Origin of the sequence: Anoxybacteroides rupiense (genome assembly GCF_014196195.1) — a bacterium.
GTDB lineage: Bacteria > Bacillota > Bacilli > Bacillales > Anoxybacillaceae > Anoxybacteroides > Anoxybacteroides rupiense.
This window is the reverse complement of the sequence record NZ_JACIDF010000009.1, coordinates 1-115,343: the sequence shown is the minus strand read 5'-3', so window position 1 is coordinate 115,343 and position 115,343 is coordinate 1. Positions and strand designations below refer to the sequence as shown.

The following is a 115,343-nucleotide window of genomic DNA, read 5'->3' as shown; positions in this document are numbered from 1 at the left end:
ACAGTGGATAACGAAATACTGTACTTTTCTCCGATTCCTTTTTGTGTCACGGATTCGCCCTGATTTCGCCTCCATACATATTCAATCGCTGCCGCCCATGCTTGATAATTGGAGAAGTTTCGCAGCACATCCACCGCATTGGCGAACACATGAAACCAAGCGATATACATTTTTTCATCTGCTAACACATTTTTTTCCCATAATTCATCCATTACGGCGTAGGCGTCTACGATATACAATGGGGCCACTGCTTGCGCTGGAAGCAAAATATAATCAATAAATTCCCGGACAAGCCAATGCTGTTCCATTGTCTCTCTTACATGGATATACGCTTTCACTTCATCCGCATTCAATGATTTGCTGATGACATATAATCCATAAAGCACTTCAGCAATATTCGCTCCGTTCATCCACCGCTTAATTTTTTCTTCAAACACTCCCCACGGCTCTTGCCCTTTCTTATCAGGGCTCAGATCGATTACTTTTTCCCACGCTGTTTTGGCTAAACGGGCATGACCGGTATAATAAGCAGAATAGGCGAGCCAATAATAAAATAAAAAATCACCATGAAACCGCATTTTATACAAATGGTGAAGCCATTTAAAAGCAAGGTCAAAACGTCCGACAAGCGCGAATGTAGCGCCAAGCTTATAGCGCTGATCAATGAGAAACGGATGCACACAGGCTAATTCCTCTGTCAAGCGGGCGACCTCTGCTTCATCCTGCAAGTAATGAAAAAACACAAGCCGATTGCAAAGTGCATGCAGGTTGCCAGGATTTTTTTCAAGCACTTCATTAATAACGCTCTGTGCTTTTTCAGCATTTCCCATATAAAAATAAGCTAATGCCAAATTATTGTATGCGGACCAAAATTCCGGGTATTCAGCAACCATCGCTTCCAACACTTCAATTGCTGCCGGAAAATCCCCTTTTTCCAGTAACGAGCGCGCTTTTTCTTGTTTTACGATCAAATCCTCTTGACTGATAAACTCATCATCTTCATATTCGATGCTTAAAAGCTCTATTAAATCTTCAATCTCTTCCAAAAATTCACCATCCGGTTCACGCTCTAAATAGGTTTGCGCATGATTCATCGCCTCGCGAAATAGACCAAGATGAGCATAATTATGAGCTAAAAAATAAAAGCATTCACTCATTTCGGGATCAAGCTCATGAACAACGGTCAGAAACAGCTGATTAGATGCTTGATATTCCCCTAACTCCGCCAATACAACCGCAAGCTGAAAAGCAAACATCGCTTCTTGACCATTCAATTGCACAGCCCGCTCCAAATATTTTTTCGCTCGCGCCAAATCGCCACGTTTATAAGCAATTAACCCTTTTTTAAAGTAGTACTCTCCGCTTTGCACAAACGGAATGACCTTCGCTGCTGATCGTTTTCGTTTTAATTGTTTTCCCATCTAGTCCTCCATGTTCCGCTGAATTCACCGAAAAGAAGTATAACATATTCTCTTAAAACTGTATAAGCGATATAAGCTGAATTTTTGTTTTATTATCATTCCTGAAGAATTGACACAATAAAGCTGCTCCAAAAGGAAAGAGCCTCATTTTTTCAGGATCCGGAGTTGCCTTATCATGCGAATATAGGAGAAGCACTCAACAATTCAAAAAACACCCCGTCACATCAAATGATGTAGATCACAAGTGTTGATGATCCATTATTTTACTAAAAACATGGAATGATCGAACTAGACACAAGCTTTTCCCGCCAGATGCATGCCCAGTCGGCAAGCGATGGCTTGCCGATTATGGCAGAAAAACTAGGAATCAAGCAAGGTCAATTGTTTTTTATGGGATAAGCAACACACCGGGGTTTGTTTATTTTTTCTTCAGAATGCAGCCGGTGATTAGCCAATCATCATTCATCTCCTCGAGAGGCCGATCTTTTCAGCTGCGGGGCTCTGAACTAAGGAAATGTGAAAAGCCATCTATTGACAGCTAGCGAGGGAATAACGCTTCAACACCTTTAGTCTGAAGAAAAAGGGGACAGGCAGCACCTTTAGGCAACGGATATGTCACTTAAACATAACAGAAGCTGGCTCCAATCGCAATACGAACGATTATGAACCAGCTCAAAAATTACTCTTTTGCTGCATGGCGCTCCTTTAATACAGCAAGCACGGCATCAAGCGGCAATTTTTGTTCACGCAACAGGACAAGCAAATGATACAATAAATCGGCAACTTCCCATTTTAGTTCTTCTGGATTGCGGTTTTTAGCTGCAATAACGACTTCAGTTGCTTCTTCGCCTAGCTTTTTTAAAATCTTATCAATTCCTTTTTCAAATAAATAAGTTGTATACGCCCCTTCCGGACGCTCCGCTTCGCGTTTGGCGATAATTTGTTCAAGCTGATTAACAATGGAGAAACGGTCAGTGTATGCGCCAGCTGCTTCGCCGTGGATCGTTTCGGAAAAACAAGAATAGCTTCCGGTATGGCAGGCAGGCCCTTGCGGTTCTACCAGCATAAGGAGAGCATCTTGATCGCAATCATAACGCATCTCAAGAATGCGTTGCGTATTCCCGGAGGTTTCTCCTTTATGCCACAACTCTTGGCGGGAGCGGCTATAAAACCATGTTTCCCCTGTTTCAAGCGATTTTTGCAGCGCCTCTTCATTCATATAAGCAAGTGTCAACACTTCCTTGCTTTGCGCATCTTGCACAATAGCGGGAACGAGCCCTCTTTCATCAAAACGAATATTAGAAATATTCATCGGACGTGCACTCCTCTCTCGCGCAAATAGGCTTTTACTTCTTTAACAGACGTTTCTTTATAATGAAAAATCGAGGCAGCTAAAGCAGCGTCCGCTTTTCCTTTAAGAAACGCCGAAACAAAATGCTCTGCATGGCCCGCGCCTCCCGAAGCAATGACTGGAACGGAAACAGCTTCGCTCACTTTTTTTGTAAGCTCAAGGTCAAAACCGTTTTTTCCTCCATCACAGTCCATGCTTGTTAATAAAATTTCACCTGCGCCGTGCTCTACCGCTTGCTTGGCCCATTCGACCACTTCCCAATTCGTCGGCTTGCGCCCTCCATGTGTATAGACGCGCCAAGAACCGAGCTCTTCATCGTATTTGGCATCGATCGCTACGACTATGCATTGTGAACCGAAAAAATCAGCTCCCTCACTAATAAGCGAGGGACGGATGACTGCCGCCGTATTTACAGACACCTTATCCGCACCAGCGCGAAGAATGCGCTTCATATCTTCTAACGAATGGATTCCGCCGCCGACTGTAAACGGAATGGCAAGCTGTGCCGCGACATTCTCAACGACTTCGATCATGGTTTTTCGTCCCTCATGGGAAGCGGAAATATCTAAAAACACCAGCTCATCGGCCCCTTGTTCGTCGTAAAATTCCGCCAATTCAACTGGATCTCCCGCATCGCGCAACTGCACAAATTGAACCCCTTTTACCACGCGGCCATCCTTCACGTCAAGACAAGGAATAATGCGCTTTGTAATCATTCGCCCTGCACCACCTTTAACGCCTCAGCAACAGTAAACTGATTTGTATACAATGCCTTTCCAATAATCGCTCCTGATACTCCTTCATGGACAAACGGCTTCAATGTTCGCAAATCATGGAGAGAACGGACTCCTCCTGAAGCGATCACATTCCGTCCGGTTGCCCGCGCCATATCGGCAACCGCTTCAATATTCGGCCCAGACAGCATGCCATCCGTCGCAATATCGGTAAAAATAAACGTCTGCGCTCCAGCCTCCGCCAGTTCTTTTCCCAGCTCTTCCGCCTTGACATTCGATGTATTCAACCATCCTTCTGTTGCCACATAGCCGTTTTTAGCATCAATGCCAATCGCAATACGCTCGCCGTATATGGTCAGCATTTTTTTGACAAAAGAAGGATTGGAAATAGCAGCGCTGCCTAAAATCACGCGAGCCACCCCGTTATCCAAGTAGTAAGCGACATCCTCTTCCGTACGGATGCCCCCGCCCACTTGCACATTCACCTTTAACTGCCGGACAATCTCAATGACAAAGCGATCATGGATACGGCGTCCCTCCTTTGCGCCATCGAGATCGACCATATGAATCCATTGCGCTCCCTGCTCGGCAAATAGACGCGCCATCTCAAGCGGCGAATCGCCATATACCGTTTCCTTATTATAATCGCCCTGTAATAGCCGAACACACTTGCCGCCGCGCATGTCGATCGCCGGATAAATGGTAAACGCCGCCATCATTCGTTCTCCTTTCTTGCTACAAGATCCGCATAATTTTTTAATATGTTCATTCCGATGCTGCTGCTTTTTTCCGGATGAAATTGTGTTCCAAATAAATCGTTTTGACCCACGACAGCCGGAACTTCCACATCATATGTGCTGCTTGCCAGCACAACCTCTTGATCGGTTGAATCGACATAGTATGAGTGAACAAAATAGACATATCCTTCTTCGACATTTTTAAAAAGCGGAGACGGATAACGAATGTGCAGACGATTCCATCCCATATGCGGTACTTTATACGCTTCACCACTTGAGGCCGTTCCCGGAAAACGGACAACGCGGCCTTTTAATAGCCGAAGCCCTTCCGTCCTGCCATTCTCCTCGCTCTCATCGAACAAAAGCTGCATCCCAAGACAAATTCCAAGCAGCGGCGTTCCGTTTTCCACCGCTTCACGAATAAAATCAGACAGCCCTGTTTCATTCAAGATGTGCATGGCATCTTTAAAAGATCCGACCCCCGGCAAAATAAGGCCTTTCGTTTTCTTGAGCTGATCCACGTTCCCTGAAACGATAGATTCATAGTTCAAGCGCTCTAGCGCTTTGCTGACGCTGTATAAGTTGCCCATTCCATAATCAATAATGCCAATCATTTATAACATTCCTTTCGTCGATGGAACTCCCTTTACACGCGGGTCAATCATCGTCGCTTCAGCCAATGCTCTCCCCAGCGCTTTAAACACCGCTTCAATCATATGGTGGGTATTGCGGCCATAATGAACAATCACATGCAAATTCATGCGCGCCTCCAAGGCCAGCTTCCATAAAAATTCATGCACAAGCTCCACATCAAACGTCCCAACTTTTGGGCTTGGGAATTCGCCACGAAACTCAAAGTGCGGTCGGTTGCTTAAATCAATCACGACTTGTGCAAGCGCCTCGTCCATTGGCACAAACGCGTTGCCATAGCGTCTAATTCCTTTTTTATCACCTAAAGCTTCTCGAAGCGCCTGCCCTAAGCAGATTCCGATATCTTCCGTTGTATGATGGTCGTCGATTTCAATATCGCCGACAGCCTTTACCTGTAAATCAAACTGCCCATGCTTCGCAAAAAGATCCAGCATATGGGTTAAAAACGGCACTCCTGTTTCAAGCTCCGCTTTTCCCTCGCCCTCCAGCGTCAGTTCCAATTGAATATCTGTTTCATTGGTCGTTCGTGAAATCATAGCCTTTCTCATGATGTTTCTCCCCCTTGATTTTTCAAACGTTCTTCTACAGCCCGCGCATGTGCTTCCAGCCCTTCTAGCCGCGCCAGCGCAGCAATTTTTGCGGCGTTAGCCGCTAGCGCCTGTTCGCTGTATAAAATAAGGCTCGATTTTTTAACAAATTCATCGACGCTCAATCCGCTTGAAAAACGAGCCGTTCCGTTCGTAGGCAGCACATGGTTCGTGCCGGCAAAATAATCGCCTACGGGCTCAGAGCTAAACCGCCCTAAAAAAATCGCGCCAGCGTGACGAATTTGTCCAACGAGGCTCATCGGATCATTCGTGATCATTTCCAAATGCTCCGGAGCCAGCTCATTAACGGCGGCGATCGCTTCCTCCATCGTCTCGGTCACATAAATCGCTCCATATTGTTCGATAGCGGCAGCGGCGATCTCCTTGCGCGGCAGCGTTTCCAGCTGTGCTTCTACCTCGCTCGCGACTTCCAGCGCCAATTTCATGGAAGGAGTGACAAGGATACTGGAAGCGCGCTCATCATGCTCAGCCTGTGATAAAAGATCAGCGGCAATTTCATTCGCTTTTGCTGTTTCATCAGCTAGCACCACGATTTCACTCGGTCCAGCAATCATATCGATCGCCACTTGCCCGAACACTTCCCGCTTCGCCAGCGCCACATAAATGTTGCCTGGACCAAAAATTTTATCAACCGGCTGAATGGTTTCTGTCCCATAAGCAAGGGCGGCGATCGCTTGGGCACCCCCGATTTTATAAATCTCTTGAATTCCAAGCTCGCAAGCCGCGACAAGCACTCCTGCCGGCAAGCTGCCTTGGGCATCGGGAGGAGATACGATCACAATCCGCTTGACTCCTGCTACTTGTGCGGGAATGACATTCATTAAAACAGAAGAGGGGTAAGCCGCTGTACCGCCCGGCACATAAAGCCCGACCGCATCAAGCGGTGTGATCTTCTGACCGAGGATCGTTCCGTCCTCCTTCATCATCATCCAAGACTCCCGCTTTTGACGTTCATGATACTCGCGAATATTTTCCGCCGCTTCGCGAATGATGGCAATCAAGGAGGAATCCAGTTGCTCATAAGCTTGGTCCATTTCCTGCTTTGATACCTGCAACGATTCAAGTAAGACGCCGTCAAATCTTTCCGTATATTCCTTTAAGGCCTCATCTCCTTTGCGCCGCACCTCTTCAATAATAGTTCGGACCGTCTGTCTTTGCTGTTCGGTCCCCGTTTCGATCGATCGCTTCAATGATAAGGCGCGCGTCAGTCGCTCAATCTTCATGTAACACTCCACCCCTTTCATTCCTCGCCAATGATGACTGATAACCGCTCGACAAACTCATGAATAGGCGCTGCCTTCATGCGATAACTCACTGGATTGACAATTAAACGAGAGGTTACCTCCACAATTTTCTCTAGCTCCACCAGCCCATTCTCTTTTAATGTTCTTCCGGTCGAAACAATATCGACAATTCGGTCCGCCAATCCGACGAGCGGCGCAAGTTCAATAGAGCCGTTTAAGTGAATAATTTCAACTTGCTCTCCCTTTTCGCGAAAATAGCTGGAGGCAATATTCGGATATTTCGTCGCCACTCTTGGCGCAATCCGATTCATTTTTCCATCAGGCAACCCGGCAACGGCTAAATGACATGGGCTGATTTTTAAATCCAAAATCTCATACACATCCCGTTCCTCTTCTAGCATGACATCTTTTCCGGCAATCCCTACATCAGCGACACCATGCTCAACATATGTGCTGACATCCATTGGTTTCGCCAAAATAAAACGCATCTTCTCTTCGGGAACATCGATAATCAGCTTACGAGATTCATCCAATTCAGGCGGAAGCCGGTAGCCGGCTCGACGCAGCAGCTCCACCGCTTCTTCAAAAATGCGGCCTTTTGGCATCGCAACGGTTAACATACGCTATTCCTCCTTTGACCATGAACCGGCACATATTCATCCAATCACAAAAGCGGCAACGGCGGGAACCCGCCTTCCATCATGGATCACAAGCATTTCGTGATCATGAATTTTGACCAATTAAGTAAGTAATGTGGTGATATTGTTTTGCGCAAGCATCAATATTTTCGATTCCCGATATGTGCTGCATAACGACTTTTTCACCGTTTTTTCGCCGCTGATTCGCCAATTGAATCGCTTCTGAAAGCCTTTCTTGACTAAAAATAATGCAATGGATCTCCCGGCTCTCCTCCGGTTCGCCTAGCGCTTCAATCAACCGGTCGACCCGAATCCCAAATCCGGTAGCGGGAGCCTTTCGTTCAAACTTTTCCAACAATTCATCGTAACGCCCGCCGTTTCCAAGCGGAAAGCCGACTTTTTCTGCATATACTTCAAATAAAATTCCCGTGTAATAGCTCATATGGCTCACAAGATTGAAATCAAACTTAATATGTTCCGTCACTTGATACAGTTTGAGATGTTCATACAGCTGCTCCAGCTCGGCAATCGTGTCGATTCCGTTCTCTCTATCCACCAGCTCGCGCGCCCTCTCAATACTTTCGGCTCCACCGCGCAATTCAAGCAGATTTAAAAGCCGCTGCTTATCGATCGAGGAAAGCGGCAATGATTTGACATGTTCACGGTAACCAACGTAATTTTTTTCATACAAAAAGCGGCGCAACGTATTGGAACGCTCTTCATTTCCTAAAATATCTAAAAATAGCGCATGGACATAGCCAATATGTCCAATTGTGACTGTAAATCGGTCAAGCCCAATCTGTTTTAAGGCGGCAATCATTAAGCTAATCACTTCTGCATCAGCGGCAATGGTGCCATCGCCGATGCATTCCACTCCAATTTGTTCAAATTCAGCCGGGCGCCCTCCCTCCCGCTGCTGGGCGCGAAACACATTCGCATGATAAGCCAACCGGAGCGGATTTCCGCTTTCGTAAAGCTTTGACGCAGCCAAGCGGGCAATCGGCGCCGTCATATCAGGACGCAAAACAAGCGTATGACCCTGCTGATCAAGAAGCTTAAACAATTGATGGTCATCAATCGCTGAAGCAGTACCAACCGTTTCGTAATATTCTAACGTCGGAGTTTCAATAAACTCGTATCCCCATTGTTCAATTTCATTCGCCATTGCTCGGCGGACGTGCTGCTTCGCTTTATATAAAAAAGGTAATGTATCGCGCATCCCCAACGGTTTTTCAAACATAAACAGCTTTCTAGACATAGTAACCCGCCTTTACCGAAATACTTTAGTTTGCTAATATGGTAGAGAGATGAAGTTATTTGTAGTTTACTCCTTGTCGGGGCTTACGTCAAGGTTAAGATGATTCAAAATAGCACTAATCACTACAAGAAGCTTAATGAATTCATGCTTTCCATAATAAAAATGGTCCATCAACAACATTTCTCCTGCCTAAGCATAAGAAATCGCTGTTTATGGACAAGCGCCTGCCGTCTATATCCCATCCATCGCATAAAAAGTGAATCGACAACACCTATGGATACGAACACACATATTTTCCATTCGTTCGGCGAACCGCTATCAAAGGCTGATGGACTTGCCTTCAACCGTCAAAAAGCTCATTTAACTGTACCAAACGAATTCTCTTGAAAGATACAAATGATGAACTCCTCTTAACCAATGGCGATGATGTTTTCTATCAGCCTATATTTGTACACTACGCTATAGAAAAAAGAAAAGCCGCCTCTCATCTTATGAAAGCGGCTTATTCATACGGATCATTCGCATCGGATTGCCGGCCACAAATGCACCTGGAGGCACATCCTTGTGTACCACCGTTCCTGCAGCCACAATCGCGCGATCGCCAATGACCACTCCCGGGAGAATGGTGGAATTCGCGCCGATCATGACTTCATCGCCGATGATGACATCGCCTAGGCGATATTCATCAATCAAATACTCATGCGCTAAAATCGTGGTATTATAGCCAATAATCGAATTGCGGCCAATTTTGATTTTTTCTGGGAACATAATATCCGGCATCACCATAAACGCAAGTGCGGTTTTCTCGCCAATTTCCATATGCAAAAATGTGCGGTACAGCCAATTTTTCAGCCGCATAAATGGCGTGTAGCGCCCTATTTGAATGATCACTACATTTTTAAACACCTTCCAAAACGAGACCGTTTTATACACTTGCCACAACGAATTGGCTCCAGATACCGGATATTTTGTCGTTCGTCTCAAAATTTATTCCACCCCTACAATCGCCAATAAATCACTCATTTTCTCAAGCATAAAGTCTGGTTCATACTTCTCCAGATACTCTCTTCCTTTAATGGCCCATGCTACTCCTGCCGTCTTTGTTCCCGCTTGCTTTCCCGCCAAAATGTCATGATAATTATCTCCAACCATGAGCGTTTCTTCTGGAACAGAACCTAAAAGCTCAAGCGCCTTCAAAATCGGTTCAGGATGCGGTTTCGCGTTTTGTACGTCATCCAGCCCGACAACACAGCGGAAAAACGGATCAAGCTTTGTCCGCTTTAATCCCATCAGCGCCGTCGCGTTCATTTTTGTCGTCACGACTCCCAATTGAAAGTCGTGCTGGTGTAGCACGGCAATCGTTTCATATACCGTTTCATATTCTTTTATGAGCGCATCGTGCTGGCGATGGTTGAACGCCCGATAGGTCGCAATCATCTCTTCTACCCGTGCTGCATCAAGCGCAGCAAAGGTATCGTAAAGCGGCGGACCGATAAACGGCAGGACATCCTCCCGTCTATATTTTCCGGGATAGTAGGTTTCCAACGTATGCAAAAATGACTGGATAATGAGTTCATTTGTATCAATCAGCGTGCCATCCAAATCAAATAAAATCGTGCGAATGTTCATTAGGCTGCTTCCCTTCTCCCTGTTTTTCTATAAACATTCCAAACAAATCCGACCATCATCGTCAATAGAACAGCTGTTGTCAAGCGAATCAGCAAAAGCGGCCATACCGGGATGCCAAGCGGAACAAATAATAGTGTATCCTCTACCACCGCATGGCACGCAGAAAGAAACAGAAAAGCAAGCGTGACATCTTTCTTCGATACACCATCCTCTTGTACCGCCTGAATCATGACTCCCGCTCCATATGCCAAACCAAATAAAAGTCCCGCCGCCAGCGTCATCGACGTATTTTCTTTCATTCCAAGCATTTTCGTCAATGGGGACATCCAACGTGAAAACACATCAAGCCATTTTAAATCCTTCAAAATTTGAATCCCGACCATGAGCGGAATGACAATCATGGCGAGCTGCATAATTCCGAACAATGCTTTTTTCACGCCTGCCCAAACGACAGGTCCCCATCCGGAAAACTCTGCTGAAGAGCTAGAGATCATACCATATTGCGCCACCTCATCTCCTCCCTGCCAAATCAGATGAATGAGGAGCGCAGAAACAATCGCCAGCATAACGCGAACACCAACAGCTAAAGCTACATGAACCCCCACTCTTCCAGCAACTGTCACTTCCACAAGCAAATTGTGGGAAAACGAAAGCATGACAGCTAAAATCAATACTTCTTTTACCGTCAGATGCAGCGTCAAAATCGCGCCAATTCCGGCATATAAGTTTAAAAAATTCCCCAACACAAGAGGAATGGCAGCCTCCCCTGGCAGGCCGATCCATTTCATCAGCGGAGATACCACTCGAATGATCCACGGCAAAATCGGCGTATACTGCAGAATCGATACGATAAGAGTAACCGGAAAAATAATTTTTCCAAGCGCTCCCGTCGTCTTCACGCCGACTGCCAGCCCTTTTTTGACCGTCTCGACCAATCCGCTTCCCCCTTTTCTAATCTAAATAACGCTCCTTCGCCCATCCTTTTACCCGCCGTACCATCCACAATCCGGCCGCTAACACAACCAGGGCAATGGAGACAACTTGGGCAATCCGCAAATGATCTGTCAGCATTAAGCTATCTGTCCGCATTCCCTCGATAAAAAAGCGACCGATCGAATACCAGATTAAATAGCTAAGAAATAACTCACCGCGGCGCAAATTGATCCGACGCAACATGATCAGCAAGAAAAAGCCCATCAAATTCCAAATCGACTCATATAAAAAAGTCGGATGATAATATTGGCCGTTGATATACATTTGGTTAATAACAAAATCTGGAAGGTGCAAGCTTTCAAGAAAATGGCGCGTCACTGGTCCGCCGTGCGCTTCTTGGTTCATAAAGTTGCCCCAACGGCCGATCGCCTGGCCTAAAATAATGCTAGGCGCTGCAATATCGGCCAGTTTCCAAAACGAAATGCCCCGCCTTTTGGCAAAGACGACTCCCGTAATGATTGCGCCAATTAAGCCTCCATGGATGGCTAAGCCTCCCTCCCAAATTTTTGGAATTTCAGCAGGATGCTTCGCGTAATAATCCCATTCAAACATCACATAATATGTACGGGCACAAATAATCGCAATCGGAACAGCTAATAAAACGAGATCCACAAATGTTTCTTTTGCCAATCCACGCTTGACCGCTTCTCGCGTCGCAATCCACAGTCCAAGCAGCACGCCTGTTCCAATAATCACTCCATACCAATAAATAGTGATAGGACCAAGGTGTAAAAATACACGATCTAATGGCTGAATCGCTGGATCCACCTTATCCTTCCTCCTCTCTTATTCGTAATCATGATCTCCATCCTCAATGGCATCTGTTAAGCGTGCCGAAAACTCTTCAGCAGCATTCATTCCCATTCGTTTCAAGCGGAAATTCATGGCGGCTACCTCAATAATGACCGCTAAATTTCGGCCGGGTCTTACTGGAATCGTCAATTTTGTCACTTCTGTATCAATAATTCTCACTTTTTCTTCTTCTAAACCGAGCCGATCATATTGTTTATTCGGATCCCACAACTCCAAATCCACGACGAGCGAAATGCGCTTATGTGTCCGCACGGCTCCTGCACCGAACAATGTCATCATATTAATGATACCAAGCCCGCGAATTTCCAGAAGATGCTCAATCAGCTCTGGAGCATTACCGACGAGAAGGCCTTCATCCTCTTGACGAATTTCTACGCAGTCATCGGCCACAAGACGATGGCCTCGCTTTACCAACTCCAGCGCCGTTTCACTTTTTCCGACACCGCTTTTTCCGGTAATCAGCACGCCAACACCGTATACATCAACCAATACCCCGTGCACAGCGGTCGTCGGAGCCAGCTTGCTTTCCAAAAAATTCGTCAATCGGCTCGAAAGGCGTGTCGTTTTCATCGTTGAACGCATGACCGGAACCGAATGGCGCTCAGATGCTTCAATTAATTCTTGCGGAACATCCAGCCCGCGCGATACAATAATTCCCGGCGTAATATCTGTACAAAGCTTTTCCATGCGAATCTTCTTTTCAGCCGGGTGCAATCGTTCAAAAAACGAAAGCTCTGTTTTTCCTAGCAATTGAATCCGCTCAGCTGGATAGTAGGCAAAATATCCCGCCATTTCAATTCCTGGCCGCGATAAATCGCTTGTTGTAATCGGACGGTGTACTCCTTCCGCCCCGCTGATTAATTCAAGCTGAAATTGTTCAATCAAATCTTGCGTCCGAACTTTCGGCATCAAAACCCCCCCTTTGCTTTTCCATTTTAACACTTTTCCCAACGCATGTGAAAAAAGAAAAAACGTTCGCGCCGAAGCGGAACGTTTTTAGTCTCTATCGCTAATCGCATCAATGATGACATGAAAGAGAGAAATCGCAAGCGAAGCCAACAAGGCCGCACCGAATCCATCAATTGTAAACGAGTCGCCCATCAGCCATGATGTCATAAGCAATGTTAAAGCATTGATCACAAATAAAAATAGTCCAAACGTTAAGACGGTTACCGGAAGCGTTAAGACAATCAAAATCGGTTTGACGACCATATTTAAGAGCGACAGCAGAAAGCTAGCTAAAAGCGCAGCGCCAACCCCAGACAAATGAATGGACTGAAAATAGCCGGCAAGCGCCAACAATAGCACGGCATTGACAATAATATGCGCAAGCCACTTCATCGTTCCATCCCCTCTTGCGGCATCACCAAGGCAGCGATGACGTAAAATAAAACAAACGGCATAATTCCAGTCGATAAAAGCAAAATCACAAAAATTAACCGAGTGAGCGTTGAATCAATTCGAAAATAAGCGGCCAAGCCGCCGAGCACTCCCGCGATTTTGCGGTCATGATAAGACCGAACCAGTTTTTTGTTCATGGTTTCACTCCATTCTATACTTCTTGCAATACTTGAATGCCTTTGATCACATTCCAAATAATGACCAATAAATGAATCATTCCTCCAACTACGATTCCCAAAAACGGCAGCGCTGCCAAGCCATCATGGTTGGTCGCTACGCCAATGATAAAACCACCGATGGACAGCACAAGAATGAAAAACGGAAGAAGATGCGAAAACAGCGATTTTTTCGCATGTTTTTTGACCTTCTCCTCTTTCGTGACAAAATAAACAATCACCGGAAAAAGAAACGGCGCAAAAAACACGCTAAAATAGCAAGTGGCCGATAACAGCTTAGATGAATTCACCTTCATCGCTCCCTTCTTTATATCAATATATACGACGCATATACCGAAAAGTTTCAGTACCTCATGCTATACCATAGATGGGATTCTCACTAGCATCCTTGAAAACAAAGCATCTCATGAGCCTCTCCCACCTTCACTCCGTTTAGAGGGGGAGACTTCCCGGTGGATGGTGTTGAATTTCCAATCTGAGCTTCTTTGCATCAATCAAAAGAAGGAAGCGCAATGATGATGATCTTGCCCGCTAGCTATTCAGCGCATCTATTTCTCCTGTGCTTATCTTTCCCTCTTTGGCTAGACCTTATCTGTTCATGTGAATGTGAAAAAAGGGCCCTTGATTAGGGCACCTTTATTTCTTCATACATCGCTTGCATTCGCTGGCGGTCGCGCTCTAAAATGCGTTTTAAATACAGTCCCGTATAGGATCCTTTCACTTCGGCGATTTCCTCTGGGGTTCCCACCGCCACGATTCGGCCGCCCTTATCGCCACCTTCAGGACCGAGATCAATAATATAATCAGCCGCTTTAATGACATCAAGATTATGCTCAATAACAAGCACAGTATCACCGTTATCCACCAGCCGCTGAAGCACTTTAAGCAAGCGGGCGATATCATCAATATGCAAGCCTGTAGTCGGCTCATCTAAAATATAGAGAGTGCGCCCTGTCGAACGGCGATGCAGTTCGGACGCCAATTTTACCCGCTGCGCCTCTCCCCCAGATAGCGTTGTCGCCGGCTGTCCAAGCTTGATATAGCCTAATCCGACATCATAAATCGTTTGCAGCTTTCGCTTGATTTTCGGAATGTTTTCAAAGAAGGCGAGCGCATCCTCCACCGTCATTTCCAGCACTTCGGCAATGTTTTTATCCTTATATTTCACTTCCAGCGTTTCACGGTTATAGCGTTTGCCGTGGCATACTTCACATGGAACGTACACATCCGGCAAAAAGTGCATTTCAATTTTAATAATGCCATCGCCACGGCAGGCTTCGCAGCGGCCGCCCTTCACGTTAAAGCTAAAACGGCCTTTCTGATAGCCGCGCACCTTCGCCTCGTTCGTAGCTGCAAACACCTCGCGAATATCATCAAATACTCCCGTATACGTGGCCGGATTTGAGCGAGGCGTACGCCCGATCGGAGACTGGTCGATGTCAATGACTTTATCCAGATGCTCGATTCCTTTCAATGTTTTGTACTCTCCAGGCTTCGCTTTCGCTCCTTGTAATTTTTGCGCCAGCGCTTTGTGCAAAATTTCATTGACAAGCGTACTTTTTCCCGAACCTGATACTCCCGTCACAGCCACAAACGTGCCAAGCGGGATTTTCACGGACACATTTCTTAAATTGTTTTCTTTTGCACCATGTATTTCAAGCCAGCGGCCATCTGGCTTGCGGCGTTCCGGCGGAAGCGGAATAAACTTTTTGCCCGACAAATATTGGCCTGTTAGGGAATGAGGATCGTTCATGACTTCTTCCGGCGTTCCGGCCGCCACTACTTGGCCGCCATGAATGCCGGCGCCTGGACCAATGTCAATCAAATAATCAGCAGCCAGCATCGTGTCTTCGTCATGTTCTACGACAATCAGCGTATTGCCGATGTCTCTCATGTTTTTGAGCGTATCAATCAGCCGATCGTTGTCACGCTGATGGAGTCCGATGGACGGCTCGTCCAAAATGTAAAGCACACCCGTTAGCCGGGAGCCAATTTGGGTCGCAAGACGAATGCGCTGTGCCTCGCCGCCTGATAATGTGCCGGCTGAACGGCTTAATGTTAAATAATCTAAGCCCACATTATTTAAGAAACCAAGTCGTTCTATGATCTCACGCAAAATCATATGGGCAATTTTCTGTTCTTTTTCACTCAATTCTAAGCTCCGGAAAAACGCGAGCGCTTCCGTGACAGACAGCGATGCCACTTCCCCAATATGCTTGCCGCCGACAAGCACGGCTAAGCTTTCTTTTTTTAAACGATAGCCTTTACACGTTGGACACGGCTGATCAGCCATGTATTTTTCCATTTGCTCGCGAATATAATCAGAGCTTGTTTCGCGGTAACGCCGTTCAATATTGGGAATAACCCCTTCAAATTCAATGTAATGTTCGCGAATCTGTCCAAAATCATTTTCATAACGAAAATAAATTTTTTCACCATTGCTTCCATACAGGATGCGATTTAACTGCTCCTTCGGCAGCTCCTTTACCGGAACATCCATATCAATTCCATAATGCTGGCAAACAGCCGCCAACAGCTGTGGATAATATTGGGAGCTTTGCGGTTCCCATGGAGCGATCGCATGCTCGCGCAAGGTCAGTTCATCATTCGGAATGACTAAGTCCCGGTCTACCTCCAATTTAGCGCCCAGCCCGTCACAATCCGGACACGCTCCGTACGGACTGTTGAACGAAAACATGCGCGGCTCAAGCTCGCCAATCGAAAAACCGCAATACGGACAAGCGTGATGCTCGCTAAACAGAAGTTCCTCTTCTCCGACCACATCAATAATCACTTTGCCGTCAGCCAGCTTCAGCGCTGTTTCCAGAGAATCAGCCAAGCGCGAGGCAATGCCTTCCTTCACGACGATGCGATCAATCACTACTTCAATAGAATGCTTTTTATTTTTTTCTAATTCGATGTCTTCCGATAGCTCGCGCATCTCGCCGTCTATGCGCACGCGTACATATCCCTGTTTTTTGATCTCTTCTAGCGTTTTAACATGCGTTCCTTTTCTTCCCGATACGATCGGCGCTAATACTTGAATTTTCGTTCGTTCCGGGTAAGCTAGGATGCGGTCAACCATTTGTTCAATGGTTTGCGACGTAATTTCAATGCCGTGCTCTGGACAAACGGGACGGCCAATCCGCGCAAACAATAAGCGCAAATAATCATAAATTTCGGTAACCGTTCCCACTGTGGAGCGCGGATTGCGGCTCGTCGTTTTCTGATCGATTGAAATGGCCGGAGATAGCCCTTCGATCGTATCGACATCCGGCTTGTCCATTTGTCCTAAAAATTGGCGGGCGTATGCCGAAAGCGATTCGACATAGCGCCGCTGCCCTTCCGCATAAATCGTATCAAACGCCAACGACGATTTTCCTGAACCTGATAACCCCGTTAAAACAACAAGTTGGTCTCGCGGGATCTCAATGTCCATATTCTTTAGATTATGAACTCTTGCCCCTTTAATCGTAATTTTATCCATTGGCATAAGCTTTTGATCATCCTTCCGCTTTGAGTTCAAAAATTAAATCGCGAAGCTCGGCCGCGCGTTCAAAGTCAAGCGCTTTGGCCGCTTCTTTCATTTCTTTTTCTAAGTTCGCCACAAGCTGCTCCCGTTCTTTTTTCGTCCATTTGCGGCGATCCGGCTTCACCTCGTACGACTCTGGCTGTTCAGCCGCATACGTCGCACGAATAACATCACGAATCCCCTTTTGAATCGTCTTCGGTACGATGCCATGCTCACGGTTATAGGCCTCTTGGATGGAACGGCGCCGTTTTGTTTCATTGATCGCAATCTCCATCGATTTGGTGATCGTATCGGCATACATAATCACATGACCGTTAGCATTGCGGGCCGCTCGTCCAATCGTCTGGATCAGCGAACGCTCTGAACGCAAAAATCCTTCCTTATCAGCATCTAAAATCGCGACAAGCGACACCTCCGGAATATCCAATCCCTCTCTTAACAAGTTAATGCCAACAAGCACGTCGTATTTGCCGATGCGCAGGTCGCGGATGATTTCAATGCGTTCAAGCGTTTTAATTTCCGAATGCAAATAGGCCACCTTAATCCCTATTTCCTTCAAGTAATCGGTTAAATCTTCCGCCATTTTTTTCGTGAGCGTCGTCACTAGTGTTCGCTCATTCCGCTTCACGCGTTCATGAATTTCATCGATCAAGTCATCTATTTGCCCTTGAATTGGACGAACATCAATCGTCGGATCCAAAAGCCCGGTCGGCCGAATAATTTGCTCGACCATTTCCGGACTATGCTCCAATTCGTATGGTCCCGGCGTTGCCGACACATAAATAATTTGGTTCACTTTTTTCTCAAACTCTTCAAACGTCAGCGGACGGTTGTCAAGCGCTGACGGCAGGCGGAAGCCGTGATCGACCAGCACCTGTTTGCGTGCTTTGTCGCCATTATACATCCCGCGAATCTGCGGCAGTGTGACGTGCGATTCATCAATCACAATTAAAAAATCGTCTGGAAAATAATCGAGCAGCGTATAAGGAGTCGATCCTGGCGGGCGCAATGTTAAATGGCGTGAGTAGTTTTCAATTCCTGAACAAAAGCCCATTTCCCGCATCATTTCAAGATCATAGCGCGTGCGCTGCTCAAGCCGCTGCGCTTCCAACAGCTTGCCCTGCTCCCGCAACTCCTTCAAGCGTTCTTCCAGCTCTTGCTCGATATTTTGAATCGCCAGCTGCATTTTTTCATCGCGCGTGACGAAGTGGGAAGCTGGGAAAATCGCAACATGCTCCCGCTCTCCGATAATTTCTCCCGTCAGCGCATCTACCTCGCGAATCCGTTCAATCTCATCGCCAAAAAACTCGACACGAATGCAATGCTCGTCGCGCGAAGCCGGAAAAATTTCGACGACATCACCGCGAACGCGAAACGTTCCCCGCTGAAAATCAATGTCATTGCGCGTATACTGCACATCGACTAAACGGCGCAGCAATTCGTTTCTTTCGATTTCCATCCCTGTCCGCAAAGATACGACAAGCTCTCGATATTCTTCCGGAGAACCCAAGCCGTAAATGCATGATACACTGGCCACAATAATGACATCGCGCCGCTCAAATAAAGCAGATGTGGCCGAATGCCGCAGCTTATCAATTTCATCGTTGATGCTTGCGTCCTTTTCAATATACGTATCCGTCTGCGGCACATACGCTTCCGGCTGATAGTAGTCATAGTAGCTCACAAAATACTCAACTGCATTATTTGGAAAAAACTCCTTCAATTCACTATATAGCTGGCCCGCCAATGTTTTATTATGAGCAATGACCAGCGTCGGTTTATTCACCTTCTGGATGACGTTAGAAATGGTAAAGGTCTTTCCTGTTCCTGTCGCTCCTAATAGCGTTTGATGCTTCGTACCGTTCAAAATTCCTTCCACCAGCTTAGCAATTGCCTTTGGCTGGTCGCCTTGCGGCTGATAGGCTGATACTAATTGAAAATGGTCTTTCACCTGCGCAAAGCCCCCTTCGTATTCATCCTAATTGTATTGTACCACATGAATGCTTAAGATGCACAAAAAATACGAACTTATATTCGTTTCCAAAACTTTCGTAAGCCTTACAGAGCGAACAGCTATTTCCATCTCTTTGGCTGCAATAACAAAAGCCACCGCAAAAGAATGGTTCAATCGATCTTTTGCGGTGGCTTTCTTCTTATTTTTTAAATTTTTTTACCATTTTCTCTGCATATAAAAAGCCTGCCGTTGTCGACGCAATATCCGCTAACACTTCATGAAGCTCGTTTGTATATCCTTTGACATAAGAAGCTACTAACAGCGCCACTGTCAGCAGCGTCCCCACATAATGATTATAAGTGACGCGAGTAAAAAGCAGCACTAGCAAAAACGGCACGATTAATGCAACGAGAAACCACATAAGCAAAACCCCTTATCTATACAGCTTCCGATGTCCATTTTTCCCGCGTTTGCACAAACAACAATCCAAGCTCGTGATGCTCATTTTCATATAACGCTCCTTGGACAAAACGGACTTCCGCATTTTGATCCAACACCTCTAGCTTACAAAAAGCGCGGTTATGCTGCAATGCCTCATAAAATTCTTTTTCCGTTTTAACGGGTATGCCGTTCACTTTCGCAATCACTTCGCCGATTTTCAGCCCGATTTTTTCAGCCTTCGATTCTGGTAAAATTCCTAAAATAACCAATCCCTGCTCTTGCTGTGAAAAATACGGGGGACGGGAACGGTCTTGCCGATGCTGCCAAAAAGCCAGACATTCTCTAGCAATCAACGCCGCAGCTGCAACCGCGATTCCTAAGGAAGGAAACCAAGAAGACGCCAAAGCTCCCGCGCAGACAGCGGCCGCTAACCAGAGCACGCGACGGCCGGCCATTTGAATAGAGGCTCGTGGATGCATGCCTTGCATATGCTGCGAGAAGCCGAGCAAAAATGGCACCAAAGCGAATGAATATGAATGATCCACGCCCGAAAACAATGGCCACCATGAAAAAGGCGAAGAGAGCGGGCCATTGGGAATGGGCAGAAGCACAGGCACAAACCAAATCCTATCTACCCAATGTTCTCCAATCATAAGCCCCCTCTTGCTTTTAGCAAGCTGCGGAGAAGTAGCCACTGCTCCGTTTCGCAAAATGAGAAACCCCTCGGCAAATAACAGCAATGCAAGCAGCCATATGAAAACGGATATAGGCGCCTCGTGAAGGCTTTCCACATATTTTGAAACCAACGGCCAAGCGCCTCCGTATTTCATAAAACCAGCTGCAAGCAAAACCAATCCCCCAACCGTATAAGCAGGAGATAGTAACCGCATCTGTCCTGTCAAGCTCAGCAAAACCGTCACATAAAAAAGCAGCAGCAACACATCGTGGGGTACCGCCATTCCAGACACTACCGTCACGATGGAAAGAAACAAGCCAACGGCCCAACCGCTGCGCCAAAAAAAGACACTTTCCTGAAACCAGCCATATACGCGAATATGAAAATGCTTCCGCTCTTTATTCATTCGACGCCAGCCGACGAAAGCCGCAAGCAGCACGCCATAATACAAAAGGGGCTCGGTCAACAACCGCCCGACTCCTTTCAAAAGTTCCATCCCCCACATGCCAAGCATGGGCTTCACCTCCGATCATCATGAACGTATCTACTGATCTACTTTTCATTCTAGCAAATCGCTTCTACAAATCATACGATTGGCTGCATATTTTTTTATATGTTATTCGACAAATGGCGAATTTTTTCCTATTCCCACTTTCTTTGCCGAATGAGCACTAGTTTTGTCATCGTAAAAGGAATTTGGACATTCGATGGAAAAAATGATATAGACAAGGAAAGAAAAGAGGAGGAAAAACCATGGAACTAAAAACGAGCAATGTTGCCAAGCGGCTTGGAGTATCGCCTAAAACGATTCAGCGCTGGGTTAAAAAATACGAGATTCCATGCAAAAAAAACGAAGCAGGACATTACATATTCGATTCTGAAACACTTGCATTGCTTGAACAGATCAAATTTGAGCAAGGAGCGGCTCTTGAAGAGTGCGAAACAGAAGAAGAAAATGAAAAAAACATTCTGTGCCCAGAAGACTTTTTCTCCACTCATCTTCAACCACATCTAAACGAATTCACCTCACGTTTTCAACGCATTGAACGCCAGCTTGAGCAAAAAGCAGATGAAGTTGTATCCGTTCAACTGTTGCAGCACCGCCGCGAAATTGAAGAGCTGCATTCTTACATCCGTCAGCTTGAACAACGCATCTCCCTGCTGGAAGAAGCCAATGAGAAGCGCGAAGCGGACGATTCTTTGTCTAAAAAGCAAAAACGCCGCGGCGTAGGCCGAATTATCGGCTTATTTGTGTGAACCTTTCATCTCTAACACATGAACGTTCAATATCTAATAACATCACAATATGCTTCCATCTTATTTTCACGTGATATGTTCCCAAATTAAAATCCTAAGAATGTTGATAAAATGGCATTCTTGGGATTTTTTTATTCGTCAATCCAATGAAATGGCTACTTATCATTCCCCGCTTTTCTCGGTCACCTCTATGTATATGAAAATTACAATGAATGGAACTCTATTTTTCCTTCTCCTTATTTTTATCCATTTCTTATGTTTTTTTAATTCTATTTGTTTATAATGAATGCCGCTGCCAAGAAAATCAAAATGTAATGGGCAGATTCTATGTTTCGGCCATCGGCAAACCGGATCGCCATGACCGCTTTTTTTTGGCATGATGCGTAACGAAACAGAAGTTCTTGCATCTTCCAGCCGTCATTGTCGGTATCAGGCGCGAGAAATATTGATATTCCATTACATGAATCATCAGCAAGAAAGGAGCAGAGATGGTCCATGCAAGAGCATTCGATTGTGGAAAAACGAGAACGGATCGCCATATGGATCGCCATTTTTCTTATCATTCTTTATCTTTCTCCGCTTTATATTTTAGGAGAAAATGCACATATTCGCGTTCATGATAATTTAGATTCCAATATTGCTTGGTACAAGGTGCTTGTACGAAGCGGAGAACTATTTGGATCCATCAACGCAACGATTCCGCAAGTCATTAACGGACTGCCGCGCAATGCCTATGGCACTGAATTTAGCGGCATCGTTTGGCTTCACGCGTTGCTTCCGTCCATGGTAGCGTATGCCGTCAGCCAGACCATTACGCGCGGCTTCGCTTTTCTGGGGATGTATCTTTTATTAAAGCGGCATTTTCTTAGGGAAAAAGAAGCTTATCTTATTCGCGTCGGAGCAGCGCTCACCTTCGCTTTGACTCCTTTCTGGCCGTCGGGAATGCTTAGCACCCTCGGCATGCCGCTGGCACTTTGGGCTTTTCTGTCCATTCGAAACCGTCAAGCGTCATGGAAGGAATGGGCCACCCTTGCCCTTCTTCCGTTCTATGCAAGCTTTGTGCTCGGCTTTTTCTTTTTCTTAACGGCGATGGGGCTTCTTTGGCTTCGTGATGCGGTTGGCAAAAAACAATGGAATATTCCGTTTCTCGGCAGTATCGTGTTCATGACAAGCCTATTCTTGGCCATCGAATACCGCCTTGTCTATTCGTTGCTTTTTAGCCATGAGCCGACTAGCCGAAACGAATTTGTGTCCTCAAAGCTTGGATTTTGGCATACGATCCATCTTGTATTTAAAAACTATTTTCTTGGTCATACCCATGTGATGACCGTGCATACTTTTATCATTCAGCCCATTCTGTTCCTTGCCTTTGCTTTCATCCTAAGAGCAAAGAAAGGGGAGCTCGAAAGACGTTTTTTGTTTTTATTCATTCTAAACTTTGTTTTATCCGTTTGGTACGCCTTTTGGTTTTATAAAGGCTGGCAGCCGCTCAAAGAACGATTTGCGTTGCTGAACACCTTTAATTTCGCTCGTTTCCATTTTTTGCGGCCTTTGGTCATTTATTTAGACTTTGCTTTAGCCTTGCAAATACTATGGCGCCGAAATAGAAGCTGGAAGCAGGTGGCTATGGCCGCCATCCTTTTGCAAACGCTGTTGTTAGGGGGATTCAATGAAGAAATTCGCTACCGTATCAGCGGCACACCGTCATTTAAAGAATTTTATGCAGAGCATTTATTTCATGAAATCAAAGAATACATCGGAAAACCGCCAAGCTCCTATCGTGTCGCCAGCATCGGCCTGCATCCGGCCATTGCGCAATATAACGGCTTTTATACATTGGATACGTACAATAATTTTTACCCATTGTCGTATAAACACTCTTTTCGCAAAATCATCGCGAAAGAGCTGGATAAGAGCCCAGAGCTGAAAGATTATTTCGACCACTGGGGCAATCGTGTCTACATTTTCTCAGCGGAGCTTGGAAAGCATTATGGCTTTCGCAAAACATCCCATAGGAAAATTTACCATTTAGAACTTCATACAGACGTATTTAAGAAAATGGGCGGACGCTATCTCTTTTCATCCGTTCCTATTATGAATGCCAAAGAAAATCATCTGCGCCTGCTTAAAGTATTTGAAGACTCCCAATCTGTTTGGAAAATCTATTTATACGAAGTGGAATAAAGGAGGAGAGACGGAATGGAAACGCCTGTGTTAACCATTGTGGTACCGTGCTATAACGAAGAAGAGGTATTTTTAGAAACAGCTAAACAGTTAACCGGTGTATTACAGCAGCTGCAAAAAGAGAAGCTGATTGCCTCTGAAAGCAAGCTATTGTTTGTCGACGATGGCAGCCGTGACCGAACATGGGAGCTTATCTTGGAGGAAAGCGAAAAAAATCCGCTGATCACCGGAATTAAGCTATCGCGCAATTTTGGACATCAACGCGCGCTGTTAGCTGGACTTCAAGCGGCCATGGAGTATTCGGACTGCGTTATTTCCATTGATGCTGATTTGCAAGACGATATCCAGGCCATTCGTGAATTTATTATAAAATATTGGGAAGGCTTTGATATTGTATACGGTGTGCGCCGTAGCCGCAGCACGGATACATGGTTCAAACGGGCAACCGCACAAGGCTTTTACCGATTGATGCAAAAAATGGGCATCGCTCTGATCTATAATCATGCTGATTTCCGCTTAATGAGCCGGCGGGCGCTGCAAGAGCTCAGCCGTTATGACGAAGCCAATCTATTTCTGCGCGGCATCGTTCCGCTGCTGGGGTTCCGTTCGACTCAAGTGCTTTATGATCGAAAAGAACGCTTTGCTGGAGAATCGAAATATCCATTGAAAAAAATGCTGGCTTTCGCCTTGGATGGAGTGACTTCGTTTAGTGTCGTGCCGATTCGCTTCATTACATTTGTCGGCTTTCTTTCTTTTCTTCTTAGCAGCATCGCTGGTCTCTATGCTTTCATCGTCAAGCTGTTGGGATATGCCGAATCAGGATGGACATCCATTATGATCTCAATTTGGCTGATTGGAGGGCTTTTATTAATGAGCGTCGGTTTCATTGGAGAATACATTGGAAAAATCTATCAAGAAGTCAAAAGAAGACCGCGGTTTACCATTGAAGAAAATTTATATTCTCTGCGAATGAAAACAAACCAGAAAGAGCGGATCCATCTATGAATCATTCGTTCTTCCGCTTCTTGCTTGTCGGGTTGATTAATACCGCTGTCGGATTGTCTGTCATGTATACGCTGCTTCATCTCGCTCATGTTTCCTATTGGGGGGCCACGTTGATCGGCAACACGATTGGCGCCATCGTCAGCTACTGCTTAAATCGTTTGTTTACATTTCGCAGTCATGCACCCATCAGCAGCAGCGCTTTTCGTTTTGCACTTGTGATTATGGTATCCTACTTCTTTGCTTATCGTCTAGGCAAACAACTAGCTCACTGGACGATGGGCACGGTTTCCCTTCTGCCCGCCCAGTATACCGATGATATGGCCATTTTATTCGGCACAGCGCTTTATACCATCTTCAATTACCTTGGACAAAAACGTCTCGTCTTCATCAAATGAAAAGGGAACGATTCGGCTTCGAACCGTTCCCTTTGTATTATTGGAATAACACTTTCATCGCTTCTTTTAACTGTTTGTCATTTTTATCATCACGGACCGCTTCCAGCACTTTCGTTTCAAGCAATTCAGCTGTTTGCTTGTCAATGCTTCCTGTAGCTGGAATTTTATTTTCTTGTTGGAATGACTTGACGGCCTCTACCGTTTCCTCGCTGAAATATCCATCCTCACGCCCCGGATCAAAACCGAGTCCTTTGAGCATTTGCTGGGCGTTTTTAATTTGCTCACTATTCATGTTGTATTGGAGGGCTTTATCAATATGAATCGGGCTGGCATGGAAGTATTCCGGCTGCTCCACAGTCACATCCGGCTTAACTCCTTTTTTATGAATCCAATTTCCATCAGGAGTCAACCATTTATAAAGCGTAAGTTTTAAGTTGCTGCCGTCGCCCATCGGGATGGCCTGCTGCACCGTGCCTTTTCCAAACGATGTTTCCCCCACCAGCTTATAACCGCCGGCTTCTTTCATGGCACCTGCTAAAATTTCCGACGCTGAGGCGCTACCTTTATCGATCAGCACAACAATCGGGTACGGCTTTTTCTCCGTCAAATTGGAGTAAAACTTTTGCTTGCGGCCATTGCGGTCCTCAATTTGAATATATGGTTTGCCCTTCGGAATAAACTGCTTTAAAATATCCTCTACGCTTTGCAAGTAGCCTCCCGGATTACCGCGCACATCGATGACCAATCCATCCATTTTTTCCGATTCTAATTTCTCTAATTTCTTTTTAAAATCTTGAGCTGTATTTTCTGAGAATGAAGTAATCTCTAAATATCCTACTTTTTTGCCATTATACGTCTTGAGCGAATCGTAGACCGTTTCAATTGGGATTTCATCGCGTACGACGTTGACTCGAATCATATCCTTCATCCCCGGGCGAAGAATGTCCAAATGAACCGTCGTTCCCTTTTTGCCGCGAATTTTTAAGACCGCTTCATATAAATCAAGTCCTTCCAGACTTTGCCCGTTCACCTTCACGATCTGATCGTTTGGCTTCAGCCCCGCTTTTTCGGCTGGAGAGTTTTTAAATGGAGCGACAATCGTCACTTTTCCGTCCACCATGCTTACTTCTGCGCCAATTCCTTCAAACGAGGAATCAAGGGACTCATTAAATTGCTCAGCCGTTTCTTCATCCATGTATACAGAATATGGATCTTTCAGTGTGCCGATCATCCCTTGAATCGCGCCTTCGATTAGTTTTTGGTCATCCACCTTTTGCACATAACGGCTTTTAATGAGCTCATAAGCTTGTTGGATTTTTTTGAGCTCTTCCTGCTCATTTTTCGCCGTTTCCTTTGTGGCTTGCTCCGATTGGACGGAAAGGCTGCTACTTTCATGACGATCCGTCAGCTGTATACCAGCATAGGTTCCCCCAGCTCCGACCAACATCGATAAAGCCATAAGCACTGCTGTCGTTTGCTTCTTCATCGTTTTCTCCTCCTCTATCCACACTACACCATGCAAGGAAAGGCACCACACAATCGTGCCGTGCGATGCCCTTTATCATCATTATATGAACAGCTTGTACAGCTTATGATCACATCTGCGCAATATTCAGTTTACACGTTTGCTGTTATTTTCTCAACTGATATGGCATTGGTTCCACTTGACGATATAAACGTGATGTGGCAACATTCCAAAGAGCAGGCGATTGGGGATTTCGCCGGATGGACGACCATCGAAAAAATGTCTGCTTTTGAATAGGCGATCATGTTTCATCTTCCATCTGTACTTAAAAAAGTGGAGAGAAGGCGGCCTTCATCAGAAAAGCCGCCTGATGATCCATAATTTTATGATCTGTCGTTTTTCAGTCACCCGCTGTCTAAACAACAAGCTTCCGCATAGATCCATAGATGGATGAGCGGTATCATCCGGATTTCTGTCGGCTTTCCAAGGATCATCTGCTCCATCAGAAATGGTGTCTATGCAGCGAAAGGAAAGTCGATCCCTACACTCTCATTTCTCCGTGATCAATTTGCGAGGTTTCAATTTGGATGGTCGTATGGAGGATTTTAAATTTTTCTTCAATCAAATGAATCGCCGCCTGCAAAATCTTTTGGCTGTCCTGACAGTCTTCAATCAGCATATGGCAGCTTAAAGAGTCCAGCCCGGATGTAATCGTCCAAATATGGAGATCATGGACATTGACCACTCCCTCAATGCTTTCAAGTGCTTTTTTCACCTCATGCTGGTCAATCGTAATCGGCGTGCCCTCCATCAGAATATGAACCGTATGCTTAATCACTTCCCATGCCCCTTTCAAGATGAGAAGCGCAACAAGCACAGAAATAATTGGATCAGCTATATACCAGCCAAAAGCCCACATGACCAATCCAGCCATGATCGCTCCTACAGATCCTAGCGCATCGCCCAACACGTGCAGGTAGGCGCTGCGCAAATTCACATTATGCTTCACATCCCCTTTCCGCATTAACGCCCAAGCACTTAATAAATTCGCTATCAAACCGATCAAAGCAATCAGCATCATAGAACCGCTGGAAACCGTCGGCGGATGATAAAAACGCCCAATGGCTTCCCAAATAATAAATCCAGCGATAATAAACAACGTAACGCCATTAAACAAAGCCGCTAAAATTTCAAACCGGTAAAAACCATACGTTTTATTGGGGGATGCAGGCCTGGCAGCAAACCAGATCGCAATAAGGCTAAGAAGCAGCGAACTGGCATCGCTCAGCATATGACCGGAATCGGACAAAAGGGCGAGACTGTTCGTCCATAATCCTCCTAAAAACTCGAGAATCATAATGCCAGCCGTAATGGAAAGAGCCACAATCAGCCCTTTTTTATTTCCTTCCCTTCCTAAATCATGATGGTGGTGTCCGTGATGATGGCCATGATGATGACCATGATGGTGATGATCATGATGATGGTGATGCATTGTTACACGCCTCCTCATTAATGGTGCTCTGAATGGTCGATCGCCTGTTTTAATAGCGAAATAACATGTTCGTCATCGCAAGAATAAAATAACGTTTTTCCTTCGCGTCGGTATTTCACGAGCCGCAAGTTTCGGAGCAGGCTCAGCTGATGAGAGACGGCTGATTGAGATAATTCCAGCACTTCAGCTATATGATTAACAGAACATTCCTCTTGAGACAATAAGTAAAGGAGCTTCATTCGTGTCGGGTCTGCCAGCGCTTTAAAGATTAACGACACATGTTCTACCGTTTCATCTGCTAAAAAAGCATGATCTTTTTTATCCAATTTATTAGAGCCTCCTTTTTATAACATATGAACATATGATCATATGTATTATATTCTGTCTTTATGATTTCGTCTATCCTTTTTTCATTCTTTTTCGTTTTCTCTTTTCCTTATTCAGCATCCTAGAGAAAAATTAAGAAACACCAAACGGACAAAAAACCAAGCATAGAAAGCAGCAGACAATCGATCATCTTTGTCTCCTTTAAAGCGGTTCCCAACATTTCCTTTGCAGCCACTGTCAGCATGATCCCCACCGCCATGGTTGTCATCACGGCGGACAGCCAAGAAATATCCGCGCCATAACGGCTTCCAAGCAGCGCTCCAATCCCGACCGGAATCGACACGGCGATCGCTCCAAGAACCACTCCCATCATCCCCATTCCCGCCATCAGCAACGGGGTAAAAACCGCCAACCCTTCGGGAATATTATGAAAAATCACGGCCAGCCCCAGCTGCTCGACCAACGGGGAATGGGCATTGACTCCTAAGGCGATCCCTGTGGGAAAATTATGTATAGCAACGCTAAAAAGAAGATATACTCCCGAATGAATCCATGCATCATGGTTTTTCCTATTCGTCACGACAACCACTCGATGCCACATGCTTTCTAAGTGATGATAAAGCCCATAACCTGCGGCTAATCCAATCACAGTAAGCAGCCAACCTCCTGCCGCCATGCTTTCCGGCAAAATTTCCACTACCGCAAGTCCAAAAATCATACCGCTGGACAATGAAAAAATAATAGGCGTTCCTTTATGCCAGCCGCAAAACAACCAAGCAACCGCTCCTCCTATGAGCATTCCAAGTGCGGAAGCGGAAAATCCGAACCATCCCAATGAATCCATCCCCGATCTCTCCTTATTCCTTACCGCGAATCCTTTCTTTTTTCTCTTTACTACCATATGCGGCTGGACAAGAAAAAATCCGCCCATGTGAAGAAGCTTATCTTTCTTTGAATAAAGGCTGAGTCTGCCGCTTTTTCCGCTATGTGTCGCTTCACATCATGCTTTATATTCCTGTATGCGCCTCTTCCTCTTCATGTGCCTATCCCATGATCCAAAAATAAACGGCAGCTTGATCACCAGCTGCCGTGTCTTTTTCACTTGATTCATGGTCATTCAACCACTGTCTCCCGCTCTGTTCGTGCAGAAGATTTCACAAGTTTCTTGATTTCAATTAATCGGATATTGTGGCCCTCCATTTGTAAAACCTTAAACTCATGACCATCGAATGCCAACGTCTCCCCTTGCTGAATATCAAATTTCTCTGTTAACATCCAGCCGCCAATCGTATCCACATCCGTGTCATCTATATGTGTTCCAAGCAAATCATTGACATCCTCAATCAACACTTTTCCTTCCACAATCATCGTATGTTCATTCACTTTGCGAATTCTCGGGACTTCATCGGCATCAAATTCATCTTGGATCTCCCCTACAATTTCCTCCAGTATATCTTCAACGGTAACAAGGCCCGCTGTCCCGCCATATTCATCAATGAGAATGGCCATATGAACCCGTTCACGCTGCATTTTAACGAGCAAATCATGAATCGGAATCGACTCAATTACCTGGATGATCGGACGAATATAGTCATCGATCTTCTTTTCCGCGGCTTGAGGATTGTGAATGCAATCCGTTAAAATTTCTTTAATGTTCACCATGCCGACAATATGGTCCTTGTCGCCGTCCATCACGGGATAGCGTGTATACTTTTCTTGCTTCATAATTTCAAAATGATCGATGATGGAATCGTTTATATCAAAAGCAACAATCTCTGTGCGGGGCACCATGATTTCTTTGGCAATGCGATTGTCGAACTCAAAAATATTATTGACATACTTATATTCAGACGGATTAATCTCGCCGCTCTTATAGCTTTCTGATAAAATCAGCCGCAATTCCTCTTCAGAATGCGCAACCTCATGCTCAGCCACAGGCTTTAAGCCAAATAACCCTGTAACCATCCGCGCGGATCCGTTTAGCGCCCAAATAAACGGGTACATCACTTTGTAGAAAAAAATTAACGGTTTGGAGCATAGCAGCGTAATCGTCTCGGCTTTTTGGATCGCCAGCGTTTTAGGCGCTAACTCACCAACCACAACGTGCAAAAATGTAATGGTGGAGAAAGCGATGACAAAAGAAAGGATAGAAGCTACCGATTCGTTTATATGCATCTCTTCAAACAAAGGATGAAGCAAATGCATGACGGTGGGTTCGCCCAGCCAGCCGAGACCTAACGCGGTAATGGTGATGCCAAGCTGGCAGGCCGACAAGTATTCATCCAAATTGCTGATAACGCGCTTTGCGGCGATCGCGCTCCTGTTTCCTTCCGCTACAAGCTGGTCAATACGTGTGCTGCGCACTTTGACAATCGCAAACTCCGAGGCGACAAAGAATGCCGTTAAAGCAATTAAAACGGCAACCATCAATAAATTCACTATTTCCAATTAAACTCTCCAGCTGAAGGCAGCTAGAGAACCCACCTCCTGTCCATTGAATCCATAAGCTTTATTCCTCGTTATTTCCTTGAAAGAAAATCATGACAAACTTCATTAACTCTAAAACAGAGATCAAAGCAGCCGCTACATAAGTAAGCGCTGCAGCGTTTAATACTTTTTTCACGCCCCGCTCTTCCTGATGAACAATCATTCCTTGCGCAAGAAGCAATTGTTTGGCGCGGGAGCTTGCATTAAACTCTACCGGCAGCGTGATTAGCTGGAATGCTACAGCCGCGGAGAAGAGGATGATCCCAAATCCAATAAGCGATGTTTGATGAAGTAAAAATCCAAGCAATAAAAGAAAAGGAGCGATCCCGGACGAAAAATTCACAAGCGGAAACATGCGATGACGCCAAACTAACGCACCGTATGATTGCTGATGCTGAATAGCATGCCCGACTTCATGAGCGGCCACCGATAAAGCCGCAATCGAATGCCCATAATAAACAGGCTCAGATAATCGAACCGTTTTGGATAACGGATCGTAATGATCTGTCAACGCGCCAGCCACAGGCTCAACGGGAACATGATATAAGCCTTGAGAATCCAAAATTCTTCTTGCTACTTCAGCTCCTGTCAGTGAAGAGCCCGCAGGCACTTTCGCCCATTGGTTGAAGGTTCCTTTTACTTTAAATTGTGCCCAAAGTGACAATCCAAATGCTAAAAAGATAAAAATGTCCATCGGATGAAATAACATCATTTTCCCTCCTACTGCCATATGGTGTTTACATCTATTCAACCGGCCTGCCGTACCGCCTTCATAGGAAGTTTTGCTGCATGATGCTCTCGCTTTGACAAAGCTGGAGCCTCAGGGATACAACCCTTTTTTGTTGGTTAAATAAAAGGGTTCTCCCCAAGCAATATCGCTAATGCGTGCAACAACCCATATCCTTGCTGTGCTAACGGTTTGGTCATCAGCTTCATCTGCTGTTTATTGAGATGCTGAAGCAACGGTTTTAATTCCAACACTTCTTCTTGAATATGCTTCATCTGCTCCTGAAGATGCTCAATCTTATTGGCAATTTCCTCTACAGAAAACGATAAATTCTTCATCGTCTGTACGCGTTCTTTGATTTCTTCCAGCGTTAAATTTTGTTTCTTTAACACATGGATCAGCCGCAAATATTCGAGACTCTCTTCAGGATAATAACGATAATTCGATTCAGAACGAAGGGGTTCAAGCAAGCCAAGCTGTGTATAATAATCGATCGTCCGTTTCGATACACCTGCTAATTCCGCAAGTTCGCCAATTTTAAACAACTTCCCAATACATTCACCCCTTTCATTGATTTTCATTCTTTTAATTCATATTGTACCTATAAAAACCATACAGTCAAACGTTATGCTGTATAGTTTTTTTATATAAGACAACATAATTCGGCAACTTTTCTCTTCCAATCATCTACCTTCAACGTTCATGGCACCGAACAAACCGCTTTCTCGCTCTGCAAGCAGTTTTCCATCATCATGGGGAGTGCACAGGATTCTTCCAATCATGGATCTTTCAGTTGTATTTACACATATAAGTTCACTTTATGAATATATACGAATGGATGGTGGGAAAGGATTCATCTATTTTTATGCATCAGGAAAGCCGATTTCATCCATCATGCATGGCGGGGAGCTAATCTAGAAAGTGCTTCTTGGAGATCGAGAGGAATAGACCTTTTGGTCGTCAAATTCTTAAAGGCGATTTACTTGATCCGCAGGCTTTGTTAAAATTAAAAAGAAAGCCGCTTTCCACTGCCATTCAGAAAGCGGCTTCCCAAGAGTTCACATATTATCATTTGATTAATTTCGAATGAGGTAATCAAATGCGCCCAAAGCGGCGGTCGCGCCTGATCCCATCGAAATAATGATCTGCTTATATGCGCTATCTGTGCAGTCGCCTGCCGCAAATACGCCAGGGATGTTCGTAGCCCCGCGCTTATCGACGATAATTTCGCCGAAGCGGTTGCGCTCAACAGTTCCCTCTAACCAATCGGTATTTGGCACAAGACCAATCTGCACGAATACGCCTTGTAATTCAAGGTGATGCTCTTCACCTGTTTCGCGGTCAATGTAAGAAATGCCGTTTACTCGGTCTGTACCGGTAATTTCCTTTGTTTGGACGTTCTTAAGAACGGTGACATTAGGCAAACTGTAGAGGCGCTCTTGAAGAACGGCATCAGCTTTTAATTCCGGCATAAATTCAAAGACGGTGACATGCTTGACAATACCGGCAAGATCAATCGCTGCCTCTACGCCGGAATTGCCGCCTCCAATAACGGCCACATGCTTTCCTTCAAACAACGGACCGTCGCAATGAGGGCAGTAGGCCACTCCTTTGTTTTTGAACTCAGCCTCACCTGGCACCCCAAGATTGCGCCAGCGAGCGCCTGTTGCCAAAACCACTGTCTTGCTTTTTAAAACCGCGCCATTTTCAAGCTCGATTTCAATAAGATCTTTCTTTTCTAAGCGCTTCACTCGCTGCGAATCCATGATATCGATATCATACTGTTTGACATGCTCCTCAAGACTCGCTGCAAGCTTAGGGCCTTCTGTATATTTGACACTGATAAAATTCTCAATACCCAACGTATCCAATATTTGTCCCCCAAAGCGTTCAGCTACAATACCCGTGCGAATGCCTTTTCGCGCTGCATAAATCGCTGCCGTTGCACCAGCTGGACCGCCACCGACAACAAGCACATCAAATGGTTCTTTTTCAGCGAAAGCGGAGGCATCCAAAGTGCTTCCTATCTTTGAAAGAATTTCTTCAAGAGACATCCGTCCGCTGCCAAAAAGCTCTCCATTTAAGAATACAGTCGGAACGGCCATAATCCCCTTGCTTTCTGCCTCATCCTTAAACGCTGCACCGTCAATCATCGTATGCGAAATGCCCGGATTCAGGATGCTCATTAAATTCAAGGCTTGTACAACGTCAGGGCAGTTATGGCATGTCAAGCTCACATAGGATTCAAAATGATAGGTGCCTTTTATGTTTTTAATTCGTTCAATTACTTTCTGATCGACCTTTGGAGGTCTTCCACTTGTCTGGAGTAGAGCCAACACCAATGAAGTAAACTCATGGCCCAATGGAACGCCGGCAAATGTGATCCCTGTGTCTTCGCCGATGCGATTCACACTAAAGCTTGGCGTTCTCTCTAGCTGTGTGTTCTCTACTTTGATTTTAGGAGACATGGTGGCCAATTCATCCACAAGAGCCAGCATATCGCGGGATACGCTATCGGATCCCGCGCTGACTTTAAGAAGTACGTCTCCTTCCATCAATTGCAGATATTGGGCCAGCTGTGCTTTTATTTCTGCATCCAATATCATGTTGATATCCCCTCTTAAATTTTACCTACAAGATCAAGGCTTGGTTTCAGTGTTTCTGATCCTTCTTGCCATTTAGCTGGGCAAACTTCACCAGGATTATTGCGAACATATTGCGCAGCTTTAATTTTGTTAATCAATGTGCTTGCATCACGGCCGATACCGTCAGCATTAATCTCAACCGCTTGGATTACACCGTCTGGATCAATAATAAACGTACCGCGTTGAGCAAGACCTGCTTCTTCATCTAATACATCAAACATGCGAGATAGTTTTTGTGAAGGGTCGCCAATCATAATGTATTCAATTTTGTTAATGGTTTCAGATGTATCATGCCATGCTTTATGTGTGAAATGTGTATCTGTTGAAACAGAATATACTTCAACACCAAGCTCTTTTAGAGTTGCATAGTTATTTTGTAAGTCTTCAAGCTCTGTAGGGCATACGAATGTAAAGTCAGCTGGATAGAAGCAAACAACGCTCCATTTTCCTTTAAAGTTTTGCTCTGTCACATCGATAAACTCTCCATTATGGAACGCTTTTGCTTGGAATGATTGTACCTCTTTGCCGATTAAAGACATCTTCATCTACCTCCTAAAAATAGTGCTGGAATAATTCACAGATTGTTACACAAGCCACTTGTGCAAATTATAATAATTATAATTCGATATTTATTATCATATAATAGTATCTATTTGTCAATAGATATGTTTCAAATTTATTTTGATTTTATCCCTACATCAGACGATAGAAAGCGGCCATTCTCCTCTATGCTGCGCTCCGCCGCTAATCATCCTTTCTCATTTAGTGACCATTTAATCCATGATGAATGAGAATAAGCAACCGTTTCCTCTGAATGAGTCGCGATCGGCTCCCGCATTGACGAAAAGACGCGCTTTTCAAATATTTCTGCGTATGGCTACTGATTTTAATAGGTTTGTAAGGAGAAGCCAAGCGTGTTTTGATCCATTGATAACAATCGCTAGATCTTTTCCCACACAAGTATATGTGACACTCCTTGCTTGAGGAGCCGGCTCACTTAACGATCACCGTATATGCCCAATCAAACGCATACACTTTTATTTTGCCCCGATCATGATAAGAACATACAAGCAAAGAACGTTCAGCGGAGAAGGATTCGATCATCAAAGTGTTTTTTCAAATCAAGCGGAAAGACAAAGCTGCTAAGCCAATGTGACATCATGCAGAGATGGAAGCATCGGAAGATCATCGGCACCTGATCAGCGATCTGCCGTTTCATGCTGTGCGGTCTACTGAAAAACGGAATCCGGTTATAGCAAGAGACAAAACCGAACTCCCTATAAAATCCAAAATATTCCATATAAAAACCATGTCCGTCTTTATTTTACTCTTTTCCCTTTCTGAAGTAAACTCACCTGCCTAATTCCAAAGAATCGTTCCATTATCAACCAGGCAAAACCCCATATTTCGCATCTCAAGTTACCTCTCTATGCCGTGGTGCTAGTATCTCCCTCGCAAATGAAGAGGTGGGAGACTTCTTGATAGGTATGTTAAAACAATCTCAAATGATATTCAATGATCCTGTTTCATAAGTAAAAAAGGACTGATTCAATTGAACCATTCATACAGAAACCTTGCCATGCCATCCTCCCTTCATAAAAAATGCACAACTTGCTGAAAGGGCTATCCAGACAAGTTGTGCATGTTGATGCTGCTTTTTTAAATTTTAGATTTATGTAGCTGTAATCAACAGTGATAAAATCGGTTTAAAATTCCCCAAAATAACAGATCATCGTTTCTCCACGCCATCTAAGATGTTGTTTCGAAACGATGCTGAAGATAGGGGAGTTTTTTATGATTCGAGAGTTGTATCAGAAAGGTTGGACTCAAACAGCGATTGCCAAAGAAACAGGATTTGATCGGAAAACCATTCGTAAGTATCTAAAGGGGGACAAGCTTCCAGAGCGTAAAGTCAGTGAGAAAAAAAGAAAAAGCAAACTAGATCCTTATAAAAGCTATCTTCTTCAACGAATACAAGAAGGTACGACGAATTGTGTTGTTCTCTTTGAGGAGATCCAAGCGATGGGATACACTGGCAAGATGATGATATGAAGAGATTTTGTTCGGCTGTATCATATTCTCGAATGAAATATGTGGAATTTACGACCAAGATGAATGTAGAATAGGTACAAGAAAGTTTTAAATTTGTCTTAACAACTCCAGATAATAGTCAACAAATAGCGATTGTTAGCAATTATATTTTAATTGTTCTAATGATTATCGTGAAAGCAGTTTATGAAATTTTTTATAAGCAAAAACGAAGAAATAAACCAAGAAGAGGCTATTTGTTTAAAGGGAGATGGAAAACGAGGCAATCGCTCCATTTTTAATTTTTTATAAACGTTATCTTTTGCGAAAAGGACAACATAAGATATATGTTGAATGTAATAAGTAAATACTACAAACATTCGATATGTTATACATAAAATAAGTTCGACTGTTATAATCGTATTTGCGGAGGTGAAGATATTGAATGAAATAGAACTAAAAAAATTATTGGATGAGTTTAGAAGTCTCCCCTCCGAAAATGAATGGGTAGAGTTTAAAGAAGCCAAGAGTAATTTTCATTTTGATGATTTAGGCGAATACTTTTCAGCGTTGAGCAATGAGGCTAACTTAAAAAATCAGCCTTATGGGTGGCTTATTTTTGGAGTAAAAGATAAAAATAAAGAAATTATTGGAACACAATACAGAGAAAATAGAGCCGATTTAGATCGCCTTAAATATGAGATATCAAGGCATACAAACGATGGATTATCGTTTGTTGAGATTTATGAACTTTTTTATCCAGAGGGCAGGGTGATTATGTTTCAGATTCCTGCTGCGCCAAAAGGAATGCCAACATCTTGGAAAGGTCATTATTTTGGCCGAAATGGCGAGTCGAAAAGTCCACTCAGCATACAAGAAATCGAAAGTATTCGCACTCAACGTATGAAAGAAGATTGGTCGGCTGGGATTTGCCCCGGTGCTACGATTGACGCCTTAGATAAAACCGCCATTGAGAAGGCAAGAGAAGAGTATAAAAAGAAAAATCCGCGTTTAGCCGAAGATGTTGATAAATGGGATGATATAACGTTTCTGAATAAAGCAAGGGTAACGATTAACGGACAAATTACAAGAGCAGCTATTATATTGCTTGGTAAACCTGAATCCGAACATTTTTTGGCGCCAGCTGTTGCAAAAATGACATGGATTTTGAAAGACGAACATAATATTGAGAGGGACTATGAGCATTTTGGGCCTCCATTTATTTTAAACACAAATGAACTTTTTGCAAAAATCCGCAATTTAAAATATCGCTATATGCCGGACCAAAGTTTGTTCCCCATTGAAGTGAATCAGTATGATCCTTATGTCATTCGTGAAGCGTTGCATAACTGTATTGCTCATCAAGATTACACTCTTCAAGGACGAATTAATGTTGTTGAAAAACCAGAGGAATTAATTTTTACAAATCTTGGTGAGTTTATTCCTAAAACGATTGAGAATGTGATTAAACGTGATGCACCTCAAGAATATTATCGAAATCGCTTTTTAGCCGAAGCAATGGTCAATCTGAATATGATTGATACAATTGGTTCGGGAATTAAGAAAATGTTTTTAGAACAACGAAAAAGATTCTTTCCAATGCCAGATTATGATTTAAGTGAGCCAAATAAAGTTAAGGTAACTATTTACGGCAAAATACTGGATTACAACTATACTCGCATGCTGATTAATCATACAGATCTGGATCTCAGCGTAGTGATTGCATTAGATAAGGTACAAAAAAAGCAGCGCATCACACAAGAAGAAGCAAAAAAATTAAGGGCATTAAAATTAGTGGAAGGCAGATATCCAAACCTATATGTTTCCGCTAAAATTGCTGAACTTACAGGAGATAAGACTACTTATATTAAAAACAGGGCTTTTAACAAAGAGCATTATAAGCAAATGATTATTTTATTTTTGCGTCAGTACAAAGTGGCAAATAGAAAAGATATTGATGATTTGTTGCTAGATAAACTATCTGATGCTCTTGATGAGAAGCAGAAAAGAAAGTACATCGGCAATTTGCTTCAAGAAATGTCTAAAAAGGATAAAACCATTGTCAATCAAGGTTCTTCCCGCTATCCAAAATGGGTATTAACTAATTAGTTAAACTTAGTTTTAAATTAGTTATAGGTTTAGTTAATAAAATTAGTTATAAAAACCGCTGGAATATTGATTTTACGCGGTTTTTCCATTAACTAATTAGTTATAGGATTTAGTTAAAGACATCGGTTCAATTTAAACCGGTGTCTTTTAATATTTACTAAAGAGTTTAAAACATATTCTAGAATTTGGAGGTTTTTGTCTGAGTATGTTGTTTATTTGTAATGAAGTAATCACTGATGCTAGTGTTAGATAGCACAGTGCCCCATGTATTCGAACATTATTAAACCCGTTCACATAGTCAAAAAGTTCAAGGTTAAGTTCTTGCGGGTTGGAAAAGACCCTACCACATGAATTTTGTTTTGGTGATCTTAAACATATCTTCCGCTACGTCATTGTCATATGAAGTTCCTTTTTCACTCAACGATCTCTCAATATCAAAGGCATCTATGTTAGCAGCGATCAAGAATTTTGATGTTTGGCAATTACATCATTTATTGCCTATTCGCTTTACATGGAGCGGTGGGTATGATACAGAATCATGCCCGCAGAAGCTTCATGTCAAGGGACAATAGATATGAAATTTTATACATATAATTGAATGTTTTTATTTTTCATTTCATGAATTTTTTACTCATCAAAAATATTCGTGATGAAATAAACATCACAACAGCTGGTATTCCTAACGGTCAACCAAGGTTTATAGCTTTCAAACTCTCCTTGACTACGTCCCCTTCTTTGATATAGTTATCAAATTCATACAGAAACCTTGCCATGCCATCCTCCCTTCATAAAAAATGCACAACTTGCTGAAAGGGCTATCCAGACAAGTTGTGCATGTTGATGCTGCTTTTTTAAATTTTAGATTTAGAAATTAATATAATTTAACGGGTTCACAGCATTGGATTTCGCTGCATTCCACGGACCGCGGTGCAATTCGAAATGAAGATGCGCTCCTTCTGACCAGCCTGTGTTCCCCATATACCCGATGATTTGGCCCTTTTTGACCGTTTGTCCTTCATGAGCCAAACGGGATTCTAAGTGAGCGTATACGGTCGTATACACTTGTCCATTAATGACATGCGTAATAAATACAACGTTTCCGTAGCTTTGTGAATAATAGGAACGAAATACATATCCGTCTGCTGCTGCCACAACAGGCACTTCAGCCGCGCGCTTGCCAATATCGATACCAGCATGGAACTCGCCGCCGCGCATCCCAAAACCGGACGTAACTGGGCCATTGGCCGGTCTCATAAACGCTCCGCTTGTCACAGCCGGCACCCCTGCGCTTCCTCCGCCCGAAACATAGGACGGGCCTGAAGAACTAGATGTTTTTGACACCGTTGATTTTGCTTTTGCGGCTTGTTGCTGCTGTTGGATCAACAACTGCTGAAGCTGTGCTTTCATCGCTGCTTCTTGCTTTTTCAGCACCTCTTGTTCTTCCGCTAGCGCCAATTTTTTCTCATGAACATCTTGCTCTTGCTTCTCAAGCTGTGCCATCAATTGGTCTTTCTCCTTAATTTGTTGGCTCAGCTGTTGTTTGAGGTGCTGAAGTTTCTGCAAATCACTTTGCAGCGACGCAAGCTTAGTCGTCAACTCATTTTCTTTGCCTTCCTTCAGCTTTTTATCCGCTTCCTGCTCTGCGATAATTTGTTTGTCCGCTTCAAAGATGGTTGTTACCGCGCTAATGCGATCGATAAAATCGCCAAAGCTTTGCGCCCCTAGCAGCACATCAAGATAGCTGACCAATCCGCCGCTTTGCTGTAAAGAACGGACGCGTTCCTTTAACAGCTCATTCCGCTTTTCGATACGCTCCTTCACCTCTGCAATTTCCCGCTGCAAAACTTGAATATCTTGTTTCGTATCTTCAATCGTGGCAGATAGCTCGCGAATTTTTCCGCTTGTTTCTGATACGGCCATATCAAGCTTTTTGATTTCTGCCGCCAGCTTCTCCTGCTGGGATTGCAAGCGAGTAATATCCTGATCGGCTTGGCTCATCTGGTTTTGAATCGACGATTGCTTTGATTGAATGTTGTTAATTGCATTGCGCTTTTGTTGAATCTCCTGATTGCTTACCGCACCGACTAAGTACGGAGAAAAACTGGATGCGCCAATGACGGCCGCTGCTGCTAATGAAAGCACCTTTTGCTTCACGATTTCGTTCCCCTTTCTCCTCTATGATCTACTAAGCTTTTAAAAATCTGCGCACAGACATCATGCTTCCCCACACGCCAATACATCCGCCCAGAACGAGCAAAACGATGCTAATCTTCCACATAAACGGATGAAACGGAAGGAGCTGCAAAAACGGAACCGTTAATTTCGGATTGGCAAACTCATAAATGTTATAGTAAACAAGCGAAATCAACACGATCGGAATAATTGCTCCCATTACACCGAGCCATAGCCCTTCAAGGAAAAATGGCCAGCGAATAAATCCGTTCGTGGCTCCTACTAATCTCATAATCTCAATTTCACGGCGACGCGCAAAAATGGTAATTTTAATCGTATTGGAGATTAAAAACATCGCCGTAAAGAGCAAACCGATAATTAAGCCTAGGCCAATATTCCTTGCAATGCCAAGAGTTTTAAACAATTTCTCCACTTGACCTTGCCCGTACTTCACTTTATGTACAGACTTAAACGTTTCAATTTTCTTTGCTGCTTTCACCGTATCTTCCGGTTGTTTCGCCTTCACGACATAAACATCGCTCAGCGGGTTATCTTGTTCAAACAAACGGAACGACGAGCCCTCCTCACCAAAGCTCTTAATAAGATTTTTCAACTCCTGCTCTTTGGAGGAATACTCCACCTCTTTTACCTCTGGAACCGCCTCAATTTGCGCCTTTAACGCCTGCTTATCTTGCTCTGTCGCCGTCAAATCGATATAGACGCGAATCTCGACATCATTTTCAATCTTGCTGGCAAAATGGTTCATGTTAAACATGATGACAAGAAACACGCCAACAAGCAAAAGCGTAACCGTGACGGCACTAATGGAGGCAAACGTCATCCAGCCGTTGCGTCCGATGCTTTTAAAGCTTTCCCGCATGTGACGCCGAAGGGTATTAAACCTCATAGCCATACTCTCCCCTCGCCTCATCGCGGACAATTTTTCCACTTTCAATCGCAATGACACGCTTTTTAATCGTATTGACAATTTCACGGTTATGCGTAGCCATCACAATCGTCGTGCCACGATCATTAATCGTCTCGAAAATCTCCATAATTCCCCAAGAATTGTCAGGGTCCAAATTTCCTGTCGGCTCGTCCGCAATCACAATCTTTGGCGAATTGACAATCGAACGCGCAATGGACACGCGCTGCTGCTCGCCGCCAGAAAGCTCATCGGGATAAAACCGCGCTTTATGCTTTAAGCCGACCAAATCCAACACTTCCATTACTTTCTTTTTAATCAGTCTCGGCGATTCTTCAATTACTTCCAAAGCAAACGCTACATTCTCATATACCGTTAGCTTAGGGAGCAATTTAAAGTCCTGGAATATCACGCCAATATTCCGCCGCAAAATCGGCACTTTGTTGTCCTTCAAATGAGCAAGGTTGACGCCGTTAATCATAATCGAACCGCTTGTCGGCTTTTCCTCGCGGTACATCATTTTAATAAATGTCGACTTTCCAGCACCGCTCGGACCAACCACATAAACAAACTCCCCCTGCTTAATGCGTACATTAATTCCATTTAGCGCAATGACGCCGTTTGGATAGGTCTTATATACATCTTTCATTTCAATCATTTCAATCACCTTATTTTTATAAAGTCATCGCCCATGATGCCACTATTCGAGCGGTCTCGCGCTATTTATACAAAATTCCACAAAACCTATTATAACACGACCATCTTCCTTTTTTGTTTACATTTATGTTTCAAAACCGTGACGTTTAAAACAAAAAGCAATCCGGCAGGCCTGCCGGATTGCTTTTCTTTTTATTTTTTTGATGCGAGCCATTCGGCCACTTTGTCGGCATCGTCTCCTTGAATAATGCCACCAGGCATGCCGCCTCGACCTTTTTCGATAATTTGCTTAATTTCATCTTGAGAATATTTGCTGCCCACTTTTTGTAAATTAGGCCCCACTGCTCCTTCTAAGTTAGCGCCATGACAGCTTGCACAGTTTTGTTTAAAAATCTCCTCTGCGGCTGATGCGGTGGATCCTTGGTTCTTCGTATCTTTGTTATCTGTTGCTTCGTTTCCCCCGCCACAAGCAGCTAACATGAACGACATGCCCAGCAATAAGACGGTTAATTTCTTTTTCATTGACGAACTCCCCCTCTAACAAATTGCAGACAGCCTTATTATAACCGATTTTCCAGCCGCTTACGCACGTTTGAATCCTTCGCCAAGCACTTCCGTCGCGTCCATAATGACGACAAACGCTGATGGATCAATGGCTTTCACTAATTGTTTCAATTTCGTGAATTCTGTTTGTTCAACAACGCACATAAGAATAGGGCGCTCATGCTCTGTATATCCGCCGTACCCGGACATTTTCGTCACTCCGCGGTTAATTTTATGTAGAATAGCCGCCCGCACTTCCTCTTCTTTATTCGTGATAATCATCGCCATTTTTGAATAGCCAAAGCCGATTTGGACGATATCAATCGTTTTGCTTGTAACAAATAAACCAATCATTGCATATAACGCGCGTTCAATATCAAAGACAATGGCGGCTGTCAACACAATCAAGCCGTCGATCAGAATGACGCATGTACCGAGGGAAAGACCTGTAAATTTATGAATAATTTGCGCGGCTAAATCGGTGCCACCTGTCGACGCTTTGCCACGAAACACCAGTCCCAAACCGACACCGACCCCAATGCCCCCGAATAAAGAGCCAAGCAACGGATCGTGAGTAGCCGGTTCGACATCTTTCGTCAAATAGACAACGAACGGCAAAAAGACCGTTCCCACGAGCGTTTTCACGCCAAATTGCCGTCCTAAAAACACAACCCCGGCAATAAATAGCGGGATATTAAACGCCCATTGCACATAAGCAGGCTGCCAGCCAAACGTCGCATGCAAAATGGTGCTAATGCCGCTGACACCTCCAGAAGCCACGCGATTTGGCAGCAAAAACAGATTAAACGCGATCGCAACGATCGCTGAACCGATAAGAATGTATACATATTCACCGATCATGGCAACAGCAGGATGCAATGGTTGACCGATTCGTTTTGCTTGTTTCATCATCTTCAAAACCCCCCATGAGAGTATAGCACGCCTATTTTCGTTCGTAAATGACAGCCCAATAACGCAATAAAGGATTAAAGAATGATTCAGATCACGGAAAATCTTCGCATCGCTTCCTTATAGTTTGCGCAATAAAAGCCAATCTATCGAAAATACGGCTTGAAGATGAAGCAATCGGCCACAGAAAGAAAGGTTCGCGATTTCTCCAACTGAAGAGCCGTCAGTCGCCGTTGTCAACCGTAAGCAACCGCGATCTGGTCCGCTATCCAAATCCAAGCGCAAAAAGGCTTGAAGAAGGATGGTCTCTCCTCTTCAAGCCTCGTTTTTATTTCAGCTTGGCACGCAAGTATGCGTCAATAAACGCATCAATTTCGCCGTCCATCACCGCTTGTACGTTTCCTACCTCTGTATTCGTACGGTGGTCTTTCACAAGCGAATAAGGATGGAACACATAAGAACGAATTTGACTGCCCCAGCCGATTTCTTTTTGCTCGCCGCGAATCTCCGCCAGCTCGGCCTGCTGCTCCTCTAATTTCTTTTGATATAGCTTCGCTTTAAGCATATTCATCGCTTTTTCGCGGTTTTTAATTTGCGAACGCTCGGATTGGCACGTCACCACAAGCCCTGTCGGAATGTGGGTGATGCGCACAGCCGAGTCGGTCGTATTGACATGCTGGCCGCCGGCGCCGCTTGAACGGTACGTGTCGACCTTAATGTCTTCCGAACGAATCTCAATTTCAATATCGTCGTTAAACTCCGGCATCACTTCGCAGGACACAAACGATGTGTGGCGGCGGCCCGAAGCGTCAAATGGCGAAATGCGCACTAAACGGTGCACGCCTTTTTCCGCCTTTAAATAGCCGTAAGCGTTATGTCCTTTAATTAACAGAGTGACGCTTTTAATTCCGGCTTCCTCTCCAGGTAAATAATCCAGCGTTTCTACTTTAAAGCCTTTTTTCTCTGCCCATCTTGTATACATGCGGAGCAGCATGGAGCCCCAGTCCTGCGATTCCGTTCCGCCCGCGCCCGGATGAAGCTCCAAAATGGCATTGTTTTTATCATACGGCTCATTCAGCAGCAGCTGCAGCTCAAATTCGCTAAAATCCTTTGTCAGCTTTTTCGCTTCGGCGACAAGCTCCTGCTGCAAATCTTCATCCGGTTCTTCTTTGACAAGCTCATAGGTCAGCTCTAAATTTTCAAACCGCTCTTCTAACTGATGAAAGGCGCCGACGAGATCCTTCATTGCATTCGCCTCGCTAATCACCATCTGCGCTTCCTTTTGATCATCCCAGAAATTAGGCGCAGCCATTTGCTCCTCCAGTTCGCGAATGCGCGCCTCCTTCACATCGAGGTCAAAGAGACCCCCTAATATCCGCTAATCGCTTAGCCATTTTCTCCAAGTCTTGCTTTACTTCCACTAAATCAATCATCGCTGTTCACCTCATTACTAGTTTACTTGCTATATTTCCTATCTTTTACAGGGCAAAATCAAAGCGAGAGGCTGCCCCCTCACTTTGATTTACGCGTTTTTCCCGCAGCAGTTTTTATATTTCTTGCCGCTTCCGCAAATGCACGGATCATTGCGGCCAATGTCCACCGCTTTGCGAACCGGCTTGCGCTTCACTTCCCCTTCATCTTCTTTTGGATGAACGGCTTCTCCCTTTGCCACTTCTTGGCGCTCAAGGTTGCTGTGGATTTCCGCTTTCATGATATATTTTGCCACTTCTTCTTCAATGGAAGCAATCATGGCGTCAAACATCGCATAGCCTTCCATTTGATATTCGCGAAGCGGATCGATTTGTCCATATGCCCGCAGATGAATGCCTTGTCGCAACTGCTCCATCGCATCAATATGATCCATCCACTTCATATCGACCGCGCGAAGCACGATCACGCGCTCAAATTCGCGCATTTGCTCCGGATCGATTTGCTGTTCTTTTTCATCATAGCGCGCTTTGACCTTTTGCCAAATCACTTCGATCATTTCTTCCGGTTCTTTGCCGCGCAAATCGCTGACGGCCACATCTCCCTCTGGAAGCAGGTTGGCATGGACGTAATCCAAAATGCCTTTCAAATCCCAATCTTCCGGAAGCTCTTCGCTTGGCGCGTGCGTCGTCACCACTCGTTCGATGATCGATTGGATCATCTTTTCAACAATGCTGCGCAGATTTTCGGAATCCAGCACCTCAAAGCGCTGGCGGTAAATAATTTCCCGCTGCTCGCGCAATACATCATCATATTGCAACAGCTGCTTCCGCGCGTCAAAGTTATTGCCCTCCACGCGTTTCTGCGCCGACTCAACCGCTCTTGTCACCATTTTGCTTTGAATCGGCTGGGAATCGTCCATGCCGAAGCGATCCATCATCGCCATTAAATTTTCCGAGCCGAAGCGGCGCATCAACTCGTCTTCCAATGACAAGTAAAATTGCGATACTCCAGGATCTCCTTGACGTCCTGAACGTCCGCGCAGCTGGTTATCAATCCGGCGGCTTTCGTGCCGTTCCGTACCGATGACCGCCAATCCGCCAAGATCGGTCACCCCTTCGCCAAGCTTAATGTCCGTTCCGCGCCCTGCCATGTTCGTGGCGATCGTCACCGCGCCTTTTTGTCCAGCTTGCGCAATAATCTCCGCCTCTTTTGCATGGTTTTTCGCGTTCAGCACATTATGCGGAATGCCTCGTTTCTTCAGCATGCTTGAAATCAGCTCAGAGGTCTCGATTGCAACCGTACCGACAAGCACCGGCTGCCCCTTCGCATGGCGCTCGGCAATATCCTCGACGACCGCGTGGAATTTGCCTTCCATCGTTTTATAAATTAAATCCGGGCGATCTTCGCGAATGACCGGTTTATTGGTTGGAATGACAACCACCTGCATATTGTAAATGTTGCGGAATTCTTCTTCCTCTGTCTTCGCTGTTCCTGTCATTCCCGCTAATTTTTCATACATGCGGAAATAGTTTTGGAACGTAATCGTCGCCAACGTCATCGATTCGTTTTGAATCTCCAGACCTTCCTTCGCTTCGATCGCTTGATGCAAGCCGTCGCTATAACGCCGGCCTCTCATTAAACGGCCTGTGAACGGGTCGACGATGACGACCTTTCCTTCTTCCACGACATAATCGACATCGCGCTGCATCGTCACATGCGCTTTTAACGCCTGATTAATGTGATGGTTCAGCGTCACATGCTTTAAGTCAAATAAGTTATCGATGCCAAACGCGCGCTCCGCTTTCGTAATCCCTTCTTCTGTCAGCTGCACGCTTTTTGTTTTTTCATCATACGTGTAGTCCGTATCCCGCTTGAGCGTACGAACAAACGCGTTCGCCTGAATGTACAGCTTCGTCGACTTTTGCGCGGTACCAGAGATAATAAGCGGCGTTCGCGCCTCATCGATTAAAATCGAGTCGACCTCGTCAATCACGGCAAAATGAAGCGGACGCTGCACCATATGCTCCTTGTAGAGCACCATGTTATCGCGCAAATAATCGAAGCCGAATTCATTGTTCGTTCCATACGTAATATCCGCTTGGTACGCGGCCTGCTTCTCCTCGCGCGACATGCCTGTCAAATTCAAACCGACCGTTAAGCCTAAAAACTCATACAGACGGCCCATTTCCGTCGCGTCGCGGCTGGCCAAATATTCGTTGACCGTCACGACATGAACGCCTTTTCCTGTCAACGCGTTCAAATAGACCGGCATCGTGGCCGTCAGCGTTTTCCCTTCCCCTGTTTTCATCTCGGCGATATTGCCCTCATGAAGCACAACACCGCCCATAATTTGCACTTTATATGGATAGAGCCCAAGGACGCGCTTCGCTCCCTCGCGCACAACCGCAAAAGCTTCGACCAACAAATCATCAAGCGACTCGCCTTGCTGGTAGCGCGCTTTAAACTGCTCCGTTTTTTGGCGCAGCTCTTCATCAGAAAGCTTGGCCATATCGGCACTGAGCGCATCCACCTGCTCTGCAATTTTTTCCAAGCGTTGAATCTGGCGTTTATTTGAATCAAACACCTTTTTTAATACTCCTAGCATATATAACGCCCCTTATTCAGATAGAATCACTAATTTACATGATATCATTTACAGGAATAGGTGACAACTCAAACGCGGGGATCGATGGAGAAGAGAGGAGGGAAAAAAGAAAAGCCAGCCTTCTAGCTGGAACCGCTCGTTACGTTTGCGATTGGATTTGTTCAATCGCTCCTTCGACATGCAACAGCCGTTTGTTGAGCGCATAGATTTCAAACCCTTTTTCCTCGATTTTCTTATGGATGTTTTTCAACAGCGCATACACATCGTCAGCGACTTGAGGTTCTTGGGGGAACACCGCTTCTTTTACCTTGCCTATCTTCCCTTCGACCTGCTCAAGCCGTTGTTTCACCTCAACCATGTCGCTTTCAAGGTGACCGAGGCGCTCTTTCACTTCTGCCATCTCACTCTCCAGATGGTCTAAACGAGCTTCCAGATTGGCGAAGCGTTCATCGATTTGGGAGAAGCGTTCGTCGATTTGGGCAAACCGCTCATCCATTTGCGCAAAACGCTTGTCCACTTGATCCAATCGCTGGCGAACTTCTTCTTGAAATTGTTCCGCATTTGTTTCCATCTTATCCAATTTAAGCAAAATTTGCTTTAACATCTCTTCCATCTTTTACTCACCTCCTTCCTCCTAATACATTATAACATCCCCCGCCTTCAAAAGGCAGGGGATGAAGATTAATTCGCTTCAATTAAACCGTATCTTCCGTCTTTGCGGCGGTAGACAATGTTGGTGCGGTTCGTCTCCGCGTTGGTAAAGACGAAAAAGCTATGGCCGAGCATATTCATTTGTAAAATCGCTTCCTCGCTGTCCATCGGCTTCAAGCTAAACCGTTTGGTGCGCACGAGCTCAAAATCCCATTCCTCTTCCTCTGCTGGTTCAGCTGCCACCGGAACATCGTTGCCGGCAAATACATGCTTCGCTTCTTTTTCGCGCCATTTTCGGTTCACTTTCGTCTTGTGCTTCCGAATCTGCCGCTCCAATTTGTCTGTCACCAAATCAAGCGCCGCATACATATCCTCATGCCGCTCCTCTGCGCGCAGCACCAGTTGCGGCATCGGGATCGTCACCTCTACTTTCGCTTGTCTATCGTTATATACTTTTAAGTTCACATTGACTATCACTTCTTCCGTTGCGTCAAAATAGCGTTCCAATTTGCCGAGCTTTTTCTCAGCGTAGTCTTTTAAGGCTTGCGTAACTTCCAGATTCTCACCGCGAATGTTGTACTTCATATGTGCAAAAGCCTCCTTTAATAAAGGGTTATGTGTATAGTTCTACAATCCCCTACAAAATCCTTCTTCAAACGTCGAATATTTTTTGAAAATTTTGTGAAAAATCAAATGGATATTATGGTAATATTTACTCTTATGCTCGCCCCTTTATGCCAGCCTTGTTTGAAAAAGCGCACTCTGATTCCATGCAAATAAAAAACCGCCCTCCACTCAGCTAGAGAACGGTTTAGTACAGATGGATTCATCTTTTCTGCGGCCTGCTTGCCCAAAAGGCATGCTGACATTACAGAACGGTGCTTCCGCACTGATCGCTTTCTCCACTGCTCCTTCGATGGTTTCACGTAGCAAAAGCATCAATTATTGCTCCACATATGGGCGCAAATGCGTCAGCATGCTGGCTTTCCACGCTTCAAACGCAGGAGCTAAGCGCGTCTCGACAAGCTGCTGCTTCACATTGGCATCCTGCAGCTTTCCATCCAGCTTCCATGCCTCGTCCTCAACAGCGGAAAACCGGCGGATCTCCGTCATGATGGCGGCATTCTCCGCAAAAAAGCGGGAGAGCAGTCGCTCGTTGACATCATGAATGCGGCCAAGCGCGGTAAAAAGATCGGCTAGCACCGCGTCGCCTTGTGTGCGTTCGTAATGGTGAGAGAAATCCCAAAATAATCCAATAAATGTAAATTTAGTTAAATTTTATTTTCTTTTATCGTAAAAACGTCCATCATATGTTTCAACATGAGAAAAGGGTCTATTATACGCATTCTGCAAACGCTTCTGTCCATTCCATCTCTTTAAATCATTTTTTATTTGTTCGTATAAATGATGAATTTTTTTCTGAATATCTTGTTCCATTTGTAAAATTTCCATTATTTGTGGACGCTTTTTCAACTTCGCATCAGTTTGTCCCTTCAATCTAACAATGATTTCTTCTCTTTCGTTTAACAATTCCACTACTTTATCCACTTGCTGGTCACGATCACTATTTGGATTTTCAAGAACAGCCAGCAATTTTTTAGAGCATGACATAAGCTGTTCTACTAAATCCATTAGGCTTGATCTCCTTTAAATTGCTTTTGACGATTTAATCGAATAACTTCCTTCCATACATCACGGAATTCTGTCATAAATCCTTCTACTTCTTCCACAATGGCAATATTATTTGTAACGTTTGCTTCAACCAAGCGACGATTCATATATTCATACATGGCCATCATCTGATGAGCCACCTCATATTTCTGATCCAGTGTTACCATAAGCTCCTGAATAATTCTTTGCGCCTTTTGTAAATTGATATTTCTCTCCTGAATATTGTTCTCTTTGATTGCTTGTTTCCCTTTGTTTAAAAACTTCAAACAACCATTGTAAAGCATCAATGTTAATTCACCTGGCGAAGCAGTACTTACACTATTTTGCTGATATATCTGGTGGAGTTGTTGGTTAACCACGTACTAGCACCCTCTTTATTATTTAATTTCCTCCAAATTGTCCCATCAAAAACGCCGATTGTTGATTTGCTTTTTGCACAGCCTGCTCCATAGCAGTAAATTGCTTCCAATATCTAGCTTCAATATCTTCTAAACGCCGCTGAAAATCAGAAATTCGATTTTCAACATCCTTCAATTGTACACCTATTGAATATTGATTTTCAGTCAAAGTAGGTTTCCCAGCTTTTTTCTCAATATTTTGCGTCATTCCTTTTATAGAATCACGAAGACGCTGGACAATGCCTCGTGTATCGGAAACCACTTGACCACTTGCATCTTTTGTCACTTGACCACTTTGTGTCAATATTTTCACAACTTTATCTGGATCATTTTCTAATGTTGCTCTTAGTTTATCACGATCTATAACAAGTTGACCGCCATTTGTAATTTCATTTGTAGTTGTAATCCCCAATTCAGAAATCGTGTCAATCACATTCGTGCCAATACCATCAACCTTGCTATACAAATCACGTCTCATTTGCGATAATCCATTAGAAATAATCGAATCATTACGCAGTAATCCGCTCTTTGCTTTTTCTTCCCATAACTCAATTTGTTTTTCGGTCATATCCTTTTTCTGTTCGTCTGTAAGCGGCGGATAATCCCGGTAACGCTTTTCACGGATTTTATCGTTTAGGGAACTAATCAGTTCATTATATTTATTTACAAAATCCTCTATCTTTGCGATCATTCCATCAACATCTGTTTGTGATGTAATAATAACCGGTGTCGTCGTCTCTGATTTCAATGTATATTGGATTCCATTGATGGTAAACGTGTTTGTTTGCCTTTCCATTTCTAATCCATTTAGAGTAAACTTAGCATTTTGACCGCCATTCGCTAGTGCCGTAACATCAGGGTTGCCATCTTGATCGTTGCCTGTACCAAATCCAAAAATAGTGGAGAAAATATCATCTCCAGTGGCTGATTTTACATAAACTTCCGCTTTATCGATAGTGGTCGTATCAACGGTTCCTGTTGTTCGAGTAGAGATGCCCAATTTTCCTGAGCCATCGTCAAAAATAGCATTAATATTTAACCCAGACTGATTTAGTTTTTTAGCTACATCTGCAAATGTATCAGTCGGCTTAAACGTGACCGCTTCTTCTCTATACGTTCCATCAGCTTGGAGGGCAGCAATCGTAATCGTAGTATCAGCAGTTAGACCTTTTTCCCCTAGAGTTGTATTAGATTTCGCACCTGCAACTGCTTGGGACACACCTGAAGCAGCTTTAGCAAGTCTAGAGACGCTTATCGTATTCGTTGCATCATAGGCTGAACCTGACGCTTTTACAGCTACCGCCTGTTCATTAGAAGATGTGGTACTTTTTTGATAAACGCTACTTACCAAACCAAAGTTATTAAATAAATACGTATCGAAGTCAGCTAACTTTTTATTCACATCACGATAGGCATCACGTTGCCATTCGAAGGTTTGTTTTTGCTGATATAATTTATCAAGAGGGATTCTTTCCGCTTTCATTAAATCTCCTACAAGCTGATCAATATCCATGCCGCTGGCTAATCCGCCAATTCTCATGGTTGACATTTCTATCGTCTCCTTTTAAATTTTCTCATCAATAACCATTCCCAAAAACTTCTTCATCGTATAAAAAGCATCGAGCAATTTCTTAGGAGGAATTTCTTTGACAACTTCTTTCGTTTCAGAATTAATGATTTGCACATAATATTCCTTAAGTTCATCATGCAAAACAAATTTAATAGAACGATTGTGATCTCCTAAAAATTCATTTAGTTTTCCTGCAATTTCTTCTAACCTTTCTTTTGATATTCTCGTATCCTCGTCCTGTCCTGCTGGTTCTATCATCACTTTTTCCATCGTCAAAGACTCGCTTTCATTAGAAGACTTTAATATCGAAATGTCTCTGACTGACGATGAATTTATGATTTTCATTCCTATTTCCTCCTAGATCACTTTCTTTACTTTTTATATCGGTGACATTAAGAATCTTTAAAGAGATGTATTTAGTTTTGTTAAAAAAATGTCGATATAAAAAATGTACAAGTAGAGGGGGAGGTGAGTATATGCAAATACAAAATCATTCCATGATTGCTTTTTCCATTCATCGTTATCAAAGCAATATCACAAGCCTTTCTAAAATTTTAGACAAACTGGCCTCCGGATTAAGTATTCAGCAATCGAGCGATAACGCTGCAGGATTAAGCATTTCCGAAACACTAAGGGCACAAATCAGGGGATTATCACAATCACAACGAAATATGCAAGATGGGCTTTCCGTTCTAAAATCTGCCGAAGAAGGATTGATGAATGTTAGCCATCTTTTGCAAAGAATTCGGGAACTGGCTGTACAAAATGCTAGTGATACGCTAAATGCAGATGACCATAATGCAAGCCAGCAGGAATTAGAGCAGTTGTTGCAAGCAATCGATGATACGGCTAGCAAACTTGAATTTAATACCCAAAAAATCCTTGGCGAAAATCGGCCACTCATTCTACAAGTTGGAGCAAACCCGGGACAAATCATCTCAGTCGACATGGTGAAGATGGATACAGAAAATATTGGAATTAATGGAGCTAATTTACTAACAAGAGCGGACGCTGAACAGCTTATTACCAAAGTGGACAAAGCATTGAAAAACTTAACTTTCCATTTAACTAATATCGGTTCCGACTATGAAGCCATTGAACATCATTTAAACAATGCCATGTTAAAAGAAGTGAACCTAACTACATCGGAATCTCTGCTCAGAGACACTAATGTTGCTCGTGAAATGATGAACTACATAAGCGGATCCATCCGGCAGCAAGGTGATTATTTGCTCATTTCTCATGTCAATCGTAATACGGAGGAGATACTAAAATTATTATCATAGCAAATAGTAAAGGCGCTTTTTGAGAGCGCCTTTACTATGAGAAAACGCGTAAACAACCCGGTTACTTCTCTACCACTGCTAAGAGAAAAAAGGTTTACACAGAGTTCCTCCTTTTGAATGTTTGATCGAACTTTCATTTTTTTAGAAGCTTATCTTTTTATGCTTTCTTCATGTTATCTGATACGATATATTGTAATTGATTTTCATTTTTCTATCATTAAATTTCTTCTTACAGCTTTGATCACATCATTGATATCTTCATTCGTCATTTTTGGAAAAATCGGCAATGTTAACGCTTGTTCATAAAATTGCTCTGCTTTAGAACACATCCTCCTCGTATATCCTAGCTTCTGATAATAAGGGTGCCAATATACCGGGATATAATGCACATGAACTCCAATATTTTCTGCACGCAGACGATCAAAGATGGCTTTTCGGCTTCTCTTGAGCTTATCCAACTTTAATTGGAGCATATATAAATGCCAACCCGATCTAACCCCTTCAAGCTGATAAGGTAGAATAACGGCATCTATTGTTTTCAATGCTTCATTATACAAGTGAGCGATTTCGCGGCGTCTTTCAATAAAATTATTCAATTTATTCAACTGTGAAATTCCTAACGCTGCTTGTAGATCGGTCATCCGGTAGTTATATCCTAAATCTACCATTTCGTAATACCAAGGTCCCTCATCTTTTGACAAATTCTGATTAATAATGCCGTGTGAACGAAACCGTTTCAATTTCTCATAATACTCTTCTGAATTGGTTACAATGACCCCTCCTTCTGCCGTTGTAACCGGTTTGACAGGATGAAAGCTAAACATTGTCATATCTGCAAGCGTGCCGACCTTGCGCCCTTTATATTCGGCGCCAAGGGAGTGAGCGCCATCTTCAATGACAATTAAATCGTGTTCTCTGGCGATCTCCATAATGGCATCCATATCCGCTGGCTGTCCAGCAAAATCAACCGGTATAATCGCCTTCGTATTTGGTGTAATGTGTTTCCTTATTTCATCTGGATCTATATTGTATGTCCGCTCATCAATATCCGCAAAGACGGGCTTCCCTCCACAATACAAAACGGCATTAGCAGTAGCCGCAAATGTAATAGGGGAAGTGATGACTTCGTCGCCTTCACGAATCCCCGCCGCAAAACAAGCCCCATGAAGAGCCGCCGTTCCGTTACAGAACGCAACAGCATATTTGGTTCCGACGTAATCAGCCACCTTTTGTTCAAACTCCTGAATTTTCGGTCCTTGCGTTAAAAAAGGTGACTTTAAAACGGCTACAACACTTTCAATATCTTCTTCAGTAATCCATTGCTGTCCATACGAAAGGAAAGATTCTCTTTTTTTCATTTGTCCACCTACACCTTATAAAAGAATATCCCAGCTTAATGGCGTTCCTTTTTTCACATCTCTTTTGACCGTTTTACCAAGAACCAATTCATAATATTTTGGCGTCAATCCGTGACCAGGGCGAATCGCGCGAATATTCTTTTTAGTAATCACATCACCAGCTTTTAAATCTTCTGTGATATAAAGAGAACGGCGATGTTCAAGTGAAGGCTTTTCCGCATTAGTCGGACCGTAATGAATCGTTCCCAAACTAAGCCATGCTCGTTCCGTCTCTTCAACGAGCATCTTCATCTCATGCGGCTCTAGAGAGAAAGCCGCATCCACTCCGCCTTCTGCACGGGAAATGGTAAAATGCTTTTCAACCACCGTGGCCCCAAGCGCCACAGCCGCGACCGCCGTTCCAACTCCCATCGTATGGTCAGACAACCCCACTTCAACACCAAACAGCTCGCGCATATGGGGAATCGTCGCAACATTGGAGTTTTCTGGCGTCGCTGGATAGGTGCTTGTACATTTCAATAAAATCACTTGGTCATTTCCTTGTGAGCGGACAGCCGTGACAGCTTCGTAAAGTTCGCCAACTGTCGCCATTCCTGTAGAGATAATCACCGGCTTCCCTGTAGCTGCCACTTTTTTGATTAATGGAATATCGACATTCTCAAAAGAAGCAATTTTATAAGCTGGAACATTTAACGTCTCTAAAAAATCAACGGCCGTCTCATCAAACGGAGAACTAAACGCAAGCAATCCATGCTTTTGGCAACGCTCAAAAATTGCTTCATGCCATTCCCAAGGAGTATACGCTTCTTTATAAAGGTTATATAATGATTGTCCTTTCCAAAGGTTTGTTTCGCTCTCAATAAAAAATTCCCCTGTATGAATATCCAAAGTCATTGTATCGGGCGTGTATGTTTGTAGCTTAACGGCATCGACACCAGCCTGCGCAGCAAGATCAACAATTTTCAACGCTCTGTTCAACGATTGGTTATGGTTTCCTGACATTTCCGCGATGATGAATGGTTTATGATGTCGCCCAATTAGGCGGTTACCAATTTTAATCTCTTTAACCAAGATGTCATCCCTCCAAAATAGCTTGAACAACTGGATGAACAGCATATCCTCGCCCATTTCCCATCAGCCGTAATGCTTTTTGGCTCATGTGCATAAGTGTATCGGGCGATGAAAGCGCTCTATTTAATATATCGGCATAATCCGACACTTTTATATCGCCATGCCAGCCTAAATTCCAAACCGCTCCGTACTCTGCGGCATCTTCTGTTGATTGCCTTTGATTTTCCGCCACCACCGTCACAGCGGAAGGAAGGCCGAGAAAGCACCGTTCCCACATCGTGACACCCCCGGCTCCGAGCGAAAAATCCGCTTGCGCCATTAGCTTGGCAAGATAATCAATTTGGCAATGATAACGAATCCCCATTTGAGCGCACATCTCCCCAATGTACGCATGCCTTGGATTCGCCTTGCCAACGACAACATCAACCTGCAAAGGATGAAATTGAAGCTCCTTTAAAGCATGCAATACTTTTTCTGTTTCGTTCGTCGGATCACTTCCTCCGAAAAAAACAAGCAATCGTTGTATGTGACCGTTACGATTTCTCAAAGATTCTTTTGCTTTATAAAATTCAGGTCTTAAGATCATATATTGCGGTCCCAAAAATAAACCGCAACTTTCAGACACAAGCCCATCATAACGCTTTTGAAATGTCTTATAGTAATTTTGGTCGAGCAATAAATGACAATCGTGGGGACGGTTGGCCAAATCGTCAATCACCATGACTTTTTTGACATATGCTTTAACGATGGTCTCCCAGGTCTGATCCAGTTGATAATGATCAACAACGCACCAATCAACAGGATTCTTAAATGATCTAATAATTTCAATGGTGCCTTGCGCATCGGCCGCCTGTGTCAAAGAAGAATCGTAAAATAGACGAAATATAGAAAATCCTTGGCTTTCCACATAATCACACAAATCGCCTGGACACACCTTCATCGCAAAACTGACAGTGCATCCCGCCTCTTTCAACATTTGTGCCAGCGTCAAACATCGCATCACATGGCCGGTGCCTATTTCAGAAGATGAATCGACTCGGAATAAAATGTTCATAGCCATTCTCCAATCCCCCTATAAGATTTCTGCCTATAGAAAAACGACATGGTTTTATACTACCGGCTTTTGCTGGATATGAGCATTTAGTTTGGAGATGGCGGGATTCTCTAATAAAAATTTCACAACCTGTCTAGCGCTTATCAGGTTATCGCCTTTAAAATAATCGGCTATTGCTTTACATAACTGATAATCTTCTTCGGTGTCCAACGTAATGCGCAGCTGCGGCTGTTGAATTTCCCGCGGCGCCTGAACATATGTATGATGAAACTCATCGGGGAATTCATAGGCATAATACGTCACATGTTCGCGATGGCGCGGCTCTTTCCCATGATGGTATATATACTTAAGCGCTGAAAAAGAAATCATTTCTATGACCAATCCGCGCGGCAAATCGCCATCAACGATTACAATATCTGATGGATCCATGTTCATTCTCTCAACAATTTGATTTGCGAGTTCATAATCGACAAAAGGGCAATCCGCCGTCACACGAATCACGTAATTAGGCTGATAAGACCTAGCACATTCATAATAACGCGCCAATACATCATCTTCTGAACCACGGAAGCAAGAAACCCCGTGCTCTTTGCACCATGCCTCAATCGCATCATCTTGCGGAAGAACAGAAGTGGCCACAATCACATCGACAACAGGTTGAACTTGCTTGCATCTGGAAACAACGTAGTCTAATACAACGCTGTCCCCGAGAGGCATCAATACTTTTCCGGGCAGCCTTGATGAACCCATGCGAGCTTGAATAATAATTAACGTCTTCAAATTCATCCCCCCTTTATATGTCTACTACTAAATCCGTTGGATAGCGAATCTGCCTTTTCTCAATGGGTGAACGTGTGAAAGGATAGTTTTCTAGATTCACGCCTTGCGATTCTAGGAAGAACCAGTAAAAGCTATCCAATCCGGCCTCTATACTTAACGTTGAGGCACCGCCAAAACGGCTATTGCACTCGACAAAATGAAATTTTCCTTCACCATCTATTATAACCTGCATAACAATGTGGCCATATAATTTTAAGTATCTAGCCACTTCCATACATAGCCGTTCCAATTTCTCATTTTTCAAGGTTGTTGTAATTTGCGACTCTCCATTGACAACATAATCTCTCTTCCGCACGATCGCGCCTTTAACCTCTCCCGCTCGAGTGATATAAAGGTCAACGCTCATCTCACAGCCTTGAATAAAGGGCTGAAAAATGGGCGACTCCAACCGTTCGGCATGCAACAAAGCTTCCTGTTTTGCCAAATGAAGCCCTATACTTTTGGCGCCTGCCCCGTAACGTTCTTTTACTACATAATAATGACAGTTGAGCGTTTCAGCCGATAATGACGTCGGTATCACCGGAAAGCCATGAGCTTTTAAAACTCCATAAAACCGAATTTTATCTAAGCACGTTTCAATCGTATCCCGTTCGGAAACCATAACAAAAATTCCGTGTTCTTCACATATTCGTCGATGGGATGCGAAGTAAGCGAGTTCGCCGTCCCGAGTTGGAATCACGAAACGAATATTTTTCATTTTACAGAAAGAAATCAGTTCTGCTACCTTCATCTCTTCCAAAGACGGCATTTCCCAAAATTCATCGACAAAATATCGCCCAATGCAATTTGGATTCACGTCTCCGCCGATCAATATCATCGAAGAATCAAGTTTCAACATCGCCCTTCGAACAGCCTGCAATAACGGGATTTTTTTGGAGATGCTTGTTATGAGTACGTTCAGAAGTATTCCCCCTTTTTTTCAATAGAAAAAAGAGCCAGTGACTGCTCATCACCAGCTTATTTACTCTACTCGATCCATCAGCTCTGACAATGAATCAATCACATGATCCGCCTCATATTCTTTTGCAAGCCTTGTTCGCATGTGATCTCCTATATTACGAATAATTCGAATCGTCCCCATCCCAAGCTTTCTCGCCGTAATAAAGTCTTTATGCGGATTGTCTCCTATATACACGCAGTCCTTAAAGTCTAAATTTAAATATTCAACCATTTTTCTATACGGCGTCTCGCTCGGCTTCCAATGTTCATCACCCAAATCACCAGTAACGATAATATAGTCAAACATTGACTCCAAATTCAGCGCCTCCACCTTAGTCCATTGCATTGTTGAATGTCCGTCAGTAATAATTCCGAGTATTTTCCCTTTTTCTTTTAGAAAAGAGATGAATTCCTTTGCGTCTTCATATAAAGAAATATCAGGATGATGTGTACGATAAATATGGACTAAGTGCGCAATATCAATGTCGACATCCAAACGTTTACATATTTCATTAAATACCTTGCCTCGTCCATTCTTTTTCCATTCGGCAATCAACATTTCCTGAATGGCGCCGACACTCATGTCCGAGCGATAGCAGGCGAGCTCTTTGGCTACAGCGCGAAATCCTGACGTTACAAAATCGTGTTCGCAATATAATGTATCGTCGAGATCAAAAATATATCCAATATACACCGTAAACTACCCCAACTCAATTTTTGTTGCACAGCTATACCTTTACTTAGATGAGTAATAGTCTGAAATGCTATCTCACTATAAAATCAAATACAGTAATCATATGAACCTATTACTAGGATCCTGACGGGAAGAAGCCAACTATATTCCGACCTAGCTCCATTTCAGCTAATAAACTATACAATCGAATCATATTACCCATGGATATTTTCATGAAGTAAATTTTCAATTGCTACTCTTTTTTGATGAACAATTTTTCCAACTTTTTTATTTAGAACTTCGTTAAACAAATTTAAATCAATTGGATAATCCGCTAGTAATAATTCTGTCCTCCAACCTACTGCCTTACAAAAGTTAGCTAGTACTTCCTTTCTGTTATAAAAATATTTACTTTCTTCTTTAGAATAATTCTACCTATACAAAAAATGTGATTTCTGATAATACTTTTTTGAGTAATACTCTTCTAACTCTGAAGATCTTGGCTTTTTCCTTAATTAATAAAAGCCATATTTATTTAGCACTACTGTATCAAACAAAATTATTCTCTTCTATTCCTAAATAGTAATTGGTACTCAGATATATAGCACTAGAATATACTTACAAAATCAGGCGTGCGGACCTTCATGGAGCAACAGATATGTTAGGCTTATGTCCCTAAAGCATGCCCGTAGAGATCACATTCCCGCCAATGGATGTTTTTTCTATACAATAGAAGAAATGATATCTGCACAATCCTTCCGATTTTTTTCTGAAATAACGTACTAATTTACAAAAATATGTGCACCAATACCGAGATATATTTTACTTTAGCTTTGTTACCCCAAATTATCCGTGTCAAGTTGCGGATATATTTGTTGCAACAACCTATTCAATAACAATATAAGAAACATAAGGATTTAAAGGGGATCTTTGAATTTTATATTTATCCAGACCTAAAACCTCTTTTACGGCCAATGTTTCGCCTGGAAGCTGTGGATGGTTCAACTCATCAAACCCTATAATACTTCCCTTAGTTAATCGGTCACGAATTGCTTCCAAACACACTTTTGTCGGTTCATATAAATCAAAGTCAAAATAAGCAAATGCAATAACCGTCTCTGGATGTGCTTTCAAATATTCGAAAATGGTCTTGGTGGCATCCCCCTTAATAATTTCAGATTTCTTAATATGTGGAATTGGATTTTCGCTTTCATGATAATCCAATACTTTCCTTAAATACTCTTCGTAATTTTCACTTACAGAGTAATCACCTTTTTTCACAATTTGACCATCTTTTTCGTTAACCGAAGGGAACCCAGAAAGCGTATCGAAGCCTATTATTTTTCTTGTATAGTTATACGGTTCATATATCCCCCTGAACACTTCAAATAATGCTAAATTTTGTCCCCATCTAATACCAAACTCCATTATTACTCCATGAACATTGATTATTTTTTTATATAGTTCATGCATAAAAAGTATCCGACTAAGTAATTGTCGATTCAGATATAATCCTAGATTCATCAAAAGTTCGTTATTAGGTATTGGTGTATTTTTTAAGGTATCTACAAATTCTAATCTTTTTTCTCTTTCGATTACTGAAGATTTGCATATGATATTGGGTTCACTATTACCCATAACGGACCTCCATTTAACTACAATTTGTTTACCAATGCTCGTAATTCTTCTACTGTGAGCCACTCCGTATTCGTATCGCTTGTATATTTAAAACCCTCTGGCAAGCCTCTTCCATGGGTGGTATATTCCTGCGGACACCACGGGAACTCCGGTGCAATGACAAAATAATGATTAAATTCAAGTGTATGCCTAGCATCATCTTCTGTAATCATCGACTCATGCAGTTTTTCTCCCGGACGAATGCCGACAATCTCAATTTCAGCATCGGGCGCAATCGCTTTTGCCAAGTCTACTACCCGCATACTTGGAATTTTGGGCACGAAAATCTCTCCTCCCTTCATTCTTTCAAGCGAATGCATGACAAATTGAACTCCTTGATCCAAGGTAATCCAAAAACGGGTCATCCGCTCGTCTGTAATCGGCAACTTCTTCCCTTCAACGGCCATTTTTTTAAAAAACGGGACAACACTGCCACGGCTTCCCACAACATTTCCATAACGAACAACGGCAAACCGCGTATCCTTTCCCCCAACATAAGAATTGGCCGCCACAAATAGTTTATCCGACGCGAGCTTGGTAGCCCCATATAAATTAATGGGGGCGGCCGCTTTGTCCGTACTTAATGCGATGACCCGTTTCACACCACGGTCAATGGCTGCTTCGATGATATTTTGAGCACCATAAATATTCGTTTTGACCGCTTCAAATGGATTGTATTCACAAGCCGGCACTTGCTTCATGGCAGCGGCATGAACCACATAGTCCACCCCATCAAACGCCCGATATAGACGTTCTTTGTCCCGGACATCACCGATGAAAAATCGAATTCTTGCATCGTTTACTTCCTGTGCCATCTCGTATTGTTTAAGCTCATCCCTGCTAAAAACAATAACTTTCTTCACATCATATTCTAGTATTTTTTTAGCGAATTTTTTTCCAAATGATCCTGTACCGCCTGTAATAAGAACTGTTTTCCCTGCCCAAACCTTCATGTTTGTAAACTCCTTTAATTATAGTCGTAAGCTTTCATTAGACCTGTACTATTTCCATGATTTTTTTGCAAAAATCATACTCTAAACAACTTTCTGCTTCAGCAACGATGTCGGAAATATGAACAAAAGAAATTCCTTCAATAGCAGCTCCTTGCTCAGCTGTGTTTTTGAAAATGACATGTTTGGTTTCGGAGACTTTCCGTTCGAACCATCTTTTATATACCGCCAAAATAGTGGTCGTTTTTACAATGGTTCCGTCATTTGCAATTGCGGATAGTAAGCTTTCATCTGACACGACACTTACTCCTGAAGTCGATTGTAAAGCATGACTTTTACCCTTGCTATAGGCCAAATCTTGACCCACGAGCACAATTTCCGAAAAGCCCATTTTTATTAGTATATCTAAAGCGGTGGTCGCAACAGATCCCCCTGTATCAACTAAAGATACATCGCCTTTTTCAGCATAACATTCCGCTTGAGGATAGCCTTTCTGGAATGCGATAATCTTTACCCCCTCATGATTAAAGACAGCTGAGTGGCAAGCAGTCGATAAATAAATTAAAGGCCCGACAAATTCCATATTGTCTAATTGTTTACGAACAAACTCCTGCGGATCTGTGATAATGACAGCATCTGGCACAACACCGTTTGCTTTCAGTACCCGAAGCGCCGAACCGACAGACAACATAAAATATTTTCCCTTAAGTTTTTTCAAAGAATGTACCGAGTCATCCAATGAAGGACCCGCCGACACAAGAATTGCTTTTTGACCGTTAAATTTTGAGAACAATCGGCTAACATTTTCATCAGCACATTTAACATTGTTCTTAAAGTTTTTTTCCATTAATAATGAAAACCGTTGAAAAGACATATCCCGTATTTTAATATCTTCCAGTAAAGACTTTAGTTTATCGCCTTGGGGTAAAGCTTTTAACCAAGCATTTGATATAACCGTTCTAGTCCGTCCGTTTGCTATTTCATTCCATAGCTCAATCGGCAGCGATCCTTGCTCCAGACAAAAAATCTCCACATTCGGATGTGAAAAAATAAACGATAAATCCATACATTCAGCTGCTTTGCAAATGACAGAGGCATATGGCTCGATCATAATCACTCGTTTGTGCCGTTCCTTTCGAAGCAAATATTGTACATGATAGCCTAGCCCGAAACCAAACAGGCAATAAATCTCCGCTTCTTCCTCTATTTGTGAGTCCATAAATCGTTCGACATCTTTAATAGGATCATAACAGCTATACAAATAATTCCCGTTCATCCTCATCGTGAGCGGTCCTTTTTTGGAAGGATGAATTTCAATGGTAACAGGCGACAGAACAGAACAAAGCACCTTCTCACGTAATCGCTTATTTTTCATAGCTGCTAGATTACAATCAAAAATATTCAATGTTTCTCTTCCTTCATCTCATGAAATTTTTCCTTCGCTGCTTCTTCAAAAAATGGTTTTATTTCATACTCAAACATATCGGCAACAATAATATAATCCTGACGCTCTAATCCATCATTGATTTCCACTAAAAATTCATTCATTTCGCTTGGATTAATGTTGATACTGTAGTTGTTTTCCCTCATTAATAAAATGACCTGTATAAGCCAAGAAACTCCTTCGCTAAATTGCACAATTAACTGCAGCGCCTCGCCAATTCTGTCTTCTCGCAAATCACTAGCAATCGTTTCTGCCCCTTGAGCAACACGAACAATATATTCATAAAAGCTATCTTGTGTCTCATAAATAAGATTTGTCATTGCTCTCCCTCTTTATCTCCATAGACATAATTTTGTTTTGAACTTTCCCTTTTAGTTCGATGAAAAAGCCTTTTGAATCAATGGCTGCTTTACACAAACGAGAATATAAATCTAAAGAGCGGGCATATACCCGTTGATACGCTTCTTGCTCTGTTTCATTTTCATGCGGCAAATAATGATTAAATACGTCCAAAATAATCGGATTAGAAATTAATTCCATCCCTCCCTCAGCGAGCATTGGTTTTAATTTCTCATCAATCTGATCTAGCCTTTTTAAAATTTTTTTATCAAACGCTCTGTTTGAAGTGTTCTGCTTCAAAAGCAAGACCGCTTCTTCAGCAAGCCGTTTCACTTGATCGTGCAATTTTATTTCGCTCTCAATTCGATTAAAAAACTCTTGCCATTCTTGAACATCTCGGTTTGAATATAAATTCACGTCGAACATTGCTGTTGTTTTTCCAGCATCTATATACCGTTCGCAAAACTCTTGAAACGAAAGTTGCTGATATCCCGCAATCTTTGCTCCGCCTTCGGTGCAATTATAAATTCTTTCAGATTGTGGAAAGGTTTGTAGCAACTTTTCAAAATTATGCTTCATCATGAGAAAAGGATAATCTGTCAGCACTTGTCCACCATCATATCCTTCGGTATAGAACATTCCTCGTTCTTTCATGTATGTTTCATCGACTTTTCGGAAATTTTTATTATATTCCGCATGTGTTTTGTTGTCGGTATAAGCTAAATCCTGGCCGATAAGAGCAATAGGTCCTGAAGAGATATGATAAGCCATACTTAAGGCATAGACGGCCACAGAAGCCCCGCCGAAAATATCTGGAACCTCTTTATGCAATAATTTTTCAGCATACGACTTTAGTTCTGGTGGAGCGCTTGGTACAAAAAAAATAGACCTTTGATTGATTTTTTCTAAAATTTTCTCATGGTGTAATAAAGAATAAATCATTTTTGTTCTTTTCAATTCTATCGATTCAAAATGTTTATAGTTATTTATGTGACCATCTATTGTTACAACAAAATCAGGCTCAAGCCCGCAATTTAATAGTGTGTTAATCGTCGATCCTGAAGATACTAAAAGCACATGCTTTCGTATTTTTTTTAGCAACGGTATTTGTTTTGTGAGAGATGGACCACCTGATGCAACCACAACCGGAACGTCAAAACATTCTTCCAATGCTTTGAAAGGAATATCGTCAAAGGCGTAAAATAAGTTCAAAATAAAATTTCTCTGCCATTCTTCCGCAAAAAATCGGACCGTATTTTCATGTACTTTCTGTACATGGACTAAATCATGAACGATCGCTAATACTTTATTGTAATCGTCTAAAAACAATTTATCGTAATTGGGCGAACAAACCACTTGTACCCGTTGGTTAAATCTCTTCATTAAAAGCGTGTCACACAACTGTTGAAAGTTATCTACATGTTTTAGCCCTATCATCGCTGTCTGCTTTAACTCACTATTCATTTGTTCTTCCATCAGTTGATCTAATGGTTCAATCACGATTAAAAACTCATCTTCACTCATTTTTTCACTTAAAGCTTTTGCAATATGCCCCGACCCAATACCAAATAAAATATGCAAATGATGCTTTTTGTAATGCTGGTCGGCAAATCGGGCAGCTTCGCGTATCGGGTCATATTTGCTGTGCAAATAATAATTGTTTATCCTATGAATGCGATGCCCGCTCTTGGCGATTTCCTCTATAATTGAATACTCTTTCATCCCATTGTTCATAAATTAGCACCTCAATTATAATATCGGCCATTATCATCTTTTGTTAATACATCATCGCCCAATCGCTAGAATTTAACTGACGCCTATTGACATTCTGTCGATAATATAAGAGCCGCTTTTACTCCAAACGATTTTCATCCATGTGAACCGCTATAGCCACATCCAACTTTCTCTTGTAAACCTAAGCCCGTGTTGTTAATTATAGAGGCGCCCCATACATCAACCAATAGTATAAAAATTATTATTTGTCGAAAATGATACCTATATTGAATAAAAACTCTAAACGACTTCATGATCATATGATTTTACACATTTGAATGCGAATGATGATACAAGATGCAACTTCTGCTCCTATATGACCACCGCGTCTCCACTTACTGCTATAAATTTATAAAGATAAACGATGGAAATAGAGAGGCGAACATATGTTATAATACATAAAAACACGCTCGTTGGAAGGGAAGATCTCAATGAAAGATTTCCTACAATTAACGCCTATACAACAAAACATATTAGTCGCAAGCATTATGGGAGATGGAGAAATCACCAAAATTTATCGGAACAGCCGAAGAAAAAATCATAGCTATCGTGAACATTTTGGAATCCAGCAAGAAGAATATCGAAAATGGAAAATATCGTTTTTCAATGAATTTCTTTATATTACTCCTAAAAGCCAATGCGTCCGTTCCCGTTCTATGCCACTATTTACATCTCTGTACCCGCATTTTTATCGGGAGGATGGTACAAAACAGATACCGCTTTCCTTACTTTCGTACTGTACTTTACCTCATTTTCTTGCCGTATTATATATGGATGATGGTTCGCTTTGTATTTCTTCTCGGGTAAACAAGCGAAAAAAACGCATTTATCTTACCCCTCACATTTACTTGTATTTGCAATGTTATTCACACAATGAACTGCCACAATTGCAGCGGCATATTCTTAAACACTTCCATATCGCTTTCCAGCTAAGCCAACGTAAAGATGGAAAAGGTATGATTTTAAAAACAACGTGCGTAAAAGATACATTTCTATTCTTAGATATTATTTTCAACGTAACAAACACTTGTCCATCCATGCATTACAAAACCAATTGGAATGAGCGGCTAAAATTAGAAAGTATGAAATGGAAGCATAAATATCCGAACTTTGACATTGTAGTTAGCAGCTCCGAACGCTACAAACCCTACTCCTCTGAAGAAATAAAACTAATCAAACAGATGAAACAGAACGGGATGAGCATTAAAGAAATTGCCAGCGCCCTGCAAAGAAGTTACTGGTCCATTGTCTATAAATGGAGAGAAATACAAAGGTACGATATATAAATATTAAAAAGGCCTTAGAAACAATTCTAAGGCCCATCGCTGTTTGCAAATTATCGGAGCAATTGCAATACTCCTTGTGGTTGTTGGTTGGCTTGCCATGCCTCAACGTCTTTCGACCGTTGTGTAGACTATCTCTTCACCCGCCAGCTAATCGCTAGTGAGGGGCCGGGCACTTCGGTTCGGCATCCGCCTCCCCTACGGACCTCATCACCATAGCCAATGGCCTTAGGTGGTACGCCCTAGTCGTTGAACCTTCTCCACTCTTTCGAGACAGGAGCTTGGCTGCTGATTACCCATTGTTGCATCCTTCCTTTTTTTGCACCTTCACGCCTGCCGTTTCCAGCTTCGTTGTGGCAAGGAAGGCTTTAGGGCTTCCCAGCAATTCACCCAGTCATCATCTAGCCCGTTTCCAGGCTAGACGCCCTTCCAATCCAAATTACCGTAATAGCTGCAATACTCCTTGCGGCATTTGGTTGGATTGAGCCAACATTGATTGCGCAGCTTGCATTAAGATGTTGTTCTTCGTGAACTCCATCATTTCTTTCGCCATGTCAACGTCACGGATACGTGATTCAGCAGCTGTTAAGTTTTCAGAAGTGGCGCCAAGGTTGTTAATTGTGTGTTCTAAACGGTTTTGCACCGCACCAAGTTTAGAACGCTCTTTTGATACAGTTTCAATAGCGTTATTAATGGAAGTAATAGCAGAATTAGCACTTCCAGAACTTGCAACACTCAATGAATTAATAGTAAGTGCTGAAGCTCCCATGTTTGCAATTGTAAGAGTGATGGACTGTCCGCTGTTTGCACCAATATGGAATACCTTATTGTTGAAAGTTCCATCTAACAACTTTTGAGTGTTAAACTCCGTATTTTGAGAAATACGGTTAATTTCAGATACAAGTGCGTCAATTTCACTTTGAATCGCTGTACGGTCAGCACTTACGTTTGTGTCGTTAGATGCTTGTACAGCAAGCTCGCGCATACGTTGAAGGATAGCATGAGTTTCCGTTAATGCGCCTTCAGCTGTTTGAATTAAAGAAATAGAGTCTTGCGCGTTTTTAGATGCCATTTCTAAACCGCGGATTTGGCCGCGCATTTTTTCAGAGATGGCAAGACCTGCTGCATCGTCGCCAGCGCGGTTAATGCGGAAGCCAGAAGAAAGCTTCTCAAGGTTTTTCGCAGCTTGAGTGTTGTTGAACGCTAATTGACGGTGCGTGTTTAACGCAGAGATGTTGTGTTGAATTCTCATTTTCGAAATTCCTCCTTGAATTGATATTTTTCTACATCCTTGTAGAATTGGAAGACAGGATCTCCCTGCTCTCCATTTTTTATATCGGTACCATTCGCGAAATGTTTAATGCTTTTTAGCTTTTTTTGTTACTTTTTAATTGCTGCAATAATTTTGTCGAAATGTCGACAGCCTGCCTGTTTTCTTCTTGAATAGATAAATAGATTTCTTTGCGATGTATATCAACATGCTTGGGGGCAATAATCCCGAGCTTCACTTGTTCCCCTTCTACTGAAAGCACTTTAATTTCAATGGAATCCCCGATCATAATCGATTCATTTTTTTTTCTCGTAAGCACCAGCAATTATACTTCCTCCTTCCCATGTACAGTTGAAATCGGGAAACGGATCGGATAATCGCTATCATGAAGAATCAGTTGTTTGCCGATTTTTTCTTTTATATTAATGACTATGGGCGCTTTGAGATTCAGAGTCGAATCAATAAAAGGTTCTCTTAATGTCATGATGGCATACGTTACACAGTCGTCTGGAGAATCCAGTTTCAGCTTGGAAATATCATCCTCAGTCAATTCAAAAGTATAGTTAGCATAAAAAGCAAAAGGGTAGGCAATCACAAATCCCACATGGCTGTGACCAACGGATTGCAAAATGGCAAAAGCAGATTGATCCTCTAGTGGCAAAATAGCAAATTGTTTTTCTGTTTCAAACCCCGGTAATCCGTTAGGAAAATGAATGATTTGGTCATCATTGATTTCCACTTCTCCTAGAAATTTCGATACAATTTTCATACTATACCCCTTTCTTCCCTTTCACAAAAAAAACGGTACACCGCAACGGTACCGCTTCTCAATATTTAACATCGATTTTAATGGACGGATACTGAATCATATAACCTGATACTTTACCAGGTGTATATTCGTGAATCGGCCGATTCACGTTCACGCTGATAATCGGTTTATTTGTATCGACTTCAATATTTACTTCGCTCGGTTGATAATCGATTTTGACGCTATGCACAGAAGGAATAAATTTTATAGTAAGACCGCTATAAAGCCTTATTCCTTTTTCTTTTTCCATTTCCGCAATGACATTTTCTTTATCTTCAATTTTCATCAACCGATCCCCTTCCTGCGCACGCCGAGAAATGCCTTCTAACACTGCCTGTCGCCCTTCCTGAGCAAATTCTCTTGAAGAAGCTAACGGACCAATGAGCCCCATATCGCTCCAAGCTTTCGATTGATCAATTGTTAATCGGGCAGGCTTTGAATCCATCAAAACCGTTGCCGGTGGCTGCTTAATATTCAGATCAGCTTTAGGCTGCTCTATTTGTTGAATAGGCCTTTGAATGTTTAACCCAAGAATGGCTTTAGTCGTTTGAATTTGTATTTGCGGAAAATCCATGCTCTCACCTTTTTTATTTATTATGAACGCAGGAAATCAACTAAAGTCGGCTGAATAATACGCGCACCCACACTTAACGCAACACGATGCACACTTTCCTGTGAAATAAGATTCGTAATCGTTTTTTCGTAATCAATATCTTCATTATCAGACATGACTCTTGTCATAATCACTTCTTGCGAAGATAAGCGATTCTCCATCATTTCTACTCGATTTTGTTTGGCCCCCAGCTCCGAACGCGCAGATAATAATACATCTTGTTGCTTTTGAATATCACCTAAATAGTTATCGATATCGTCTCCTGTTTTACTTCCGTCCCTTAAATCGATTTTTATTTTTTGCAATAGGCCAACAAGCCCGTCCTGTCCTGTTGCACCAGCAAATAAATCCTTACCATTAATATTAACATCAAGCTTAATTCCGTCAAATACCTCGATTTCTACATCACTTGTATTAGCATTAGGATTTAATCCCAATGCTGTTCCAGTGCTTTCAGGATAAGAAGTAAACAACGGATTTTTTGTATCAGCGCCATTAAAAATATATTTATCTCCTATCTTCGTATTAGCCACATCCACAATATGTTTTTGAATTTGTTCGATTTCATCGGCAATTTTCTGGCGATCTGAAGGAGTTGCCGTGTCGGTAGACGCTTGAACAATCAGCTCCTGCACACGCTGCAAAGCAAGGCCCACCTGATCAAGGGCATCGTCAGCACTATCAATCCAGTTATTAACCTCGCCAATATTGCGCTGATATTGTTGTACACGCTCTAAGCCTTCACGGTAAGCAATTCCTTTCATCGCAACCACAGGATCATCAGATGGACGTGTAATCTTTTTTCCCGTTGTCAGCTGTTCTTGATATATTCCAAGCTTTTCATAACTGTTTGATAAATTGCGAAGCATATTATTGGCAAGCATCGACTGCGTCACTCTCATTATAAACCACCTACCTTCCTACAATGCCCATTCCGTTGATGATTTTATCAAGCATCTCATCAATGACCGTGATTTGCCGGGCTGCTGCATTATAAGCGTGTTGGAACTTAATCATATTCGTCATTTCTTCATCAAGAGATACTGAGCTTACCGACTGCCTATTATTCTCAACCGACAAAACTAGCGTTTCCGCATTGGTCTCCATGCGTTTCGCTTGCTGACCATCTACACCAAGCTTTCCAATAAGCCCTTGATAAAACGTTTGTACGGTTCCCCCGTTAATCGGAACACTAATCGTATCTCCGCTTGGAAGGGTAGCACTTCCGCTTGCAATTTGGATGTCCTTAATCATTGCTAAGTAAAGAGCATTGCTTCCGTTACCGGTTTCTCCAGACTTAGAAGAAGCAGCAATTTTTGATAAATTCGCCATAATGCTAGCAGATACTTCAATAGTAGCCGCTGCCCCTTTCTCTGGAGGAGATCCGATTGACGTTTTAAAGAAATCTTCTCCAGCAACTCCCTCTAAATCAAACCCAGCTTGATGCTGTGAATTAAACATAGTAACAAACGAATAAGCCATTTTATCTAAATCCGCCAGCATATCCGGATAGTACCCTTTTATATTGTCGGGGCCTGTGCCATAGCCATACATCTCAATTAACGCCTTCATTCGTCCAGATGCTATTTGATCAGGCAAGAGAGAGGAGGTATTTCCCTGTTCATCAGTAATTTGGATATGTGAAATATATCCGTCGGGATTGGTGGGATCGCCTGAAACAGCAGGATCCACTGAGAAAGAGGAAAATCCGTTTTGTGTGACAATTTTCATTAAAGATCCATCACCATTCACCATAGAAATTTCATAAATTCCTTCAGCAATATCAAGAGAATTGCCACCTGAAGGAACTGTATCCACCTTTACATTGATGAATTTTGATAATTCATCCACAAGAGCATCACGTTTGTCATAAAGATCATTCGGTAAATAACCGTTTGGTTCAATTGCTTTAATTTGGTCATTTAATTCACTAATTTGTTTTAAAATGGAGTTCACTTCAAGCAATCCTGTTTTAATTTCTTGTCCTAAATCCGTGCGGATTTTCGAAAGGGAATTCGAAAGATACCGAAAAGATTCTGCCACCGCTACTCCTCTTTGACGAACAGCAGCACGAGCGCCCTCATTTTCCGGATTTGTGCTTAAATCCTGCAATGATTGCCAAAACTGGGACATTACTTTTCCTAACCCAAAATCACTTGGCTCGTTCATAATATCTTCCATCTTCGCAATGGCATCAGAACGGGTGCTCCAATATCCCAATTTCGTTGCCTCATCTCTGTACTGCAGATCTAAAAACTTCTCCCGCACGCGCTGGATCGAGCCGGCTTCGACTCCGGTCCCCATCTGTCCGGGAATTTGCGGGCGGTTCATCGAGGCTGGCGGATACGGCTCCGTTTCGGTAAAATTGACGCGTTGGCGCGAATAGCCTGGCGTGTTGGCATTGGCAATATTATTTCCTGTGACGTATAACGCCATTTGCTGCGTCGACATGCCGCGTTTGGCGATTTCCAATCCTTGAAAGGTTGAACCCATTGTCTTTTCTCCACTCCTTGAAGCCCCGCTCCGAAGCTTTGCGGGGGCTATACTTGAGATTCGAATCAGCCAAGCGCTTGAGAAACGCGAAATCTGATCCGCTTATGCTTTTGAGTCAAACAACGAACGTCCGCCTTCGTATCCCGAAGCAGCAGAATGGGGATTCTGGTAGTTGATTTCGGGCGTTTGCGGCAAAAGCAAATCCAAGGTCATATGAACAAATTGCAGCGATTGCTGGACGAGCTGCTGGTTGAGCTCATTCGCTTCCTTCAGCTCTCGAACGGCCTTTGATAGCTCTTCCTGCCGTTTCTTTAGCTCGCTCCGCTCCGGTTCAGCGGCCCTCTCGATGCAAGCGGCCAATGTCGGCGGCTCCTCCGCTGTGCTGGAGCGAGGAAAAAGCGCGGCAATCACATCGCTTCGCTTTTTTTCCAATTGGCTGATCAAAAAAATATGTTTCTGTTCATCCTGGATGATCGTCTTTAGGGCTTCCATATCTCCTTTTTTTAACACGTCTGTTTTTTTGTGGGCTGAATGCAGCAAATGCTTATGCAACTCCACATACTCTTCTAATAAATGAATCAGCGGCGCGGCAGACATGAAACCCCTCCTCTCCTGAAACTCCGCTTTCCGTTCGTTGTTGGGCTCTGCGCCTCATGATCGGGCATAGTAGTCATAGATGCTTTTAGCCACCGCATGGGCATCGATTTTATAGGTGCCGGACTGTACCTGTTCTTTCAACTGACGCACCTTATTTTCCCGTTCGATCTGCCATTGGGGATGCTGCTGTAATTCCTTCGCTTCTGCGGAAATCTCGACTTGATCCCGCTTTTTGCCGGTCTTACCGTTCTGAATCTCTTGGTTCGCATAATGTCTATAGGAATGAACTCCCGGTGACGAGATATTGTTCTGGTTGATGCGCACGGACAACCCTCCTTTTCTTCGTCCGATTCGTTGCTTCTTACTTATATTATCGGCAACGATTCTCGATGTTTTAATAGATGGCCTGAGAAGTTCCTTATCCGCCAAACAAAGAAAAGACAAAAAACTTCATGCTCTTACAGGGCGACTTGAACAATAACAAAACCGCCCCTGTCGCTTTGAAGCTACCAAATCGGCTCCGTCCGCTTAACAGGATTTTCTCTAGATAAAAGCGGCTAGATTTAGAAGTCTTTTGGATCGTCTTTTTTTGTATAATATACGGTCGTCGGCCGGCTGCTCTCTTTCTTTTTTGTTTCTTCTTTTTGCAGCTGCTCCACTTGCTGGCTGAGGTCTTGTTTACACGAAACACAAAGCTTGCCTTCGCGAATGATCGTGCCGCAGCGGCTGCAAGGGTAGCCTAAATTCGGAAAGTTGGCGAGCTGGAGCCGTCCCGATTTAATAAATTTAATAATCAGGCGTTCGGACACACCGGTTGCTTCCACTACCTCCGACAGTGTCGCCATGCGGTTTTCCCGCTTTCGCATATAGTTATACACCTTCGTAAACTCTTTTTCTTCCTCTCGATAGCATAGGTCGCAAATATCACGAAACTGATTTTTGACAAATAATCGGCCGCAATTCGGGCAATTTTCTAGATTCACTGTCGCCATCCCCCAATCCTTCGCTCATTTACGTGTAAACATTGATAATTAGCCCTTGAATTTCGCCAATGGCGCGTAAAATCCCCATCCCATCCTTTTCATTTTGCAATACTTGATTCGTTAAGTCGAGTAGCTTTTGATCCACCTCTTTCACGAGCTTATATAAGCGCTGGCGCCCATTCCAGCTGAAGCTGCGCTGTTCGGACAGCTGCAAGCCATGCTTGACTGCATCGTCCAATAAGGTTTTGACTAGCTTTTTGTATTTCCGCAAATCCTCAACTGAATGCGATTCAGCCAATACTTTTCCTTGGTCGGCAATTTGCTGGACAAGCTGCTGGAATCGCTCATACACTAAATCATCCTGCTTTTTGGCCATCACCTCAGCAAAGGATACGGAGGCAGAAGGAACCGTTTCCTTTGGCTGAGTTGTCTTGATCATATTCGGCTTTGTCACTTTTTGGACTTCCACCATACATCGCCTCTATTTCTGTTCTATGTTCTTTATGACGCGCAAAATTTCTCCGATCACCGCATAAAGCTGGGAAGGAACACGCTGCTGCGGGTCGGCTAAATGCTCGACAAGAGTGGCATCTTTTTGAATGGGAATACCTTGCTTTTCAGCGTGCTCGATCATTTCTTTTCCCATTTTTCCGCTTGGCTCAAGAGTTTCCAATAGACGCTCGGCTTCTTCTTCGTAGCGGCTTAATGCCGAAGCATATGTTTCATATGGATGCTTCATACCGTTATATCATAACCTTTCTCTTGAAGTTTCTCACTTGCGGACGGAGTTTGTAAAGAGGAAGAAACCGCTGACTCCGTCATTTTCGCAAAGGTCATTTTCGTTACATGGTAGCCGATTTCATTTAAATGCTCCTTAGCGGCTTCCATGAGCGGCTTGAGCGCGCTTTCCACTTGCTCATGATCGGTCTTGACCGTAATCGCTAAGTTGCGTTCCGCAGCTTGCAGCAGCAATCCGATTTTTCCGTATTGTTCCGTATCCAATAAAAAATATAAGCTGCAATTTTGCCAATCTAACTTTCCGTCCTCATTGCGCGAATTCAAATAGACGTGAACGGTTTCCATTTGATCTCGCATCATCAGTGGGAGCTGATGATATACCATAGTTTGCGTGTGGCTTTTTGCCTCAAACCGGCTCAATAGCTGCTGGCCTGTCAGATTTAAGACCGCCCGCTCTGCCTGCGAAGCTGTGCCGTACCCCCCCTCTCCGGCGCTGAGGAGCAGGGACTTCATATTTTTGCTTGGCAGCGGTCCGGTTTGGGTCATCACGGCCTGCGCGATTTCTTTTTCATGATGCATCCCCAATAAGCGCAGCTGCTCAAATATCCCTCGGGCGGAAAAGTCATCCGCTGCTGCCGGAAGCAGCCGTCCTATTTGCCCAGCGAGCGGCTGATTAGGCACGGAAGCAGATGGAGAGGCCTGCATCTCCGAGATAAAGCGCTGAATCTTGACATCTGCTGGTTGAAAACGGAGAGAGGAGACCGTCTGCCTTACCTCCTGAACGATGGATGCGGCATCGCTCCATTTTCCAGCTGAAATCAATTGCTTCGCTTCTGCCAGCTTTGCGCTTGCCTGAAGAAGCTGTTTTTCCGTTCCCATATCGGCAAACATCATGCATTCTCCGCGCAAAATCATGCGATCAAGCGTATAAACAGCCGCTTCGATCGACATCCTTGCTTGCGAACGGACCTGAGTCGAACGGGCGGTCAATATGGACGCTGTTTGCTCCAGCTTTTGGCCGGTCTCCCGCTGCCAGCTTTGAAACTCGCCAGTTGCTTGCGCCATTTTTTCCGTGACGGTTCGCACGACAAGCTCCTTTGCTTGCGGCGTGATTCCGCTGAACCATTCCTCATGACCGTACGTCCATTGAACCGTTTCCATATTGGTGCCTGAATCGGTTTCATTTCCGATCCAGCTTGATGTGTTTTCGGCAGCCGTTCCGTTTTTCTGGTCACTTGGAGGCTCCGGGCTTGTCTCTTTCACTGCTGGTGACTCCGTCGTCTCCTCCATGAGCTCCATCAATAGATCACCTAGCGGCTCTCCGTGCAGCGCTTCATGAACCGCTTGCATATGAAGGGACGTCAACGGAAGCTTTTTGCTGGCGAGAGCTTGAATCGTTTCCAGCTTTTCATCCATCGTTCCTTTTGTTTTTTCCAAGAAGCTTTTGAGAGCCGCCCGCTCTGCCTGGGTCAGAAACAAGCCTTGCTTTCTTAGCAGCTGTTCGATTGGAGCCAACGAATTTCCGGCCATCGCTTGAGCGGCTGCCGAGGGCGAAACCGCTTTAACTTCAAGAACATCACGATCCATTCCCGTGATTTGGACAACGAGCTTTTCCTTGTCTGGGATGTTCCCTTGAAAGCGGACATAGCGATCCTGTCCTTTGATCGTCACAATCGCCTCATTTGCGCTGACTTTTTCCTTGATGGCCACAAAAACGGTATCCCCTTCTTTGAGCGGGGCCGTTCCATTCTGGGAAGCGATGGATGTCTGCACCATCCAATCATGATAAATTTGCATGGTTTTCACACTCCGCTCTCTGATCTATGCTCAAGCATGTTGATGAACAGTCTTATTCCATGAAAACGCGCCTCTTCGTGCACAAAACGCCAACCATGAAAGAGCAGCAGTCTTGTGCAGCAACGCGGCCATTCATTTATCGCATTGGTCAAAGCAATCGGATTCTCACACAAAAGCGAATCATCAACACTCATGTTTTGCTACCTTTTATATCGGCAAATCACGATGAATGTTTATGAGCCAATCCAATCAAATTACGACCTCGCGAGGGTAAAAGAGGAAACGGCGGCAGCGCCGGCTTCCCGCAGCATTCGAGCCGCATGACGAACCGTGGTTCCCGTTGTGTAAATATCATCAATCAGCACAAATGAAGCATCGGCGGGCAGCAATACATCCGAACGCAAGTGAAAAACACGATCCGTTTCAAGCCGCTCATGCCTTGATTTTTTTGACTGCTTTGCGGAATCGAATCGTTCTAATGCGTCTAAAATCGGACAGCCGAGCAATTCGGCAAGCGCTTTTGCCTGATTAAAGCCTCTTTCGTATAAACGTGCGGAACTTAGCGGGATCGGGACGAGAAGTGAATCGCGCGGAAAGTGGCAGAAAAATTCACGGCACATATCGCTACGAAACGCTTCAACGAGCGCATAATCCCCACGAAACTTCCAGCGGGCAATCACCTCTTTCATAAAAGCATCGTACACGTATACAGATCGATTTTTCGTTAACACACCGCGCCATGCGTTGTCACGCTTCCAGCGGACACAATCGGCACATAATTCCCCTTGCCGATACGATTCGTCAACGCGGTCAAATGGACGACCGCAGCATTCGCATAGATCGCCAGCAATAAGGGCAAAAGAGCGGCGGCATTCATGGCAAAGCACATCTGTCTGTTTCAACATCAACAAATGTCTCCAACTCATTCGCTGCGCATAACGCCGATGGCACAACAAACAATGTTCACTCATGGACTCTTTAATAGCCCCCTTTCTTGAGCCAGACGGTTCATGCGAACGATCTGCCGTTTCGCGGCGATCATCGCTTTTGTTTTTCCGTAATGAAAAAAGCGGACGTCTCCGTTTGGATGCTGGGCGCTTCGTCCCACCCTTCCGGCAATTTGGACAAGCGCGCCCTCTGTAAATAGGTCATCCTCTGCTCCTAATACCGCCACATCAAGGCGAGGAATCGTCACGCCGCGTTCTAAAATCGTCGTCGTGACGAGAAGCGGAATCGCTCCTTGACGAAAAGCGTGCACTTTTTCCTTACGGGCGCTATCCTCGGCGTGGACCCCCTCGATCCGCGCATCCAGCTGCTTAAGTATTTGCACAACCTGCTGCAGCAGGGCAATATGCGGAACAAATAGCAGGGCTGGTCTCCCTCCTTGGATTCTCTCATTTGCCCAGGCCAGCACATTGCGGGGAAGCCTTCCTTTTTGCACTTGCTTCCGCCAATGACCACACCATTCAAAAGCAGGAACCGGGAGAGGATAGCCGTGATAGCGTGCCGGAATCGTCGCCGCCATTCGCTTGTTCTTTTGAATTTCCCGTTGCCATGCTGGATGGGGAGTCGCTGTTAAATAAATCAAAGCGGACGGTTCACAGCGGGCTTTGGCAGCTGCATATTGCAGCATCGGCTCCACAGAGTAAGGAAAAGCATCGACTTCGTCGATGATCATGACATCAAACGCGCGATAAAAACGAAGCAGCTGATGCGTGGTCGCCATGACAAGAGGGGCCTGTTTGAAACGATCCTCGCTTCCGCCATATAAAGCAATGACAGGAACCGTTGGAAACGCCTGCTTGAAGCGCGGAGCCAGTTCTAATACGACATCCATTCTGGGGGTAGCGATGCAGACGCGTCTGCCGCGCTCTAGGGCATGGGCGATGCCGGGAAAAAGCACTTCTGTCTTCCCCGCCCCACAAACAGCCCAGACCGTTAATTCATCATGGCGGTCTATGGCTTGCTTGACCGCTTCCGCCGCCGCTTGCTGGGCATGGGAAAGTTTGCCGCTCCAAACAAGCGGACGGTCATAAGCGATTCGCTTTGGGCTCACACAAGAAACGACAAGCGGAGTACATTCGCTCACCCTTCCCATCATCAAGCATTGCCGGCAATACGTACAGCTCTCTTCACAGCGGGCGCAGTGAAAGGAGGCAAAAAGATGGGCGCGCTCATTTCCGCATCGTTCACAGCGATAACCGCCGCGCTCGGTTTGAGTAATGCCTTTTTGATAACGCAAATAACCATTTTCATAATGGGCCTGAATCTGTTCCAGTGAAAAAGGGAGATCATCTATGAGAAGCTGTCTGCCTTCAAGAAAGGCAAGAAGAGTAGGAGAAAAGGGAAATTCGGGGTTTTTCTCGCAAGAAGGGAGATCGGGCAGACGGCTAATCGGCCGGCGGTCTTTATGCTTTTCCTTTGCCAGCGCTTCTGGAAGCCATTTGCCCTGTTCAAACACAAAACGCATCTTATCCCTCCATGATTCATTTTGGCGAATCGTTGCCTAAAGAAAAAAGCGGAACTGACGGTTTTCGGTTGAAGACAAAGCCCACAGTAGACTTTGGCTTCAACCATTTTAACAGCCTTTATGGATTGCGTCGGTTGCATCAAAACGCTTAGCAGATCAAGAACGCAGCCGAGTGAAAACGCGAACCGAACCCAAACGTTCATGAGCCGATGATGCAAGATGAAAGCGTTTATCAACATTCTGAAGCGGTCCGTACTGCTTGCTTCGGCAGCATTGATGCTTTTTCGGTTTCCCGCTGATGCCGCCGATCGACGGCTTGGCGATTGGCATGTGGACGGTCCCAGCCGTTTAGATAAGGGACTTGATGTCCCGTTCCATGATGATGAAGCTCTTTATGGGCGATACCAAGTGAGCCCGAGCGCGCCTTCGCCGAGATGCGTCCCAATGACCGGGCCGAAATAGCTGATCAAAAATTCCACATTCGGATAGGTTTGCACCAGCTCCTGCTTCCACGCCTCCGCTTCCTCCAAGCGGTTCGCATGGATAATCGCCGCTTTCAGGGGCACTCCGAGCTTGGCATCCTCGGCGAACAGCTCCTCGATCCGCTTGATCGCTTTTTTGCGCGTACGGATTTTTTCAAACGGCACAATGACTTTGTTTTGAAAATGAAGCAGCGGTTTCACCTGTAAAAGGCTGCCGATAAACGCTTGGGCACTGCTCAGCCGTCCGCCGCGCTGCAAATGGATTAAGTCATCCACCATAAAATACGCGCGCAACGAGGTTTTGATTTCGTCCAGGCGGGCAATAATCTCTTGGGGATGCTTGCCCGCCAGCGCCATTTCAGCGGCCTCCATCGCATAAAAGCCTTGTGCCATGCAGCTGATCTCCGAGTCATACGCGTACACCTGAAGGCCTTCTACCATGCCTGCTGCCGTTAACGCTCCTTGATACGTACCGCTTATGCCGCTTGATAAATGAATGCTCACCACCGCGTCATATTGCTTGGCCAGCGTTTCAAACAGCTCAACAAATGCGCCGATCGACGGCTGCGATGTTGTCGGCAAATGTTTATGCTGCCTCACTTCTTCGAAAAATGGCTCCGCATGAATATCCACTTCTTCCCGATAGGCTTCAATGCCAAAGGAAACGCTTAATGGAATCATATAAATGTGCAATGCTTCGCGCACGTCTTTCGGAATATATGCCGTACTATCCGTGACAATCGCTGTCCTCATCATTCATACCTTCCTTATTTTAATTATGGCCTTTGCTGATCCATTGTCACAGCGGATACGCTGCACCAATTCGCTCATGCAGGACCTTTCTCATTTGACTAGCCTGTTCTTTCAGTTTGTCCCCATCGGCATGAGCGAATGGAAACGGTCTGCATGTGGATGATCAGCCCGTCTTCCTTACCTCCATTGTAGCGGAAAAAAAGATGGATTTCATTACAAAAAAAGGCTGCCGAATTCTCGACAGCCTTGGCGCTCAGCGGACCTCCACCCATCCGTTTTTGATCGCCACAACAACCGCTTGTGTACGGTCATTTACATTTAGTTTTTGAAGAATATTGCTGACATGATTTTTCACCGTTTTTTCACTTATAAACAACGCCTCGCCAATGCCGCGGTTGCTTTTGCCGTCCGCAAGAAGCTGCAGCACCTCACACTCCCGGCGCGTTAACAAATGCAGCGGCAGACATACCTCGCGCGATGTTTTTTCGACCTTCTGGCTCGTTCCTGCGGCGAGGCGGCGGTATTCTTGAATTAAATTATGCGTCACGCGCGGATGTAAATAAGATCCGCCTTCTGCTACGACCTTGACCGCTTCTATCAATGTATCCGCATCCATATCCTTTAATAAATAGCCTGTTGCGCCTGTTTTCAGCGCATGCATCACATAATTTTCATCATCGTGAATGGAAAGGACCACCACCTTTGTGTCAGGGTACGTTTCCACCAGCTGCCGCGTCGCTTCCACTCCATTCGTATTCGGCATGTTAATATCCATAATCACGATATCCGGCTGATGCTTTTGCACCAACTCGAGCGCATCACTGCCATCCGCTCCCTCAGCTACTACCTCAAATTGTCCTTCGAATTCTAAAATCCGCTTGACTCCTTCGCGAAATAATTGATGGTCATCAATAATAACGATGCGTGTTTTCATTGATCGATCCTCTCCCTTCTTGTTTGTGTCGTTTCTAACAGCGGAATTTGAATAAACACGGTTGTTCCCACACCCATTTGTGAACGGATATTCATCGTTCCTTCCAATAATTCTACTCGTTCCTTCATCCCAATCAATCCAAAGGAATTTTCCTTCTTTTTCTTCACATCAAATCCTTTTCCATTATCTTTAATCATTAGGAAAAGATACTGCTGCTTCATTTCTACCTTCACTTGAATCTCAGATGCCTCCGCATGCTTCAGTGCGTTTTGCACCGATTCTTGGACAAGGCGAAAAATCGCCACCTCAAAATGGGCAGGCAATCGTTTTTCCTCCCCAATATGTACAAAAGAAATTTTCGTTTGCTGGTTATACTCCTCAACATTTTGCAAATATTTACGGAGGGTAGGTATTAAGCCCAGATCATCAAGCGCCATTGGTCTTAAATCATAAATAATTCTTCTCACTTCGTAAAGTGCAGAACGTACCATTTTTTTAAAATCCCGCAATTCTTGAACCGCTTCATCGACACTGCGTTGTCGAATAATCCGCTCCATTAAATCCGAGCGCATCATCACATGGGCGAGCATTTGGGCAGGACCGTCGTGAATCTCTCGCGATAAGCGGCGGCGTTCCTCTTCTTGAGCTTCGATAATCCTTAAACCGAACTCCTGTTTTTGTTTGGCCCCTTCTATAAACTCGCCCACTTGGCGAAAGTCGCTGTTCAAATAATTCAGGACAACAGTGATTTGTCCAATTAAATGATCGGCGCGTTCAATGGTTTCTTTTAGCGCGGCTAAACGCCGTTCCAATTCATCGCGCCGCAGCCGCAGCTGCCTTTCTTGCTCGCGAATCATCGTCAGCTTCATTTGCAGCTCGTGCGCGATTTCATAAGCCTCGCGGATTTCCATTTCGGAATAGCGTGAAAAATGGCGGTTCACCTCTGATAAGCGCTGTCTGGCCAGACGCGCCTGCACCTCCAGTCGATCTGCTTCATCGATAATCAGGCTGACTTGCGTTTTTGTTTCCTCTAGCTCCTTGATCAAATGCTCATACTCATGGCGCGAACGTTCGCCGATCTGAAAAATTTCATCTTTGCTATGATGAACCGTTTTTACCATTTTTTCGACAATTTTATCTAATTCCTTCGCATTTAATTTTTTTGGCAAAGACATACGAAATCCTCCGTGCTTATACAAAAAAGTATCAAGAGATCATACAAATTTTTCTAACGAAAAGTTTTATTTGAAGGAAAAAAGCTGTCGATTTATAATAGAAAAAGATGCTTTTTCGCTACCTGTTCCCGACCGGTAGGCGACGGCATATACTTGTTTTTTTAAGTATAGCATGTTTCACGCAACTTATCGCCAAAAATTGAATTGGTAATAAAAACATATGCAACAGCGTGCCGCATGATCGTGAGGTGTTTCATCATTGCTGCATAAATATTATACCGTAAAAGGATATGGAGAAAGTGAAATCGTGATCGAAAAATCGCGATTCATTTGTTATGCCAATCGGGCAACAACGGAAGAGGAAGCGACTCAGTTCATTCAAACGATCAAAAAAAAGCATTGGGATGCGACGCATAACTGCTCTGCTTATTTAATCGGCGAGCATGACCACATCCAAAAAGCGAATGATGACGGTGAACCAAGCGGCACGGCTGGGGTTCCGATGCTCGAAGTGCTTAAGAAAAAAGGACTAAAGGACACCGTTGTCGTTGTAACTCGCTATTTTGGCGGCATTAAGCTTGGAGCCGGCGGTCTCGTCCGCGCTTACAGCAAAGCGGTATCCGAAGGGCTGAAAGCAGCGGAAATTGTTGAACGCCGCCTCATGCGCATTATGCATGTTGCGATCGATTACAATTGGCTTGGCAAAGTGGAGAATGCCCTTCGCTCCTCCATTTATGATGTGAAAGCCATTCACTATCTAGATCATGTCGAAATCGAGGTATTTGTCGAAGAAAACAACAAGCAGCCGTTTTGCGAATGGCTCACCGATTTAACCAATGCAAGGGCGGACATTCAAGAAGGGGAAGTCACCTATATGGAAACGACCATTTCTTAGCCTCCCTTTCACCACTCTTAGAAAAAAGAAGAGGAGAACAATCAATGACCAATAAACGAACCTATCGTAAAAAGCAAAAAAAGAAAAAGCGCAGAAAGCGCATATTATTATGGATATTGACGCCTATTTTGCTGCTTGTGCTGGGAGCTACTTGCTACGCTTCGTTCCTTATGCATAAGGCGGAATCTGTGATCAATAAATCGTATGAGGAGATCAAAGGACGAGACCAAGATCGCCCAAACCTGAAAATTGATAATTTCTCCATCTTGTTTATCGGCATTGATGACAGCCGTTCGCGAAACTTCAAAAGCGATACACGCTCAGATGCGTTAATGCTAGCGACATTCGATGCCAAAAAGAAATCTGTCAAATTAGTAAGTATTCCGCGTGACTCGTATGTATATATTCCGTCAGAGGAAAGACGGGATAAAATCACCCACGCCCACGCCTTTGGCGGTGTAAAAGGAACCATTGAAACGGTTGAGCAGCTGTTTGATATTCAAATTGACTACTATGTCAAAATGAACTTCTATGCTTTTATGGACGTGGTGGACGCCTTAGGCGGAATTGAAGTAGAAGTGCCATATAATCTTAAAGAAAAAGACTCCGAAGACCATCATAATGCGATTGTTCTGAAAAAAGGATGGCAAACATTAAATGGCGAGCAAGCGCTGGCTCTTGCGAGAACAAGAAAGCTTGATAACGATATCGAGCGCGGAAAGCGCCAGCAAGAAATTTTAAAAGCCATTATAAAAAAAGCAAGCAGCGTCCGTTCGATTACCAAATATGATGATCTGTTAGAAGCGATCGGAGACAATATGAAAACGAACTTAACGTTTGATGAAATGAAATCGCTGATTTATTATGCAACAAGCAGCGAAGGAAAGCTTAATATTGAATCCCTTCACTTAAAAGGAACCGATGATTACATTGACGGAGTTTACTATTATAAGCTCGACGAACAGTCTGTCGAAGAGATCTCTCAAGAGCTGAAAAATCATTTGCAAGGGCTGGATACTACTACTTCTACGGACAACAGCGATTCAGAAGCCAACAGCCAAACAGATCACGCTGATGACGACGGACAACCATAAACAAACGCAAAAAACCGCCTTGCATAAAAGCAAGGCGGTTTTTTTAATTTTGTTTTCCATTCGCGTAGCGAATCACGCGCATGATTTTCAAAATGGGGCGATAATTCGCATCCACTAAACCGATCTTCTCCGCAATAATCTCAAGGGCAAGCAGTACGACAACCAATATAATCATCGACACCCAAACAGCGGCCTGCGATAAAATGATCGCCAGCAGCCCAAAAACGGCGCTCATGCCGTAAATAATCAGCACGGTCTCCCGATGGCTGTATCCGAGCCGGAGCAGACAGTGATGCAAATGAGATTTATCAGGAGCCGAAAGCGGCTGCTTTTTCACAATGCGGCGAATGATAGCAAAAAATGTATCCGAAATCGGCACACCGAGAATTAACACCGGCACGACAAACGAGATAAACGTAACGTTTTTAAAGCCTAACAGTGACAATACGGAAATCATATATCCTAAAAAGAGCGCCCCTGTATCTCCCATAAAGATCTTTGCCGGATGAAAATTGTACAGCAAAAATCCCAAGGTGCTCGCTAAAATAATCAATCCCATCGAAGTGACGAACCAGTCTCCCATAATCAACGCCATTCCAGAAATCGTGATTAAAGCAATCGCTGAGACACCGGCAGCCAAGCCATCTAGCCCGTCAATAAGGTTGATCGCATTCGTAATTCCCACAATCCATAAAATCGAAATCGGTATGCTTAACATTCCAAAATGCAATTGCCCGCCGAATGGCAAATTAATAAAGGTCACTTGTACACCGGCAATGACAACCACGATAAAGGCGGCAACGAATTGGCCTAAAAACTTCACTTTAGCCGGCAGTTCGTAGATATCATCCAAGATCCCAACGGCCACAATGATCAGACTTCCTAATAAAATATAAAGCGAATCTTCGTTCCAAGGCCGTAAAATCAAATATCCAATCATGGCGCTGACATAAATCGCCAGCCCTCCTAAACGCGGCATAATTTTTTGGTGCACTTTTCGTTGATTCGGTTTATCTGTGGCTCCTACAAGAAAAGCCAATTTTTTCACAAATGGAGTAAAAATAACGGATAACGCAAAGCATATAAGCATCGTTAAGTATAGATATAACATGGGAACCCTCCCCTATGTCCTAGGATAACCATTAATGTCACATTCAAACCAAAACCGTTCATTGCCAAATTTCTCAGTACAAAAGCCCACAGCGTCGATTATAGCATATTCAATCTATGACATAAACAAAAAATTTCTTAAAATCTAGTGACTTCGCGGATGTTCGCGGATATAACCCCATTATATATCATTTAAATCCCAAGAATCGACAGATAACGCAAAAAAAAAAAAAATCAGCTTGTCGACAAAGTCGACAAGCTGAAGGTTTTTTAAAAAAAGCCTTATCCTTGCGAAAGCAAGCCCGCGGTTCGAAAAAGAGCATAGGCAGTCACGGCAAATAAGCAGCCCGCAAGACATAAATCAAGTAAATCATAGCCGGTATGAATCCATAAGCGGCTCAGCCAAACGACGGCCGTCACGATGAGAAGAGACAGGAGCAATTTTCCCCATAGCGCTCCTGTATCCATTCGCAGCTTTAACTGACGCGTGCCAAGAACGAGCAAGGAAAAGAATTGGAATAAAGCGCTAATCGTCGTTCCCCAGGCGATGGAGGCCGCTCCATATTGGTCAATAAAAAAGGAAATGAGCGCAATATTGACGCCAAAAACAGCCACGATCCCTGTGGCGACTGGCGCGAACGATTTCTCCATCGCATAAAAAAAGCGCGTGACAAACAGATTCGCTGCATGGGCAAACATGCCGATCACAAAGATTTTCAGCATCTCCGCCGTCATAGACGTCGACTGCGCCGTAAACGATCCGTACTCAAAAATGATTTTTACAATCGGTTCCGCATATACATAAACAAAGACAGAAACAGGCACAATAAACATGATGAGCAAACGCAGACCTTTGAAAAAGATTTGCGAAATTCCTTCATAATCCTGTTCAGCCGTCTTTTTAGCGAGCAGCGGATAGATCACCGTCGTCGCCGCTGTCATTAAAATCATTTGCGGAAGCTGAACAAGCTTCGAGGCATAGTTCAGCGCAGCGACATACCCGTCATCCAGCTGCGAAGCAAACATGCGCTGGGTAAAAAAATAAAACTGCAGAGTCGCTCCGCCCAATAAAACAGGCATAGCGATCTTAAGCATGCGAAGCACGTATTCCTTTTCCGAAACATGAAAACGGAGACGGAAACAGAGCACGCCGCTCTTATACATATAATAAACGAGCACAGCCACCATGATCGCAGCGCTGACTGTCGCTCCCCATCCATACGCATATACGCCGATGGCCGGATAAAGGAGGACGGCGATGAAAATAAAAAAAGCATTGTTGGCCAATGTGGCAAACGAGGCGCTATAAAATTGGCCGCGCACATTCAAAATGCCGGAAAACCACATCGAAAAAACAAGAAAAAGGGTTGCGGGAGCCATCATGAAAAACAATTTCGATGTCATCGCCACTTCAGACGGATGGAGCCCATTAAAAAAGAGTTGGACCACCTGCTTTGATAAAATCATAAACAAGCCTGTTAATCCAACGCAAAACAGGAGCAAATAGGTGAAAATGACATCGTGAAACCGCTGCTTATGGATGTCACGATCCATTTTGCTATATACGCTAATATAAGCAGTCGCTACAGCCCCTCCCAGCACGGAGTAGACAAAATTAGGAATGGTATAGGCTAAAATGACGCTATCGGCAAGCGATGACGTGCCAAATTGATAACCGATGACAGCTTCTCGAACAAAACCTAAAAAACGCGAAAGCACATTGACAATGGTGACTACTCCAATCAATTGAAAAAAACGTTTTGTACTCACAACCTCACCTGCCGAATCTCTGCTTTCATTTATGCATGCTTATCAATAAATGAACGAATAATAGAGACAATTTCATCATTTCCACTGACAAACGGAACAGGTTCAAACTGCTTGGCTTTTTTCAGCACTTCGCTGAAATCTTCGTTTTCATACCATGCTAAAATGTGTCCCGTCTTTTCAAACTGCTGCACGATTTCCAGCTGATGGTCATCGTTGTGCTCTCCATATTTCATGAGACGAGGGGCAGCAATCATTTTCTTGCCCATTTTTGCCCCTGTCGTAATGGATCCTGTTCCTCCATGAGTAATAATCATGCTCGCTTCCCGGTACAGCCGTTCCATTTCCTCATAGCTTGTAAATGTCATCATGTTCATATGTGGCGATTCGTAAGGCGTATGCCCTTGCTGCACAATCACTTCTTCTTTAATATTTCCAGAGATAATTTGCTTTTCTACTTCCCGCAACAGCCTCGTAAAAGGCAGCTCATGAGTTCCCAACACAACAAAAATCAATAGATCGAACCTCCATAAACCGCTTTCGGGTAATGTTTTTTCATTGTTTCCCACTGCACAATGAATAAATCAGCAATTGGATACACCAATTTTCCTGAAATCGTCGGAGTCGTGGTTTTCGCAAAGCTCTCGATAAAAATGACTTTTTTGCCAAACAACTTAGCAATATAACACATGGGCACGGCCGTATGAGCGCCTGTTGTCACCACAACATCCGGCTTTTCGCGAAGAAAATAATACAAAGACATGATGACATTATAGGAAAATTTAAAAATATATCGGAACGGATAATTCCTTGCTCCATACATTAAAAAAGAAATCTTATACTGTTTGCTCAATTCTTTCGTGATGACCGATTTTTCCGTTACAATATGATAATCGTACGCAGAAAAAAGAGGCTTTAATTGCAACAATTGCGTTAAATGCCCTCCAAGGGAAGCAATAAATAGCACCTTTTTTCTGTCTTTGTTTTTTCTACGCATCCCGTACTCCCTCCGGAGGTGAATAAAGTTGAATCACTCGTTCAACGATTCGCTTTCCATCGTTCTCTTGAGCGCGAAGCTCACCTTTTTGAATTAATTGTTCCCTCATTTTCGCATCGCTAAGCACTGTTTTTATTCCTTCATATAATGATTCCTTGTTACGGGGCTCGACCAATATACCGGCGCCGCCGCTCAATAAATAAGAAAGTCCGCCGACATCGCTACCGACCACCGGCGTATGGCAAGACATCGCTTCTAAAGCAACAAGCCCGAATCCTTCCAAATGGGAAGGCAGCACAAACACTTCAGCTGCCGACATCCACATGGCTAGCTCTGATTGATTCATCGCATCCAGCATGTGAATATCCTGCGCACCGCTTTGTTCCATTCGCTGCAAAAGCCGTTGATAAAACGCTCCATCTTTTTTCTGGCCAATCATATAAAGATTGGCGTTCGGATACTCCTGTTTCAGCATAGCAAATGCATCAACAAGCTCAAGCAGCCCTTTTTGCTCAATCATGTTGCCGACATATAAAACAGGAATCACATCGTCGGCTATTCCGCACAGCTTACGCGCCTCTTGTTTGTTCATCGGCTGAAACACTTCGCGATTGACTCCCATATTAATAATCGAAATTTTCTCTTTCGCCACGCCAAATTGCTCATAAATCTCTTCATAAAGCTTCGGTCCTACCGCAATCACGTGATCAGCTTCCTGAAGAATATATTTTGTCCATTGCCAAATTCTCTTACTTTTATGCGCCATTCGTTCAATATCTCCGCCATGCGCCGTCACAATGAATCTCGTTTTCCAAAGCTTTCTATATAAAAGGCCTAATATGCCTGTCGGAAAAACATAATGGACATGAACGACATCATACCGTCTTCCGCAAACCACCGTATGAATTAGCACTTTCAACAGCCAAACCAGATATTTGATCAGAACCGCTTGTTTTTTCATACTTGGATTGGTTACAGCAATGACATCAACATCCAATCCCGCCTTCTGTAAAGCGACGACTTGATTTTTTACAAAAATCCCAAAAGCTTTTGCCTTTTCAGTCGGATACATATTGCTAAGCACTAATACTTTTCGATTAGACATGCTTCTCACCTATTATCCTCTGTAACAGTTGTATTCCCTTCTCGGCCTCGTTTTTCATATTCTCAGATATCAACTCGATACGCTGCTGGACTTCCGGCCAATTCTTTTCGATTTCATTGACCATTTGCAGCATCAACTGATCATCTTGTGCTAATTTCTCGATCGCAATATAGCGATCAAGCTGCTGAATAGCAGTCAGAAAATGCTGGACCTTCGGGTGATACCCGACACCAATCACCGGAGTTTTCGCAGCGATTCCTAAAATAAGAGAGTGCAGCCTTGTCCCAATCACGAGATCATGCGACTCACAAAGCGATAAAATCTCACTCGGATATAAATTTTGATCGATAATGACGACTTTATCGCGATATTGCATGAAAGAGGCAATGTCTTTTGTTACTTGCACATCTTGGGGATATTTTGTCGAAAAAAATGTAATATGAACCCCTTTTTGACGAATGAGTTCATCTAAATTTTGCGCCATGCCTGAAATATATTGCTGATACTTCTGTTCATCTGTCGTCGGCCAATATTGGGAGCTGTAGTACGGAACAGCTGTCACAGCAATTTGGCGAACCGAATCTCGCTGCATTTTTTTCGATGAACGTGCTAAAAATAGAGCTGGATCGCCAATGACCTCAATCTCTTTTTTTACTTGGAGCGATTGAAGCAGTTTCCTTGAACTCTCGTCTCTTACAGAAATTTGCTGGGCCTTTTTCAGCAGCTGTTTAATAAAAAAAGCACCTGCCTTTGTACGGATCGGCCCTGCACCTACTCCATAAATCACGACCTTGCATCCGGCGTAATGTCCTAGCATGCCGAGCGTTGCATACAACGGTGCATCTCGTTTATATAAATCCATTAATAAACCGCCGCCGCCAATGATCAGCACATCCAGTTCCTTCATTCGCAAATAATTAGCCTTAAGGGTAGCTAAAATGGTAAGCAGAAGGCTTTTTTTTCGCGAAAGAAGCGGAATGGCTCGGACTCCATACCGTTCCTCTGTATTTTCAGGATTATGGCTAAAAATGACGATATCCGTTTTGCTGATCGCCAATTCTTCCGTCAATTGCTTGAGAATCCCCATCAAAATTGCTTCGTCGCCATTATTATGATGTCCGTAATTACCAATAATCCCTATTTTCATAACAAAGCACCTTTAACTTATTATTTATTCAACTTTTACATTATACTATCGTTCACTCATAGGTAAAAGCCTTTATCACGATTCCATTATATCAATTTTTCATCTAGCAAAAAACAATGGGGGCTAATCATCGAAAGCCCCCATTTGTCTTATTTTTTGGCTGTTTTCGTAAACTTTGTGGCTTTTGAAGGAGAAAAATAAACATTGTGATATAATAAAGATATAAAAATAGTAATTGTATAAAGGTTTGAATATGATAAATTAGGAATAACAAATAACTTTCAGGAGGTGAACCCATTTGAATAAATACAGTATTTTTTCACTTGCTACTTTGGTAATCTTCATTGGTTTGTTTTATACAATGTTGAGTGGTGTGTCGTTAGGAACATTCGGTAAACCATTTATTATTTCGATGTTTCTGTTCCCATTATTAGGAGTTTTTTCGGGACTAAAAGCCAAAAAAGGCATAATGAAATGGCTACTAATAATACTTAACATTATTGCAATTTGTATAATCGGATATATTTCATTACTTGCCAATGGTATTGCCGAAAATTGATGCAAGACGGGTAGCATACGCTATCCTTTTTTTTATGCCTTATAAAACAGACCTTAAAGAATTGACTGTGGTGTTGGTCGATTTTTGACACGCTGAAATAAGCATTTGCTCAACACGTTTTTCAAATGCCAAATACTTGCCTAATTCAAGCCAACGGAACCAATAGAGATAGTTGTCGAGATATTTCGTTGCAACGCCTTGAAAACGATCCATCCAATTTTTTAAGCGATTATGAAAGTTATTAACGTGTTGAATGTGATAAATTCCTTTCTTTACACGTTGTTTTTGTTGTTCATTGACGGTTTCGTGCTGCAATCCTTTTAACTTGGCAAACTTTTTATAGTTTGTTGCATTATCTGTACATAACAAAGCAGACGGGTGAATATACTCACCTATCACAGTGTCAATTTCTTCAGCTCTTACACGACCTGTTCCTGCTTTTCGAGCAATCACACTACCGTTACGGTCTTGTGCAACTACAACAGCAATTTTAAGGTTGGAAATTCCTCTTTTTTCGTCTTTTTCACCTCGTTTCTTGGATTTTCTATGAGTGATTTCTCTACCTTTCATAGACTCACGAAAGAAGGTTTCGTCACTCTCAACGATACCTTGCAGTTGATTAAAGCCAAGACTTCCTAATGCGTTCAAGATTTTATGCCTCCAATAAAAGGCAGTAGAAATGTGTATTTGGAGTTTTTCAGCGATTTTTGGTAGGGTATATCCCTCTACCATTAATTCAATGTATTTCACCCATTTTTCAGGGTATCGAGAGCCTGAAAATGGCGTATTTGTCAGATCATTGAAAGATTTTCCACAATCATTACATAGATAGCGTTGTCTTGAGCGATAGATACCGTTCCGTTTAACCGATGTACTACCACAATGGACACAACCCAAACCAGAAGCAAATCGGGCTTCACGAATGCTTTTGAGTAGTTTAGTAATTTTATCTGGTTCATCTGGAAACAAGTCCTGTTTCATTGCATTAAACAACGCCATTTGCTCTGATTTAGTTAATTCACTGAAATCCTCATATACATCTAACTACATACTCGAACGCCTCCTGAATGCCCATTATATCAACCTTTCAACAGTATGGTCAAGAAAGCCACAATCTATACGAAAACAGCCTATTTTTTATAGTACTGCACAATTCCATTATAAATGGATTCAGCGAAAATATTCTGAAATTGGTCGGAAGTGAGTTTTTTGACGTCTTCGGTATTCGAAATAAACCCTAATTCAACAAGAATGCTAGGGACGGTATTGTTACGGATGACATAAAAGGCTTCATCCTTGACTTTGCGGTCCACCATATTCGCATTAGCCACAATTTGCGCCTGAACTTCCTTCGCTAATAAATAGCTTTCATATCCGTTCGGATTCGTCGAAGTATCATAGTACGTTTCCGTTCCTTTTGCTGACGGGCTTGCAGAGTTTACATGGATGCTGATAAACAGCTCCGCATAATTTTGCTTAGCGATATTGACCCGTTCTTCCAATGTCGGATACGTATCGCTCTCTCTTGTCATGATGACCTTGGCACCCGCCGCTTCCAACTTCTGCTTCAGCTTTTTCGCAACAGATAGAACGATGTCTTTTTCTTTGGCGCCATTTCCGATCGTTCCCGGGTCTGTTCCGCCGTGTCCCGCATCCACTGTAATAATCCGCCCAGCCAACACGCTGCCGCTTACATTCTGCAATTTTAAGTATGATTTATGTACATAGCCGCGCAAGTTTCCATATGAAATTTTCGCCCAATAGCCTTGAATACTATAAACATTGACAATGGTTCCGTTGCTGAGCTGGCCTACAACCGAAGCGTTCGTCGATCCAGATGAACGAACATTTAACGTTTGGGCGGTGACTTTTCCTTTCGCGATGACCGTACCTTCATCCGCGCTGCTCACCGGCAAACGAAACTGATCGCTCATCGCCCGCGCCAAAAAGGCAGAAAACTGTTCTCTGGAAATATAGGATTCCGGCATAAATTTATTTCCGCTTCCATTGGAAATTCCATTGTAATAAAGCTTCGTTATATAGGAATAAGCCCAGTAGCTTGAGCTAACATCAGTAAATGGGTTTTTCGCATTGGCCGGAGGATTAGAAAGTGAAAAAGTAAGAGCGAGCACTTTGCTCATTTGCGACCGTTTCAATTTATCATTAGGGTGAAAGGAGCCGTCGTCGTATCCTGTGAAAATGCCTTTTTGCGCCGCAAGGCTAATCCAGCGAGCCGCCCAATGGCTTGATGGAACATCTTTAAACTTGACTTGAATGGTAGTTGGTTCCTTTTCACCAATCGCGAGCATCAGCATTTTGGCCGCCTGCGCCCTCGTCAAAGAGTCCGACGGACGAAACTGCAATTGGCTGCCTTGCTGATATCCTTGAATGATCGAACGCTGATACAAAAATTCAATTTCCTCTTTTGCCCAATAGCCTTCAGGTACATCGGAAAAAACCGCGCCTGAGGAAGCAATTGCAAACGAAGCAACGTGAGCAGCTGTCTGATCGGGGGGAGCCTGATTAAAATCTTCAATTTTTAATAACTCGTCGTTTTGCTCAGCCGCATAAGCATTTGCCGCAAAAGGCAGCGACATAACAATGAACGCCAGAGCCATTAACAAAAAACGCAATGAATCCCTCTCCTTCCTGATTTTTGGTGTTATATTCCATCTCAAATCGAATGTGACAGCTATATTTTTCCACTCTATGTTTCATTCTATGAAACTATGTCCAAAACTTCAACCCTCATTTGACAATAAATGACGCAAAAATGTCGAAAAATAAATAATAGAAGAATCGATAGGATTCTTCTATTTTTGTAGATAATCAGAGGCCCTTATCAGCAATGCAGCAAATTGGGCGCGAGTTAAATATTCATTAGGATGAAAATAGTCTTGCTTAAAAATAATACCTTTGTCCGCCAGTTGTTGAACGGCATCATAAGCAAAATGACCCGGATCAGAGAGGTCTTTAAAAGGATAAGGCGTCCCGCTAAATGGATGCTCGCTCAGCTTTAATGCACGCGCCAGCATAACCGCCATTTGCGCTCTCGTCACAAGCTTTTCGGGAGCAAAGCTTCCATTGCTATAGCCCGTTACTACTCGCTGGTCGTATGCAGCATAAATCGAAAGCGCTCCTGCCAAATCGATCGGCACATCGGCAAATGGCGGCTGAATATGATGAAGCGGCCAATGAAACAGCCTGTTCATCATCATCACTGCATGCCGTCTTGATAACGATTGGTTTGGCCGAAACGTGCCGTCTGTAAAACCGTTAATAAGCTTTTGTTGGTAGGCTCTCTGAATTTCTTGATAAGCCCAAAATGAAGCAGGCACATCTGAAAACGATGCCGAAGACGAGTCCGCCGTTTTTATCAACCGTTCGTCAGTTGCTAAAATCGTACCTGAGTCATCCACTGCGATCACCTTTAACGTTTTTTCGTTCCTTCCTGAGCGAATATCCGGCAGCGTCACTGAAATCCATGTGCGATCTGCCTTTTTCTTTAAAATCAACTGATCGTCCAACCAAATATATACATTTTTCCCGACAAGCCCATCCGATACGCCAAGAAGCTGTGACTGAGAGAAATTCAGTTGCTGTCCATTTTTGATGGTGAGCCAATCCAGTGCCGCTTTCGGCGAAGCCTGCAGCGCCTTAGCGATCTGAATGGTCCCATAACCTGAATGGATATCATAGCCTTTTTCCCCTATATCGAAGGCTGTTTCCGAAAGCATCTTACGAATCTGGATCACATCCAGCTCTGGATGCTCCGCTTTCAGCATAGCTACCTCGCTTGTAACAAATGGCGTTGCCATAGAAGTGCCGCTTAAAGATTTATAGGTATCATTTAGAAAGGTACTGATAATATTGGCCCCAGGTGCACTGACATCCACTTCCCATCCGTAATCCGAATAAGGCAATACGCCGCCTTTTTCATCAATAGCCGCAACCGTTATCACGCCTGGATAGGAGGCAGGATAAATATCCTGCAGCGATGTTCCCCAATTACCCGCGGCAGCGACAACAGGGATGCCGTTCAAAAGTGCCTGAGAAATCGCTTGCTCTAAAACAAGCGTCTTCCCTTTCCCCGCTAAACTAAAATTAATCACATTGGCTCCCATAGCAACCGCATCATTCACCGCTTGGGCAATTTCAAAATCCCCGCCAGTCCCTTGCGCATCGAGCACTTTTAAAGGAAGAATATCAACAGGAGCGGACCCGGCTGCACCAACGATTCCTTTTCCGTTGTTCGGGCAAGCAGCAATAATTCCAGCCACATGAGTCCCATGTCCGTTCTCATCTACCGCCATCCCGTCTCCATCCACATAATCTTTTCCTAAGCTATAAAGAACATTTCCGCAAAAATCTTCGTGAACCGAAACGCCTGTATCAATCACCGCGACCGTCACATGGTTAACAGCGGCCGCTTTCTTCACGATCGGCTGCTTGGACCAGCCATTCGTTTGAATCAAAATATGGATCGTATCGTACGTACGATTTTGGGGCAGCAGCACGTCCAGTTGAGCCGTATTCCCTTCATTCGCTGCCAGCTCATTGCCTTGCCCATCTGTCACCTCAAGCCGCCAGTTTCCCTCCACGTGATCCATTTCCAGCGATAACCGCGATAATTTCATGCCATTCAATAAAAAAGAAAAGCTTGAAGCTGATAACGGCTGCTCCTCATATGTAAATGATTGATTCTGCACAATGACTTCCCGACCATCTAAAAGGTTTTGCCCGTCTCGTGACGGCGCAATCACCTCTGCACCTACCGTTCGCAGTCCCCATTGTTGAAAGAAGAAGGGATCATTAAAAGCCGTTGTTTCAGCCAGCGTTTTCTGGTAGTTAGGCTCTACCCTTGATACGATAGGCAATTGTTCAACTGCTTTGATTTCATCGCTGCTAAAACGCGCTTTGACCACAAAAGAGCTTCCGGTATCTTCCACTCGGCTTTGATACGTCTGAAGAAATTGCAAATAGTCGTCTTGCGTACGAAAATAAATCAGCCACTCTGATAACGCTTGGCCGTGAGCATAGGACCCATTGAAAACAAAAAAAAGAATAACAGCAAAAAAACCAAGGATGAGTTTTCTGTTCACACTGTTCACCGTCCTCATATGATCAATAAGGGATCGCCCATTCTCCATGAGTGATCCCTTCCTTTTTGGTTTATGGAAGACGCCTCTCTTCTGCAAGTAAATCTCGAACAAAAGCAGCCGCTCACCGCGTTTTTTTCTCCTATAATGCAAATTCCATCCCCTTCATAAACATCCTTATGAAGAAATTATGATTTTCGTTACCTAGCTTGAATCGTCTATTTTTCTATCACTCGTTACTTTGTTGTATACACTTTCTAGCAAACATGCTCCAATACGTTAAAACACCATTTGTCCCCTCATTATAGCGTATATGAAAACCGTTCTACAACCAATTCCATATATTTTCCAAAGAACTCTAAACACATGTCCCCAGATGGTCGACAAACATTCTTCACTATGATATCAGCGCAAATCTCAAGAAGATGTAAATGTAGGATCATACTAGGGAATTTTGGTAACTTTTTATCTATTAAATTCCAATTATCGTGAGATAGCCCCATCGAACTATGTCATTTTATTGGGAAAAATGATATAATTTGTTTTGTATCACTATAAATCTTACATAATTTTACTGGGGGATTGAGATGTTTGTGAAATTCAAAAAACTTTATAGTGTAGTTGCTGTGTTATTGCTGCTTATTTCCTATGCTTCACCTTCTATTTATGCGTCGGCAGCGACAGATAGTTCTGAACTACCCGCTCCATACATACAGGTCGTGCAAGACGGAACAGCTGTAAAGGAAAGTGAAGACACTCCGCCTATAGGCGAGTTAGCCAAAGGAGCGATTGTCAAAGTTGCCAAGATAGAAGGAGAACACGTTTATTTTCAGTGGGGAAAGGAATTAGCTTATGTCGATGTAGCGTATACACAACGCATCGACCCTCCGTCGCCTGATGACTACTCATACGATTCTGATAACACTAATGACTCGTATGTGCAAATTCAGGAGAAATCGGCCGTTTATTCGCAAAACGGAGAAGTGATTGGATATTTACTTCCAGGCGACACCTATCCCATCTTCCAAGAAACGGACGAAGCCTTTCAAGTCGTGATCGGAAGCCAACTAGCTTATATTCAAAAAACCGCTTCGATTACAAAAACGGAGCAGCCAAGCGATCATCAGCCATCCGAAGCTGATTCCACGACATCAACAGATCCGGCAAACTCAACCGATTCAACAGATTCGGAAAGTTCAAGCAACTTAAACGAAGCTCCTTCAAGCCAGCCAACAGAAACAACACCAGCAAGCCAGCCGGCAGAGTCTGGACAAACAAGTCAACCGCGTGCATCTGTAGCAACGACTGCTGTACAAACAACGGCGTTTACTGCCAGCATCAAATACTTCCAAGTCACAGTCGACAAATTGCCTGTCTACGACAACAGCACGGGTAAGCTCGTTCAAGTTGGCACCTTGGAGAAGGGGCAAGTGTTTCCAAGAATAAAGGATTACGGCGCGAACTGGCATGAAATCCAATTCGGTTCTAAAACCGCTTATGTATTAAAAAGCAGCACCATTCCCGTCAGCTCCGCAAACTTAAAAACTAGCACACAGACGGGCGGCGCAAGCACTTTCACGACAACAGCCGATGCCCCAGTCTATGACAATTCCACTGGCTCACTGATTCAAATCGCTACGATCCAGAAGGGGCTGTCCTATCCGATTATTCGAGACTACGGCAATTGGTATGAAATTTCAATTTCCGGAAGAATCGCTTATATCCATAAAAGTCTCGTGCATGTCGATTTTAAAAGCAGCGACCGCTACTTCTTAGTCGTGAATGGCCCTCTACCAGTCTATGACAATAGCACTGGACAGCTCGTACAGGTGGGCACGCTTGAAAAAGGACAAGTGTTTCCAAGAGTGAAAGATTACGGCGCAAACTGGCATCAGATCAAGTATGGCAGCGGCTATGGATATGTGTTAAAGCAATCCACAGAGCCTGCTACAAGCGCAAGTATCAAAAACTTAAATTCGTTAGCGCCGACTTCGCAATATTTTACGACCATCGCGGATACAGCTGTATATGACAATTCGTCAGGAAGTCTTGTGAAATTTGCGACCATTCAAAAAGGCGTGAAATATCCGATTTTGAAGGACAGCGGCAATTGGTACATGGTTGATGTATCAGGACGAGCTGGATATGTCCATAAAAGCAGCGTCAAGCTTCCGTTCAAAACGACTGACCGTTATTTCGAAGTGATCGAAGATCGCGTGACGGTCTACGATAACAGTACAGGAGCGCTCGTGCCGGTTGCTTACTTGGAAAAGGGACAAGTCTTTCCGCGGGTGAGCGACGGAGGAAATTGGCATAAGATTAAATACGGGCAAAAATTCGGATATGTTTGGAAAGAGTCGACAAGACCTCCATTCCAAATCAATGTAAAAAATGAAAACCAAGGACTTCAGCCGCTAAACCAAACGTTCTTCACGCTCGCTGATGTGCCTGTGTATGACAAATCAACCGGCAGCCTCGTCCGCTTTGCCATCCTTAAGCAGGGACAAAGCTATCCGATCATTCGTGATGAAACAGACGCTGTCGTCATTGATCTGTCAGGGCGAATTGGATATGTTTTAAAAAATGACATTCAAGTCGGCCCAATTTTGCGTTACACACAGTATAACTTAACGCTTGATGAGATGCTGGCTATTCAGATGACGAAAAATCCGCAAACCGATCTGTACAGAAACCAAAAATCGTATGTCCACTCCGCCTATGTTCAAGTACAAAACGCCACAACGTTCCCAACAAAAGGAACGGTTACCGCCACTACCTTGAACGTACGGGAAGGAGCCGGAGAAACTTACTGGATTGTGGGAACATTAAAGCAAGGAGCTGTCGTTAACATTAAAGCGAAGGTGGGCGATTGGTACGAAATCGACTTTGGCCCTTGGAAAAATGCCAAACAAGCGGATGTGCTTTCTTACCTCGATCCAAGCCGCTTTAGTCGCGACAGCAAGGAGTATTTTCAGTTTCTTGTATTATCAGAAACAGCTGGTGTTCCTGTCAGCGATATTAACAACAAAATTTTAGCCAACAAGGGCATCTTATCAGGCAAAGGCCAAGCATTTGTCGAGGCAGCGAAACAGTACCATATCAATGAAATTTATCTCATCTCACACTCTTTATTGGAAACAGGGAACGGAACTTCCGCTTTGGCGAATGGCATCTTAGTCGATAAAGTCGACGGCAAGCCTGTCACTCCAAAAACGGTCTATAATATGTACGGCATTGGCGCTTATGACAGTTGTCCGAATACATGCGGGGCTGAATACGCCTATAAACAGGGCTGGTTTACTCCAGAGGCTGCGATTATTGGAGGCGCTCAATATATCGCCAGCCAATATATCAGCAATCCAACCTATAAACAAGACACGCTGTATAAAATGAGATGGAATCCAGCCAATCCGGGAACCCATCAATATGCAACCGATATCGGCTGGGCCGTCAAGCAAGTGGCCAATATTAGCCGCTTGTATGATTTGATCGATAACTATACATTAATTTTCGATATCCCTGTATACCAGTCAAGCAAATAAAGAAGAAATCCAAAATGAAACCAGTGGAGAAAATCGTGCCGATTTTCTCCACTGGCTTTTTCTGCTGCTTCTAAAACAGCAAGTTTCACGGATTGAAAAGTCGCTCGATAACCCTGGAAGCGACGTGATTTCGAGGTTTGTCAACACATTCGCGTCAGGAAAATGGGAGGAGTCCCCATTCCTATGGCGCTACACATAAGTGGAGGTAGAAGATTTCTATGAAGCGAATATCTTATATAGTGGCAGCGATCTGTATGGCCCTTCTTGCTATAGTAGTCGCAGCCGCCCGCTGGATTCCGCAGCATTTTGAGAAAAAGATCGAAGCGACAGACGATCGTACGTTTTTTTGTCGTAAAGTTCACGGTCGGCTTGAACCAGCCGGGAAATTGTATAAAAATCAGCCTTTTTATGCGATACAATACAACAAAAATTGGTATGTGACTGAAATTGGCGGCAAGCCATACTATATTTATCAACAGCGAGTGAAAGAGCTGAATCGTTCGTTTACTCTTTCACCGCTCGCATCACCAAAAGCGATTCAAACGGTTCGTCCAAAAGAAAACATCTGGGTCTATCAAGCCCCCCGCTTCGGCCAGCCGATCGGCGTCCTTTATAAAAATACGCCTGTTCAAGTGACCGCAACCCATGGAGATTGGTATCAAATCATGTTTGCCGGCACTACCGCCTATATTCATAAAAAACAGGTAGCCGGATTAGCCACTGCGGTGCCTATTATTGTCTATCATCATATCTTAAAAGAAAAAGAAAATCGAAAATATCATAATCCGACAGTGGTAAGCTATGAGGAATTTTCCAAACAAATGAAATTGCTGCATGATGATGGCTACCATACGATCACTCTTCATGATCTTGAAGACTTTGTTAAAGGGAAAAAGGACTTGCCTGCTAAAAGCATTATGATTCATTTTGATGATGGATTAAAAACCAATTACGTGTATGCCTATCCAGTGCTTAAAAAATACGGACTGCACGCAGCTGCCTTTTTAATCACAAGCCGAAACAGCCGTCCGTTGAAGCCATTTAACCCTGATGATTATCAGTTCTTGAACTGGAAGGAGATTGCGAAAATGGGCGATGTGTTCGAATTTGCGAGCCATACGCACGCTCTGCATAATCGCGGCAAAGACGGCATTGGCAATTTGGTTAAAGTGCCAGCAGCGACTGTCAAAGCAGATTTACTGAAAAGCCGGCAGTTGCTTCATGGAACGACTTATTTTACGTATCCGTTTGGCCAGTATAAGCCGGAAACGATCGGCATATTAAAACAAACAGGGTTTACACTAGCCTTCACAACGAAGATCGGGACGGTGAAGCCTGGCGATGATCCATATCAATTAAAGCGCCATGGCATCACTCCAGACATGACGCTCGACGAGTTTAAAAAAGTCATTCAAGTGGTCGAATAGAGGCTTTTTGGCCTGCCGCACTCACCGTCATAACCGACGCGAAAATCATGCGGCAGCACAAGAAGCCTTTTTTACTGTTGCGAAGATTCCATGTCACTGAAACCATTTTCTAAGCCATTTATTCCATTTTAACAATGATCATTTACCGTACAGGAAGCAAAATCTCGGTATCGCCTTTAGGGGTTAGACACGAAATCCGACAAAAACCGACATATTCTTTCATTTTCTTGATGATGGACACCATTGACACTCTATTTGAACAAAGATGATGTATATGATGACAGAAGACAGATCAAGGCGGACTTGCCGATTGCCGAAAAATCTGCTTCTGTATGCCAAAGTACAAACCGGTCTTTGTTTGATAATAACCTCTACAATATATACATTATTAAAAATGTGGTCGGCAATGGACCCTTTTATCATATATCCACAATATAAGTCAATATCTTTCTTTCGACAAAAATCATCATTATTCAGTCAGCGTTGATTCATAAAAATAAAAAAAAAGACCAGGCATATTCGCCTGGCGAAAAGCTGTTGGGTAACCATGAACTTCAGTTGGTAGCCTCATCAATGGTTTACCCACCAAAATCTTACCGTAATTACATTATAAAAATTTTGTCGAATTTTGTCTAGGTATTTTGTCGAATAAAGAATATTTTGTCGAATAATGTCGTAATTTTTTTCTAAAATGCCATAACCCTTCCTCTATATGAACATTATTCCTCATTTTTATCAATATTAAACACGTTTTTCTCGTGCGCTGTTCCTTATTTTTCCATTACACTTGCTTATATCCGTCATCGGGCAAGACAGCATAGCTACATAGGTCTTGCTTGTGCGCTCGCCAAAGCTCAGCCTTTTTGACACTTTGTTGTCCCAATCATCCGAAAGCAATAGAAGTTTATTCTTTACTGTCCACGTTGTTACATACATGACATATTCTACATTTCCTCTTTAGAATCCTTCTTCAGTCGGACAAAGCAAAGAAAACAAAACAGCAAGCCACCAGAACAAATCATTGCCCTTCTCCTGTCGGAATCGCTCTTAGGGAACACCCCCCACTCTGTTTAGAGGCGGGAGACTTTTCGATGGATGATGTTACATACTTTATGAAAATCATGTGAGTGTCCATCCCATGGGATTGAATGAATCACAACTGTATATAATTTTCAATTTAAGTGCTTATGCGTGTTGCAACACGTTTCAACTTATCTAGCGGAGTGAAATGACTCTTTAGTTGAATGGGCAAGTATGGCGCTTGGATGTGACCGAGACAAGTCCGTGATTTGCCGCCAATCGTCGAAAAAATCAAATTCCGCTTTTTGAGTCGGCCCTATGTTCCATCTTCTTATTCGATCTAGCTCATTCGCCAAGGGCTCCAATACCGAAATCATTAAGCATTTATATATAGAGAAAAAGATTATGCAAAAAGTCCTATAAAAACTTCCATACCAACCATCCTGTTACGCATACATCCATCCAAGGTGACGAGGACAAAAAAGGTAACGTTGCCGCTGTTTTATGGAGTTTGTCCAAAATAACTTCTGGATCCTGTCTATGGATGAGTGAAAAGACCCACTTATAATTATTAATGATAATCATTATCATTATAAAACAGGGGGGCTCATTTATGAAAAAACGGAAGTGGCTTTATCGTAGCTTTATTGCTCTACTTATTGCGCTCTTAGCCATTGGTGGAGTGCAATCACCAGCCGCGGCAGCGACCAGCAAGACGACCAAAATTAAATATCTTGGAAAGACGTATACCGTTCCTGTGCCAGCGAAAAGAATCGTGATCACCGGAAGCATGGAAACGATGGAAGATGCCCTTGTGCTAGACGTGAAGCCGACTGGGGGCATCACGGTTGGCGGTAAGTTTCCAAGTATGTTCAAAAAAATTACCGGTTCTACGGTATCCATTGGTGAAAAAACCCAGCCAAACATGGAGGCCATCGTCAAGTTAAAACCAGATGTCATTTTAGCCTCGACCAAATTCCCGAAAGATGTGCTGAACAAATTGCAAAAGATTTCTACTACCATTCCCGTCTCCCACATTTCGACAGATTGGGAAGCCAATTTACGACTGCTCGCTACATTAACGGGAAAGAAACAACAGGCAGAGAACATCATCAAAAGCTACAAAACTCAACTGGCAACGGCTAAGAAAAAGTTAGGCACGAAGCTGAAAGGGAAAAAAGTGGTGGCGATCCGAATTAGAAATGGCAACATTATGATTTATCATAAGGATGTGTTTTTCAACCCTACGCTGTATAGAGATTTAGGATTGACGGTGCCAAACGAGATTAAAAAGGCGAAATCTCAGGAAGTGATGTCTCTTGAGAAATTCAGCGCCATGAACCCGGACTATATCTTTGTTCAATTCTCGACAGACGAAAACAAGAATAAGACGGATGCCTTGAAGCAGCTGCAAAAAAATCCGATTTGGCAAAATATCAAAGCGGTGAAAAATAAGAAAGTGTTCGTCAACGTGGTGGATCCGCTGGCACAAGGCGGCACAGCATGGAGCAAAACGAATTTCTTAAAAGCCGCTGTACCGATGCTCAGCAAATAATAGAATGTTTTCACACGCTTTATGCAGACCAACTTTGGAAACAGTCTTGGGAACATCCTTTATGGCATGTTCAAAGTCTTTATGTATTTTCTGGAATGAATCGATGAATGGGCATGAAAAATCACAATCTATGAACATTCCGATTTTATTTTCCAATAAATTCTTACTCTTTTCAAACTCTCAGCTTCTCTTTATAATGAAATTCGACAAATATATCTAACGATTACACAGGGGGTCAAAATGAAACGTTTATTTCTTCGCGCATTGTTATTTTGTCTAGCCGTGGCATTCGTGTTGCCGGCAAATCTCACATCCGCAGCTGGTTCATTTTCCGATGTCAATTCCAGCTACTGGGCCTATAATGAAATCAACTATTTAGCCAGCAAAAAAATTATCAACGGGAAAAATGGAAAGTTCCTTCCGGAGGACTCCATTAAGCGCATGCAAGCTGCTGAAATGTTAGTGAAAGCATTAGGGCTCGATACAAAAAACCGCCCAAATCCTAATTTCAAAGATCTTAAACCAGGCGATTACGGATATGAGTATGCAGCAACACTTGCAGACGAAGGCATCATGACAGGAAGCAACGGCTATTTCAAGCCTTGGGACACGCTAACAAGAGGACAAATGGCAAAAATCCTTGCTGAAGCCTATCATTTAGATTATGCCTTCGGCTCAGAATTTGACGATGTTGATGTCGAAAGCTGGTTGTACGATTATGTTTCTTGCCTTGTTGATAACAACATTACAACAGGATATTCCGATAATACGTACCGTCCAAATGCTCCTTTGAAGCGTTCACAGTTTTCCGCATTCATGGCAAGAGTACTAGATGACTCATTTAAGCAGGCCGTATTGTTAAAAGCCGTCAGCTATCATTTCGAAGAAGATGGTAGCTTAACTCTTACAGTGGAAGCGAAAAACAACTTCTCTTATCCTGTTGAAGTCAACGATTCGCTTGTATTGGTAACCAGCAATGGCGAATGGATTGCTAGCGGATTGTTTGAATTCGAGTCAAACGAAGTTTATTTAAATGCCAAACAATCGAAACAGCTCGAGCTCAACTTCCCATCTGCCAATTTCTATGATACGTTGGATCCAGCAACGAATTTAACTAATATCACTCTATACGCTCAAACCACTATTACAAAAAAATAACCGAACGATAAAAGAGCGCCTTCAAGGGCGCTCTTTTATCGTCGGAAGCAAAAGGCTTTCGCCGCCTTCTCGCCAACGATTTTATCCTTTGTCGACCGCCTGCAATGAACGATTAACAAAGGCCGCAAACTGCGCACGGGTCGTTCGTTCATATGGACGAAAAAGTCCGCTAGCCTTGGTCACTTGATTCGCTAACAATGTGGCGATGTACGGCCTTGACCATTGCGTCGAGGCAATATCTTGAAAACGAACGTCATCTTCTCCGGTCAGATGATACGCATTCACTAAAATTTTCGCCATCTGCTCTCTCGTTAAAGGAGCTTGCGGATGAAAACGCCCGTTGGAGCCGCTAAAAATCCCCTCATCGATAACGGTTGCAATGATTTCATACCCGTATTGTCCCGGTTTGACATCTTGCAGCTGCGGATTCGGCCGATTTTTTGTGCTTAATCCAAGCGAACGGACAATCATGGCAGCGGCTTGCAGACGGCTAACAGGCGCTTCCGGTTTAAATATTCCATCCTTATATCCTGTAATGCCTCCTAAGCTTACTAAATTCTCAATGTCCGCCTTTGCCCAATAACGCGTCGGCACATCTTTAAATGGGGTCATAGGAAGGACTGAAGCGCTCTTTTTAGGATCTTTAATTGAAATCATGATCGTATAGCCGGCCGTTTTTACTCCGCTTTGAGCATTTCTGCCTGCGCGATAGGAAGCCGTTAGCTTATAGCTTCCTACAGGGGTATTTTTCGGAAGTGTGAACGCAAATTTTTCTGGATAGCTATCTCCTTTTGGTACAAGACCCACTACATACTTTTCATAAGAGGCTCTCACTTTTCCTGAAGGATCGGTTAGCTCGACTCGCATCGTCCCGCGCGAAATCACATTTCCGTTGTTCTTGGCTTTCATTGTTCCATATACAACATAATCGCTCTGACGCGGATAGGCCCGGACATCGGTTAATGTCATCGCTACTTTACGGCCGATTGGGTGCGATACAGCTAATGGCTGCGCCGTCCAGCGAACACTCTCATTGACCAACGTTTTTAAATCTTCACCGCCATTCAAATCATCCCATGCTTTCCCTTTGACCTCCAGCCGTCCAGCAGGATTCTTTTCCTCCCACTCATGAGATAGACGCTCATCGACCGTTATATAATCCAATAGCTGAAACCCAAACCAAACCGCTTTCCCTTTTCCGTATTCAATCGCATAAGCCGCTCCTGTCTTAGGAGGTGTATGCTCGGGCACAGAGGAATAACCGATCGTCTCATACTGCAAAATGGGGGTAGCATAACGATTATTAGAATAAGGCTTTATGATTTCAACCCATGTCGGCTGGTACTTGCCGAAGCGGCGATTTTCAAGAAGCAGGCTTGTCTTTCCTAATCGTTTTAACGTATTTGTGACAATGGGGTGGCTTCCTGCCGCTTTGATCGTAAAGTTGCCAAGGGCTACATCGTTCACAAAGGCGGATTGAAAGACCTCGCTCAAATTGTCCCATTCCCAAATCCATGTTTTCGTCTCGTAAATCACCGGAGTTACATCCAAATCTGTCTCTTTATACGGATAACGTGCGCTGTCATTCCTCGCCATGGCAAACGCAAAAATCGCTCCGCCGCCATTTTTGATATATTCCTTCACTGCTTGACGTTGCTGTCTTGACATCATGACGGTATTCGGGAAAAACAGCAAATCAAATGTCGCCAGTTGCTTTGGATCGCTTAACTGCGCATCATGGACGCGTTCCACCTGATATCCTAATCCTTCAAGCAATAACTGGGCTTTGATTCGTTTATTTTTAATCGACGAGCCGATCAGCTTTGGCTGAATATAAGTCCCGTTGGAATAACCGCCCGCCCTTTCAATGAAAGCATAGCTTTCGCTGAGCTGTGAAACAACGAGGCCGACGCGCACGTTTTCCTCCGCGTGCACGTGTCCAGCCTGCCAAAATCCCATATAGATCAAGACAGCCAACCATACAAAAACAACATGCCGCAAACCTTTATTCATTCTATTCCCCTCCCTCTTCAACACTCTCTTACATTTATTTATATCGTCCAAATTTGTCAAAACTTAACGAATCATACCAATTTCATGATAGGAGTGAAAACATATGAATCAATATGTCCCAGCTATTAAGAAAAACATTCCCCACAAAGGAAAAGGGAAGGATTTGTTCATTTTCACAAAAAATGATCAGGTGTGTTGATGATCTAATAAAAGCCCATTGACATTGCTTGGTGTCTAGCTCAATCATTCCATATTTTTAGTAAAATAATAATCATCAACACTTGTGAAAAATGATAGGGGGCAGCTTGTGGATGGAACGAACCGGCTTCGGAAAGCAACAAGCCGAAGTCAAAAAACCTGAAAGCAGAGCATTCCCACCATTTCTTATTGATTCATCATCCCCACTATGGTAACATATGTTCTTGTGCTGTCTTTCTCGCAGATGAACCTCTCCCGCCGACTTTCGGTGTGTACGTGATATTCATACAGGATGATTTCACAGCCTTCTTCCCCATGCCGGCTATTCTTCAAATTGATGAAAGCATCTTGTTGATCGCGATTTTCTATCTGCATCACCATCTGGCAGGCACCGTTGCGCTATTTTTATTCACGTCGACTTCCTTCAAAATGATTAGTTATACATAATTTCAATTTAATTACATTAATGTTACATTTTTTTAGATTTCAGAACATTTTGCGTTCGTTTATACTTATCACGTAATCATTACAACAACATAGGGGGTTACTTACACATGAGAAAAAAATTCATTCCTTTCGCTTTGGCTACATCGCTCGCCATCGCGGCATGTCCTGTTTCTGCTTTTGCCATGGATTCCCGCGATCCAGAGCTGCAAAGCTATTTGAATGAAATCGGCATGACAGTCGAAGAATTGGAGGAATACTTAGCAGACTCTTACGATTATACGCTTGATGATTTTGACAGCGTCGACGAACTCCGCGCTGAGCTCGGTGATGCGCTGACAGAAGAGAACTTGGCGCAATTGCTGAACGAATACGGAATGACCGAAGACGAACTTAAACAAATGCTGATTGACAATGGTGAACTCGAACCAAACCAACCAATCACCGATGTGTTTAAATTTTACAACGAGCTGGCTGATTATGTCGAATTTTTCCATGACTATTCGACTCCAATTACAGATGAAACATTAAACCAATTTTTGCAAGAGCGCCATATGACAAAAGAGCAATTGCTGACACTGTTAAAAAAACATGGAGAATCTTTAGAAGATTACAGCTCCATTGGGGATTTAGCAGATGCCGTAGACTATTATCAAAGCCTCACTCCGCTTACTGAAGAAGCGTTAAATGAATTTTTAAGCGGGCTTGGTTTAACGAAGCAGCAGCTGGAGAAGCTTTTAGCCGCTCACGGTGATTCATTAAGCCATTATACGACTGTCGAAGAGCTGGCAATGGCTGTCGTGGATTATCTAATGCCTGACTTGGATGAGCTTGGTCTGACAAATGACGAATTGGAAAAATTATACAATCATTTCGGATCGTTAAATCTTGAAGATCCACAATTCGCAAGCAAAATGGAGGAAATCGGAGAACGCTTAGCCGCCATTGGCGCGTACGATTTTACAAGCGCAACCGAATTGTCTCCTGCTCAATTAGCGGAAATTGCCGATGTTCTTCATGACATGCTTGACCTGTTTGAGCTGGATGTTCAATTTTACCTAACAAAAGCTGGCGAGAAAAAACCATTAAGCTTATCGTCATTGCTGACTCTTGAATCGACCAATGGCTATGACCTTCTCATCGAAATTTACAACAAGCAAGGAGAAATGCTTGCTGATTTTGTGTTGACAGCCGATATGTTCAATTCCGATCTATTTGAAGAAGTCGGAAATGATGTGAAACAAGGCGGAAAAGTGGTACAAATCCAAAAACAACTTAAACCAAAACCAGTCAAGAGAACGGAAACAGGAGCCAAGCTGCCAAAAACGGCTGCTCCTTATGCGGCAAACATGCTAGCTGGCGTTGCTCTTGTGGCCATTGGAGCCTTTTTATTCCGAACTCGAAAAGGAGCAGACAGCAAATAAAATGCGAAAACGAACCATCGCCCGCTTTTTCGGTATCATCCTGATGGCGGCTGGTCTTTTGTTGATCTTATTCTATGGATACAAATGGGAAAAAGGCATTCATGCCTCTAAACCGATCCCAACCAAAACAGCAGACGCAAAACCAGCTGTATCGGCTAAAGCCGCACATGTCGTCTACCGTCATCCTCCAAAAACTGGAGAGCAAATGGGGGAGCTTCTCATTCCCAAGCTAAACGCCGCATTGCCGATCTATCACGGCACGAACGAAGACGAGCTTGAGAAGGGCGTCGGCCATTACGCTGGAAGCGTCCTTCCCGGTGAGCCAGACAACTGTGTGCTCGCTGGCCATCGCGACACCGTCTTTCGCAGGCTTGGTGACGTGGGAAAAGGAGATCTCCTCATTGTCAAAACCGAAGCTGGTGAGTTTACTTATAAAGTCCGCAAAGTGCGGATTGTCGACGCCAATGACCGGACCGTCATTGTGCCAAAACCAAAAGCTACGTTGACCGTTTCCACGTGCTATCCGTTTCACTATATTGGAGCGGCTCCAAAACGGTATGTACTTGTCGCCAATCTTGTGAAAACAGAAAAAACATGAGGGTTCCGCCAACAAACAAAGCACGATCCGCATGAAAAAACAGCGGCTTTATTCTTCGTTAGCCTATGTAAAACCGGAGCGGCCATTCCGCATGTGGAAACAGCTGCTCCGGTTTTTTCTTGCTTGCGCTAAATGAAGGGTCGTACGAAACAACGCGGTCTGCTATGCGATCCACTCCTATTTCAAGCGCATGGCAACTCCCTATTCCTTTTCCATGTCGCCTCTTCGTCCGTCCTGCCGCTGCGTCTTCCTCCATAATGATGACTTCGCATAAGCGATGACGCTGACCGGCAAAAGCAATAGCCCTGAAAAAACAAACACGATGGAGGCACCGAACGTATCGGAAAGCCATCCCATAATCAAAGAGGAAATTCCAAATATAGCGGTGGATATTGTTCCAATTGAAGTATAGACAGCAGCCAATGACAGCCGATAAAATAAGCGCCAGCACCGGAATTCGCGTCATCCCTACCCCAATCGTCGCCATGCCAGACACAAGCGAACTCCATGCCATCAACGCTGCCCGTCGCCGGTCCACCCATAAAGGAAATTTTACGCATAATAAGCTGCCGAGCATCAGGCCAATCAAGGAAGCGCTGTTTAGATACCCCCACCATATTTCCTGCACGTTTAACATCTCTTGTACGTACACCATTAATATGGCAGCGATCCAAACAGAGCTAGAAGCCGTTTCTAAACATTCCATGACCGCAATCGCTTTTAATGCCGGTATCGCAGCAATCGTTTGCCAGCCTTGCGTCAGCTGATCCCGTCATGCGGTAAATCGTCGCCATCACACCGACAATATAAAGCACATCACCAATATTGGCCAATGATTGGCCCAGCATCAGCACTAGAAAATGCCGTTCTATGTTCAAATAAGATCCCCCATTTTTCTTAGTAATGATAGAAAACGTGGGAGAATATTTAAATTGGACGACTTGCCATATTCCCTTGCTCCTTTACCATCATGCCAACCCACAACAGCTTGGGGGATCAAAAGCTGTCGCACTGGCAGTCATCTTGATCGTTGCAAATGAAAAAATCCATTCTCATCTTTAAGTTGTATTTTATATTAGGTTCACATTTTATTTCTACGCAAAATTTGCTGCGTATTTCCCAATTTTAAAAATGAGCAGCATGTTCCTTCTTTAATTTAACGCAAAAAAATATTGACAAAGCAAAAACCACTTGCTACCATATTTCCAAGTAATCATATAGGAATTTACAATTTTATTGCTTCCTTGAACGAAAGGAACGTTAAATTTTAAAGAAGGGAGATGACCAATGGGACCAAGATCTACATATAAGAAGCATGTGCTTGCTAGAGGGGTTTCTTTCATCAGCGTCGCCTTCATACTTATGATTTGGACAGTCAGCACCCATTTCAAATGGGTCGATCCTGTATTTCTTCCATCCCCTCAATCTGTATGGCAAACGTTTTTAGAATTACTAAGAGAAGGATATAAAGGCATTTCGTTAAGCTCTCATATACTCGATAGCTTATACCGGCTTTTTATCGCTTTAATCCTAGCCTTGTTCACAGCTGTACCGTTAGGGATTTTCTGCGGGATCTCCAAATACGTCCTTGCATTTTTTGATCCCATCATTGAATTTTACAGACCGCTCCCGCCGTTGGCTTATTATGCTTTGCTTGTTTTATGGCTAGGAATTGATGATCGATCAAAAGTAGCCCTGCTATTCTTAAGCGCCTTTGCTCCTCTGTTTCTTGCAACGGTGGCCAGTGTGCAGAGGGTGCCGCAAGATCGAATCAACGCAGCACGATCTTTAGGAGCTACCAAACCGAAAGTCCTTTTATATATCATCTTGCCATCCTGCTTGCCAGACATCATAACCGGTTTGCGCACCGCCATTGGGGTTACATATGCTACGCTGGTCGCAGCTGAAATGGTGGCCGCTACTTCAGGCATCGGATGGATGGTATTAGATGCTAGCAAATATTTGCGGAGCGACATCGTCTTTGTCGGAATCATTCTAATGGGAGGAATCGCTATTCTTATGGATAGCCTCATCCGATTGTACCAGCACTTGCAATTCTCTTGGGTGGGGAAACAAGACTCATAAGCGATCATCATCGCTGATAAACTTTGATTTCACACAAAAAGACAGAATAGTGGAACGAATAATAATCAATCATAAGCAACGGGTGGAGGGAAAAAATGAAGCTTCAATGGAAATCAAATACGTTATTGCTAATTTTTCTGCTCATGCTAACAAGCGCCATCATCGGCTGTTCCAAGCAAGACACCGCGACAACAGCTGCCCAAAACACGGCATCAAGCCATGAGCCTAAGGAAATCAAGCTAGGATACCAAGTGTCGCCAAACGGGGAGCTTTTAGCCAAAGCATTAGGGCTGCTTGAAAAAAAATATCCCCACATTCAAATTCGGTGGATCAAATTTGATTCCGGCCGGGATGTAAATAATGCCATGGCAAGCGGGAGCATTGATTTCGGTCTTGTCGGCACCCCTCCGGGATCTATCGGCATCGCTAACAAGCTGCCTTATAAAGTGTATTATCTTCACGATATGATCGGTGAAAGTGAAGCGCTCGTGGTCAAAGAATCTTCTGGCATCCAATCATTGCATGACTTAAAAGGAAAGAAAATTGCGACTACATTTAGTTCCACCTCTCACTTTAGCTTGCTCGGAGCCTTAAAAGAAGCAAGCATTGATCCGAAAAAAGAGCGAATCACCTTGCTTGATATGCAGCCGCCTGATATTTACGCTGCTTGGCAACGGGGGGATATCGACGGCGCTTATATTTGGCAGCCGACACAGACAAAGCTTATCAATGAAGGCGGACGCGTAATAATCACCTCCAATGACCTAGCACAAAAAGGCGTGGTAACCGGAGAATTTGGAATTGTCAATAAAGAGTTCGCTCAAAAATACCCTGACATTGTAAAAGGTTATATTTCTGTTCTAGATGAAGCGGTACATTATTATCACAGCCAGCCGGAGCAGGCTGCTCAAGTACTTTCGAAGGAACTGGGATTGTCCCCTGATGAAAGCTTAAAAACCATGAAGCAAATTATTTGGCTGGACGCTTCGCAGCAAAAAGACTTTTTTGGTGAACCAAATCAACCAGGAAAATTAGCCAAAATATTAAAAGACACGGGAGATTTTATGGCTAAACAAAAAAACATACCATCTTCTCCTAGTCTGGACGTTTATCAAAAAGCATTATTAAGCGAGCTTTATCAATAAAGAATGGAGAGGGATGTTATGCAGACTAGTGCGCCAACGACCGCACATTCGTCAATGGCTCATAACCGCAATCCGACATTGATCGAGTTAAAAAATATTCGTTTAGCTTATTCGCAAGAACATCACGATACGCCCATATTGGATGATATCAATCTTCAACTGGATGCCGACGACTTTGTGTGCCTGCTGGGCCCATCAGGCTGTGGCAAATCTTCATTATTAAATATATTGGCAGGATTTCAGACACCAACCGCCGGCGAAGTAATGATTGACAGCCAGCCTCACACCGGTCCAAGCGCCAAAGTAGGGGTTGTCTTTCAACACCACAACTTGTTTCCATGGATGACCATCGCCAAAAATATTGAGTTTGGTTTAAAGATGAAAGGAGTGGAAAAATCCGAACGAAAAAAACTCGTTTCGGATTATTTGAATCTGGTAGGATTAGAGTCTTCCGCTCATCTGCTGCCTTATCAGCTCTCTGGAGGCATGAAGCAGCGGGCAGCGATCGCTAGAACACTAGCTACCGATCCGCAGGCCATTTTAATGGATGAACCGTTTAGCGCACTGGATGCTTTAACACGGGAAAATATGCAGGCTCATCTACTTGAACTTTGGCAAAAAACCAAAAAATGCATCTTTTTCATTACTCATGATGTAGAGGAAGCCCTTTTGCTGGGCAGAAGAATTTTAGTCATGCACGCCAATCCTGGAAGAATGGTAGTCGATTTGCAAAACCCGCTATCGTCATACCGCCAGTCTATTCAAGAACTCAAGCATTTGAAGGAATTTCATGATCTGCGATCTTATTTAATTTCTGCAATTAGAAATAAAGAAGTGAACAGTCCAAGGTTGGGCTGGTTGAGATAAAGTAAAAGCTTTCGACCATTCTCTTAATCTCGTATAGCTTTTGGACGGTCGGACACTCACACGACAAACCGCCCTAAGTACTATGAATAAGCTCATTCTCATTGGGCATTCACATGAAAAAGTCAAGTTCACAGATTGGCCTCCGACCTCCCTTTTTCCAAGATGATTCGTTCCATCTGATTCATGTTTCCGGCAGGCTTTATGATTGCTTTATGTTCAGAGTCATAGATCAATATTTGAAAGGAGCATATTGAATGTCTAATGTAAATACTCGTTATCCCCGTCCCTTGAAATTTGAAAATCGTGATGATCATGTAGGTCCGCGTATTTTACGCCGTCTCCCTGAAGGTGTAGAAGAACAGCCCTATACACTGTTTGAAGTCAAACCGTTAAGTCCGATCATAGGCGCGGAAATCAGTGGTATCGATTTAAGAACCCCTGTTACACCGGAGCTGCAGACAGAACTTAACCGCGCCCTCTTGGAATGGAAGGTTCTCTTCTTTCGCAATCAAAACATCACAAGCGAACAACAGCAAGCCTTTGCCCGGCTATGGGGCGAATTGGAAGTTCACCCGTTCTATCCTGTCGAAAAAGGTCAATCGAAGGAAGTGGTTCGCTTTGCGAGAAATCATAAGCAAGGAGGATATGAAAACATTTGGCACGCAGATGTGACTTTCCGAATCAATCCGGCTAAAGCGGCCGTATTAAGGCTTATTGAAGCTCCGCCGATTGGCGGTGACACGCTGTGGGCCGATATGGCCGCCGCATACGACAATCTGCCTGATGAAATAAAGGAACGTATTGATGGCCTTACGGCGATTCATGATTTCACTCCTGCATTTAGCCATTTGCTGACGCCAGAGGAATTAGCGATAAAGCAACAAGAGTTTCCGCCTGTTGAACATCCGGTCGTCCGCACTCATCCGGAAACAGGCCGGAAAACATTGTTTGTCAATCCTTCCTTTACAACGCAGATCGTCGGGCTGGAACCAGAAGAAAGCGAGCAGCTGCTTCAATATTTGTTCCGTCAAGCTCACGTTCCCGAGTATCAAGTACGCTTCCACTGGGAAAAAGACTCGATCGCCTTCTGGGATAATCGCGCCACTCAGCATTACGCTGTTTCCGATTATTATCCGCATCCTCGCAAAGCAGAGCGCGTAGCCATCGTTGGCGATCGGCCATTTTAAAATAAATAAAACGAATGGAATCCATTTTGGTTCCATTCGTTTTATTTATGAAAGTTACCGTTATTCAGCGGTTTCTTATCGACCTTTTTTATTGTATAATATTTCCATGAATGATCCCTATACATACTTTGTCTGATGGAAAACGCTTGTATGATTTTATTTCGTCATTACTTTAAAGAAAGAAGGAGAGTTTATGAGCTGGTTTTTTCTATTATTAGGAATCATCTCGGAAGTAATGGGTACTACTTCAATGAAAATGTCGCAAGGATTTGCCAAACTGATCCCTTCTATTTTCATGTTTGTTTTTTACGGAACCAGCCTGACTTTCGTAACGCTGGCGCTCAAAAAGATTGATGTCAGCATCGCTTATGCCATTTGGTCTGGACTTGGCACAGCCATTATCGCCGCAATCGGAATCCTATTCTTCAAAGAGTCTTTTTCTTTATTCAAGCTCTTAGCCATCCTTCTCATTATCATCGGAGTCGTGATGCTCAATATGAGCGGGGAAGCGCATGGAACTGAAGCCGCTTCATCATACGCACCTATGAAAAAAAATGGTGAACAATAACACGAGCTGTTTCCCATTTTTTCGCTGCTAAAAGAGAACGCCATGTCTCAATGATGCCCATGCCGTTTTCATTCCCCATCGAATTAGGTTATCGAATTAGGTTCGGCGTTTTTCTATTCACTTTCGTCCCTACCCAAACAAGCTCCTTGGAGGAGGCCCTCTCCAAGGAGCGGCTTCTATTCTCAAATGATCTCAAGAACGTGAGAGAATTTTCACGAGATTGCAGAAATCCCCTTTGATCCAACAGCTATTGAATGATGATCTTTCCCATATGCTTGACGCGCTCCAGCAACGCAAACAGCCTTGAATAGCCATCTTGGATCGTTTTCTCATTTTTTATATGATTGTAAAGTCCTACACCAAAATAGGTGTCTTTATAGAAGCCGATAAAATAATCGCCCGATTTCATTTGATGCGCCTTTTCATCGCTTAATTCACGATCGACAAACGCCAAATACACTTTCTCTGATTCAATAAATACAAACGGAACAGGAGATTGCAAATAAATGTCAGCATACGGCGGCTTGGCCGCTTCTTTTAACATTCTTCAGTCGAGAAGTCTCCCACTTCTAAATCTTGCGAAGCTTGATGAAAGTGGGAGATGAATCGACTTCGGACAAGGACAGGCT

General features: G+C 43.6%; 108 protein-coding genes and 2 pseudogenes (1 of these 110 running past the window's edge). 22 read left to right on the top strand and 88 right to left on the bottom strand.

Annotation, left to right across the window (positions count from 1 at the left end):
• The 21 genes from GGQ95_RS14465 to GGQ95_RS14365 all read right to left on the bottom strand — a co-directional run.
• Positions 1 to 1,421 carry the 5' portion of a tetratricopeptide repeat protein gene (locus GGQ95_RS14465; protein ID WP_183187030.1) on the bottom strand. The gene continues 37 nt to the left of window position 1, outside the view, so the window shows 1,421 of its 1,458 coding nt (coding positions 1-1,421); the start codon lies at positions 1,419 to 1,421; the stop codon falls past the left edge of the window.
• A 679-nt stretch (positions 1,422 to 2,100) separates the two neighbouring features.
• Positions 2,101 to 2,733: a bifunctional phosphoribosyl-AMP cyclohydrolase/phosphoribosyl-ATP diphosphatase HisIE gene (gene hisIE, locus GGQ95_RS14460; RefSeq protein WP_066149703.1), complete on the bottom strand. Its 633-nt coding sequence runs from the start codon at positions 2,731 to 2,733 to the stop codon at positions 2,101 to 2,103.
• Positions 2,730 to 3,488 carry an imidazole glycerol phosphate synthase subunit HisF gene (gene hisF / locus GGQ95_RS14455; protein WP_183187029.1) on the bottom strand — a complete coding sequence of 253 codons (759 nt, stop codon included), beginning with the start codon at positions 3,486 to 3,488 and terminating at the stop codon, positions 2,730 to 2,732. The genes hisIE and hisF overlap by 4 nt, the downstream gene beginning before the upstream one ends.
• Entirely contained in the window at positions 3,485 to 4,222 is a 738-nt protein-coding gene (hisA, locus tag GGQ95_RS14450) for a 1-(5-phosphoribosyl)-5-[(5-phosphoribosylamino)methylideneamino]imidazole-4-carboxamide isomerase (protein WP_183187028.1), read from the bottom strand. Before hisA ends, hisF begins: the two co-directional genes overlap by 4 nt.
• Positions 4,222 to 4,857: an imidazole glycerol phosphate synthase subunit HisH gene (gene hisH / locus GGQ95_RS14445; protein WP_183187027.1), complete on the bottom strand. Its 636-nt coding sequence runs from the start codon at positions 4,855 to 4,857 to the stop codon at positions 4,222 to 4,224. The genes hisA and hisH overlap by 1 nt, the downstream gene beginning before the upstream one ends.
• The gene (hisB, locus tag GGQ95_RS14440; RefSeq protein ID WP_044741452.1) at positions 4,858 to 5,445 is read right to left on the bottom strand and encodes an imidazoleglycerol-phosphate dehydratase HisB; all 588 of its coding nucleotides are present in this window, start codon (positions 5,443 to 5,445) and stop codon (positions 4,858 to 4,860) included. It abuts the gene before it with no gap.
• Positions 5,439 to 6,725: a histidinol dehydrogenase gene (hisD, locus tag GGQ95_RS14435; RefSeq protein WP_066149687.1), complete on the bottom strand. Its 1,287-nt coding sequence runs from the start codon at positions 6,723 to 6,725 to the stop codon at positions 5,439 to 5,441. The genes hisB and hisD overlap by 7 nt, the downstream gene beginning before the upstream one ends.
• Positions 6,726 to 6,742: 17 nt before the next feature.
• Positions 6,743 to 7,366, bottom strand: coding sequence for an ATP phosphoribosyltransferase (gene hisG / locus GGQ95_RS14430; RefSeq protein ID WP_066149684.1), 624 nt, complete (start codon positions 7,364 to 7,366; stop codon positions 6,743 to 6,745).
• Between the two features lie 103 nt (positions 7,367 to 7,469).
• Positions 7,470 to 8,642 (bottom strand): ATP phosphoribosyltransferase regulatory subunit, encoded by a 1,173-nt coding sequence (locus GGQ95_RS14425; protein WP_183187026.1) that lies wholly within the window; start codon positions 8,640 to 8,642, stop codon positions 7,470 to 7,472.
• Between the two features lie 489 nt (positions 8,643 to 9,131).
• Complete coding sequence (locus GGQ95_RS14420; RefSeq protein ID WP_066149679.1) at positions 9,132 to 9,626, bottom strand: acyltransferase; 495 nt, start codon at positions 9,624 to 9,626, stop codon at positions 9,132 to 9,134.
• A gap of 3 nt (positions 9,627 to 9,629) precedes the next feature.
• Positions 9,630 to 10,271, bottom strand: coding sequence for a pyrophosphatase PpaX (gene ppaX / locus GGQ95_RS14415; protein WP_044741457.1), 642 nt, complete (start codon positions 10,269 to 10,271; stop codon positions 9,630 to 9,632).
• Positions 10,271 to 11,206, bottom strand: a complete 936-nt coding sequence (locus tag GGQ95_RS14410) for a nucleoside recognition domain-containing protein (RefSeq protein ID WP_080860192.1) — start codon at positions 11,204 to 11,206, stop codon at positions 10,271 to 10,273. The genes ppaX and GGQ95_RS14410 overlap by 1 nt, the downstream gene beginning before the upstream one ends.
• 16 nt (positions 11,207 to 11,222) lie before the next feature.
• Positions 11,223 to 12,032 carry a prolipoprotein diacylglyceryl transferase gene (lgt, locus tag GGQ95_RS14405; RefSeq protein WP_183187025.1) on the bottom strand — a complete coding sequence of 270 codons (810 nt, stop codon included), beginning with the start codon at positions 12,030 to 12,032 and terminating at the stop codon, positions 11,223 to 11,225.
• 18 nt (positions 12,033 to 12,050) lie between these two features.
• Entirely contained in the window at positions 12,051 to 12,986 is a 936-nt protein-coding gene (gene hprK, locus GGQ95_RS14400; RefSeq protein WP_044741460.1) for an HPr(Ser) kinase/phosphatase, read from the bottom strand.
• Between the two features lie 87 nt (positions 12,987 to 13,073).
• Positions 13,074 to 13,418: a phage holin family protein gene (locus GGQ95_RS14395; RefSeq protein WP_080860193.1), complete on the bottom strand. Its 345-nt coding sequence runs from the start codon at positions 13,416 to 13,418 to the stop codon at positions 13,074 to 13,076.
• Positions 13,415 to 13,615: a PspC domain-containing protein gene (locus GGQ95_RS14390; protein WP_066149663.1), complete on the bottom strand. Its 201-nt coding sequence runs from the start codon at positions 13,613 to 13,615 to the stop codon at positions 13,415 to 13,417. The genes GGQ95_RS14395 and GGQ95_RS14390 overlap by 4 nt, the downstream gene beginning before the upstream one ends.
• 14 nt (positions 13,616 to 13,629) lie before the next feature.
• Complete coding sequence (locus GGQ95_RS14385; RefSeq protein WP_183187042.1) at positions 13,630 to 13,944, bottom strand: magnetosome magnetite crystal formation protein family; 315 nt, start codon at positions 13,942 to 13,944, stop codon at positions 13,630 to 13,632.
• A gap of 335 nt (positions 13,945 to 14,279) precedes the next feature.
• Positions 14,280 to 17,141, bottom strand: coding sequence for an excinuclease ABC subunit UvrA (gene uvrA, locus GGQ95_RS14380; protein ID WP_376701756.1), 2,862 nt, complete (start codon positions 17,139 to 17,141; stop codon positions 14,280 to 14,282).
• Between the two features lie 16 nt (positions 17,142 to 17,157).
• The gene (gene uvrB, locus GGQ95_RS14375) at positions 17,158 to 19,137 is read right to left on the bottom strand and encodes an excinuclease ABC subunit UvrB (protein ID WP_044741464.1); all 1,980 of its coding nucleotides are present in this window, start codon (positions 19,135 to 19,137) and stop codon (positions 17,158 to 17,160) included.
• 202 nt (positions 19,138 to 19,339) lie between these two features.
• Positions 19,340 to 19,561 carry a CsbA family protein gene (locus GGQ95_RS14370; RefSeq protein WP_044741465.1) on the bottom strand — a complete coding sequence of 74 codons (222 nt, stop codon included), beginning with the start codon at positions 19,559 to 19,561 and terminating at the stop codon, positions 19,340 to 19,342.
• Between the two features lie 16 nt (positions 19,562 to 19,577).
• Positions 19,578 to 20,771: a PDZ domain-containing protein gene (locus tag GGQ95_RS14365; protein WP_066149654.1), complete on the bottom strand. Its 1,194-nt coding sequence runs from the start codon at positions 20,769 to 20,771 to the stop codon at positions 19,578 to 19,580.
• Between the two features lie 239 nt (positions 20,772 to 21,010).
• Here GGQ95_RS14365 and GGQ95_RS14360 point away from each other — a divergent pair, with 239 nt between their 5' ends.
• The 4 genes from GGQ95_RS14360 (at position 21,011) to GGQ95_RS14345 (ending at position 25,098) form a co-directional block, all read left to right on the top strand.
• Positions 21,011 to 21,514: a MerR family transcriptional regulator gene (locus GGQ95_RS14360; protein WP_066149651.1), complete on the top strand. Its 504-nt coding sequence runs from the start codon at positions 21,011 to 21,013 to the stop codon at positions 21,512 to 21,514.
• Between the two features lie 495 nt (positions 21,515 to 22,009).
• Positions 22,010 to 23,698: a DUF6044 family protein gene (locus GGQ95_RS14355; protein ID WP_183187023.1), complete on the top strand. Its 1,689-nt coding sequence runs from the start codon at positions 22,010 to 22,012 to the stop codon at positions 23,696 to 23,698.
• Between the two features lie 15 nt (positions 23,699 to 23,713).
• Positions 23,714 to 24,703: a glycosyltransferase family 2 protein gene (locus tag GGQ95_RS14350; RefSeq protein WP_066149645.1), complete on the top strand. Its 990-nt coding sequence runs from the start codon at positions 23,714 to 23,716 to the stop codon at positions 24,701 to 24,703.
• Complete coding sequence (locus GGQ95_RS14345) at positions 24,700 to 25,098, top strand: GtrA family protein (RefSeq protein ID WP_066149642.1); 399 nt, start codon at positions 24,700 to 24,702, stop codon at positions 25,096 to 25,098. Before GGQ95_RS14350 ends, GGQ95_RS14345 begins: the two co-directional genes overlap by 4 nt.
• Positions 25,099 to 25,135: 37 nt before the next feature.
• Here the strand turns inward: GGQ95_RS14345 and GGQ95_RS14340 are convergent, their stop codons facing one another.
• The 9 genes from GGQ95_RS14340 to ahpC form a co-directional block, all read right to left on the bottom strand.
• The gene (locus tag GGQ95_RS14340; RefSeq protein ID WP_066149639.1) at positions 25,136 to 26,584 is read right to left on the bottom strand and encodes a S41 family peptidase; all 1,449 of its coding nucleotides are present in this window, start codon (positions 26,582 to 26,584) and stop codon (positions 25,136 to 25,138) included.
• A 520-nt stretch (positions 26,585 to 27,104) separates the two neighbouring features.
• Positions 27,105 to 28,055, bottom strand: a complete 951-nt coding sequence (locus tag GGQ95_RS14335; protein ID WP_066149634.1) for a cation diffusion facilitator family transporter — start codon at positions 28,053 to 28,055, stop codon at positions 27,105 to 27,107.
• 17 nt (positions 28,056 to 28,072) lie between these two features.
• On the bottom strand, positions 28,073 to 28,381 hold the full coding sequence (locus tag GGQ95_RS14330) for an ArsR/SmtB family transcription factor (RefSeq protein WP_183187022.1): 309 nt from the start codon (positions 28,379 to 28,381) through the stop codon (positions 28,073 to 28,075).
• A gap of 122 nt (positions 28,382 to 28,503) precedes the next feature.
• Entirely contained in the window at positions 28,504 to 29,226 is a 723-nt protein-coding gene (locus GGQ95_RS14325) for a ZIP family metal transporter (protein ID WP_183187021.1), read from the bottom strand.
• A 269-nt stretch (positions 29,227 to 29,495) separates the two neighbouring features.
• The gene (locus GGQ95_RS14320) at positions 29,496 to 30,830 is read right to left on the bottom strand and encodes a hemolysin family protein (protein WP_066149628.1); all 1,335 of its coding nucleotides are present in this window, start codon (positions 30,828 to 30,830) and stop codon (positions 29,496 to 29,498) included.
• A 61-nt stretch (positions 30,831 to 30,891) separates the two neighbouring features.
• A complete protein-coding gene (locus GGQ95_RS14315) occupies positions 30,892 to 31,578 on the bottom strand; it encodes a zinc metallopeptidase (protein ID WP_044741479.1) in 687 nt (228 codons plus the stop codon).
• A gap of 137 nt (positions 31,579 to 31,715) precedes the next feature.
• Positions 31,716 to 32,141, bottom strand: coding sequence for a MerR family transcriptional regulator (locus GGQ95_RS14310; protein ID WP_244963753.1), 426 nt, complete (start codon positions 32,139 to 32,141; stop codon positions 31,716 to 31,718).
• 531 nt (positions 32,142 to 32,672) lie between these two features.
• Positions 32,673 to 34,202, bottom strand: coding sequence for an alkyl hydroperoxide reductase subunit F (gene ahpF, locus GGQ95_RS14305; protein ID WP_044746259.1), 1,530 nt, complete (start codon positions 34,200 to 34,202; stop codon positions 32,673 to 32,675).
• Between the two features lie 14 nt (positions 34,203 to 34,216).
• Positions 34,217 to 34,780: an alkyl hydroperoxide reductase subunit C gene (ahpC, locus tag GGQ95_RS14300; protein WP_066149616.1), complete on the bottom strand. Its 564-nt coding sequence runs from the start codon at positions 34,778 to 34,780 to the stop codon at positions 34,217 to 34,219.
• A gap of 1,231 nt (positions 34,781 to 36,011) precedes the next feature.
• Here ahpC and GGQ95_RS14295 point away from each other — a divergent pair.
• Positions 36,012 to 36,290: pseudogene (locus GGQ95_RS14295) on the top strand (helix-turn-helix domain-containing protein); the annotation flags it as partial.
• A 411-nt stretch (positions 36,291 to 36,701) separates the two neighbouring features.
• Entirely contained in the window at positions 36,702 to 38,378 is a 1,677-nt protein-coding gene (locus GGQ95_RS14290) for an RNA-binding domain-containing protein (RefSeq protein WP_183187020.1), read from the top strand.
• A gap of 243 nt (positions 38,379 to 38,621) precedes the next feature.
• Here GGQ95_RS14290 and GGQ95_RS14285 read toward each other — a convergent pair.
• From GGQ95_RS14285 to flaG, 16 genes and pseudogenes are all read right to left on the bottom strand, one after another.
• A pseudogene (locus tag GGQ95_RS14285) lies at positions 38,622 to 38,817 on the bottom strand (IS3 family transposase); the annotation flags it as partial.
• Between the two features lie 425 nt (positions 38,818 to 39,242).
• Positions 39,243 to 40,535, bottom strand: a complete 1,293-nt coding sequence (locus tag GGQ95_RS14280) for a murein hydrolase activator EnvC family protein (protein WP_183187040.1) — start codon at positions 40,533 to 40,535, stop codon at positions 39,243 to 39,245.
• Positions 40,536 to 40,563: 28 nt separating this feature from the next.
• Positions 40,564 to 41,457 carry a permease-like cell division protein FtsX gene (ftsX, locus tag GGQ95_RS14275; RefSeq protein ID WP_066149608.1) on the bottom strand — a complete coding sequence of 298 codons (894 nt, stop codon included), beginning with the start codon at positions 41,455 to 41,457 and terminating at the stop codon, positions 40,564 to 40,566.
• A complete protein-coding gene (ftsE, locus tag GGQ95_RS14270; RefSeq protein ID WP_183187019.1) occupies positions 41,447 to 42,133 on the bottom strand; it encodes a cell division ATP-binding protein FtsE in 687 nt (228 codons plus the stop codon). The genes ftsX and ftsE overlap by 11 nt, the downstream gene beginning before the upstream one ends.
• A gap of 191 nt (positions 42,134 to 42,324) precedes the next feature.
• On the bottom strand, positions 42,325 to 42,654 hold the full coding sequence (gene cccB / locus GGQ95_RS14265) for a cytochrome c551 (RefSeq protein WP_159720406.1): 330 nt from the start codon (positions 42,652 to 42,654) through the stop codon (positions 42,325 to 42,327).
• Positions 42,655 to 42,714: 60 nt separating this feature from the next.
• Positions 42,715 to 43,584: a YitT family protein gene (locus GGQ95_RS14260; protein WP_080860342.1), complete on the bottom strand. Its 870-nt coding sequence runs from the start codon at positions 43,582 to 43,584 to the stop codon at positions 42,715 to 42,717.
• A 328-nt stretch (positions 43,585 to 43,912) separates the two neighbouring features.
• A protein-coding gene (gene prfB, locus GGQ95_RS14255; RefSeq protein WP_221212119.1) for a peptide chain release factor 2 occupies positions 43,913 to 45,017 on the bottom strand; the annotation gives its coding sequence in 2 pieces (ribosomal slippage) (positions 43,913 to 44,941 and positions 44,943 to 45,017; 1,104 coding nt in all).
• An 89-nt stretch (positions 45,018 to 45,106) separates the two neighbouring features.
• Entirely contained in the window at positions 45,107 to 47,620 is a 2,514-nt protein-coding gene (gene secA / locus GGQ95_RS14250; protein ID WP_183187017.1) for a preprotein translocase subunit SecA, read from the bottom strand.
• 139 nt (positions 47,621 to 47,759) lie between these two features.
• The gene (locus GGQ95_RS14245) at positions 47,760 to 48,233 is read right to left on the bottom strand and encodes a V-type ATP synthase subunit I domain-containing protein (RefSeq protein WP_183187016.1); all 474 of its coding nucleotides are present in this window, start codon (positions 48,231 to 48,233) and stop codon (positions 47,760 to 47,762) included.
• 68 nt (positions 48,234 to 48,301) lie between these two features.
• Positions 48,302 to 48,856, bottom strand: coding sequence for a ribosome hibernation-promoting factor, HPF/YfiA family (gene hpf / locus GGQ95_RS14240; protein ID WP_183187015.1), 555 nt, complete (start codon positions 48,854 to 48,856; stop codon positions 48,302 to 48,304).
• A 210-nt stretch (positions 48,857 to 49,066) separates the two neighbouring features.
• A complete protein-coding gene (locus GGQ95_RS14235) occupies positions 49,067 to 49,210 on the bottom strand; it encodes a hypothetical protein (RefSeq protein WP_183187014.1) in 144 nt (47 codons plus the stop codon).
• Positions 49,211 to 49,213: 3 nt separating this feature from the next.
• Positions 49,214 to 49,528: a DUF8042 domain-containing protein gene (locus GGQ95_RS14230; protein ID WP_506913890.1), complete on the bottom strand. Its 315-nt coding sequence runs from the start codon at positions 49,526 to 49,528 to the stop codon at positions 49,214 to 49,216.
• A 21-nt stretch (positions 49,529 to 49,549) separates the two neighbouring features.
• On the bottom strand, positions 49,550 to 49,903 hold the full coding sequence (locus GGQ95_RS14225) for a flagellar protein FliT (protein ID WP_044746269.1): 354 nt from the start codon (positions 49,901 to 49,903) through the stop codon (positions 49,550 to 49,552).
• Complete coding sequence (fliS, locus tag GGQ95_RS14220; RefSeq protein ID WP_044746270.1) at positions 49,903 to 50,301, bottom strand: flagellar export chaperone FliS; 399 nt, start codon at positions 50,299 to 50,301, stop codon at positions 49,903 to 49,905. Before fliS ends, GGQ95_RS14225 begins: the two co-directional genes overlap by 1 nt.
• 22 nt (positions 50,302 to 50,323) lie before the next feature.
• Positions 50,324 to 51,889 (bottom strand): flagellar hook-associated protein 2, encoded by a 1,566-nt coding sequence (locus tag GGQ95_RS14215; protein WP_183187012.1) that lies wholly within the window; start codon positions 51,887 to 51,889, stop codon positions 50,324 to 50,326.
• A 15-nt stretch (positions 51,890 to 51,904) separates the two neighbouring features.
• Positions 51,905 to 52,255, bottom strand: a complete 351-nt coding sequence (gene flaG, locus GGQ95_RS14210; RefSeq protein ID WP_044746272.1) for a flagellar protein FlaG — start codon at positions 52,253 to 52,255, stop codon at positions 51,905 to 51,907.
• A gap of 131 nt (positions 52,256 to 52,386) precedes the next feature.
• On the opposite strand from flaG, the gene GGQ95_RS14205 reads away from it, so the two are divergent.
• A complete protein-coding gene (locus tag GGQ95_RS14205) occupies positions 52,387 to 53,196 on the top strand; it encodes a flagellin N-terminal helical domain-containing protein (protein WP_183187011.1) in 810 nt (269 codons plus the stop codon).
• A 203-nt stretch (positions 53,197 to 53,399) separates the two neighbouring features.
• Here GGQ95_RS14205 and pseC read toward each other — a convergent pair whose 3' ends face one another.
• From pseC to GGQ95_RS14150, 11 genes are all read right to left on the bottom strand, one after another.
• Positions 53,400 to 54,554 carry a UDP-4-amino-4,6-dideoxy-N-acetyl-beta-L-altrosamine transaminase gene (gene pseC, locus GGQ95_RS14200; RefSeq protein ID WP_183187010.1) on the bottom strand — a complete coding sequence of 385 codons (1,155 nt, stop codon included), beginning with the start codon at positions 54,552 to 54,554 and terminating at the stop codon, positions 53,400 to 53,402.
• A gap of 15 nt (positions 54,555 to 54,569) precedes the next feature.
• Positions 54,570 to 55,625: a pseudaminic acid synthase gene (pseI, locus tag GGQ95_RS14195; protein ID WP_280528798.1), complete on the bottom strand. Its 1,056-nt coding sequence runs from the start codon at positions 55,623 to 55,625 to the stop codon at positions 54,570 to 54,572.
• A 4-nt stretch (positions 55,626 to 55,629) separates the two neighbouring features.
• On the bottom strand, positions 55,630 to 56,685 hold the full coding sequence (gene pseG / locus GGQ95_RS14190; RefSeq protein ID WP_244963752.1) for a UDP-2,4-diacetamido-2,4,6-trideoxy-beta-L-altropyranose hydrolase: 1,056 nt from the start codon (positions 56,683 to 56,685) through the stop codon (positions 55,630 to 55,632).
• A gap of 48 nt (positions 56,686 to 56,733) precedes the next feature.
• Complete coding sequence (locus tag GGQ95_RS14185) at positions 56,734 to 57,459, bottom strand: cytidylyltransferase domain-containing protein (RefSeq protein WP_183187008.1); 726 nt, start codon at positions 57,457 to 57,459, stop codon at positions 56,734 to 56,736.
• A 13-nt stretch (positions 57,460 to 57,472) separates the two neighbouring features.
• Positions 57,473 to 58,408 carry an ATP-grasp domain-containing protein gene (locus GGQ95_RS14180; protein WP_376768715.1) on the bottom strand — a complete coding sequence of 312 codons (936 nt, stop codon included), beginning with the start codon at positions 58,406 to 58,408 and terminating at the stop codon, positions 57,473 to 57,475.
• A gap of 72 nt (positions 58,409 to 58,480) precedes the next feature.
• A complete protein-coding gene (locus tag GGQ95_RS14175) occupies positions 58,481 to 59,152 on the bottom strand; it encodes an HAD family hydrolase (protein WP_183187006.1) in 672 nt (223 codons plus the stop codon).
• 864 nt (positions 59,153 to 60,016) lie between these two features.
• The gene (locus tag GGQ95_RS14170) at positions 60,017 to 60,769 is read right to left on the bottom strand and encodes a crotonobetainyl-CoA--carnitine CoA-transferase (protein WP_183187005.1); all 753 of its coding nucleotides are present in this window, start codon (positions 60,767 to 60,769) and stop codon (positions 60,017 to 60,019) included.
• Between the two features lie 17 nt (positions 60,770 to 60,786).
• Positions 60,787 to 61,761, bottom strand: coding sequence for a UDP-N-acetylglucosamine 4,6-dehydratase (inverting) (pseB, locus tag GGQ95_RS14165; RefSeq protein WP_183187004.1), 975 nt, complete (start codon positions 61,759 to 61,761; stop codon positions 60,787 to 60,789).
• A 37-nt stretch (positions 61,762 to 61,798) separates the two neighbouring features.
• Positions 61,799 to 63,133: a motility associated factor glycosyltransferase family protein gene (locus GGQ95_RS14160; protein ID WP_506913889.1), complete on the bottom strand. Its 1,335-nt coding sequence runs from the start codon at positions 63,131 to 63,133 to the stop codon at positions 61,799 to 61,801.
• A gap of 26 nt (positions 63,134 to 63,159) precedes the next feature.
• Entirely contained in the window at positions 63,160 to 63,522 is a 363-nt protein-coding gene (locus GGQ95_RS14155; RefSeq protein WP_183187002.1) for a DUF8042 domain-containing protein, read from the bottom strand.
• Entirely contained in the window at positions 63,503 to 65,275 is a 1,773-nt protein-coding gene (locus tag GGQ95_RS14150; protein WP_183187001.1) for a motility associated factor glycosyltransferase family protein, read from the bottom strand. The genes GGQ95_RS14155 and GGQ95_RS14150 overlap by 20 nt, the downstream gene beginning before the upstream one ends.
• A gap of 470 nt (positions 65,276 to 65,745) precedes the next feature.
• Between GGQ95_RS14150 and GGQ95_RS14145 the strand changes: the two genes are divergently transcribed.
• On the top strand, positions 65,746 to 66,600 hold the full coding sequence (locus GGQ95_RS14145; RefSeq protein WP_183187000.1) for a DNA endonuclease: 855 nt from the start codon (positions 65,746 to 65,748) through the stop codon (positions 66,598 to 66,600).
• Positions 66,601 to 67,036: 436 nt separating this feature from the next.
• On the opposite strand, the gene GGQ95_RS14140 is transcribed toward GGQ95_RS14145, so the two are convergent.
• The 18 genes from GGQ95_RS14140 to GGQ95_RS14055 all read right to left on the bottom strand — a co-directional run bounded on the left by GGQ95_RS14140 (position 67,037) and on the right by GGQ95_RS14055 (position 81,710).
• The gene (locus GGQ95_RS14140) at positions 67,037 to 67,849 is read right to left on the bottom strand and encodes a flagellin N-terminal helical domain-containing protein (protein ID WP_183186999.1); all 813 of its coding nucleotides are present in this window, start codon (positions 67,847 to 67,849) and stop codon (positions 67,037 to 67,039) included.
• Between the two features lie 115 nt (positions 67,850 to 67,964).
• Entirely contained in the window at positions 67,965 to 68,192 is a 228-nt protein-coding gene (csrA, locus tag GGQ95_RS14135) for a carbon storage regulator CsrA (protein WP_066149565.1), read from the bottom strand.
• Positions 68,193 to 68,636, bottom strand: a complete 444-nt coding sequence (fliW, locus tag GGQ95_RS14130) for a flagellar assembly protein FliW (RefSeq protein ID WP_044746287.1) — start codon at positions 68,634 to 68,636, stop codon at positions 68,193 to 68,195.
• Positions 68,637 to 68,694: 58 nt separating this feature from the next.
• Positions 68,695 to 69,249: a DUF6470 family protein gene (locus GGQ95_RS14125; RefSeq protein ID WP_183186998.1), complete on the bottom strand. Its 555-nt coding sequence runs from the start codon at positions 69,247 to 69,249 to the stop codon at positions 68,695 to 68,697.
• Between the two features lie 20 nt (positions 69,250 to 69,269).
• A complete protein-coding gene (flgL, locus tag GGQ95_RS14120) occupies positions 69,270 to 70,190 on the bottom strand; it encodes a flagellar hook-associated protein FlgL (protein ID WP_183186997.1) in 921 nt (306 codons plus the stop codon).
• A gap of 10 nt (positions 70,191 to 70,200) precedes the next feature.
• Positions 70,201 to 71,781, bottom strand: a complete 1,581-nt coding sequence (gene flgK, locus GGQ95_RS14115) for a flagellar hook-associated protein FlgK (RefSeq protein ID WP_183186996.1) — start codon at positions 71,779 to 71,781, stop codon at positions 70,201 to 70,203.
• A 102-nt stretch (positions 71,782 to 71,883) separates the two neighbouring features.
• Complete coding sequence (locus tag GGQ95_RS14110; protein WP_159720425.1) at positions 71,884 to 72,378, bottom strand: flagellar protein FlgN; 495 nt, start codon at positions 72,376 to 72,378, stop codon at positions 71,884 to 71,886.
• Positions 72,379 to 72,432: 54 nt separating this feature from the next.
• The gene (flgM, locus tag GGQ95_RS14105) at positions 72,433 to 72,702 is read right to left on the bottom strand and encodes a flagellar biosynthesis anti-sigma factor FlgM (protein ID WP_044746292.1); all 270 of its coding nucleotides are present in this window, start codon (positions 72,700 to 72,702) and stop codon (positions 72,433 to 72,435) included.
• Positions 72,703 to 72,941: 239 nt separating this feature from the next.
• Entirely contained in the window at positions 72,942 to 73,361 is a 420-nt protein-coding gene (locus GGQ95_RS14100) for a TIGR03826 family flagellar region protein (protein WP_066149547.1), read from the bottom strand.
• A gap of 28 nt (positions 73,362 to 73,389) precedes the next feature.
• Positions 73,390 to 73,830: a YaaR family protein gene (locus GGQ95_RS14095; protein ID WP_044746303.1), complete on the bottom strand. Its 441-nt coding sequence runs from the start codon at positions 73,828 to 73,830 to the stop codon at positions 73,390 to 73,392.
• Positions 73,831 to 73,842: 12 nt separating this feature from the next.
• A complete protein-coding gene (locus GGQ95_RS14090; protein WP_044746293.1) occupies positions 73,843 to 74,100 on the bottom strand; it encodes a flagellar biosynthesis protein FlhB in 258 nt (85 codons plus the stop codon).
• Complete coding sequence (locus GGQ95_RS14085) at positions 74,097 to 75,896, bottom strand: hypothetical protein (RefSeq protein WP_221212116.1); 1,800 nt, start codon at positions 75,894 to 75,896, stop codon at positions 74,097 to 74,099. Before GGQ95_RS14085 ends, GGQ95_RS14090 begins: the two co-directional genes overlap by 4 nt.
• Positions 75,897 to 76,150: 254 nt before the next feature.
• Positions 76,151 to 76,867 (bottom strand): ComF family protein, encoded by a 717-nt coding sequence (locus GGQ95_RS14080; RefSeq protein WP_183186994.1) that lies wholly within the window; start codon positions 76,865 to 76,867, stop codon positions 76,151 to 76,153.
• On the bottom strand, positions 76,864 to 78,366 hold the full coding sequence (locus GGQ95_RS14075; protein ID WP_183186993.1) for an ATP-dependent helicase ComFA: 1,503 nt from the start codon (positions 78,364 to 78,366) through the stop codon (positions 76,864 to 76,866). Before GGQ95_RS14075 ends, GGQ95_RS14080 begins: the two co-directional genes overlap by 4 nt.
• A 156-nt stretch (positions 78,367 to 78,522) precedes the next feature.
• Positions 78,523 to 78,696, bottom strand: a complete 174-nt coding sequence (locus GGQ95_RS14070) for a hypothetical protein (RefSeq protein ID WP_159720429.1) — start codon at positions 78,694 to 78,696, stop codon at positions 78,523 to 78,525.
• A 62-nt stretch (positions 78,697 to 78,758) separates the two neighbouring features.
• Positions 78,759 to 79,601 carry a DegV family protein gene (gene fakB / locus GGQ95_RS14065; RefSeq protein ID WP_183186992.1) on the bottom strand — a complete coding sequence of 281 codons (843 nt, stop codon included), beginning with the start codon at positions 79,599 to 79,601 and terminating at the stop codon, positions 78,759 to 78,761.
• A 253-nt stretch (positions 79,602 to 79,854) separates the two neighbouring features.
• Entirely contained in the window at positions 79,855 to 80,535 is a 681-nt protein-coding gene (locus GGQ95_RS14060) for a response regulator (protein WP_044746297.1), read from the bottom strand.
• The gene (locus GGQ95_RS14055) at positions 80,532 to 81,710 is read right to left on the bottom strand and encodes a sensor histidine kinase (RefSeq protein WP_066149535.1); all 1,179 of its coding nucleotides are present in this window, start codon (positions 81,708 to 81,710) and stop codon (positions 80,532 to 80,534) included. The genes GGQ95_RS14060 and GGQ95_RS14055 overlap by 4 nt, the downstream gene beginning before the upstream one ends.
• A gap of 259 nt (positions 81,711 to 81,969) precedes the next feature.
• Between GGQ95_RS14055 and GGQ95_RS14050 the strand changes: the two genes are divergently transcribed.
• Positions 81,970 to 82,605, top strand: coding sequence for a YigZ family protein (locus GGQ95_RS14050; protein WP_044745022.1), 636 nt, complete (start codon positions 81,970 to 81,972; stop codon positions 82,603 to 82,605).
• 44 nt (positions 82,606 to 82,649) lie between these two features.
• Positions 82,650 to 83,699 (top strand): LCP family protein, encoded by a 1,050-nt coding sequence (locus GGQ95_RS14045; protein WP_183186991.1) that lies wholly within the window; start codon positions 82,650 to 82,652, stop codon positions 83,697 to 83,699.
• Between the two features lie 43 nt (positions 83,700 to 83,742).
• On the opposite strand, the gene GGQ95_RS14040 is transcribed toward GGQ95_RS14045, so the two are convergent.
• From GGQ95_RS14040 to GGQ95_RS14015, 6 genes are all read right to left on the bottom strand, one after another.
• On the bottom strand, positions 83,743 to 84,810 hold the full coding sequence (locus tag GGQ95_RS14040; protein WP_080860302.1) for a glycosyltransferase family 4 protein: 1,068 nt from the start codon (positions 84,808 to 84,810) through the stop codon (positions 83,743 to 83,745).
• Between the two features lie 281 nt (positions 84,811 to 85,091).
• Positions 85,092 to 86,579: a murein biosynthesis integral membrane protein MurJ gene (murJ, locus tag GGQ95_RS14035; RefSeq protein ID WP_080860304.1), complete on the bottom strand. Its 1,488-nt coding sequence runs from the start codon at positions 86,577 to 86,579 to the stop codon at positions 85,092 to 85,094.
• A gap of 29 nt (positions 86,580 to 86,608) precedes the next feature.
• On the bottom strand, positions 86,609 to 87,091 hold the full coding sequence (gene pssE, locus GGQ95_RS14030; RefSeq protein WP_080860306.1) for a PssE/Cps14G family polysaccharide biosynthesis glycosyltransferase: 483 nt from the start codon (positions 87,089 to 87,091) through the stop codon (positions 86,609 to 86,611).
• On the bottom strand, positions 87,088 to 87,573 hold the full coding sequence (gene pssD / locus GGQ95_RS14025; RefSeq protein ID WP_044745027.1) for a PssD/Cps14F family polysaccharide biosynthesis glycosyltransferase: 486 nt from the start codon (positions 87,571 to 87,573) through the stop codon (positions 87,088 to 87,090). Before pssD ends, pssE begins: the two co-directional genes overlap by 4 nt.
• Positions 87,566 to 88,678, bottom strand: coding sequence for a glycosyltransferase (locus tag GGQ95_RS14020; RefSeq protein ID WP_236631780.1), 1,113 nt, complete (start codon positions 88,676 to 88,678; stop codon positions 87,566 to 87,568). Before GGQ95_RS14020 ends, pssD begins: the two co-directional genes overlap by 8 nt.
• Positions 88,671 to 89,825 (bottom strand): polysaccharide pyruvyl transferase family protein, encoded by a 1,155-nt coding sequence (locus tag GGQ95_RS14015; RefSeq protein WP_044745028.1) that lies wholly within the window; start codon positions 89,823 to 89,825, stop codon positions 88,671 to 88,673. The genes GGQ95_RS14020 and GGQ95_RS14015 overlap by 8 nt, the downstream gene beginning before the upstream one ends.
• Positions 89,826 to 90,123: 298 nt before the next feature.
• Here GGQ95_RS14015 and GGQ95_RS14010 point away from each other — a divergent pair, with 298 nt between their 5' ends.
• Entirely contained in the window at positions 90,124 to 90,384 is a 261-nt protein-coding gene (locus GGQ95_RS14010; RefSeq protein ID WP_183186990.1) for a hypothetical protein, read from the top strand.
• 39 nt (positions 90,385 to 90,423) lie between these two features.
• On the opposite strand, the gene GGQ95_RS14005 is transcribed toward GGQ95_RS14010, so the two are convergent.
• From GGQ95_RS14005 to GGQ95_RS13995, 3 genes are all read right to left on the bottom strand, one after another.
• Complete coding sequence (locus GGQ95_RS14005; RefSeq protein WP_183186989.1) at positions 90,424 to 91,383, bottom strand: IS1595 family transposase; 960 nt, start codon at positions 91,381 to 91,383, stop codon at positions 90,424 to 90,426.
• A gap of 131 nt (positions 91,384 to 91,514) precedes the next feature.
• Entirely contained in the window at positions 91,515 to 93,017 is a 1,503-nt protein-coding gene (locus GGQ95_RS14000; protein ID WP_236631781.1) for an N-acetylmuramoyl-L-alanine amidase, read from the bottom strand.
• 180 nt (positions 93,018 to 93,197) lie between these two features.
• Positions 93,198 to 95,486 (bottom strand): S8 family peptidase, encoded by a 2,289-nt coding sequence (locus GGQ95_RS13995; RefSeq protein WP_312856948.1) that lies wholly within the window; start codon positions 95,484 to 95,486, stop codon positions 93,198 to 93,200.
• Between the two features lie 584 nt (positions 95,487 to 96,070).
• On the opposite strand from GGQ95_RS13995, the gene GGQ95_RS13990 reads away from it, so the two are divergent.
• The 4 genes from GGQ95_RS13990 to GGQ95_RS13975 all read left to right on the top strand — a co-directional run bounded on the left by GGQ95_RS13990 (position 96,071) and on the right by GGQ95_RS13975 (position 104,185).
• Positions 96,071 to 99,025 (top strand): SH3 domain-containing protein, encoded by a 2,955-nt coding sequence (locus GGQ95_RS13990; protein ID WP_221212115.1) that lies wholly within the window; start codon positions 96,071 to 96,073, stop codon positions 99,023 to 99,025.
• Between the two features lie 218 nt (positions 99,026 to 99,243).
• Entirely contained in the window at positions 99,244 to 100,452 is a 1,209-nt protein-coding gene (locus tag GGQ95_RS13985) for a polysaccharide deacetylase family protein (protein ID WP_183186988.1), read from the top strand.
• A gap of 1,633 nt (positions 100,453 to 102,085) precedes the next feature.
• Positions 102,086 to 103,027, top strand: a complete 942-nt coding sequence (locus GGQ95_RS13980) for an ABC transporter substrate-binding protein (protein WP_080860312.1) — start codon at positions 102,086 to 102,088, stop codon at positions 103,025 to 103,027.
• A gap of 240 nt (positions 103,028 to 103,267) precedes the next feature.
• Entirely contained in the window at positions 103,268 to 104,185 is a 918-nt protein-coding gene (locus GGQ95_RS13975; RefSeq protein ID WP_183186987.1) for an S-layer homology domain-containing protein, read from the top strand.
• An 81-nt stretch (positions 104,186 to 104,266) separates the two neighbouring features.
• Here GGQ95_RS13975 and GGQ95_RS13970 read toward each other — a convergent pair whose 3' ends face one another.
• Positions 104,267 to 106,198, bottom strand: a complete 1,932-nt coding sequence (locus GGQ95_RS13970) for an S-layer homology domain-containing protein (protein WP_183186986.1) — start codon at positions 106,196 to 106,198, stop codon at positions 104,267 to 104,269.
• A gap of 752 nt (positions 106,199 to 106,950) precedes the next feature.
• On the opposite strand from GGQ95_RS13970, the gene GGQ95_RS13965 reads away from it, so the two are divergent.
• Together GGQ95_RS13965 and srtD are read left to right on the top strand one after the other, a co-directional pair.
• On the top strand, positions 106,951 to 108,264 hold the full coding sequence (locus tag GGQ95_RS13965) for a processed acidic surface protein (protein WP_080860316.1): 1,314 nt from the start codon (positions 106,951 to 106,953) through the stop codon (positions 108,262 to 108,264).
• A gap of 1 nt (position 108,265) precedes the next feature.
• A complete protein-coding gene (gene srtD / locus GGQ95_RS13960; protein ID WP_080860318.1) occupies positions 108,266 to 108,862 on the top strand; it encodes a class D sortase, LPxTATN-specific in 597 nt (198 codons plus the stop codon).
• A gap of 58 nt (positions 108,863 to 108,920) precedes the next feature.
• On the opposite strand, the gene GGQ95_RS13955 is transcribed toward srtD, so the two are convergent.
• The gene (locus GGQ95_RS13955; RefSeq protein ID WP_183186985.1) at positions 108,921 to 109,568 is read right to left on the bottom strand and encodes an MFS transporter; all 648 of its coding nucleotides are present in this window, start codon (positions 109,566 to 109,568) and stop codon (positions 108,921 to 108,923) included.
• Positions 109,543 to 109,740, bottom strand: a complete 198-nt coding sequence (locus GGQ95_RS13950) for a hypothetical protein (protein WP_183186984.1) — start codon at positions 109,738 to 109,740, stop codon at positions 109,543 to 109,545. Before GGQ95_RS13950 ends, GGQ95_RS13955 begins: the two co-directional genes overlap by 26 nt.
• Positions 109,741 to 110,149: 409 nt before the next feature.
• Between GGQ95_RS13950 and GGQ95_RS13945 the strand changes: the two genes are divergently transcribed.
• The 5 genes from GGQ95_RS13945 (at position 110,150) to GGQ95_RS13925 (ending at position 114,714) form a co-directional block, all read left to right on the top strand.
• The gene (locus tag GGQ95_RS13945; RefSeq protein WP_080860322.1) at positions 110,150 to 110,947 is read left to right on the top strand and encodes an ABC transporter permease; all 798 of its coding nucleotides are present in this window, start codon (positions 110,150 to 110,152) and stop codon (positions 110,945 to 110,947) included.
• A 95-nt stretch (positions 110,948 to 111,042) separates the two neighbouring features.
• Positions 111,043 to 112,092, top strand: coding sequence for a taurine ABC transporter substrate-binding protein (locus tag GGQ95_RS13940; protein ID WP_080860324.1), 1,050 nt, complete (start codon positions 111,043 to 111,045; stop codon positions 112,090 to 112,092).
• Between the two features lie 18 nt (positions 112,093 to 112,110).
• Positions 112,111 to 112,959: an ABC transporter ATP-binding protein gene (locus GGQ95_RS13935; RefSeq protein ID WP_082741726.1), complete on the top strand. Its 849-nt coding sequence runs from the start codon at positions 112,111 to 112,113 to the stop codon at positions 112,957 to 112,959.
• Between the two features lie 254 nt (positions 112,960 to 113,213).
• Positions 113,214 to 114,146 carry a TauD/TfdA dioxygenase family protein gene (locus GGQ95_RS13930; RefSeq protein WP_183186983.1) on the top strand — a complete coding sequence of 311 codons (933 nt, stop codon included), beginning with the start codon at positions 113,214 to 113,216 and terminating at the stop codon, positions 114,144 to 114,146.
• A gap of 193 nt (positions 114,147 to 114,339) precedes the next feature.
• Positions 114,340 to 114,714 (top strand): DMT family transporter, encoded by a 375-nt coding sequence (locus GGQ95_RS13925; RefSeq protein WP_066150957.1) that lies wholly within the window; start codon positions 114,340 to 114,342, stop codon positions 114,712 to 114,714.
• 247 nt (positions 114,715 to 114,961) lie between these two features.
• Here GGQ95_RS13925 and GGQ95_RS13920 read toward each other — a convergent pair whose 3' ends face one another.
• Positions 114,962 to 115,258, bottom strand: a complete 297-nt coding sequence (locus tag GGQ95_RS13920) for a hypothetical protein (RefSeq protein ID WP_183186982.1) — start codon at positions 115,256 to 115,258, stop codon at positions 114,962 to 114,964.
• Positions 115,259 to 115,343: the final 85 nt, after the last annotated feature.

What these genes read in the sequence shown, in the direction of transcription:
- hisIE (WP_066149703.1), bottom strand. Translation starts at nt 2,733, where the DNA reads ATGAATATTTCTAATATTCGTTTTGATGAAAGAGGGCTCGTTCCCGCT.
- hisF (WP_183187029.1), bottom strand. Translation starts at nt 3,488, where the DNA reads ATGATTACAAAGCGCATTATTCCTTGTCTTGACGTGAAGGATGGCCGC.
- hisA (WP_183187028.1), bottom strand. Translation starts at nt 4,222, where the DNA reads ATGGCGGCGTTTACCATTTATCCGGCGATCGACATGCGCGGCGGCAAG.
- hisH (WP_183187027.1), bottom strand. Translation starts at nt 4,857, where the DNA reads ATGATTGGCATTATTGATTATGGAATGGGCAACTTATACAGCGTCAGC.
- hisD (WP_066149687.1), bottom strand. Translation starts at nt 6,725, where the DNA reads ATGAAGATTGAGCGACTGACGCGCGCCTTATCATTGAAGCGATCGATC.
- hisG (WP_066149684.1), bottom strand. Translation starts at nt 7,366, where the DNA reads ATGTTAACCGTTGCGATGCCAAAAGGCCGCATTTTTGAAGAAGCGGTG.
- GGQ95_RS14425 (WP_183187026.1), bottom strand. Translation starts at nt 8,642, where the DNA reads ATGTCTAGAAAGCTGTTTATGTTTGAAAAACCGTTGGGGATGCGCGAT.
- ppaX (WP_044741457.1), bottom strand. Translation starts at nt 10,271, where the DNA reads ATGAACATTCGCACGATTTTATTTGATTTGGATGGCACGCTGATTGAT.
- hprK (WP_044741460.1), bottom strand. Translation starts at nt 12,986, where the DNA reads ATGCCGAAAGTTCGGACGCAAGATTTGATTGAACAATTTCAGCTTGAA.
- GGQ95_RS14395 (WP_080860193.1), bottom strand. Translation starts at nt 13,418, where the DNA reads ATGAAGTGGCTTGCGCATATTATTGTCAATGCCGTGCTATTGTTGGCG.
- GGQ95_RS14390 (WP_066149663.1), bottom strand. Translation starts at nt 13,615, where the DNA reads ATGAACAAAAAACTGGTTCGGTCTTATCATGACCGCAAAATCGCGGGA.
- uvrA (WP_376701756.1), bottom strand. Translation starts at nt 17,141, where the DNA reads ATGGATAAAATTACGATTAAAGGGGCAAGAGTTCATAATCTAAAGAAT.
- GGQ95_RS14370 (WP_044741465.1), bottom strand. Translation starts at nt 19,561, where the DNA reads ATGTGGTTTCTCGTTGCATTAATCGTGCCGTTTTTGCTAGTGCTGCTT.
- GGQ95_RS14365 (WP_066149654.1), bottom strand. Translation starts at nt 20,771, where the DNA reads ATGCTTGGCATGTGGGGGATGGAACTTTTGAAAGGAGTCGGGCGGTTG.
- GGQ95_RS14360 (WP_066149651.1), top strand. Translation starts at nt 21,011, where the DNA reads ATGGAACTAAAAACGAGCAATGTTGCCAAGCGGCTTGGAGTATCGCCT.
- GGQ95_RS14355 (WP_183187023.1), top strand. Translation starts at nt 22,010, where the DNA reads ATGCAAGAGCATTCGATTGTGGAAAAACGAGAACGGATCGCCATATGG.
- GGQ95_RS14350 (WP_066149645.1), top strand. Translation starts at nt 23,714, where the DNA reads ATGGAAACGCCTGTGTTAACCATTGTGGTACCGTGCTATAACGAAGAA.
- GGQ95_RS14345 (WP_066149642.1), top strand. Translation starts at nt 24,700, where the DNA reads ATGAATCATTCGTTCTTCCGCTTCTTGCTTGTCGGGTTGATTAATACC.
- GGQ95_RS14340 (WP_066149639.1), bottom strand. Translation starts at nt 26,584, where the DNA reads ATGAAGAAGCAAACGACAGCAGTGCTTATGGCTTTATCGATGTTGGTC.
- GGQ95_RS14335 (WP_066149634.1), bottom strand. Translation starts at nt 28,055, where the DNA reads ATGCATCACCATCATCATGATCATCACCATCATGGTCATCATCATGGC.
- GGQ95_RS14325 (WP_183187021.1), bottom strand. Translation starts at nt 29,226, where the DNA reads ATGGATTCATTGGGATGGTTCGGATTTTCCGCTTCCGCACTTGGAATG.
- GGQ95_RS14315 (WP_044741479.1), bottom strand. Translation starts at nt 31,578, where the DNA reads ATGTTATTTCATCCGATGGACATTTTTATCTTTTTAGCATTTGGATTG.
- ahpF (WP_044746259.1), bottom strand. Translation starts at nt 34,202, where the DNA reads ATGATATTGGATGCAGAAATAAAAGCACAGCTGGCCCAATATCTGCAA.
- ahpC (WP_066149616.1), bottom strand. Translation starts at nt 34,780, where the DNA reads ATGTCTTTAATCGGCAAAGAGGTACAATCATTCCAAGCAAAAGCGTTC.
- ftsX (WP_066149608.1), bottom strand. Translation starts at nt 41,457, where the DNA reads ATGAGGTTTAATACCCTTCGGCGTCACATGCGGGAAAGCTTTAAAAGC.
- ftsE (WP_183187019.1), bottom strand. Translation starts at nt 42,133, where the DNA reads ATGATTGAAATGAAAGATGTATATAAGACCTATCCAAACGGCGTCATT.
- cccB (WP_159720406.1), bottom strand. Translation starts at nt 42,654, where the DNA reads ATGAAAAAGAAATTAACCGTCTTATTGCTGGGCATGTCGTTCATGTTA.
- GGQ95_RS14260 (WP_080860342.1), bottom strand. Translation starts at nt 43,584, where the DNA reads ATGAAACAAGCAAAACGAATCGGTCAACCATTGCATCCTGCTGTTGCC.
- secA (WP_183187017.1), bottom strand. Translation starts at nt 47,620, where the DNA reads ATGCTAGGAGTATTAAAAAAGGTGTTTGATTCAAATAAACGCCAGATT.
- GGQ95_RS14245 (WP_183187016.1), bottom strand. Translation starts at nt 48,233, where the DNA reads ATGGAAGAGATGTTAAAGCAAATTTTGCTTAAATTGGATAAGATGGAA.
- hpf (WP_183187015.1), bottom strand. Translation starts at nt 48,856, where the DNA reads ATGAAGTACAACATTCGCGGTGAGAATCTGGAAGTTACGCAAGCCTTA.
- GGQ95_RS14235 (WP_183187014.1), bottom strand. Translation starts at nt 49,210, where the DNA reads ATGCTTTTGCTACGTGAAACCATCGAAGGAGCAGTGGAGAAAGCGATC.
- GGQ95_RS14225 (WP_044746269.1), bottom strand. Translation starts at nt 49,903, where the DNA reads ATGGATTTAGTAGAACAGCTTATGTCATGCTCTAAAAAATTGCTGGCT.
- GGQ95_RS14215 (WP_183187012.1), bottom strand. Translation starts at nt 51,889, where the DNA reads ATGTCAACCATGAGAATTGGCGGATTAGCCAGCGGCATGGATATTGAT.
- flaG (WP_044746272.1), bottom strand. Translation starts at nt 52,255, where the DNA reads ATGAAAATCATAAATTCATCGTCAGTCAGAGACATTTCGATATTAAAG.
- GGQ95_RS14205 (WP_183187011.1), top strand. Translation starts at nt 52,387, where the DNA reads ATGCAAATACAAAATCATTCCATGATTGCTTTTTCCATTCATCGTTAT.
- pseC (WP_183187010.1), bottom strand. Translation starts at nt 54,554, where the DNA reads ATGAAAAAAAGAGAATCTTTCCTTTCGTATGGACAGCAATGGATTACT.
- pseG (WP_244963752.1), bottom strand. Translation starts at nt 56,685, where the DNA reads ATGGCTATGAACATTTTATTCCGAGTCGATTCATCTTCTGAAATAGGC.
- GGQ95_RS14170 (WP_183187005.1), bottom strand. Translation starts at nt 60,769, where the DNA reads ATGGGTAATAGTGAACCCAATATCATATGCAAATCTTCAGTAATCGAA.
- pseB (WP_183187004.1), bottom strand. Translation starts at nt 61,761, where the DNA reads ATGAAGGTTTGGGCAGGGAAAACAGTTCTTATTACAGGCGGTACAGGA.
- GGQ95_RS14160 (WP_506913889.1), bottom strand. Translation starts at nt 63,133, where the DNA reads ATGAAAAATAAGCGATTACGTGAGAAGGTGCTTTGTTCTGTTCTGTCG.
- GGQ95_RS14155 (WP_183187002.1), bottom strand. Translation starts at nt 63,522, where the DNA reads ATGACAAATCTTATTTATGAGACACAAGATAGCTTTTATGAATATATT.
- GGQ95_RS14150 (WP_183187001.1), bottom strand. Translation starts at nt 65,275, where the DNA reads ATGAACAATGGGATGAAAGAGTATTCAATTATAGAGGAAATCGCCAAG.
- GGQ95_RS14145 (WP_183187000.1), top strand. Translation starts at nt 65,746, where the DNA reads ATGAAAGATTTCCTACAATTAACGCCTATACAACAAAACATATTAGTC.
- GGQ95_RS14140 (WP_183186999.1), bottom strand. Translation starts at nt 67,849, where the DNA reads ATGAGAATTCAACACAACATCTCTGCGTTAAACACGCACCGTCAATTA.
- fliW (WP_044746287.1), bottom strand. Translation starts at nt 68,636, where the DNA reads ATGAAAATTGTATCGAAATTTCTAGGAGAAGTGGAAATCAATGATGAC.
- GGQ95_RS14125 (WP_183186998.1), bottom strand. Translation starts at nt 69,249, where the DNA reads ATGGATTTTCCGCAAATACAAATTCAAACGACTAAAGCCATTCTTGGG.
- flgL (WP_183186997.1), bottom strand. Translation starts at nt 70,190, where the DNA reads ATGAGAGTGACGCAGTCGATGCTTGCCAATAATATGCTTCGCAATTTA.
- flgK (WP_183186996.1), bottom strand. Translation starts at nt 71,781, where the DNA reads ATGGGTTCAACCTTTCAAGGATTGGAAATCGCCAAACGCGGCATGTCG.
- GGQ95_RS14110 (WP_159720425.1), bottom strand. Translation starts at nt 72,378, where the DNA reads ATGTCTGCCGCGCCGCTGATTCATTTATTAGAAGAGTATGTGGAGTTG.
- GGQ95_RS14090 (WP_044746293.1), bottom strand. Translation starts at nt 74,100, where the DNA reads ATGAAGCATCCATATGAAACATATGCTTCGGCATTAAGCCGCTACGAA.
- GGQ95_RS14085 (WP_221212116.1), bottom strand. Translation starts at nt 75,896, where the DNA reads ATGCAAATTTATCATGATTGGATGGTGCAGACATCCATCGCTTCCCAG.
- GGQ95_RS14080 (WP_183186994.1), bottom strand. Translation starts at nt 76,867, where the DNA reads ATGAGTGAACATTGTTTGTTGTGCCATCGGCGTTATGCGCAGCGAATG.
- GGQ95_RS14075 (WP_183186993.1), bottom strand. Translation starts at nt 78,366, where the DNA reads ATGCGTTTTGTGTTTGAACAGGGCAAATGGCTTCCAGAAGCGCTGGCA.
- GGQ95_RS14070 (WP_159720429.1), bottom strand. Translation starts at nt 78,696, where the DNA reads ATGCCAATCGCCAAGCCGTCGATCGGCGGCATCAGCGGGAAACCGAAA.
- fakB (WP_183186992.1), bottom strand. Translation starts at nt 79,601, where the DNA reads ATGAGGACAGCGATTGTCACGGATAGTACGGCATATATTCCGAAAGAC.
- GGQ95_RS14060 (WP_044746297.1), bottom strand. Translation starts at nt 80,535, where the DNA reads ATGAAAACACGCATCGTTATTATTGATGACCATCAATTATTTCGCGAA.
- GGQ95_RS14055 (WP_066149535.1), bottom strand. Translation starts at nt 81,710, where the DNA reads ATGTCTTTGCCAAAAAAATTAAATGCGAAGGAATTAGATAAAATTGTC.
- GGQ95_RS14045 (WP_183186991.1), top strand. Translation starts at nt 82,650, where the DNA reads ATGACCAATAAACGAACCTATCGTAAAAAGCAAAAAAAGAAAAAGCGC.
- GGQ95_RS14040 (WP_080860302.1), bottom strand. Translation starts at nt 84,810, where the DNA reads ATGTTATATCTATACTTAACGATGCTTATATGCTTTGCGTTATCCGTT.
- pssD (WP_044745027.1), bottom strand. Translation starts at nt 87,573, where the DNA reads ATGCGTAGAAAAAACAAAGACAGAAAAAAGGTGCTATTTATTGCTTCC.
- GGQ95_RS14020 (WP_236631780.1), bottom strand. Translation starts at nt 88,678, where the DNA reads ATGTCTAATCGAAAAGTATTAGTGCTTAGCAATATGTATCCGACTGAA.
- GGQ95_RS14015 (WP_044745028.1), bottom strand. Translation starts at nt 89,825, where the DNA reads ATGAAAATAGGGATTATTGGTAATTACGGACATCATAATAATGGCGAC.
- GGQ95_RS14005 (WP_183186989.1), bottom strand. Translation starts at nt 91,383, where the DNA reads ATGGCGTTGTTTAATGCAATGAAACAGGACTTGTTTCCAGATGAACCA.
- GGQ95_RS13990 (WP_221212115.1), top strand. Translation starts at nt 96,071, where the DNA reads ATGTTTGTGAAATTCAAAAAACTTTATAGTGTAGTTGCTGTGTTATTG.
- GGQ95_RS13985 (WP_183186988.1), top strand. Translation starts at nt 99,244, where the DNA reads ATGAAGCGAATATCTTATATAGTGGCAGCGATCTGTATGGCCCTTCTT.
- GGQ95_RS13980 (WP_080860312.1), top strand. Translation starts at nt 102,086, where the DNA reads ATGAAAAAACGGAAGTGGCTTTATCGTAGCTTTATTGCTCTACTTATT.
- GGQ95_RS13975 (WP_183186987.1), top strand. Translation starts at nt 103,268, where the DNA reads ATGAAACGTTTATTTCTTCGCGCATTGTTATTTTGTCTAGCCGTGGCA.
- GGQ95_RS13970 (WP_183186986.1), bottom strand. Translation starts at nt 106,198, where the DNA reads ATGAATAAAGGTTTGCGGCATGTTGTTTTTGTATGGTTGGCTGTCTTG.
- GGQ95_RS13965 (WP_080860316.1), top strand. Translation starts at nt 106,951, where the DNA reads ATGAGAAAAAAATTCATTCCTTTCGCTTTGGCTACATCGCTCGCCATC.
- srtD (WP_080860318.1), top strand. Translation starts at nt 108,266, where the DNA reads ATGCGAAAACGAACCATCGCCCGCTTTTTCGGTATCATCCTGATGGCG.
- GGQ95_RS13955 (WP_183186985.1), bottom strand. Translation starts at nt 109,568, where the DNA reads ATGGAATGTTTAGAAACGGCTTCTAGCTCTGTTTGGATCGCTGCCATA.
- GGQ95_RS13945 (WP_080860322.1), top strand. Translation starts at nt 110,150, where the DNA reads ATGGGACCAAGATCTACATATAAGAAGCATGTGCTTGCTAGAGGGGTT.
- GGQ95_RS13940 (WP_080860324.1), top strand. Translation starts at nt 111,043, where the DNA reads ATGAAGCTTCAATGGAAATCAAATACGTTATTGCTAATTTTTCTGCTC.
- GGQ95_RS13935 (WP_082741726.1), top strand. Translation starts at nt 112,111, where the DNA reads ATGCAGACTAGTGCGCCAACGACCGCACATTCGTCAATGGCTCATAAC.
- GGQ95_RS13930 (WP_183186983.1), top strand. Translation starts at nt 113,214, where the DNA reads ATGTCTAATGTAAATACTCGTTATCCCCGTCCCTTGAAATTTGAAAAT.
- GGQ95_RS13925 (WP_066150957.1), top strand. Translation starts at nt 114,340, where the DNA reads ATGAGCTGGTTTTTTCTATTATTAGGAATCATCTCGGAAGTAATGGGT.
- GGQ95_RS13920 (WP_183186982.1), bottom strand. Translation starts at nt 115,258, where the DNA reads ATGTTAAAAGAAGCGGCCAAGCCGCCGTATGCTGACATTTATTTGCAA.